Origin of the sequence: Pseudomonas sp. B6002 (genome assembly GCF_013385985.1) — a bacterium.
Lineage (GTDB): Bacteria > Pseudomonadota > Gammaproteobacteria > Pseudomonadales > Pseudomonadaceae > Aquipseudomonas.
On the sequence record NZ_JACAOY010000006.1, the window covers coordinates 637,939 to 749,083 of the forward strand.

Consider the following 111,145-nt stretch of genomic DNA (forward strand, 5'->3'; position numbering starts at 1 on the left):
GGGGGCCGTAGATGTCGGCGGTATCGAGAAAATTGACCCCCAGTTCCAGCGCGCGGTGCAGGGTGGCGGTGGCCTCTTGGGTGTCGGCGCCGGTGGTGTAGAAGTCGGTCATGCCCATGCAGCCGAGGCCGATGGCGCTGACGTGGGGACCGTTTGTTCCGAGTTGACGAGTGTGCATGGGTACAGCTCCTGGGTGAGTAGGCGCCCATTGTCATCCTCGACAAAACTGCGATAAACCGGCTAAAAGCACTATCACTGTTTGTAATTTCTAAATAATCGCCCCGGGAGCCTGCCTTTGGACCGATTCAACGCCATGCGTGTGTTTACCCGAATTGTCGAGTTGGGCGGGTTTGCCAAGGCGGCCGACAGCCTGCAGTTGCCGCGTGCCTCGGTGACCATCCTGATCAAGCAGTTGGAAGCGCACTTGGGCGTGCAATTGCTGCAACGCACCACGCGCCAGGTCAGTCCTACGCCGGATGGCGCCGCTTACTACCAGCGCTGCGTGCAATTGCTGACGGACCTGGAAGAAACCGAGGCGGTATTTTCCACCCATCGCCAGAACCCACGGGGTACCCTGAGTATTGATATGCCATCGGGGATTGGGCGGCTGATCGTGATTCCGGCATTGCCGATGTTTACGGCGCGCTACCCGCAGATCGAGCTGGAAATCGGCCTCAACGACCGCCCCGTGGACTTGATCCGTGAAGGCGTCGATTGCGTGCTGCGCGGAGGCTTGGCCCTGGATGAGTCGCTGGTGGCGCGGCCCTTGGCGATGATGGACCAGTTGACCCTGGCCAGTCCTGGCTACCTTGAGCGTTTTGGCGTGCCCGAGACACTGGAAGCATTGGCCGGGCACCAGATGGTCGAGTACGTCTCCAGCGCCAGTGGCAAACGTTTTGGCCTGGAGTTTCAGGTGGGTGCTGAATTACGCGAGGTCAATTTGGCCAAGCAGGTGGCGGTGAACAGCTCTGACGGCTACTTCTGTGCCTGCGAGGCCGGGTTCGGCCTGATCCAGGCGCCGCATTATCACGCGATGCGGCAATTGGCGGCTGGCACATTGGTGGCGGTGCTACCCCAGTTGCCGGTGCCGAAGATGGCACTCACCGCCCTGTACCCGCCGCATCGGCAATTGTCACAGCGGGTCAGGGTGTTCGTGGATTGGTTGGTGGAGCTATGCGCTCAGCCCGGCACTGGGTTGCGACGCTAAATCGCTGTCAGTGGATCAGCGACGTTCGTAACCGTGACCGCCGTCATCGTAACGGTGGTCATGCCAGCCGCCACCGCCGCCATGCGGGAAGAAGAAGCAGCCGCTCATGCTCAGCATGATCAGCAATGGAATCAGCAGTGTGATTCGACGCAACATTTGAAAATCCTCAAGGGTACACACAAGGTCAGTCAGGCAAGCTCAATCAGGCTTGGAACAAGCCAAAGTTTTACATCGCCTGTAACATAGGACCCTGCCGACCCCCGTCCATCCCCGTAACCGGGTATGTGCTTGGCATGTTCGGCGATACAAAGTGGATACATCTATCAGGTTCAGGAACCCGTCATGACTCAAAAGCAGCGTTTGAAATATTCGATTCTGATTGCCCTGTCGGTACTGGCGATCATGTTTGGCCTGTCCTACCTGCAGAACACCGGCGTGATCAGCGAGAAAACCTTCCAGTACATCGCCATTGCCGTGGCGGTGATCGTGGTGGTGATCAACGGCATCATGCGCCGCAAGGTCAAGCCGCATTTCTGATTCAGGCGCGACCTTCCAGTACTTTGGCAGCCTCTTCATGGAGGCTGTAGCTTTTATCGGCATTGAGGGTGATCACGCCTTCGCTGCACAGGCGCTTGAGCACTTCGCGCACGCTGAGAAACGACAACGGAATGCCCAGTTCCAGCAAATGGCTGTGCACGCCGCGCACCCCCAGGGTGCGCTGGTTGTCGGCGGCGGTGAGCAGGGCGTCGATAACCTTCAGCCGAATCAGGCTGGTGCGCAAACCGAAACACTTGAGCAAATGGCGAATCCGCTGGTTGCCTTGCTGTTCGGGCGCTTTGCCGAACGCATGTGTGCCGTTGCCAAAGTTGGCATCGGCAGTCGGTGAATGTCCGTCCGTGGGCAGTTGCGAGTTGTACATGCAAAAAACTCCTTATCAGAGCCTGATCAGGAAAATGATGGCGCTCTTATTAAGTAAGACGTATGAGCGACAGAAATCATGAAGTCCCGGATGTAGAAATTTTGTCGGTATCCGGTTTGTCACCTTGTGGTTGCCCTAAATAAACATGCCCGCCCGCTAAATTATTCCCGACTCATTGCGTCCTTACGGTGGGGTAGTTACCCCTCGTGAGGGTGTTCAATTTGACGGTGGAGTCGGCGTGATTATTTCCAATGGGTTGTCCAGGGCGTGCATGGCAGGGGTGTTGCTGGGGTTGAGCTTCGCTGCGTCGGCACGCGAGCCGGTGGTACAGGCATCGGCGGATATCCGTCGCACCACATTCGGCGTGCCGCACATTCGCGCCAACGATGAACGTGGCCTGGGCTACGGCATCGGGTATGCGTATGCCCAGGACAACCTGTGCCTGCTGGCCAATGAAGTGGTCACGGTGAACGGTGAGCGCGCCCGTTACTTCGGCCCGGATCAGGCGACCCTGGAGGAGCGCAACAACCTCGCCAGCGATGTATTTTTCACTTGGCTCAATACACCGCAGGCGGTGGCCACGTTCTGGAACGCGCAAACCCCGCAGATGCAACAGCGCATGCAAGGCTACGTCGCCGGTTACAACCGTTACTTGAAAGAGCAGGGCGCGCTGGTGCAGTGCCAGGCGGAATGGGTGCGGCCACTGGCTGTTGAAGACCTGGTGAAACTGACCCGTCGGCTGCTGGTGGAAGGCGGTGTCGGGCAGTTCGCCGAGGCCCTGGTGGGCGCGACGCCACCCCAGGCGACTGCCGGCGTGACAGTCGACGGCAAAGCCATCGCACTGGCCGCTGCCAATCAGCAGCGTTTTACCCTCGACCGTGGCAGTAACGCGGTTGCGGTTGGCCGAGACCGTTCCTTCAATGGCCGGGGCATGCTGCTGGCCAACCCGCATTTCCCTTGGGTGGGCGGCATGCGCTTTTATGAAATGCACCTGACCATCCCGGGCCAACTGGATGTCATGGGCGCCGCGTTGCCAGGTTTGCCGGTGATCAATATCGGCTTCAACCAGCACGTGGCGTGGACGCATACCGTCGACACTTCCAAGCACTTCACCCTGTACCGCTTGACCCTCGACCCCAAGGATTCCACCCGCTACCTGCTGGACGGCAAATCCATCCCGCTGGATAAAACCCCGGTCACCGTGCAGGTCAAGCAGCCCGACGGCAGCCTCAAGGCGCAAGCCCATACGGTCTACAGCTCGCAGTTCGGCCCGGTGGTGCAATGGCCGGGCAAGCTCGATTGGGACAACCACTACGCGTTCAGCCTGCGCGACGCCAACCTCGGCAATGACCGCGTGCTGCAACAGTGGTACGCCATGAACCGCGCGACCAGCCTCAAGGAACTGCAAACCTCGGTGCACACCCTGCAAGGCATCCCGTGGGTCAACACCCTGGCGGCTGATGACCAGGGCCAGAGCCTGTACATGAACCTGTCGGTGGTGCCCAACGTCAGCGCCGCCAAGTTGGCGCAGTGCAGTGATCCGCGTGCCGGCCTGCAATTGATCCTGCTCGACGGCGCCCACAGCGCCTGCGCCTGGGATGTGGACCCGCGTGCGGCCCAGCCCGGTATCTTCCCGGCTGACCAGCTGCCGCAACTGGAGCGCACCGACTACGTGCAGCACTCCAATGACTCGGCGTGGCTGGCCAACCCCAAGGCGCCGCTCACCGGGTTTTCGCCGGTGATCAGCCAGGACCACATCGGCCTCGGCCTGCGTGCCCGTTTCGCCGTGCAACGCCTGCAATCCCTGGAATCGCAGCCCATCACCGTGGCCGCGCTGCAACACATGGTGATGGACAACGAGGTGTACCTCGCCAGCCAGGTCATGCCTGACCTGCTCGCGTTCTGCGCCAAACACCTGGGCGCGGATGCGGTGGCCCTGCAACCGCTGTGCACCAGCCTCAAGGACTGGGACCAGCGCGCCAACCTCGACAGCGGCCTGGGCCTGGTGCACTTCATCAACCTGGTACAGCACCTGCAGCAAATCCCCGATGCCTGGCGCGTAGCCTTCGACCCGGCCCAACCGCTGACCACGCCACGCGGCCTGGCCATCGACCGCCCAGTTGTGGCCAACGCCTTGCGTGAAGCCATGCGGGCCTCGACCGCCGAAGTGGCCGAAAACGGCCTCACCGCCAACAGCCGCTGGGGCGACGTGCAGGTCAGCGGCCAAACGCCCATCCACGGCGGCCCGCAAGAACTGGGCATCTACAACGCCATGCAAACCGTGCCTCGCGCCGACGGCAAGCGTGAAGTGGTCAGCGGCAGCAGCTACCTGCAAATCGTCACCTTCGACGACAAAGGCCCGAATGCCCTGGGCGTACTGGCGTTCTCACTGTCCAGCGACCCCGCGTCGAAATACGCGAAGGATCAAACCCAGGCGTTCTCCGAGAAAAAACTGCGCCCACTGCCATTTACCGAGGCCCAGATCAAGGCCGACCCGCAGTATCAGGAGCAGGTCATCAAGGAGTAGGGCGGCCACGCAACTCCTTGATGTCCCTACGAAATATTTTTGAAATCAAGGGGTTGCACGCATTGGCAAATACGTACATAATGGCGCCCATCGAACGCAACGAAGCATTAAAAACTTCAATGTATTCAATGAGTTAGAGTAGAGGCAGGGTTTTATAGCCCACTCAAGTTTTTATGCGGTGAGTGCCAGTAATAGGGGCATTGATCGTTTGAGGCCGAGTAGCAAAATGGTTATGCAGCGGATTGCAAATCCGCCTACGCCGGTTCGATTCCGACCTCGGCCTCCACTCTTAAAAACCCCGTAGATTAACGTCTACGGGGTTTTTTATTGTCTGCGGTTTGGTCATCGCTTCCGCAATTAGCGGCGAGAAGCGGGCGTTACAAACGGGGTTAACGAATCTGTCCCCGTTTCACGCAAATGGGCACCACGTGAATCACTGACCTCTGAAGCAAACACCAACCACGCCTCAAGCGCTGATTACGGCCGCTTTGGGTAAAGTGGCGCGCGTTTGCTGCCCTGCATGAGTGATGTCAGAATAATGCGCCACGCCTTGTACACTCAACGATTAGCGCGATTCCCGGACTATCATCATGCCCAGCCTCTGTTGCTGTTCTAACACGCTAGGCCCACCGAAGAGACTTCTCCTGGTTCAGCTGCGCCGGCTGCTGTGTTTAGTGCTGCTTTGGGATCAATCTGCGTGGGCTGATCCTGGCCCTCGCCAGAATGGCGCCAAACAGGTGATTGATGTACAGCTGCGTTGGAAACATCAGTTCCAGTTCGCGGGGTACTATGCCGCAATCGACAAGGGCTATTACCGCGAAGAAGGACTGGACGTGCGCTTGCACGAGGGTGGCCCCCATGTCACACCAGTAGAAGAAGTGCTCTCTGGGCGTGCCCAATACGGCGAAGCCAATAGTGAATTGCTCTACGCACGCCTGCATGGAAAGCCCTTGGTCGCGCTGGCGGTGATTTTTCAGCATTCGCCTTCCGTGCTCGTGGCTCGCAAAGACCAAGGTATTCGCACTGTGCACGACCTGATCAGCAAGCCGCTGATGTTGATGGATGCACAGACCGATGCTGATTTTCTGGCGATGTTCCGTAGCGAGGGTATACCCCTCGAAAAACTGCAACTTCTACCCAGCAGCTTTCAAATTGGGGATCTAGCCAGCGGTAAGGTCGCGGCGTTCAACTCGTACCTGACCAACGAGCCCTTCTACCTGCAAGAACGGGGCGTGGATTACAACATCATCTCGCCCGTCACCTATGGGATCGACTTCTACAGCGACATCCTGTTCACCAGCCAGGCCGAGATTGACGAAAATCCACAGCGGGTCGAGGCCTTCCGCCGCGCTACCTTGCGCGGCTGGCGTTACGCGATGGATAACCCCGAGCAAATCATAGACCTGCTGCTCAATCAGTATTCGGTGAAGAAAAGTCGTGCGCACTTGCAATTCGAAGCTGAGGCCATGCGCCCGCTGGTGGTATCTGACCTGATAGAGATCGGTCATATGAACCCAGGGCGTTGGCAGCGAATGGCTGAAACCTTTCTCGAACTGGGTATGGTCGACAATATCGCCGGTCTGGAAAACTTCATTTACGATCCAAACCCGCCACAACTCGTCGAGCGGCTGCGCAAGACCATTGTGCTGATCAGTATCGGCAGTGTGCTTGTCCTGATGTTCGCTCTGGTTCTGTTGAATGCCCAGCGCCATCTGCGCAACGAGATCAAGTTGCGCAAACTGGCCGAAGAGGAAGTACACAAGCTGGCCTTCTATGACAGCCTGACTGGCTTACCCAATCGCAATAGTTTTATTCCCTCTGCGAGTCAGAAGCTATTGGCTGCAACGAGCCGTGGAGAACATCTGGCCCTGTGCTATATCGACTTAAATCACTTCAAGCAGATCAATGATCGTTTTGGCCACCAGGCAGGCGATGCCATCCTGATCCATGTAGCCACGGCCATCAAATCCAATATTCGCGAGTTCGAAATAGCCGCGCGCATGGGCGGTGACGAATTCGTAGTGCTGCTCGACGGCGCGCATCACAGAGGCGATATCCAGCGCATCACCCATGAAATCTGCAAGGCCATCAACCTGCCCATCCCATGGAAAAACAGCCAGCTCAAGGTCAGCGCCAGCCTAGGGGTGGCGTGGTATCCGGAAGATGGTGAAGGTCTGGACGATCTGATTTTCAAGGCCGACACCGCCATGTTCCAAAGCAAAGCCAGTATTGCTGCGCAGGCGTAAAGCACTGTCGGCGGGCAGCGCTGAAGGTTGTTAGCCAAGTAATTGCTCAGAACAAGTCCTTTGGATCATCACGAGGGCCTCGGAGCCCATAGCGCCACTGAGCGACCAAAATACCGACCTCTTCAGGCCGACAGCGCCTTCATTAAACCGCCGGTACCGAGAATTTTTATGACTCGCTTAAGTCCGACGCCTCCCATGACGCTAGAAGCTCACCTCAACTGCACAATCTGAGAGCCCCACTCAGGCTCCGGAGCCCCTCGAGCCCTCAATTCTGCGAAGACTTGCGCGGAGCACTCCCCGTAACCCGAATAGCCGAGCTTGATCGCAGACATGCCATCTTCCTCGCGAACATAGGTGGCATCCGCGCCCGCCTGCAGAAGCAACAGTGCGATCTCACTGCCCTTTTTCTTTCCTGCGCTGCACGCGCGGAGCAAAGGCGTCAGCCCGTTTCTATCGACCTGGTCAATGGGGGCGCCGACTTCGATCAGAAATTTCACGAAGGCAATACGCAGCCTGTCAACAGCCGCCTCCATCGCCCCGTCCAGACTCGCACCTGCACCCAATAGCAACTCGACTGTAGCAATTGTCCCGTTGTAAACCGCCGATATCATTGCTGTACGGCCGAACTTATCTTTCAGGTCGACCTCTGCTCCGCGTTTGAGCAGCAACTTCGCAAGCTTTAAGTCGCCGCTTGCGCAGACCGACGCCAGCGGCGTTGAGTACTCGCCACTACCGTTGGGGTTTGCTCCATGGTCGAGCGCATGCAGGAGTATTTCTTCTCTGCGGTAATGGGCAGCTATGTCGAGCACGCTGTGGGGATCAGCTTCAAAGTCGTAGTCATGCCCAATGAAATCCAGAAGCTGCTGCAGGTCACAATCACGCATGAGATTGCTGAGATCGTTTTTAAACCTAAATTCGCTCATTCAGACAAGTCCATTTGTTAGAGGTGAGTTTACGGGTGTTCAACAGATGTCAAAACAGTAGCAGATGATCTTGAGATATCGCTGAGCGCGCACGCTCTCAATCTACTTCCCCCCAGTCACATCAAGAAACGTCCCGGTAATAAATGAAGCCTCGGCACTGGCCAGCCACAAGACCGCTCGAGCCACTTCCTCAGGCTGGCCGCCGCGCCCCATGGGGATCGAGTCTTTAACCCGGTCTACACGCCCAGGCTCGCCACCGCTGGCGTGCATGTCGGTGTAGATGTGACCGGGACGGATGCAGTTGACGCGGATGCCGTCGCGCGCGACTTCTTTGGCGAAGCCGATGGTAAAGGTTTCAACAGCGCCTTTAGAGGCTGCGTAGTCAACATATTCGTTCGGGCTGCCCAGCCGGGCCGATGCTGAAGAAATGTTGATTACCACGCCGCCAGGCCCGTTGTGTCGATAGGCCATGCGCTTGATTGCCTGCTGCGCACACAGGATTGGCCCGATAGCGTTGACGGTAAACAGGCGCTGCATCCGCGTGAAGTCGAGGTCTTCCAGGCGCGATTGCGGCGCCAGCATGGCAGCGTTATTGACCAGTACATCGAGGCGCCCGAATTCACGGTCGATGGCGGCGAATAAATCAGCAATCTGTTGCGGGTCTGCATTGTCGGCGCGTATCGCCAATGCGCGGCGTCCGAGCGCTTGCACATCAGTGACCACCGAGCGTGCGGCGGATTCGTCGCGAACAAAACTGATCGCCACATCGTATCCGCGTGAGGCCGCAAGTCGTGCAGTGGCTGCACCTACACCGCGACTACCACCGGTAATGAGGATGACAGGGGTATGAGTGTGTGTATTCATTTCGCGAACCTCTAGGCATGACAGAAACAGGCGGCTTCAGCCGATCAGGAGGGTGCCCGTCACAATCACCGCACACGCCAGAAACTTGCGCGGGGTGAGGGCCTCACCGAGAAAAAAATAGCCAATCAACGCTGCAAACAAGACGCTGGTTTCGCGCAATGCAGACACCGCGCCCATGGGCGCATAGTACATGGCGTAGATAATGATTGCGTATGCCAACAGCGAGACCAGCCCGCCCGAGAGTGCTGTCGAGAAACCCGGGCGCAGGCTGAACAAGTCCCGTGCGCCGCGCAGGCCTATATAAACCAATGGCATCAGCACGCCCCACAGGGCGCACATCCAGACCGTGTAGGCCAGCGGGGCACCGGAAAGTCGTGCGCCGATGCCGTCAGTGACGCTGTAGGCTGCAATGAAAACGCCGGTCCCCAACGCGTACGGCAGGCTGGGAACCGCAAAGCGGCGCTTATGAAGCGCCAGGGAAATGATCCCACCCGATACCAGCGCAATGCCGAGCATCGCGCTCGCCGTCACGGTCTCCCCGGCGAACACCGACGCGGCGAGGGTAATCAGGATGGGCGAGGAACCACGGGAGATGGGGTAGGTTTGCCCGAGGTCACCCACTTTATAGCTGCGCACCAGGAACAGGTTGTAGCCCACATGCAAGACCGCGGACAGCACGGCGTAAAACCAACTCGCGGGGGCGGGCGCTTTCAAGAATGCGGCGATAACAGCGCTGGTGATGGCAACCGCCACGCACATGATGGTCATCGACCACAGCCGGTCGGCACCGCCTCGCAACAGCGCGTTCCAGCTAGCGTGCAGCAGTGCGGCAAAGAGGATGAGTAATATGATGTGATAAGGCATGCGCCATCCTAGGCAACAGGCGCACCCGACTAAAGCGAAGTCCTTTCATTGCGCTATGAGTAAATCCTCATGCTTTAGAGGTAACGCTGCTGGGCTTGGCTGGATTCAGCCAGGAGCCATTCACGGAAGCTGATGACGTGTGGCTGGGTTTCAATGCCTTTCGGGCAGACAAAGTAGTAGGCGACCGGAGAGGCGAACGGTTCGTTGAACAGCCGCACCAGGCGGCCATCACTGACCTGCGCTTCGACGTGGCCGCTGCGGGCCAATGCAACACCCTGGCCCAACAGCGCCGCTTCGATCGTCATATTGGTGTCTGCAAACCGAACGCTCTCATTGAGTGCAGAAATACCCACGCCCACGTGCTGAAACCATGCTTCCCATTTCGGCACAAGGTCGGCGCCGTCGCGCGTCAGCAGTGGGTAGCGCAATAATTCGGCGGGGTCGTGCGGGGTGCCAAACCGGTTGAGCAGCTCAGGGCTGGCCACGGGGAAGATCTGTTCCCGGAGCAAAAATTCCGAATGCAGGCCCGGGTAATTGCCGTTGCCCAGGCGGATCGCGACGTCCGATTCATCGCTTGAAAAGTGGATGGCTTTATCACTGGTTTCCAGCGTGATCAGGATGTCCGGATGCTGCTGCGACAGGCTCGGCAATCGCGGTAGCAGCCACTTGAGTGCAAACGAGTAGGTGGTACTCACCTTGAGACGCACCCGGCCTTTTTGTTCCCGAAGGTCAGACAGCGTGGCCTCAAGTTTCATGAAAAACTCGCGCACGATCGGCGCAAGTGCAGCGCCTTGGGGCGTCAGCCGCAAAGACTTTCCTCGCTGGAACAGCTGCAGGCCCCAGATGTCTTCCAGATGTTTCAACTGATGGCTGACGGCACTTTGGGTGACGTGCAATTCTTCAGAGGCCGACGTAAACGTTGCATGCCGTGTGGCCACTTCGAAAGCACGCAACGCGGCAGTAGGGGGTAGGTCTCTCATTGGCGGTAACTCGGCGAGCTGCATGAGTGAAGGCTCATGTTAGTTCAATTGCGGACCGGCGCCGATAGTCACAACACCCACCCCAACCCCAGCGCCTTATGCAACGACGCAAAATCCTTCAACAATTCCGCATCCCCCGAAATCCGGCTCTCCTGCGCCTGATACCGCGTGCGCTCCGCATCCAGCCAATCCAACGTGCTCGCCGTGCCCGCGCGGTAGCGTTGCCGCGTCAGGTCCGCCGCACGCACGGCCGACGACTCCACATTGCGCAACAGCACCACGTTCTGCCGCTGATTCCCGTACCGAGCCAACGCCACGTCCGCATCGCGCAGTGCACCGAGCACCACGCTCTTATAGTTCGCGAGTGCCTCGTCACGTCCGGCTTCGGCGCCTTTGACGCTGGCGGCGACGCGGCCGAAGTCGAGGGCGTTCCAAGTGAGGCGTGGCAGGATCAGCCAGGTGCCGTTGTCTTTGCGGGCGAGGTGGCCCGGGTCGCCCGCGGAGAAGGACAGATCGCCCATCAGGCTGAGCTTGGGGAACCAGTCGGCAGTTTTTTCGCCGATCTGTGCGTTGCTGGAGGCCAGCTTGCGCTCGGCTACGCGGATGTCGGGGCGGGCTTTGAGCAGGGCGGCGGGGTCGGCCACGGGCACTTGGTTGGGGATGGCGGGCAGGGCGCGGGCGGTGGCGAGGCGGCTGTCCAGTTCGCCGGGTTCCAGGCCGCAGAGCAGGCCCAACTGGTCGAGGGACTCGACGATGGAGGCTTGCAATGGCAGGCGTTGGGCGCGGGTGTTTTCGGCTTGGGTCAGCACTTGTTCCAGTTGCAACTGCGAGGCCACGCCGCGCTCGCGTCGTTGCTGGGTGAGGTCCAGGGCCTGGTTTTCGATGTCGACGCTGGCGTCTACCAGGGCCAGTCGCGCTTGCTGGTCGCGCAGGTCGGTATAAGCCTGCACGACTTCGGCGGCGAGTTGCACCTGGGCGTCCGCCAGTTGTGCCTGCGAGGCGTCGGCTTCGGCATCGGCGGCTTCGACGGCACGGCGGGTGCCACCGAACAGGTCGGCTTCCCAACTGGCATCGAAACCGGCGAGGTACAGGCTCAATGGGCCGCGTCCGCCACCGCTGCTGCCGCCCAGGGCGGAGGTGTCGGGGGAGCGCAGCTTGAGCAGCGCCGCGTCGCCGGTGACTTTGGGCATCGCGTTGGCGCGGGCGCCGCTGAGGCTGGCGCGGGATTGGCGCAAGCGTGCTTGTGCGGTGGCGATATCGGGGCTGTTGTGCAGCGCCTGTTCCACCAGTTCATCGAGTTGGGCATCCCCCAGCGTTCGCCACCACTGGGCAGCAGCCGGTGCGTTTGACGCGGCCCTGTCAGCATGGGGCAGGCGCCCGGCTGCCAGGGTTTTTGGCGCGACGGCGGGCGCCCCTTGGTAGTCCGGGCCGACGGTGCAGGCTGACAACAAACCAACGGTCAGCAGCAGGGGAAAGGAACGAGCAATCATGGTTATACCGTGCGCTTTTTCAGAATGAAGATCAGGGGCAGGCACGCCAGCATTGCGAGTCCCAGTAGGTAGAACGAGTCGTTGTAGGCCATCACCGAGGCCTGTCGCGCAATGTCATTGGCCAACTGGGCGAATGCCTGCAACTGCGAGGTGGCGGCATCGCCACTCTGGGCCAGGTAGCTGGCGGTGTTGCTCGCCATGTGGTCCTGGGCCAGTTGGCTGTTGGCCAGGATGCCTTCGCGCAAGCGGTCGTCATGGAAGTGGCTGCGGCGGTCCATCAGCACACCGAGCAACGCCAGCCCGATCGTGCCGCCAAGGTTGCGTGACATGTTGTAGAGCCCGGCCGCGTCGCCGGCGTCCTTGGTGTCGACCGAGCGCATCGACAGTTGGCTGAGGGGCATCATCACCAGGATCTGCCCGAAGCCGCGCAGCAATTGCGACCAGACAAAATCATGGCCGACGCTGTCGGCAGTGAGCTGGGTGTCGACGAAGCAACTGGCCCAGTACAACAGCAGGCCGGTGCCGACCATCCAGCGCAGGTCATAACGGCCGAGCATTCGCGGCAAAATCGGCATCAGCAGGAACGCCGGAATGCCCGACAGCAACATGATCGAACCGGACTGTTGCGCGTTGTAGCCCGACAAGATTCCGAGGAACTGCGGCACCAGATACGCCGTGCCATACAGCCCGGCGCCGACGGTGGTGCCAATCAGCAGCACGCTGCCAAAGCTTCTGTTGAGCAGCAATTGCAGGCGCAGGATGGGCGTACTTGAGCGGAATTGCCCGACGGCGATCAGGAAAAGGCCGGTGACGGTGGTGATGGTCAGCCAGGTGATCAGTGTTGAGTCGAACCAATGTTCACGTTGACCCTCTTCCAGCACCACAGTCAGCGAACTCAAGCCCATGGCCAGGCCGAGAATGCCCAGCCAGTCGGCACTGATAAAGCGTTGCAGGTTCATGCGCTCGGTCGGCAGGCCGGTGATCAGCAGGGTGATCAGGGCAATGCTGATGGGCAGATTGAGAAAGAAACACCAGCGCCAGTTGATGTTTTCGGTCAGCCAGCCACCGATCACCGGGCCCAGCAACGGGCCGAGGATGACGGTCATGCCGAACATCGTGGTGCCGATCGCCAGTTGATGTGGCGGCAGGCGCGTGCGCACGATGGTTTGTGCGGTGGGGATCATCGCGCCCCCGGCAAAGCCCTGGCCGATCCGCCCGGCAATCATCGCGCCGAGGCTCGAAGACAAGCCGCAGAACATCGAGAACGCGGTGAACATCAGCGCCGTGCCGATCAGGAAGCGGCGTAGGCCGAACACGCGGGTGAGCCAGGCGGCGAGGGGGATCATGACGATTTCCGACATCAGGTAGCCGGTGGCTATCCAGGTGCCTTCGGTGCCCGTGGCGCCAATTTGCCCCTGGATCTGCGGCAGTGCCGAGTTGGTGATCGACACGTCCAGTGTCGCCAGCAACGCGCCGAGCGCACCGGCGGCGACGGCGATCCAGTCGGTCAACGAGGCGTTGCGCGGTTTCTCGGCGGCCACCGTGGCCATCACGGCTTCAGCCATGATGGGCGTCCGCGCCTTGGGTGCGGGTGTCGACTTCCACCGTGGCCGACAGGCCTGGCATCAGGGCGACGCGCACGTCGTCCGGCACATCCAGGGCGATACGTACCGGCACGCGCTGGACGATCTTGGTGAAGTTGCCGGTGGCGTTGGACGGTGGCAGCAAGGCGAACTGTGCGCCGGTGCCCGGTGAAAGGCTGTCGATATGGCCCTGCAAGTCGCGGCCCGGCAGCGCATCCACGTGCACGGTGACGCTTTGCCCGGGGCGCATGTCGCCGATCTGGGTTTCCTTGTAGTTGGCGGTCAGGTAGATCGCGCTGATCGGTACCACGGTCAACAAGCGCGTGCCGGGCTGCACGTACTGGCCGACACGCACGCCGCGATCGGCCACGCGGCCGTCCAGCGGGCTGCGAATGACGGCGTCATCCACGTCCAGTTGGCTCTGGGCTTCGCTGGCCTTGGCCACGCCAAGTTGCGCCTGGGCCTGTTTGAGTTGGGCCTCCAGCGTGCCATAGCGGGTTTGGCTGGAGCGCAACGCCGCTTGTTTGGCGGCGACGGTGCTGCGGGCCTGGGCCAATTGGTTGTTGAGCTGCGCCAGGCGCTCTTCCGGCTCGGCGCCGGAGCGGGCAAGCGGAGCGTAGCGGGCGACTTCGGTCTGGGCGTGCCGTGCGTCGGCCTCGGCGCCCTGCAGCTGGGCGCGGGCTTCGGCGATGGTTGAGTCCTGCTGCACCAGGTCGGCCTGGGCCTTGGCGTAGTCGGCGTTGCGTGCGGCGATGGTGGCCGTGGCTTCGTCGCTCACCGCCTGGTATTTGCGTGCATCCAGGCGCACCAGCACGTCGCCGCGCTTCACGTTCTGGTTATCGGCCACCAACACTTCGGCGACATAGCCATTGATCTTCGGCGCGACGCTGATGCTGTCTGCCTGCAAATAGGCGTCGTCGGTGGTTTCGATGAAGCGCCCGCTGAGCCACCACCAGGCGCCCCAGCCCACGCCGACCAGCAGGGCCACGGTGGCCAATGTCAGCAGGATGCGTCGGGCTTTGCCGCGTTGGCCGTTGACGGTGTCTTCAGGAATGACCTGAGGGGAGGGCGGTGCAGCGGACATCGAGGTCACTCCAGTTTTATAACAGGTGGAATAAATTCTATTTTTCGCGAAATTTTGTCAACTGGTATATTTTGGTCCGGTCTTTAAAGGGAGCTGCACATGGCACGACATAAACCGGCCGCCGAGGGTGGCTACCAGCGCGGTGAAGAAACCCGTGCGCGGATTGTCGAGGCGGCGGTCGCGGTATTTGGCGAGCGTGGCTACGACGGCGCGTCCACCCGTGACATCGCCAGCGCGGCCGGGGTCAACGCGCCTGCGATCCAGTACTATTTCGATGGTAAGGAGGGCGTGTATCTGGAGTGCGTCGAGCACCTGATCGCACTGTTGTGGCGCAAGATGGCACCCTCCGTGGAAGCCGCCGAGCACGCGCTGGCCGATGCGGGAACCGACGATGCCGTCCTGATCAATGCGTCACTGGGCATCCTGGGCACGGTGGTGTCGACGATCCAGGACAGCCCGCAGACCAGTGCCTGGCGCGCATTCCTGGACCGTCATCAAGCCGGCCTGTGCCCGGAAAGCGCGACGATGGCCTTTGAAGAACGCTTCAAGGCGCGCATCGGGCGGGTGATCCGCCAACTCATCGCGCGCCTGGCCGGTTTTGCGGTCGAGGACGATCGCACGGTGATTCATTCCATGGCGCTGTTTACCCAGGGCCTGGCGTTCCGGTTACAGAAACCCAAGTTGCTCGCGGCCTTGAAGTGGACCGAAATCAGTCAGAAAGAAATGGAGCAGGTCCGTGACGTGGTGCTGATGCAGGCACGCTTTACGCTGGAAGGGTTGGTGAGGCAGCGAGGCCTCAACGGCGCTTGATACACACTCTTTTTGTATCCCTTACGAAGGAATCATCATGTCGGCATACACCCACACCATTCCCTGTTTTACGAACATGCTGAACTCGCTCAAGGGGCTGCTCGCCAAAGGCCAAGCGCACGCCGAGACCCTGGGCTACGACGCGAAAAACCTTCTGGACGCACGTCTCGCACCGGACATGCATCCCCTGGCCACCCAGGTCCGCTACGCCTGCACCCAGGCCCACGAAGCGGTGGGCCGGTTGAGCGGCCATGCGGTAGCCCCGTTGGACACCCCAGCGTCCATGAGTGGAGCCGTCGCCCTGATCGACCAGACCCTGCAACACCTGGCCAGCGCCGATCGCAGCCTGATCGAAAGCCGCGCAGGCGAGGTGATCACCATTGAACTGCCCGGTGGCATTGCTTTCGAGATGACCGGCAACGAATACGCGGTCAACTGGGCCACGCCGCAGTTCTATTTTCACCTGATGACCGCGTACAACCTGCTGCGGCACAACGGCGTGCCGCTGGGCAAAGCGGATTACGTGCCGCATATGTTTGCGTACCTGCGCAAACCATAAAGGCCAGCGCATTAGCGTGCCGAATACGGCACACCCAGCTCCCACCGCGACTGCCAGTGCTCAACGTACTGGCGCGCCACCTCCGGCTGATTACGGATGACCACCACGTTTTCCGAGTTCAGCGTTTCGGCCGAAGCGGCGTAGTTGAACGAGCCGGTCTGCACCGTGGCGCCGTCGACGATGAGGGTCTTGTCGTGCTGCAGGTGGAAATGGTCGCTGGTGCGCAGTTCCACGCCGTTGCGGCTGACAAAATCCATGGCTTTCTTGCTGGCCTTGCCCAGGTTGCGTTTTTTGTCGATGACCACACGTACGTTCACGCCGCGCTGTTTGGCCTCCACCAGTGCCTGGGTGATGTCTGTGGCCTGGAAGGAATAGGCGAGCATCTGGAGGCTGTGCTGGGCACTGCCAATGGTGTCGAGCACCAATTGGCGGGCGGTGCCTTCCGGTGAAAAGCCGACCTGGATGTCGCTCGCGGCCATGACCGGGCAGGCCAGGCCAAGCAGTGCGGCCAGTGTGATACGTCGCAAAACTGTCATGATGAGTACCCGAAAACGCCGTGAACATCGGCCAGCCGTTGTGAAATGTTGTGAAGTGCCATGGAATGGCCCTTTGCCCATGCTACCGTCCGCGACGGGGTATCGTCAGCACGACGATTTCATTCGTTTCATTGAGGGAGCAGCGCCGATGTCTACTACCGTAACGCCCGCGACCGGCGGGCCGAGCACGCCAAAGTCTTCACCGTCCTCGTTCGATGACAAGTTGAACATCGCCAAGTCCAGCAAGGTGATTGCCGACTACATGCGCCAGTCGGGCAAGTCGGCCATTACCAAGCAAGAGCTGACACAGCTCGCTAACAATGCTTCGGGCAAGGTGCCCGCCAATGTGTCCGATGCGGCCAAGTACATGGAGCGTCATCCGGACGTATTCACCGCCATCGAAACCCACGACGTGGCGGGCGCCGACAACCTGTCCGGCGTGTGGAACTTCGATTGGGCGGCCAACGGTGGCCTGAACGGCACCTCGACCGATGCCATCGCCAAGATGCAGGACACGTTTGACCTGGCGATTGCCAAATCGGCGCAGATCACCGAAATCAGCACCGCCAAGAAAGCCGAGCTGGATTCGACCAAGCAACGGCCGCAGAACTGAGTGACGGGCGCCGTCAGGCCTGATAAACGGTTCCCGGGATGTTGGTCGGGAACCGTTTACCCATCTTTCTTCCATTCGTGATGTGTTCAGCGCCGATTCAAGCGAAGTGCGCAAGTATACCGGTCAGTGAAGGCAATCAATTGCAGGGCACCCGCGATTGCCAGCCATCCGTTTATCCACCTCGCTGTCGGAGATGCCTTGATGCTTGTCGTGGTTGCTGTGCTTGCCATCGTTGCCGCGTGCGTGTGGTGGACGTACCCACGGGTGGGGGATGTGCTGTTCGAGGTCATCGCCCGTGTCGAATCGCGGCGCTCGCGGCTCAAGGCGGTCACCGTGCCGATCAAGGGCATGACCCTGGCCACTTACCAGGGCGGGGAGCGCCACGCGCCAGCCCTGTTGCTGCTGCATGGGTTCAGTGCCGACAAAGGCGTGTGGCTGGGGTTTGCCCGGCACTTTGTCGACGACTACCGGCTGCTGATCCCAGACCTTGCCGGCCATGGTAAGAATGCCTTCGTGGCGGGCGGCGACTACAGCATCGCGGCCCAGGCGCGGCGCATGGTGGCGTTGCTGGATGCGTGCAAGGTCGACAAGGTGCATGTGATCGGCAGTTCCATGGGGGCGTATGTCGCCACCTGGCTGGCGACCCATTACCCGCAGCGGGTGATTTCCCTGGGGTTGATTGGTGCAGCCGGTGTGCACTTGCCGCAACCCAACGAAGTGGAAGAACTGGTCAACCGCGGCGACAACCCGTTCCTTATTCATTCACGGGCACAGTTCGACCGTTTTTTCGCCATGACCATGGCCGCACCACCCTACATTCCTGAAGTGCTGCTGGCCGCCGAAGCACATACCTATATCCGCCGTCGCGAGGCATTGGCCGAGATCTTCGCCAACTTCTCCGACAGCCCGCGCCTGGAACCCTGGTTGCCGCAAGTGCGGGTGCCCAGCCTGATCCTGTGGGGCCGCGAAGACCGCATGGTGCCGGTGGCCAGCGCGCAAACCTGGCTGGCGGGCATTCCCCATGCGCACCTTGAGATCCTCGACGGCATCGGCCACCTGCCGATGATCGAGTGCACCGAGCAAACCGCGGCGCACTGTCGCCAGTTTCTCGACCGCGCCAAAGTGTATTCCTCGATCCGCCCCTAGCTGTACGGGGCGGTTGGATCCACAAACCACTACTGTCGCAGGCATACCACTTCGCTTGGATGCCGCGCCATGTTCATGTCTACCAGCCTGTTGTCGGCCTTTGTGCTGTTCGCCTTTGTGTCGTCGATCACGCCGGGGCCCAACAACACCATGTTGCTGGCGTCGGGGGTGAACTTCGGCTTTCGTCGCTCCATGCCCCATGCGCTGGGGATCAGCGTGGGGTTCATGCTGCTGGTGATTTCAGTCGGGCTGGGGCTGGGTGAGGTGTTCAAGGTCTTCCCATGGGCCTACAGCGTATTGCGCTATGCCGGCGCCGCGTACTTGCTGTACCTGGCGTGGAAAATCGCCAATGCCGGGGGCATGTCCGAGGGCAGTGATGCGCAGGGCACGCCGATGACGTTCCTGGGCGCCGCAGCCTTTCAGTGGGTCAACCCCAAGGCGTGGATCATGGCGCTGGGGGCGATCACCACCTACACGCCGGCCGAGGGCTACGTGACCAATGTGCTGGTGATCGCGCTGGTGTTTGCCGTGGTCAACTTGCCCAGTGTCTGTGTGTGGGTGGTGTGTGGCAGTGGGCTGCGCAATGTGCTGCGCGAACCGCGCTGGCTGCGGCTGTTCAACTGGTCGATGGCGGGGCTGTTGGTGGTGTCGTTGTACCCGATGCTGGTTGCCCGCTGATATAGCCGCGTGCCGCCATTGACGGGGTTTGATGGGCTACTGCATGCTCGGCGCTGCATGTCAGGCCTGCTACGGGATGTTGCGGCACGAAGCGATTGAACGGGCGTCGGGTTCGAAGTATCGCTTCAGAATCCTTCTATGAGAAACCCGAGCGTGAAGCGTCCCCTCGTCCTTGCTGTGCTCATGGCGGCATCCGTCGCCGCCCATGCCGACAACCTCGTCGGCATCCGCGCCATCGAAACCACCTACCACCAATTACTCTCCGAGCTTGACCGCAGCCGCGGTGGCCGGCCGGATGCCGACACCCGTCAACGCATCACCACGGCCGCCCAGGCGTTCCAGGCGACGATGCAGCGCGATGGCGGTGCGCGTGACAACCTCAACACCGACGTGAAGAACATCGTCGCCTCCCTGAGCGACGGCAGCTACAGCGCCGACGGCAGCATTCGCGCGTTGCAGCGCGACGCCAAGGGCAGCGTGATCGACGCCGGCCCCTGGAAGCCCGCCCTGGCTGGCAACCCCATTGCCCAGCCGATCGGCACCCACCTGAACCAGACCAGCGAAGGCGACTGCGTTGGCATTTCGGTGGTCAAGGCGTTTTCCAACACCCAGATGGGCGCGCAGATCCTGCAACGCGGTGTCACGCTCAATACGGACGGCAGTTTCAATGTGAGCCTGCCGGGCGCGCCTTCAACGGTGTTCCACCTGCAAGCCGCCGACCTCGACCAATATGGCAAGGGTGACGCGCCCGCTGCGGCGGTGGTAGGGGCGATGTTCCAGTACTTCCACCTCGACCCGGCCAAGGGCTCGCTGCCAACCAACAAGGTCATGGAGCTGCTGGCCGGCCAATACGGTGATCACCAGCGCCTGGCCGATGCCCACAGTTCACCCCAGGACATCACCCAGTTTCTGCTGAGCCATGCGAGTGTGGTGGGCAGCCGGGCGGCCATCGTGTTCGGCGGCAAACCGGCGCGTAATGGGGATTGGTCCAAAGGCGACGGGCATGCCTTTGCGATCATTCATATCGACCCGGCGAGCGGCCAGCTCAGTTACACCAACCCCTGGAACGAGGGTGTGCAGGTGCGCACGATTGCGATCAGCGACCTGGCGGCGCAGGCCGCGGGCACCTCGGCGGACTTCGAAATGGTGACGTTCCGCTGAGTACTGCTTAAACCGGCGAGATGGTTGCCAGCAGGCCGATGCCGATGGTCAGCACCAGAAAGCCGAACAGGAAAAGTGCCATCTTGGTCATAAGGCCTCCGAAGGGAAGGGGACGGCAGGGAGATTCCTGCCGTGCTCGACAAGGGTGTCGGGAGTGACGCCATTGTCCGCCCGGGGCAGATTTCGATACAGACGCAGATGCAAAAGAAAAAACCGTATCAGATGGGGTTGTGAGTGCTCAGTACAGGGCTTTGCAGAGCATCGGCTTTATGAAGATCAGGCTTTTATGCCGTGCATTGCACGCCTCGCCCTGTGCCTTAATGTAATCTTCATGCCGGGCAGTGATTGTTGCCAAAAGTGACCGTGGCTGGCGTAGAGACGGCTCTACGCCGATTGATGCAGAGCGAGGATGTATGCGACGTTGGCTGAGCAAGTACCGTTACGCGATCATTTTTTGGCTGTGCTTCGGCATCTTCCGTACCTCGTTGGCCGACTGGAACCCGATCCCCTCCGGCTCCATGCGCCCGACCCTGGTGGAAGGCGATGTGGTGTTGGTCAACCGTGTCGCCTATGACCTCAAGCTGCCGCTCACGGACATCTCCGTGGCCGAGCTGGGCAACCCGCAACGTGGCGATGTGGTGACGTTTTCCTCGCCCAAGGACGGCGAGCGCCTGATCAAGCGCATCGTCGGCATCCCCGGCGACACCCTGCAAATGAAGGACGAGGTGCTGTGGGTCAACGGTGTGCCGGCCACCTATCAGGATGAACAGGCGATCAGCGAACCCATGGGGCCGGGGCAGACCATCCCGGGCATCAAACTCACTGAACTGGCCAGCAGCAGCCGGCGTACGGTGCAGTTCATGCCGGCGGTGCGCGCTGCACGGGACTTCGGCCCGGTGGTGGTGCCGGCCGACAGCTATTTCATGCTCGGCGACAACCGCGACAACAGCGCCGATTCACGCTACATCGGCTTTGTGCCGCGCCGCCTGCTGATCGGGCATGCGCACCATATCCTGGCCTCCGCGAAGATCCTCGATAACTGGATGCCACGATTTAGCCGTTTTGGCTCGCCAATCCTCTAAGATAGCGCCCACTGCATCAACAATAAGAGTGGGCCAACCCTCGATGGAAAGACGCCAATTCAGCGGTGGCATGAAAGGCAAGAACCTGCGCTACCTGAATGAAAACCCGCAACAGCCGACGCCGGCCACCCGCGTCGGCTTCTTGTTGCTCGAACATTTCTCCCTGCCAGCCTTCACCCAGACCCTCGACACCCTGGTGACCGCCAACCTGTTGCGCCCGCAACTGTTCGCCACACGCACCTTCGGCTGGGGCGATGGCGAAGTCATCAGCGACCTGGGCCTGGTGATCCGCCCGGATGTGCGCCTTGAGCCGGCGGTGCTGCAAGACCTTGACCTGCTGGTGATCTGCGGCGGTTTTCGCACCGAGCTCAAGGCCAGTGATGAGTTCAACCAGTTGCTGTGCAGCGCCGCCGAACACGGCGTGAACCTCGCCGGGTTGTGGAATGGCTCCTGGTTCCTCGGCCGCGCCGGGTTACTGCAAGGCTACCGCTGCGCCATCCACCCCGAACACCGCCCGGCGCTGGCGGAAGTGGCCAAGGCGGCGCAGGTCACCAGCGAACCCTACGTGATCGACCGCGACCGCCTCACGGCCTCCAGCCCTTCGGGCGCTTTCCACATGGCGCTCGACTGGATCAAGAGCCTGCACGGCAAGGCGCTGGTCGAAGGCATCGAAGACATTCTGTCCTTCGAAGAGTCGCGCTACCGGCGCATCAAGCCGACCGAAAACGTGTGCGTCAGCGCGCCCCTGCGTGAAGTGGTCAAGCTGATGGATTCCAACCTTGAAGAACCGTTGGAGCTGGACCAGTTGGCGGTCTACGCCGGTCGCTCGCGCCGTCAGTTGGAGCGGCTCTTCAAGGAGCAACTGGGCACCACCCCGCAACGCTATTACATGGAACTGCGGGTCACCGAGGCGCGGCGGCTGTTGCAGCACACCGAGCTGTCACAGGTGGACGTGCTGGTGGCGTGCGGGTTTGTGTCGCCCAGTCATTTCAGCAAGTGTTACAGCGCGTATTTCGGATATCGCCCCTCCAAGGAGAAACGGTTGGTCAAGTAGCATGGCCCCTGTTTGTCTGGATGGGCTTTTTATCAAGGAATGCTGATGTCTGTTACGTGTGTAGACCGCTATCGCGGGAGTTTGCTGGGGTTGGCGTGCGGTGATGCGGTGGGCACCACCGTTGAATTCAAGCCTCGGGGCTCGTTTGAACCCCTGGTGAATATGGTGGGCGGTGGCCCATTCAACCTGAAATGTGGCCAATGGACCGACGATACGTCGATGGCGCTGTGCCTCGCCGAGAGCCTGATACGCAAGGGCGGCTTCGATGCCGCGGACCAGATGGGGCGTTACCTGAACTGGTGGACATGGGGCTATTTGAGCTCGACGGGCGAGTGTTTTGATATCGGCCTGACGGTGCGTACCGCGTTGGCGAAGTATCAGGAGGACGGTGACCCGTTTGCGGGCTCTACCGACCCGTTTTCTGCGGGCAATGGTTCGCTGATGCGCTTGGCACCGGTGGTGTTGTTTTATTTCCCGGACCGGGAAAAGGTGCGCCTCTACAGTGGTGAAAGTTCGCGAACGACCCACGCCGCTCAAGAGGCCATCGAGTGTTGCTGGCTGCTGGCCGAAGCGCTGTCAAATGCCTTGGACGGACGCCCCAAGGACCAGGTTCTACAGCTATCTCATCTCACAGTGAGCGCGCCCAAAGTCGAGGCCATCGCACGCGGTGAGTACCGCGACAAACCCCGTGAGGACATCCTCGGCTCGGGGTATTCGGTGGCGGCACTCGAAGCAGCGTTCTGGTGTTTTCATCACACCCACAGCTTTGCTGACGCCGTGTTGGCGGCGGCCAACCTGGGCAACGATGCCGACACCACGGCCGCCATCGTAGGGCAACTGGCTGGCGCTTTTTACGGTGTACAAGGTATCCCGGCGCACTGGCTGGATACCTTGCATATGCGCGATGAGATCCAGGCGATGGCCGACGCGCTATTGAGGGCTTCTCAAAACCTGTCCAGTTGATAGGGCGCAAGCGCAGGCAAGCCTGAGAAGGTCGGGGCCGTTGAAGCTAATTGCCCCACCATCTCCGCCGTCACTGCGGCTTGCGTCAACCCCAGGTGCTGATGCCCGAACGCAAGCAGCACCTTGCCGTCGCACACCCGGTCGATGATCGGCAGCGAGTCCGGCAGGGAGGGCCGAAAGCCCATCCAGGGGGTGGCGTCGCGGGTGTTCAGGTCTTCGCGGAACAAGCCCTGGCTCAAGCGGTGCAGTTGCCAGGCGCGTTGCATGTTGGCCGGGCGTTCCAGCCCGGCGAATTCCACCGTGCCGGCCAGGCGCAAGCCGCCGGCCATGGGCGTCATGATGAACTTGCGCTCCAGGGAGGTGACCGCAAACGGCAAGCGTTGATGTTCATGGGGCAGCATCAGGTGGTAACCGCGCTCGGTGTCCAGCGGCACGTGCTTGCCCGTCAGCGCCGCGGTGAGCCTGGCTGAATGGGCGCCGCAGGCGATCAGCACCTGGCGGGCCGCGAAGGTACCTTGATCACAGACTAACGAAACGCCATCGGCGTGTACTCGGCCATCCACGACGCGTTGCTTGAGAAACTGCACGCCCTCGGCCTTGGCGGCGCTGACCAGCTCGCACACCACCTGGTACGGGTCGAGAAAATGCCCGGTGGCGGGGAAGAACAGCCCGCCTTGAATACCCTCGCTCAATTGCGGTGCGGCTTCACGGATAGCGTCGCCAGACCAGTAGGCCACCGGCACGTTTTGCTGCTGCATGCGCACCTGCACCGCATCAAGCGCGGCACGGGAGTCGGCGCGTTCATACACCAGCAGCGAGCCGTCTTCACGCAACAACTGCGGGCGCCCGATAGACCCCAACACACGTTGCCAGGCACCCAGGCTGCCTTCGTTCAGCGCGCGGATACCCGCCACGGTACGCCGGTAGCTGGTCGGGCGCAGGTTGAGCAGCAGGCGCACAAACCAGGGCAGGGCGCGGGGCAGGTACTTCCAGTCCAGACGCAGCGGGCCCATGGGGTCCAGCAGCATGGCGGGCAGGCGCTTGAGGATCGATGCGTCGGCGATGGGAAACACCTGCTCGGTTGCCAGGTGCCCGGCGTTGCCGTAGGACGCGCCCATGCCCGGTTCTTGCGGGTCTATCACAACGACCTGCAGGCCCTGACGCGCCAACTGCAGGGCAGAGGCGACGCCGATGATGCCGGCGCCAACAACGGCGATGTCTGCGCGGTGAGAGTCGGGCATGGTTTAGGCCTCTCTCTGGCCGTTAAGCAAGCGTCGCAACAGCAGCGGGTTGCTGTGTTGCAGGGCGTCGGGCAGCAGGGTGTCGGGGAAGTCCTGGTAGCACACCGGGCGCAGGAACCGCAGGATTGCCGCCGTGCCGACCGAGGTGCTGCGCGAGTCGGAGGTGGCCGGGAACGGCCCGCCGTGGACCATGGCGTCAGACACTTCCACCCCCGTCGGCCAACCGTTGACCAGCAAGCGTCCGGCCTTGCGCTCCAGCACCGGGAGCAATGCCTTGGCGCAGGGCAGGTCCGCCTCATCCAACTGCAAGGTGGCCGTGAGTTGGCCTTCGAGGTGCTCGGAAACCTCGCGTACTTCAGCGTCGTTTGTGCAGATCACCACCAGCGAGGCCGCGCCGAATACTTCAGCTTGCAGGTGCGTGCTGGTCAAAAACGCCTTGGCCTGGGTGACGAACAGATGGGCTTGGCCCTGGTTCGGTCCCTGGGCTTCCAGGCCTTTGGCGACAACGTTGGCATGGGCTGCCAAGCTGCCGACACCCGTTTGGTAAGCGCTGAAAATGCCGGGCGTGAGCATGGTCTGGGCGGTGCACTGTGCGAGTTGTTCGCCGGCCGCGCCGATGAAGCGATCCAGTCCGCTTCCAGCGATGGCAATCACCAGACCGGGGTTGGTGCAAAACTGCCCGGCGCCTTGGGTCAACGATGCGACAAACCCCTGGGCCAAACTTTCAGCCCGCGCTTCAAGCGCAGCGGGAAACAGATACACCGGGTTGATCGAACTCATTTCCGCATACACCGGAATCGGCTCTGGCCGTGCTTGCGCCGCCTGGGTCAAGGCAACGCCACCGCTGCGCGAACCGGTAAACCCGACCGCCTTGATACGCGGATCAGTCACCAGCGCAATGCCCACCTCACGGCCTGAGCCGTACAGCAGTGAAAACACACCGTCTGGCAGCCCGCACTGATTGACCGCCTGAGCCACCGCGCGCCCCACCAGTTCACTGGTGCCTGGGTGTGCACCATGGGCCTTGACGATCACCGGGCAGCCCGCCGCCAATGCCGAAGCCGTATCGCCGCCGGCCACGGAAAAGGCCAGCGGGAAGTTGCTGGCGCCAAACACCGCCACCGGGCCCAACGGCACATGGCGTTGGCGCAGGTCTGCACGGGGCAGGGGCTGGCGCTCGGGTTGTGCGGTGTCGACGCGTACGTCCAGCCATTCACCGGCGCGCACGGTACGGGCAAAGGTGCGCAGTTGCCCGCAGGTGCGGCCACGCTCACCGAGAATGCGCGGGCGCGGCAGGCCGGTTTCGGCCACGGCGCGCTCGATCAGCTCATCGCCCAAGGCTTCGATCTTGTCAGCAATGGTTTCAAGAAACGTCGCGCGGTCCGCCAGCGAGGTCTCGCGGTAAGTGTCAAAAGCGGCCCAGGCCAAGGCGCAGGCTTGAGCGACATGCTCGCCGTTGCCACCTGCGTAGGCCGGTTCCAGCGCTGTGTCGGTGGCGGGGTTGATGGCCCGGATCGCTTCGCGATTGCCAGAGAGTGAGTGCTGACCGATCAGCATCTTGCCCGTCAGAGTCATAGGGTCGTCCTGAAAAAAAGAGGGTGGGCCGCTGTGAGAACCACAGCGGCGCGCAGGGTCAGGCTACGTTTTGTTCGGCCGACCAGTTGGCGTACCACTGGCGGAACAGCGCGTATTGCTGTTCGGCATAGCGGCGCTGGGCGTCGCTGAGCACGTCGGTCTCGTTGAAATGCAGGGCGTAGCCCTGGTCGCCGTTGAGCACCATCAAGTGCTTGTAATACAGCACCAGGTCGCAGCCTTCGTCGAAGGAGGACAGCACCGCCAGCGCTGCTTCCAGTTCGCGGGCCAGGCGACGGGCCTTGGCGTCGCCCTTGGCGGCTTTTTTGCTCAGCGCCACCAGGTGCAGCACTTCCCGTGGCAGGGCGTTGCCGATGCCGGTGATGGCGCCGGTGGCGTTGCAGTTGACGAAACCGTGGACCACTTGGGTATCGACGCCGACCATCAGGGTCACGTCATCGTCCTGGGAAGTGATGTTCTCTGCGGCGTAACGCAGGTCGGCACCGCCGCCGAATTCCTTGAAGCCGATGAGGTTAGGGTGTTCGCGGCGCAGTTCGAAGAACAGGTCGGCGCGGGTGGCGAAGCCGTAGTACGGGCTGTTGTAGATCACCGCCGGCAGGTTTGGCGCGGCATTGAGGATCGCGGCGAAGTGGGCCTTTTGCGCGGTGGCCGAAGCACCCCGGGACAGCACCCGTGGAATCACCATCAAGCCGTGGGCGCCGACCTTGGCGGCATGGGCGGCGTGGGCCACGGCTTCACGGCAGTTGACTGCACCGGTGCCGACAATGGTCGGTACGCCGGCCGCGACCAGGCGTGCTACGCCTTCCTGGCGCTGGGCTTCGGTGAGCAATGGCCAGTCACCCATGGAGCCGCAATACACCACGGCGCTCATGCCGATGTCGATCAGTTCACGGCCCTTTGCGACCAGCGCGTCGAAGTCTGGCTGGCGGTCGGCGGTGCACGGGGTCATCAGCGCGGGGATGCAACCGGTGAAGATGTTGTCGCTCATTGTTCTTACTCCTTACAACGTTCAGATAAACACGGCGGGGGCTCAGATGCCCCAGGCGAAAGGGTCTTGCTCGTCGATCAGCAGGGTGCTGTCGGCGGTCATGTAGGCGCGGCCGGTGATGAAGGGGCGCACGTGTTCGCCGTCCCATTCATAACGGCCTTCGAATTGGCTGCCGGTGATGCTGGCTTGCACCCAGGTTTCACCGGGCTGCAATTTTCCGTCGGCGGCCAGGCACGCGAGCTTGGCGCTGGTACCGGTGCCGCACGGTGAGCGGTCATAGGCTTTGCCGGGGCACATCACGAAGTTGCGGCTGTTGGCGTGGGCGTCGTCGGCGAACAGTTCGATGTGGTCGATCAGTGCGCCGTCCGCCCCGAGGATGCCCTGGTCTTCCAGGGCCTTGAGCATCGCCCAGGTGTAGTCGGTGAGGGCGTCGACGTTGCCCATGTCCAGGGCCTGGCCGTGGTCCGACACCAGGAAAAACCAGTTGCCGCCCCAGGCAATATCCCCGAGTACCTCGCCGTAGCCCGGAACCTGGACCGCCACCTGCTGGCGCAAGCGGTAGGCCGGCACGTTGCGCAGGGTCACGGCGCCGTCGGCGTGCAGGGTGGCAGTCACCGGGCCCACTGGCGTATCAATCGTGTGATTCCCCGGCGTGATGCGCCCCAAGTGGTGCAACGAGGCAACCAAGCCGATCGTGCCGTGGCCGCACATGCCCAGGTAACCGGCGTTGTTGAAGAAGATCACCCCGCAGGTCGCCCCGGGCGTGACGGGTTCGCAGTACAGCGCCCCCACCAGTACGTCATTGCCACGCGGTTCCAGCAGGCAGGCACGGCGCCATTGATCGTGCTGGGTGCGCAGGTTGTGCAGTTGGTCGGCGATGGTCGCGCCGGTGAGTTCGGGGAACCCGTTCATCACCAGGCGCGTGGGTTCTCCGCCGGTGTGGGAGTCGATAACGTGCAGCCGTTTCATAGAACGCTCCATCAATGGGTGGCCGGGGACAGTGGGGCGCTGTAAGGGGTTTCGCTGACGGCTTCGCTTTCGTCGTCTTCGGTTTCCAGGCGTACCAGGTGCGCCGGCACACCCGTCGCCGCGCCCCAGTAATAGATGCCCAAGGCGCAGACCGCGACGACCACCGTGTCAAACGGGTGGCTGATCACGCCGATGCCACCAAAACTGCCGAGCTTGGACAGCAGGATGGTCACCGCGTAAAAGCCGATCAGCCAGGCCGACGAGCGCACTTGTTGCTTGAGATTCAGGTGGGCGGTGGGCACCCAGCGCGCGCACAACAGGTACACCACGAACATCAGGATCTGCAGGCCGAGCAGCCAGGACACGGTGCTCCAGCCCGACCAGTACACGATCAGCGCGGCGATGATGAACGACAGCGGGCCGAGCACGCCCAGGCCCTTGACCCGGAACGGGCGCGCCATGCCCGGGGCGTTGCGGCGCAGGGCGGCGACGGTGACCGGGGCCACGGCGTAGCTCAGGATCAGCGCAGCCGACACCACGTTGATCAGCGCTTCCCAGGACGGGAACGGCAGGGTCCAGAACACCGACAGGCCAAAGGTCAGCCACAGCGCCGGACGCGGGATGCCGGACTTCTCATCGATACGCGTGAAGATCTTGAAGAACGTGCCGGTCTGTGCCCAGCCATACACCACACGCGGCGTGGCGTTCATGTAGATGTTGCCGCAGCCGCTGGGAGAGATCACCGCATCGGCCACCACCAGGTAGGCCAGCCAACCCACGCCCAGGGCCAGGGCAATGTCGCGGTAAGGCAGGGCCAGTTCCTTGCTGATCCCCGCCCAGCCGTTGGCGAGCATTTCGGTGGGCACGCCGCCGAGGAAGGCGGTTTGCAGCAGCACGTAGATGGCGGTGGACAGCAGTACCGACAGGATCAGGGCGATGGGAATGGTGCGTTGCGGGTTCTTCACTTCGCTGGCCACCGAGATGATTGGCGTCAGCCCCAGGTAGGCGAAGATGACGCCACCGGCCGAGACCGCCATTTCAATCCCCGATAGGCCGAACGGCGCAAAACCATGGACCTGGAAATTCGCCGGCTTGAAGAAGGTGAACAGCACGCCAATCACCAGCAACGGCACGATGAACTTGAACACGCTCACCAGGTTGTTGGCGATGGCGAAGGTCTTGACGCTGCGGTAGTTGAGGATGAAAAACAGGCAGAGCAAGGCGAACTGCACCAGCCAGCCGAGGGTGGTCGGGTCACTGGAACCGGCCTTGGTCAGCTCCGGGAACCACGCCGCTGCGTATTGGCGCGAGGCGACCACTTCAATTGCCACCAGGCTTGAAAACGCGATCAGTGTGATAAAGCCCATCAGGTAGCCCAGCAACGGGCCGTGGGAGTAGACCGGGTAGCGCACCACACCACCGGCTCGCGGCAATGCGGCACCCAGTTCGCAGTACACAATGCCGAGCAACAACACGGCAAAACCGCCGAGCAACCAGGAAAAAATCCCTGCCGGGCCTGCGATGGCCGACACGTGGCTGGCCGCGAATAACCAGCCCGAACCGAAGATGGCACCCAGCCCGATAAAGGTGAGGTCCATCAGTGAAAGTTGTTTCTTGAACTTGCCTTGACCTGACATGTTGGCGCCTTCTTGTGAGTTATTGGATAGGCATGCAGTGGCGCTATCGTGAACCGATCAGCCCGGCCGCGATTGATGTTTTACGCAAGTGGGAATGACGAATTCGGCACAATGGCCGGCGCTCGACAGCGCCCTGGGCATGGGGCAATCTGCTCGGCGTCGGTGCCAAAATCAGAGGGTGAAAGTCATGCTGCAAAGCGCGTTTGCAAGCCTTTGCCAGGGGGATGAAGCCAATCGTCCCCAGAGCATCGAGCAGCTGTTGGCCGGGGTGGCGCAGCTATTGCCGATGCTGGATGTGATCCCCAACGCGGCGATCTTTATCAAGGATGTCGACGCGCGCTATGTGCTCGCCAATCGCACCCTGGTGCAGCGCTGCGGCCTGCGGCAGCTGCAACCGTTGCTGGGCAAAACCAGCGCCGACGTGTTCCCCGCACAACTGGGGCCGGGGTACACCGAGCAGGACCGGCGCGTGCTTGAAGAAGGCCTGGTGCTCGAAGATCAGTTGGAGTTGCACCTGTACGGCAGCCGCGAACCCGGCTGGTGCCTGACCCACAAGTGGCCGTTGTACAACCACGCCGGCGAGATCATCGGCTTAGCCGGTATTTCGGTGGACTTGCAATCGGCCAGCGAAACCCACCCGGCGTACCAGCGCCTGGCGGCGGTGGACGAGCACATCCGCCAGCACTTCAACCGCCGCGTCACCCTGGGTGAACTGACCCGCATCGCCGGGATTTCCGTGGCGCAGCTGGAGCGCTACTGCAAGCGCGTGTTCCACCTGACACCGCGCCAGATGATCCAGAAAGTCCGCCTGGAACACGCGCACCGGCTATTGCATACCGACCTGCCGATCACCGAGGTGGCGCTGCAATGCGGCTACACCGATCACAGCGCGTTTACCCGCCAGTTCAAGGCGTTGACCGGGTTTACGCCAAGGCAGTATCGGCAACTGGCCTGACTGCCCGGCATATCCAATGCAACGAATGCCGCCCGTTGCCGCTCCTATGCTTACGAATAACCTTTCACGACGGCAGGTATCAGGCTTATGACGGCGGCGGACAAGGACCATGTGAACTGGCTGGTGGAACAATCGATGCTGCACGCGGCGCGGCAGCGGGCCAGGCTGTATTCGGGGCAGGGCCGGTTGTGGCAGCAACCCTATGCGCAGACGCGGCCGCGCGATGCGTCGGCGTTGTCATCGGTGTGGTTCACCGCGTACCCGGCGTCCATCGTCACCCGTGAAAACGGCACGGTGCTAGAAGCGCTGGGCGATGAGACGCTGTGGCAGGCCTTGTCGAAAATCGGCATCCAGGGCATTCATAACGGCCCGCTGAAAAAGTCCGGTGGCCTGTCGGGCACCGAACACACGCCGACCATCGACGGTAATTTCGACCGCATCAGCTTCGAGATCGACCCGCAACTGGGCACCGAGGCGCAGTTGCAGGCCCTGACACGCATGGCCGCCGCGCACAACGCGGTGATCATCGACGACGTGATCCCGTCCCACACTGGCAAGGGCGCCGACTTCCGCCTCGCCGAAATGGCCTATGAAGACTATCCCGGCCTGTACCACATGGTGGAGATCCGCGAAGAAGACTGGGCGCTGTTGCCCGAGATCAATCCGGGGCGCGATGCGCAGAACTTAAGCCCGCAGCAGGTCGATGCGCTGCGCGACAAGCATTACATCGTCGGCCAGTTGCAGCGGGTGATTTTCTTCGAGCCCGGGGTGAAGGAAACCGATTGGAGCGCCACGCCCGTGGTAGTGGGCGTGGACGGCAAGCCACGCCGCTGGGTGTACCTGCACTATTTCAAGGAGGGCCAGCCGTCGCTGAACTGGCTGGACCCTTCGTTTGCCGCGCAGCAGATGATCATTGGTGATGCCCTGCACGCCATTGATGTGATGGGCGCGAAGATCCTGCGCCTGGATGCCAATGGCTTTCTCGGCGTGGAGCGCAAGCTGGACGGCACCGCATGGTCGGAAAGCCACCCGTTGTCGATCACCGGCAACCAGTTGCTTGGCGGTGCGATCCGCAAGGCCGGGGGGTTCAGTTTTCAGGAACTGAACCTCACGGTCGACGATATCGCCGCCATGTCCCACGGCGGCGCCGATTTGTCCTATGACTTCATCACTCGCCCGGCCTACCAGCATGCGCTGTTGATGGGCGACACCGAGTTCCTGCGCCTGATGCTGCGCGAGATGCACAGCCAGGGCATCGACCCCGGCTCACTGATCCATGCGTTGCAAAACCACGACGAACTGACCCTGGAGCTGGTGCACTTCTGGACCTTGCACGCCCACGACAGTTACCCCTACCAAGGTCAGACGTTCCCTGGCAACAGCCTGCGCGAGCATATCCGCGAGCAGATGTACGAGCGCCTGGCCGGAGAACAGGCACCGTACAACCTCAAGTTCGTGACCAACGGCGTGTCTTGCACCACCGCCAGTATCATCACCGCCGCGCTGGGTATTCGCGACCTGGAAGCCATCACGCCGGCCGATATCGTGCAGATCCGCCAGATCCACCTGCTGTTGGTGATGTACAACGCGATGCAGCCCGGGGTGTTTGCCTTGTCCGGCTGGGACCTAGTGGGCGCTCTGCCGCTCGCAGCCGATGAGGTGGCGCACCTGATGACCGATGGCGATACGCGCTGGATCCATCGCGGTGCCTATGACTTGGTGGACCTGAACCCCGAGGCGGTGCTCTCCGCAGGGCAAATGCCGCGTTCGAAAACCTTGTATGGCAGCTTGAACAGCCAGCTGCAGGACCCTGAATCCTTCGCGTCGCAGCTGCAGAAAATTCTGGCGGTACGTCGGGCCTACGACATCGCCGCCAGCCGCCAGATCCTGGTGCCCGATGTGGAGCATCCCGGCTTGCTGGTGATGGTTCACGAACTGCCGGCCGGGAAGGGCACGCAAATCACCGCGCTGAACTTTGGCGCGACACCCATCACCGAAACCTTGCATTTGCCCGACATTGCGCCCGGGCCGGTGGTGGACATCATCAATGAACGGGTCGAGGGCGACCTGACGGCCGAAGGGGATTTCACCATCACCCTGGATGCCTATGAGGGCCTGGCGCTGCGGGTGGTCAGCAGTACGCCGATGCTGTAGCAGGTTTCATGGAATAAAGGCGCGCACCGAGGCGTTCCATCAGTAACCGTCATCGCCTCGGAGCACGCACACCATGTCATCGATCACCCGACAAGCCCTCAAGAGCTTCGAAAACGCGCCCAACCCGCGTTTCAAACAGGTCATGCAAAGCCTGGTGCGCCACCTGCACGCGTTTGCCGACGAGGTGGAACTGACCGAGGAGGAATGGTGGGAGGGCATTCGCTTCCTGACCGATACCGGCCATATGTGCGATGGGTTTATCCGCCAGGAATTCATCCTGCTGTCGGACACCCTGGGGCTGTCGATGCTGGTGGATGAGATCAACCATCGCCAAGTCGCCAACGGCACCGAAACCACGGTGTTCGGGCCGTTCTATATCGACGGCATGCCGGACCGCGCCTTTGGTGAAAACATGGCATTCACCCCGGGCGACGCCACGCTGATCCACGGGCGTGTGCTGGATACTCACGGTCAACCCGTGGCCGATGTGGTGCTGGATGTTTGGCAGACCGCCAGCAATGGCATGTATTCCGGTCAGGATGTCGATCAACCCACCGGCAACCTGCGCGGCCGCTACCGCACCGACGCCAACGGCAATTTCGCGATTCGTACCATTTTGCCGGTGTGCTACCCGGTGCCGACCGACGGGCCGGTGGGGCGCATGCTCGACGCCGCCCAGCGCCTGGCCTGGCGGCCGGGGCATGTGCATTTCGTGCTGGAACGTCCGGGTTACACCCGGCTGGTCACGCACCTGTTTACCGAGGGCGACCCGTACCTGGGCTCGGACGCGGTGTTTGGGGTCAAGCAGTCATTGCAAGTGGTCTATGAGGACCGTGCTGAGCAAGATGAGTTGTCTGCTCAGGTCGGGATGCCGTTGCCGTTCAAGCGGGCGTATTACGAGTTTGTGCTGGAGAGCGAGTGAAGCGTCTGCATCAGCACGTCTTTCAGGCACGTCGCCGCCGGGGTCAAGGCGCGCCCGGCTGAGCTGAGGAACACATGCACGGAGGGCAGCGCCGGCAAGGCTTGGGTGGCACTGATGGCTTCCAGGCCCTGGGGCGCACTCATCTGCGTGCGCAGGGTGATGCCCAGGCCGGCATTGACCGCCGCCCACAAGCCGGAGACGTTGGCGGTGGTAAACGCGATTTCCCAGGGGATCCCCGCTTCATCCAGCGCATTGATCGCCGCCGTGCGGAAGAAACACGGCGCTTCCAGCACCGCCAGTTGCACCGGTTCGCCGGCCTTCAACTGGTCGCCGGGGCGGCCGATCCACGCCATCGGCACGGTGGACAACACCTGGGCTTCCACGCTGACCTTGCCACTGAGCAACACACTCAGGTCAAGCTGGCCCTTTTCCAGGCGCTCGATCAGCGCGACGTTGCGGTCTACCGTGGCTTCGATGCGGATGTTCGGGTAGCAGCATTTGAACTGCTGCAACGCCAGTGGCAGCCAGGTGTGGACCAGGTCTCCGGAAAAGCCGAAACGCACCACGCCTTTGACTTTGATGCCGCTGATCACGGTGACGGCCTCGTCGTTCAGGTCAATCATGCGCCGGGCGTAGGCCAGCAATATTTCTCCGGCCTCGGTGAGCACACGTCCGCGACCTTGCTTGCGAAACAGCGGTTGGCCGATGCGGTGCTCCAGCTTCTGGATCTGCTGGCTGACGGCCGACTGGGAGCGCCCGACCTTATCGGCCGCACGGTTCATGGCCCCCAGTTGCTGGGCGGCGATCAAGGTGCGTAGCACGTCCAGGTCCAGATCGATGGGCATGGGGTTCCTGCCTGTGAGTGAGTGGGTGGAACCGCCGAATCCTTGGCGGTGACTGGCGTTGGCTCAGTGGGTGCGCACGTAGGCGATCTCGCCGTACACGCCCGGGCCACCAATCGTGGGGTGCGGGACGGTGAACGTGGCGTGCTCGGCATCGACGGTGTAGGGCCAGGTCAGGTTGGCGCCTTCCCAGTTGGCATAGGTGGCGTGCTCCACGTGCAGGGTGAGGGTGTGGTCCTTCTCGTTGACGGTGTAGGTGCCGAAGTGGCATTGGGTGCCCACGACTGTTGCGCGGTACTCCTCGGGGGTGCCTTTGCTCTTGTCATTGGCGGCGAACCTGGGGCGCACTTTGCTCATGATCTGCAGCGAGTAATGACCGGTGGCGTCGAAATTCAGCGTGCCTTGCGGGTCATCGCCGTACAGATGAATGCGGGTGCCGTCGGGGTTGATGTTGTCCGAGGCGGTGAGGGTCCAGGTGCCTTGCAGGGGAACGGCGGCGTAGGCGGGCAGCGTCAGTGCCAGCGGCACCAGGCACGTCAGGGCGCGAATCAGGGTTTTGCCAAGCATCATGTTTTTCTCCAGCCTTTGGGCGAATGCGAGCGCCGAGCCTAGCAACGGCGCTTTCACCGCACTAACGGATAGTGTGAACGTGAGACTGTTGAAAAACTGAAGCCTTGGTGAACAGTGAACCTGTGGCGAGGGGTAAACGGGGGGCGTCATAATGCGTTTTCCAAAGCATTCAGAGGCGCATAACCCGTTCGGGGTGCCCGTCTGCGTTATGCTATGATAATCATAGTTACTTTTCAGAGGCAACGTCCGTATGTCGTTGAAGAAGAAACTTGCGCCTGAAACCCTGTGCCCGGTCTCCCGCGCGGAGGAGATCGTGGGCAGCAGTTGGACGGTGCTGGTGCTGCGCGAATTGTTCATGGGCAACCATCGGTTCGACGAAATCCAGGTACAAAGCGGCGGCACGCCGCAAATGATTGCTGCGCGCCTCAAAGGCCTGGAAGCCGATGGGATGGTGGAGCGCCGGCCATACAGCGAGCGGCCTTTGCGCTACGAATATTTCCTCACGCCAAAAGGCGAGGGGTTCTACTCGGTGGTACTGGCGTTGCGCGCCTGGGGCGAAACCTGGTGCAAGTCCCCGGGCGAGGACAGGGCGGTAAATTACATCCACGTGCCCTGCGGCCAGCCAGCAGGCTTGGGCCCGTTGTGTGAGCATTGCGGTGAGCCACTGCGCCGGGGCGAACTGGCGGGTGAGCTGAGCGAGGGGTATGCCCTGGAACGCCAGTTGCGTCGTGAGGGCGCCTAACCGAGGCCGTCGGTGATGGCCTGGATCAGCAACTGATTGGCCAGTCGCAAGTTGCCCGGGCGTGGCGAGTGCGTGACCCAGATGCCCATCTTGAGCTGGAAGTCCTCGATGCTGACCACCGACAACGCGTGCGCGTACGGGTTGCCGGGCAGCAGCGTCGCCGGGATCAGCCCCAGGCCCAGGCCTGCCGCGACCATGCGCATTTGCATGGCGGCGCCGTGGGTGTCCACTGCGAGCTTGAGTGTGTGCCCGCGCCCGCCCATGGCCGCCTCCAGGGCCGCTCGATAGCCGCAGCCCTTGGGGTTGAGCACCCACTCTTGAGCGGCCAGGTGTTTGATCTGGGTGGCAGCATTCACCAGGGGTTTTGATTGGCTCTGCACCACCAGGATATCGAGGGTGGTCACCCGTTGACCTTCCAGCGCAGCGGGTGGGCGGCTGGACGCCGGCAACATCAGCGTGGCGGCATCCAACTCCCCGGTCAGCATCTGCTGCTCCAGTTCGGAACTCCAGTCGGTGACGATCTGCAATTCAAGGCTCGGCAGTTGCTCGCGCATGTGGGTGACTACGTCAAACATCACGGCGTCCGCGACGATCTGCGTCAGCCCTACGCGAAACCGCCCGCTGGGCATTGCGCTTTCCTGAGGCAGGCTGAGCAAATGCTCGGCGTCGCGCAACAGGCCCACGGCCAATTCGTAGACGCGGTGCCCCATGGCCGTTGGCAAGGGCGGGCGGGTGGTGCGATCGAGCAGCGCTTCGCCCAGGGTCTCTTCCAGGTGCTGGATGCGGCGGGACACGGCGGACTGGGTCAAGCACAGGCTCTGCGCCGCTTTGGTCAGTGAAGCGCTTTCAATCACCGTGACGAAGGCTTTCAGGTCCTGGAATAGCATGCGTATTACTCATCATCTTTTCGAAAATTATGCGCTTGATGAATCATGGCGTCGAGACTAGCGTTATATCACCGGCCACCGACCTGGATTGGCCATTGACCCGTTAAGGATTCCCCCATGCCTTTAGTTCGAATCGACCTGGCTGCCGACACCAGCGCCGAAACCGCAGCCGCCATCGGTGATGTGGTGTATGCCGCAATGACGAGCGTTGCCAACGTGCCGGAGCACGATAAATTCCAGATCATCAACCGCCATGCCAAGGATGAGTTGGTGTATCCGGCGGCCGGGTACTTGGGTATCTCGTACACGCCCAAAATCGTGTTCATCCAGGTTACCTGGAACGCCGGGCGCACCATCGAAGTGAAAAAGGCTTTCTACAAATTCATCGCCGAAGGCATCCACGCCAAGACCGGGCTGCGCAAGGAAGACGTGTGGATCAGCCTGGTGGACGTGAAGCGCGAAGACTGGTCCTTCGGCAACGGCGAGATGCAATACGCGCCCACCGAGTGATCTGAATACGGAAAAAAGGGGCGACTCCTGTGGGAGTCGCCCCTTTTTTTATCCGGCGCTCAGCGCTTGCAAAAACGCGCTGTGCTGCAGGGTCTGGGAAAACATCGGCAAGGTGAACTGCTCGGCGGCGTGCTGTTGTTCGTCGCTGAAGGTGGCGGTGCAGTCGGTGAGGGTGACCACGTCGTAGCCCTTTTCATAACCGGAACGTACGGTGCCTTCGACGCAGCAGTTGGTCAGGAAGCCTGCGACCACCAGGCTCTGGATGCCGTTGTTGCGCAGTACCAGGTCCAGGCCGGTGGTGGCAAAGGCGTCCAGCCCGCGCTTGCCCTCGATCACGATATCCACGGGATCACGGGGCAGGGCGTCGGTGATTTCAGCGCCCCAGGTGCCAGCGAGAAACGCATGGCCGTCCGACACGCCTTTGAGGATCCCGTAAGAGCGCGTGGTGAGCTCCGGGTAGCCTTTGGCAAAGTGGATCGGCATGTGGATGATCGTCACGCCGAGTTTGCGCGCCTGCTCGACGGTGGTCGCGGTATTGGCGAGCATGTTGGAGGACTGCATCACGTCTTTGACAGCGTCATGGAAGACCCCGCCCGGACTGGTGAAGTCGTTCTGGTACTCGATCAAGACAATCGCGGTGTTATGCGGGTGCATGGGAAGGCTCCTGTCAGTGGTTGCCCGGGATGGGGGCGTTGGGGTGGATAAAACCCTGCTCTTTCATGGCCTGCCAGAACGCAGGCGGGATCACGGCATTGACCGCTTGGGTGTCTTCGATAATCCGCGAAGGGCGGCTGGCCCCCGGGATGACGGCGGCCACGAGCGGGTTGGCCAGCGGGAATTGCAAGGCGGCGGCCTTGATGTCCACGTGGTACTGCTGGGCGAGGGCGTGGATCTTTGCCACTTTGTCGAGCATCGCGGCGGACGCAGGCTGGTATTCGAAGTGTTTGCCGCCAACCAGCACGCCTGAGCTGTAAGGCCCACCCGCGACAAATTCGGCGCCCTTGGCCTGGGCCTTGGTGAACAACCGTTGCAGGGGTTGCTCATGGTCGAGCAGCGTGTAACGGCCCGCGAGCAGGAAACCGTCCGGGCACACATCCTCCAGGTCCAGCAACAATTCGCAGGGCTCAACCCGGTTCACACCCAGGCCCCAGGCCTGGATGACGCCTTCCTGTTTGAGCCGGGTCAGGGCTTTGAAAGCGCCTTTGCGGGCGATGTTGAAGTGCTCGATCCACTCATCGCCATGGGTGTCCTGGGCCACGTCGTGCACGAACACGATGTCGAGGCGGTCGGTGCCCAGGCGCTGCAGGCTGCTTTCGATGGAGCGCAGGGTGGCGTCGGCGCTGTAGTCGCTGAGCATCTTGTTGGGGTTGCCCTGGCTGAATGGGCCGGAGCCCGGGTTGGGGTTCACTTCGTCAGAAACCAGGCGACCGACTTTGGTGGCCAGGGTGTAGGAATCGCGTGGATGTTGCGCCAACGCCCGGCCCAAACGGGTCTCGGACAACCCGGCGCCGTAGAGCGGTGCCGTATCAAAGAAGCGAATGCCCTGTTCCCATGCGGCCGCGACGGTTGCCGCGGCTTCCTCTTCGTCGATTGAGCGAAACATGTTGCCCAGGGGCGCGGTGCCAAAACCCAGGGTGCCGATAATCTTGTCTTTCAAGCTCATTGCCGTTTCTCATGTGGTGAAGTGGGTGACTAGTGCTGCGCAATGCGGTTTTCGAGTGTGCCGATTCCCTCGATGGCAATGCGCACGGTGTCGCCGGCCTGCAGGAAGCGCGGCGGGGTGAAACCAATGCCGACGCCAGCAGGCGTGCCGGTGCTGATCACATCGCCCGGCTTGAGCTCGATGCCGGCAGAGAGGCATTCGATCAGCGCGGGAATATCGAAGATCAGGTCCCGGACATTGGCCTGCTGGCGAAGCGTGCCGTTGACCCAGCATTCAATCGTGGCGTCCTGGGGGTTGAATGCGTCGGCGGTGACGACCCAAGGGCCCATGGGGCACAAGCCGTCGAGGGATTTGCCGAGGAACCACTGGCGGTGGTTCTTCTGCAGGTCGCGCGCGGTCATGTCGTTGATGATGGTGTAACCCCATACGTGAGCGTGGGCGTCTTCCCGGGAAATGCCTTTGCCGCCTTTGCCGATGATCACCGCCAACTCCGCTTCATAGTCCAGTTGACGCGTGACCGAGGCGTGCAACGGGATCGTGGCGTGATGGCCGATCACCGACTCCGGGGTCTTGGTGAAGATCACCGGAAACTGCGGGGCAATTTCCCCGTCCTTGGCGCTGTGGTCGAAACCCGATTGGCTAAATTCCGCCGCGTGCTCGTGATAGTTCTTGCCGACGCAAAAGATATTTCGCGTGGGGGAGAGCGGTGCGAGGAGGGTCACGCCTTCCAGCGGCAGGCCGTCGCCGTGTGGGGTGAGCCCTGCCTTCAGGTGATCCCACTGACGGATCAATTGCTCCAGACTGCCGGAAAATGGCACGGCCAGCTCACTCAGTGGCCAATAACGCTGGCCGTCGGCATCGATCAACGCTGGCAAGGCCTTACCGTTGCTGCTCAAGACATTGGTGAATTTCATCGTATGACCTCAACCCCTGTGTCGGGTGATGGAGGACCACCCGAGGTGAGATTCAACATACATGATTAGAAACATCTATTGAGAAAAGTGTTGTTGAAAACTATTAATACGTCGATGAAGCAAAACTGATAGGTGAGAACAGGTCGGCTTGACGGCCGTAAAGCCATTTGAGCAAATGCACACCCGCCGTGGACGCGGTAGTGGTTAAACCTCTCTTTCTCTTGCGGATTCAGCCCCATGACATTGCGCCTGTTGCCAGCCAGCCTGCTGTTCGCCTGCACGCTCACCCACGCCGCCGAAAACCCGGTTCCACAACCGGTGGCAGAGCAGGTTGGGCGCTTGGTCGAATTGCTCAAGGACGGTTTTGCCAGCGGTTATCCCGAGGCCACCCAGGTGCAGGACTTGAACGTGGGCACGGCGGACCAGCTCACCCTGGCCGTCTTCACCGTCGAAGGGTTCGACAAGGGCAACACCTACCGCCAATACATTGCGGCCTTTACACCCGCCGTAACGGAAGACGACCAGGAGCACTACACACTGGTGGACGTGATGCACATCGGCGGCGACGGCTGGCGCGCCGTCGAAACGCTGGACGCCAAATGGGTGAAGGACCCGGCACACAAGCGAGCGCTCATCGACATCCCCGTGATGGAAAACGCTTCGGGGGATTCCCCCAACTTTCCCAGCCAGCCAGGCGTGATTCACCTGGCCCTGATCGGCGATGAATCCAAGCGTTTTGTAGAGAAAGACTGAAGCACCTGAACTACGCTGCACCCAGGCGATCGTATCTCGATCAATGAAACCGGCGACGGGGCACTATGGATAAGCGGCTTGCGGGTCTTTCGTTTTTGCTGACACTGGGATGGGTCAGCGCGGTTGCATTTGTGATGTGGTTTTTTGGCAAGGCATAGGCAGCGGCTGCTACACCGAGTGATGGCACAGTAGTATTTCGCAGCTGAAAAGAGTATTTATTGCCGCTTTGAAAGGCGCCTTGGAGCGTGTTGAGTGCGGCAAAGCAATTTCTTGCGAGGCGGATGCTGCTGCGGTGAGCCATGCAAAGGTTGAGTGAACTCGGTAAATCTCTGCCCATGATCAAAGTCTTGCCGGTGAGTGAGCTTCAAGCGCTATGCGTAGAGGCTGAGAGAAACGGCATCGCGCTGAGTGATTTGGATTCTATCCGTTCAAAGTTCGGCGTCAGCCCCGAGGCGATTTTGAATGAGGTAGCCCTCACCGTCGCGCAAGGCTATGCAACTGGGGCGTTGAGCTATGAATTTTGCGACGACGTCATGAATGGCATCGCAAATGCCATTGTTGATTTAGGAAGGGTAGGTGAGCTACCGCAACCCGCATTTTCGCTTTATCAAGCTTTCGACGAAGGCGAATGGCACCGCAATAGTGATTCGCCAGAAGATGACCCAGGCGAGAAATACACGCGACCGTTGGTACTGGAAATACTGAGTGACCTCGAACGCTAAGCCCGGCTACCCGCTGGGCTTTTTTGAGGGGGCTTTTTGTACCCACTCTCAGCTTCACCTCATGAAGCGCCACCCTTAAAAAATCAAACACTGCGCTATGGAATGAGAATGCCCAGAAAAACCATCTATGCCAAAGAATTCGACATCTGTGTATCGATGTCAGATTTAGTAACCTGGGAAGGTGACCAGGCGACTCCCAGAGCCGATCTGCAGGCGTTATTTAACATCCTTGAAATTCCCGTCAACATTATCGAACTTTACGAGTTGTACTTCGCCCATCTCTACAGTGGCTACGGCGATGTGCATGTTTATCACGCTCGAAATAACGGAGGCAGTATCTTCGCAATCAACTTGTATCGAGAGCTCACAGATCAGCAAGATTTGACAGGTCTATATCTGCGCATTGAAAGCCCGGCTTTTGATCAGGCGCTTACCCATCTCCGGTCATTTTTTGACAGCGCCAGGTGCCAAGTCGCATTTGAGCAGGTAAGCCACTCCACGCGACTGCGCGAAAAGCTTGACGAAAACAGATACCCCCGACGGGTCGAAGAAGATCACGACTATATGCAGCAGCATTTCATTCATCGGTAACGCTAGCCAACCCGACACTGCACATGTCTGATTCAGTGTTGGTTTTTCGTCACTGCGGGTCACCTGTCGATCGCTTCCTTTCGACCTAAAACTGCGATCACCCGGCCAAAGCCGGTCCAAAATGCGCAAAGGACTGTAATCAATGTTTCTGCTTATGATGTTTTTTTCGGTTTGGTGGGAGGATCCAGCTTATATCGTCAACGAAGAAAACTGCACATTTGGACATTATGTTGAGCTGCCGAACGATTACAGGAGTAGTCGACTGATGACGGGGTGTTTTGCAAACATCAAAGAAGATCACAAACCCACTGGTGGGGGGGATGAAAAGACTGTGCGCCCACTGAAAGAGCTCAGGGATATTCCGGTTGATTTACGGTAGCGCACACCCCGTCTTGATGTGAGTCGATGAGATTTATTGCTATGCACCAGAGTGTTGAAAGGGCGTTAAACGTGATCGCGGCGGAAAGTAGCGAGCCCGAATACACTGAAGCGTTCAGCGCTGCCCATGCAGTAGTGGTTGAGTTTGGTGAGGAAAACTTGGCTGATAGGCTTTTTGCCGATATCCCTGACACGATTTCCTTTCGGCAGGTCGCCAGGCTATTCGACTTTCTTGCCTGGCAGACGGAAGACAACGGGTCAGCGATGACTCGCACCGTTGAGCGCTGGCTCGTCGAAGGCACAAGTCTGCGCAAGATTCAGATTGCTCTCAACCTTGAGGTGTACCCGTTTCCGGACGAGCATGAGATGCACCGCGTGCTGTCTGCTGTGGCGGTATCTCACCCTCAGGTCGCTGGTATATGCCAATCGCTAATGAGCTCTCAGAAAACCACATGCGGATTTTGCATTGGCGTTCCTCTGGTTGAGTGAACAGCGTAGCAGTCGGCGAAACGGGGGATTTGAATTGAGTTGGCAGAACGCCAGAGAGGGGAATTGCGGAACAGATCCAGACAGTGTGGAGCACAAAAGATAAGGGCCTGCATGAAGTTCATCATGCAAGCCCTTGATATCTATGGTGCCGAAGCCGGAATCGAACAAGAGGCTAAGATTCTGAAGTATATGAAATATTTATGTAATGTTTTCGCTTTCTACCCCTAAAAATATCCTTATCCACCACGTTTTCGGCGTCCCAGAACCTAGCCCTTTTTGTAGAAGTGATTTTTGTGAGTTTTTATTGAAGGGTTCAAAAAAATGTTTGACAGGAATTTAGCGCAATAATTTTGGATCGCTAAAAATCGCCTACGTCCCCATTCGTGTCGGGTGCGTGAGCGTTTGGTGAACCCGGGGCGAATCACATACAGCGACGTTGGAGCCAGTTCTTAAGCCCAAGAGCCACGTTAGGATCTGGTTCTGCTCTCAATCATTGGGCGCTTTTATCGACGTATCACGACACCACTGCTCAGCGTTTCAAGCTGTAGCCCGGCGCCCTGCTGACAGTCACTAGCGCAGCTCACGCTTGAAGCAAGTGACGTCCTCATCTGGCGGAAAGATTTATCTGGTGCAATCTGCCACTTACTTAGGCATACCGTTGGAAAATCTTCGAGATGATTTTCCACTGACCCTCAATTTTGAGCAGTGAAAGAAAGTCGTGGAAGCTCGCGCCCAAAACGTCATTCTCCATGTCTACGCGCACGACTGCGGCTGTGGGGGCGATAGCCAAAATATCCAGACGACTGCGAGCGTTGGGTGAGGCGCCCAGTGAATTGAAGAAGCTCGCAAATACCGGAACAGCGGGACCTTGAAGCAACTCATCACCGCTGTAGCCCCACATGATCGCATCGGTGTGGAAGGCGTTCTCAATTCCAGCGATATCACCGGAGCGATAGCCGTCTATATAAGCTTGTGCTGCCTGAATCACATTGTCGTACTCAGTGGTAGCGACTGGTTTTATAGGCGAAGTCATATTTAACCCTCGGAAGCTACTTAGCGGAATGTGCAAATTAATGGGCCTCGCAGAGCCACCGACCGTGATCACTACAATGTTTGCTAGAGCGAATGCTCGCTCCCTGGCACAGCGGCAATCGTTCTTACGTAGCCAGGCCGCTCGCAAGTAAGTCTAATCAAGCGCTTACCCTGCAGGGATTGGACCAAGCCATTGGTGATTCGTAGTGCTCTACTTCGCCGAATGGGAACGTGTCGGGACGAGCATTACAACCGTCGCCGATGGTGTTCGTGCCAGCAACTTTACGTATGAGTCTGGGAAACGAAAACGACGTTTTTCCCTCACTTTAGGCCAAGAAATCTAACTCCCAGCGCCATTAAGAACGCCCGGCTTTGCGGCGTTACACTAGGGCTCCCGGCAACCGGGGACTGAACGCTGGAGCTGAACTGCGATGTACCGAATTGGATTTTTTGTCTGCCCGGGTCACGATGCCCTCGATCTTGCTGGGCCATTGTCTGCATTCAATCAAGTGGTGACCGCTGAAGGTTATAAGCCGTATGAGCTTCGCGTCGTATCGCGTTTCGGAGGGCTGGTTAATGGCAATTCAGGCCTTCCGGTCGATACCACTCCGGTCGGTAAGGACGTCTTTGACACCGTGATTTTTGTGGGGGGTGAAGTCGAACCCATGCTGACATCAGAAAATGTCGCTGCAGCAAGGCAACTGATTGTTAACGCCTCGCGAGTCGCAAGCGTGTGCACGGGGGCGTTCTTACTGGCAGAGACCGGCCTGTTGAACGATCGGCGGGCTACGACGCACTGGCACCACACTGCACAACTGCAATCGCGTTATCCCCGCATCAACGTTGAAGGGGACATTATTTTTATAGAGGACGGACACGTCTGGACGTCGGCGGGCATTGCTTCCGGGATCGATCTGGCGCTCGCTATGATTGAGAAAGATAGGGGGGCTAATGTAGCGCGCGATGTCTCCAGGTTGCTGGTCGTTCCCTACCGCCGACCTGGTCGCCAGTCGCAAATTTCCGCGATGTCGCAGATGGAACCAGAGTCAGATCGCATCCGTATTGCGCTGAAATTCGCGAGAGAGCACTTGTCTGAGGCGTTACCTATTGAGCGACTCGCCGATGCGGCGAGATTGAGCCTGCGACAATTCGGACGAGCATTCCGTCGAGAGACGGGAGAAACGCCAGCTAAAGCAGTAGAGCGCTTACGCGTCGAAGCGGCGTGTTTACGTTTGCAGGAAGGCAGTGAGCCGATCGAGCAAGTCGCCCAGGCGGTGGGCTTTACTGACCCCGAACGGATGCGCAGGGCGTTCGTTCGGCTGCATGGGTATTCACCGCAACATGTCCGCCGTGAGAACCGGTTGAGCGCAGAGGGGAGATCGTTCGATGGCCAGTGATGGACAGCAAAGCCCTCGCATTTAGGAATACGGGGCTTTTTTGCCTGGCGATGACGCTACTCAGGAACCGACCGCCGAGAGAGCAACGCTACGGAACTACGATTAGGTGGGAGCCAGTGTTGATAACCGTGCTCGGCGCGCCATATGTTCATTCGCGACGCTTACCGCTTCGTTGGTTCGCCCCCACAGCCCCTTTATCTGCGCAACGATTTCTGGTCGTGCGGTACGAGGATTCCCCGAGGTCATTGTCGGCTGCGGGTCGTATTCGAGCACGAGTTGCGTAAATTCAGCCGCGTCCCGACCTTTGAGTTGCGCGATGACCAGCAGCGCAAAGTCGATACCTGCCGTTACACCGCCACCGGTGATTCGGTTCCTGTCGACGCATACTCGTTCGTAGCTCGGTTCGATACCCAGTGCGATAAGGGGTTCGTAGAAGGGCCAATAAGTCGCTGCGCGGTAGCCCTCCAATAATCCTGCCATGGCAAGCAGTACAGAGCCTGTGCATACAGCGGTTACATAGGTGGCCGTCCTGCCTGCGCGAGCAATAAAATCGAGCAGCTCTTGGTCCTTCATGATTTCAGGCGTTCCTCCACCCCCTGCGACAAACAGCACGTCCAGGTTATCTGGAACGTCATCAAACGTGATCGTAGGGTTCAGGGTGACACCCATATCCGTAGGAACGGGCTCCAGGGTCTTCCAGATTATGTGAGTTTTGGCATGAAGGCCGAACGCCGTCTGTGGACCTGCCAAATCCTGCAGAGTGAAACCAGGAAAAATCACCATGCCAATCTGCAGTTGGCGGTCTTCACGCTTATCGCTCAGCTCATCAGACATTACCGTCTCCTCTCGTCGTAATTGACTAAAGCGTATTCCTGTTAGACGCTGAACGTGAGTGGCTTAAATGACATCAAACGATCGTTTTCTGCCAGCCATTTTGATTCTGGGAGTAGGGGCTACGGCGTGCATAAGATTGCGGTTCTGGTATTGAATGATGTGGTGCCGTTGGACTTTGGTATCGCCTATCAGGTTTTTGCTTTGGCTTCTCAGGTCGATGGGAGCAAAGCTTACGAGGTGGACGTGTGCGCACCCGAGCGGACAATTCGGGCAGCGGGTTTTGATATGCAGGTGCGGCATGGCCTCGACCGTCTTGAACTAGCCCACACAATTATCATTCCCGGGTGTGAAGAGCCGTTTGGAGTCGTTCCAGAAGCGGTAAGCATTGCTCTTCGCGAGGCACATGCGCGGGGTGCACGATTAGCGTCCATCTGCACGGGGGCTTTTATCCTTGCCGCGAGCGGTCTTCTTGGTGGGAAACGCGTCACGACGCACTGGCGTTTCGCCGAGGACTTGGCCAGGCTGTATCCAGAGATAACAGTAGAACCTAATGTCCTCTTTATTGATGAAGGTAGCATCGTGACGTCGGCCGGCGCGTCAGCGGGATTAGATATGTGTTTGCATATCGTGCGTCGCGATTTCGGTCAGTCTGTTGCGGCAAACACTGCCCGTCTGGTGGTCGCGCCACTGTATCGTGATGGCGGGCAGGCCCAATTTATTCGTCAGGAGCTTCCAGGCTCTCCAGCCAGCTTAATGTCCTTGATCGAATGGATACGGGACAATTTGAACCGTTCGCATACGGTCGATAGTCTTGCCGCTCGCGCCAATATGAGCTCGCGCACCTTTGCTCGGCGATTTCAAGAACAGACCGGTACGACGCCTTTACAGTGGCTTCTCACGGCTCGTATTGATCGAGCGCGTGAGTTGCTTGAGGAGAGCGAGACATCGATTGATCAAACGGCATTGCTTTCCGGATTTGGGTCTGCGGTGACCTTCCGGTCGCGGTTCCGAAAAGTCGTTGGCCTCACGCCAACGGAATACCGTCGTCGTTTCAGCTTGGCCAGGCACGTTTGATGAGCGGCGGCATACCTGACCAGTAGCAAACAACGTCGATTTTCTTTTGACCCAGTGTTTTGGCCGACACAAAAAAGCCCGCGCTTGGCGGCTTGAATCGAGCACTGGGAGTCGCGCTTACGCAGGCAAGTGCAAATCGCCACGATGGACTATGTGCACTTTATTGCCATCCGGATCACGCAGGTACGCGCCATAATAGCCGTCGCCATAATGCGGGCGTAGCCCTGGTTGACCCGCATCAACACCGCCAGCACGAAGGCCTGCGGCGTAGGCTGCGTCGACAGAGTCTGGATGTGGCGCGCAGAAAGCCACCATGCTGCCATTTCCCGCGACGGCCTCTTTGAGATCGTAAGGGCAGTAAACATAAAAGCGAGGGAGGGGGCTGTTGGGGTTAACCCAGCATGCGGCAAGAGGCCCTCCATCAGGTGTTACAACCCGGCGGCATAGCCCCAGAGGGATCAGCACCGCGTCATAGAAGGTAGCGGCTTTATCAAGATCGTTTGTCCCAACGGTTACGTGACTGAACATCCTGTGTTCCTACTGACGAAGGCGAGGGGCTATCGTGTCATTTTGTAGGGTGGCGCGTACAGCCGTCGTCGTGCGCGCCCAGGCAAGACAAGGTCAACAGGCTGCCCTTGCAGCCCTTCGTCAGCTCCCGACCGCGAATGCTACGCGGCACACATGAGTGGTTGAGAAGATACTTCTTCGAGTGAAGGCATTATCTAGGGGCGATCAGGCGGATTTTGATAGCTGCGGTAGGGTTTGTGTTCGATCGGCAGGACGCCGGGATGGGTGAGTTGCGCAGCGGCGCCCAAAATTGCGGAGCACAAAAGATAAGGGCCTGCATGAAGTTCATCATGCAAGCCCTTGATATCTATGGTGCCCGAAGCCGGAATCGAACCGGCACGCCCTTACGAGCGGGGGATTTTAAGTCCCATGCGTCTACCAGTTTCGCCATTCGGGCGGTAGCGCGGTGAAGCAGGGTTGGGAATATATAGACCCAGACGCTTCGACGCAAGGTCGAAGGGCGCCTTTCTTGCACAAATGCCTGGATGAAAAACCTCGATAGATCAGTGATCTACGGATAACTCCTGGCGCAATGCCGAGGATTCTTACAGCACGGGAACAAGATTCCAAAATCCCAGTCATAGCGATATGCCATCCCGGCAGTTTGGAAAGGAATCAGTTGATGCTCAGTGTTCGCAAGCCTTCTCGGATGATTGCTGCAAGCGTAATGGGGTTGTTGCTCACCAGTGGAATGGCCGTGGCGCAGGCAGGGAGCGCCGTGCAGTGGGGGGATTACAGTTCATCCCGTGGCGACAAGCTCACGGCCAGTACCCTGGAGGCTGGAAACAAGTACGTGCTGAGTACGACTGGGTTCTCGGTCGGTGATATCGAGCAGCTGCAGGAAGGGCAAAAGCGTGACAGTGAAGAGCTTCAGCGCTTGAAGAGCAAGCTGGAAGAACAGGCTAAATATTTTGAGGAGTTCAAGCGCAAGGACGGCTCAAGTTCCAGTGCCAGTGACAGTCAGTTGTCCGACTTGAAGCGCACGGTAGCCGACCAGAAAAGCACCATCGACAAGCTCAAAAGCGAAGTGGATGACCTCAAGCGCAATTCAAGTTCCAGCTCCAATTCCAGCAACAGCGAACTGTCCCGGATCAAGAGCGATGTCAGTGACCAAAAACGCAGCATCGACGATCAGAAACGCAGCCTGGACGACCTCAAGCGCAGCCTGGATACCTTGAGCAGCAAGGTGAAGTAACCCGCCTCACAGACTGGCGCCTGCAAACTGCAGGCGCCTTGTCTGAGCCCGTTATACGAACGGCTGGCCGCTGAAACCCCGTGGCAAACGCTGCAACCCGGGCAGGTCGGTCAGGCGTTGCGTCCAGGCACTGCGCCAGTCACTGGCGGTGTGGGTCTTGGCTTTGCGCGCGGCGCGGCGAGCGGCATTGCGCTGGGTGCGGCGCGCTTCTTTGTAGGCATCGGTGTTGCGGCAGGTACGGCATTTGACACGGTTCAGCTCGGTGCTGGACGTGAGGTTGGTACCGTGATGGCCGCAGGCCAAATGCCCGGCGACCTTGAAGTGAGTGACCATGTAAGCGTCTCCTTCTTATGGGGGTACGCACAGCCCGACGAGGCGGGTGCACGTGAGCAGGGCAGGGCAATCTCTCCCGGCGCCTTACAGTTACGACCCTGCGTGGCGTGCAGCGTTCGGTTTTGTTATCGCCGGGGTTCACGCTACCCTGAGGCGTCAACAATCATAAAAAGGAGTGGATGATGAGCGTCGAACACCAACCGCTGGAAGGCAGTTGCCGCTGCAACCGGGTGCGTTTCAGCGTGAGTTTGCCACCAGTGATCACCATGGCCTGCCACTGCACCGGCTGCCAGAAGATGACCTCCAGCGCGTTCTCCCTCAGTGCGCTGATTCCCGCCAGTGGTTTTACCGTGACCCAAGGCTGCCCGGTGATGGGCGGGCTGCACGGCGTGGACCGCCATTATTGCTGCCCGCACTGCATGAGCTGGCTGTTTACCCGCCCCCATGGCATCGATGAATTCGTCAACGTGCGTGCGACCTTGCTGGACAACGCCGGTGCCTACGTACCCTTCATGGAAACCTGGACCAGCGAAAAACTGCCCTGGGCCTCCACACCCGCTGTCGAAAGTTTTGCGCAATTGCCCCAGCCACACGACTTCCCGCGCTTGATGCAGGCCTACGCTGAATTCAACGGGGGCTGATTTCAGTCAATCAGCGCCAGCAAGTCGGTATCGCCGACGTCCACGCCCGCCTGGGTCAGTAACGTGGTTGCCTGGCCCCGGTGGTGGGTCTGGTGATTGAAAAAATGCACCAGCAGGCTGAAGAACGGTTTGTCCGCCGCCACGCCACGCATGTTGTGGTAGTGCAGGCGGTGATCCAGGTCGGCTTCACGCAGCGTGTGAGACCAGTCGATGATGAGTTCATCCAGCCAGGTTCGACGGGCGCGAAGTTCGCGGAGATTGGCGAAGGCGAGTTGCTTCAGGTTTGTCGGCATGGCCAGGTCGTTCAAGGGGGCCAGCGCGGTGAAGCCTGCCGGGTGTTGGGCAAAGCGCTTGAGCCATACGGTGTCGCCCAGGGTGAGGTGATTCAGCGTGCCGAGGATCGAGCCGAAAAATGCCTGCTGGTCCATCGCCAGCTCAGCGTCCGTCAACAAGGCGGCCGCGTCATAGACCTTGCGGTTCATCCACTGGTTGTAGCGGGCCATCAATGCGATGTGTTCGATACGGTTCACCTGCGTTCTCCCTCAGCGGCGCAATGGCGCCATCATAAGGCGTGCCCGCCCGGCGGTCATGGTATTCGCGCAACGGCGGGCTATGGTTGTTGGACGCCAACACTGCGCCCTGGGAGGGTGAAACCATGAACACCAGCGATCTTCTCGAACAACTGCTGCGCGCCGGGCAGCAAGGCGGCGGTGCCTCGGGCGGCGGCCTGGGCGGCTTGCTCGGCGGCTTGTTGAAGGGCGCTGGCACCGGCACTGCGTCATCCGGTGGTGGTGGCCTGGGTGGATTACTCGGCGGTCTCGGCGGCTTGTTGGGCGGCGCACCTTCGGGCAACGCAGCGCCCAGTCGTTCCGGCGGGATGAATTATGCCGCACTGGCCTCCCTCGGCATGGCGGCTTTCCAGGCCTATCAAGCGTGGCAGCGCCAGCAGGCCACGGCACCACAGCAAGCCTTCCAGACCGTCGACCAGTTGGACGGGCCGCAGGCCGAAGCCCATAGCCATGCAGTGTTGCGCGCATTGATCGCGGCGGCCAAGGCGGATGGCCGCATCGATGAGCAAGAACAGCAGATGATCGGCACAGAGATCGGGCGGCATACCGATGACCCGCAATTGCAACAATGGCTCGACGCCGAAGTCGCCAAGCCACTGGATGCTGCCGATTTTGCCGAGTACGCCCATGACCCGGCGCTCGCCTCAGAGGTTTACCTGGCCAGCGTGATGCTGGTGGACGACCAGCAGGACGCCGAGCGCAATTATCTTGACGACCTGGCCGCGCAGTTGCAGATCGACCCTCAGCTGCAACTGCACCTGGAGCAGCAAGCCAAGGCTTAGAAGCGCACCGTGGCGCCCGTTGTCAGCCATTGGGCCCTGTCAGCGATCAGGCTGCGCCCGACCACCACGTCCACGTCGACGAACTCACCCAAGTGAAAGCGTGGCCCGGCCTGCCAGGCCTGGTCACCGCCTTGCTGGCCGTAACGCTCGGCAATCAGGCTCAGCGCGGGCGCTACCTGGTATTCAAAACCGGTGCCCCAGGTCAGGCGGTGCTTCTGGTCGCCGTCGTTGTAGGCGTGGGTCCAGCCGGCGTTGAGGTTCAGGCGCAAGGCTTCCACGGGTTGCCACGTCAGTGGAATGTTGAAGTCGGCGCCGTCGAAGCTGTGCTGGCGGTCCAGCGCAAAGTGCGCCCCGGCTGACAGGGCCAACTCAAGCCCCAGGTCTTTCTGTGCGTATACCTGAGCTTTGACTTGCGGGTTCACCTGGGTCTCGCCGCTGCTCGCCGTGTCCGCCCGGGAGAGCGCCGCGGTCCATTGCACCGTGGGCATGCCCGTAAAGGTGCAGGCCGGCGACAGGGTCTGGCTGTGGGTGCTGCCGTCATGCCGGTTGGCGGTGAACCACGCGTCGACATTACATTGCCCCGGGTCGTTGATGGCGCCGTCGTCGACCACGTAGGAACCGCCTGCCGCATAGGCTTTTGAAAACACCGCAATGAGCAGGATGAAGCCCAGGGTCACGCCGATAAAGATCAAGTTGCGTTGCAGCGCGCGCCGTTTGGCCGGTGGCAACAGCAACAGGGTGTGGCGAGCGCCGCGATAGTGACGCGCACGGTATTTGGCGAACCCGTCCTGACGGTTCGGTGTGTGTTTTTTGTGCATGATGCACCTCGCTTGAATTCAGCTTTCTACGGTCAGCACCGAAATGCCGCTGGCTTTGGCCTGGCAGACCAGTTCCGACGTGTCGTCACCACCGGGGAGGGCGATGATCACGTCGGGGCGGCTGTCGGTCAGCATGAAATGGTTGCGTTGGCGTTCTGCCTGTTTGCCGTGGCGTTGCCAATTGGGCGGGTAGCGCACCACGTCGATGCCGATTTCCCGCGCCCATTCCTCGATGTCGCTGCCCAGGAATTGGTTGCCGCCGTGGATCAATACCTGCACGGGGCGCAGGCGGTGGTAGGCGTCCAGCACTTGGCGGGACTTTTTGGTGTCGGCGTAATGACGACCTGCACAGATCAAGACGCGCATAAAAAATTTCCTTACATGGCATACGCTGCCTTTGTGTAGGAGCCGGCTTGCCGGCGATGGGGCCCTTGATGTCGCCGTTGTTCAACAGGACGCCATCGCCGGCAAGCCGGCTCCTACAAGGGATCGCAGCGCGAACTCAGTACCACTGCTTGAAGCGGCGGATGTAGATCGTCTTCATCAGTTGGGCCACGCAGCAGTAGCTGAGCAGGGTGCCCACCAACCATGGGAAGTACGCCAGCGGCAGCGGCTGCAGGCCTACCAGGGTGCCCAGCGGCGAGAACGGCACGTAGATCCCCAGTGCGATCACGATGCACGTCATCATCAACACTGGCCAGGCGGCCGTGCTCTGGAAGAACGGGATCTTGCGGGTACGCAGCATGTGCACTACCAGGGTTTGCGAGAGCAGCCCTTCGATGAACCAGCCGGACTGGAACAGGGTCTGCATTTCCACGCTGTTGGCGGAGAACACGTACCACATCAGCGCAAAGGTGGTGATGTCGAAGATCGACGAGGTCGGCCCGATCCAGATCATGAAACGCCCGATGTTCTTGGCGTCCCACTTGCGTGGCTTGGCCAGGTATTCCTTGTCCATCTTGTCCCACGGCAGGGCCAGCTGGGAGATGTCATACATCAGGTTTTGCAGCAGCAGGTGGATCGACAGCATCGGCAAAAACGGAATGAACGCACTGGCCACCAACACCGAAAACACGTTGCCGAAGTTGGAGCTGGCGGTCATGTTCAGGTACTTCATGATGTTGCCGAAGGTTTCGCGGCCCTTGAGTACACCCTCTTCCAGCACCATCAGGCTCTTTTCCAGCAGGATGATGTCGGCCGACTCCTTGGCGATGTCCGTGCCGCTGTCCACCGAAATCCCCACGTCGGCATCCCGTAGCGCCGGCGCATCGTTGATCCCATCACCGAGGAAGCCGACGGTGTGACCGTTGGCTTGCAGGGCCTTGAGCACGCGGGATTTTTGCAGCGGTGTCAGCTTGGCGAACACCGTGCGTTCTTCCACGCGACGCAACAGGGTGGCGTCGTCCATCGCTTCGATTTCCACGCCCAGCAGCGGCTGGCCTGGCTCGAGGCCGACCTGCCGGCAGATCTTGCTGGTGACCACGGCGTTGTCGCCGGTCAACACTTTTACGGCCACGCCGATTTGTTGCAGTGCGGCAATCGCCGGGCCTGCGGTTTCCTTTGGCGGGTCCAGGAAGGTCAGGAACCCCTGGATTACCAGGTTGCGCTCGTCGGCCGTGGTGTACTGCTGACGGGCCAGGGATTTGGGGATATTACGGGTGGCCACCACCAGCACGCGGAAACCGTCTTCGTTGTAGTCGTTGGCCAGGGCCAGCAGCTCGTCACGACGGCGATCATCCAGCGGCACAGCCTCACCGGCTTCCATCACATGCGTGGAAATGCTCAGCATCTCCTCCACGGCACCCTTGCACACCAGCAATTGGTCGCCGGCGGCATCCTTCACCACAATCGACAGGCGACGGCGCACGAAGTCGAATGGCAATTCATCGACCTTGCTGTAGGCGAACGGCACCTGAAACTTGGGGTTCTGTTCCGAGAACTGCACCACCGCCTGGTCCATCAGGTTTTTCATGCCGCTCTGGTGATAGCTGTTGAGCCACGCCAGGGACAGCACGCTGTCATCCCGCTGGCCATGGGCATTGACGTGGTGTTCCAGGATGATTTTGTCCTGGGTCAGGGTGCCGGTCTTGTCGGTGCACAGTACATCCATGGAACCGAAGTTCTGGATCGCGTTGAGGCGCTTGACCACCACTTTGCGCTTGGCCATGGCCGTAGCGCCCTTGGCCAGGTTGGCGCTGACGATCATTGGCAGCATTTCCGGCGTGAGGCCGACGGCAACCGCCAGGGCAAACAGGAACGCATCGCCCCAGTCGCCTTTGGAGAAACCGTTGAGCAGGAACACGATCGGTACCATCACCAGCATGAAGCGGATCAGCAGCCAGCTGACGCTGTTCACCCCGCGATCAAAGGCGGTTTGCACCCGCGAGCCCACAATCGCCTTGGCCAGGGAGCCAAAGTAAGTGCGCGGCCCGGTGGCCACGACCACGGCTTTGGCGCGACCGCTGACCACGTTGGTGCCCATGAAGCAGATGTTTGGCAGGTCGAGCAGGTTGCCTTGGTCGGCGGCCATGTTCGACGCGGACTTCTGCGTCACATCACCGAGGGTGTCGTATTTCTCCACCGGCAAGGCTTCACCGGTCAGCACCGCCTGGCTGATAAACAGGTCGCGGGATTCGATCAGGCGGATGTCGGCGGGGATCATGTCGCCGGCCGACAGCTGCACGATGTCACCGGCCACCAGGTCGCGCATCGGCACTTCCCGCAGGGTCGGTGCGGAGCCTACTTGTTCACGGCGCAGCACGGTGGCCGTGGTGCGCACCATGGCTTTGAGGGCTTCGGCGGATTTGGCCGAACGGTGTTCCTGCCAGAAGCGCAGCAGGCTGCTGAGCAAGACCATGGTCATGATGATCACGACCTTGGTAGGGTCAGCCTCTTCGCCTTCCTGCATCGGCAGCCAGCAGTCGGTGACAAAGCTGATGCCACCCAGGGTCAGCAACACATAGATGAACGGGTTGTTCAGCGCCTGCAGGAACTGGACGATGGCGTGTGGCGGCTTGTCATGGGCCACCTCGTTGTAGCCTTCGCGTTGCAGGCGCGCAGCGGCGTCCAGCTCGGTCAGGCCATCCTGGGTGGCCCGCACGTTGGCGAGGGTGGCCGACAGGCCGTTCTGGGCTTCGCGGGCAGCACGCATCGACAGTTTGGCGCTGTCGTCGGTGCCATTTTTCTTGTGCAGAGGCGTGTTTTTTACGGCGCTCATTGTTTGTACTCCTGTCGCCAATTCTCGACAAAACATACCCGGTACTTACCTGAATACAGGCGAGCGAAAGCATGCCGAGCCGCGGACTTCGCGATCGGTTTAAATAAGATGTTCGATAACTTCTACAGGGCCCGCTTAGTGCGCGTTAGTTATTGTTCGCGCAGCGGGCTACTACTGGATGTGTTCATAAAGAACTCCAGGTTATAGATAAGAAAGTTGCTGTTTCCAGCCGGTTTAAGCCGCGCGAGTGCTCATGTACAGATCGAGCATCAGGCTAGCTTGAACCAGTCTGGAAACGATCGGTCTCTGCGGGTCTTGAGGGTCGGCGTGATCCCAGTGCTGCAGCAGTTGGCCGCTCGCAGGGCAGACACGCCAGTGCGCCAGCGGGGGAGCCGGGCGCACTTGGGGGGAGGGTGCAGCAAAGGTCGAGCGGGTAGGGGAAAAGCCTACGGGCTCGCGGCACAGCTTGGCGCGCAGGGCAGCGGCTAGCGTGCGAATATCAGGCAAAACAAGTAATTGAAAGGTCATAACACACCTCGGGACCGGACGAGCGACCGGCGAGGTAGTTACGGTGGAGCATCGAGCTCTAGCGCAGCTTACCGGACCTGGAAGGCGAGTCCTGTCATATTCTGGGTTTGGCGCCCGAAGCCCGCAGAGGCGGTGCTCGGACAGCGACTAGATACTGTGTCCATTGGCTTCTTTTGTGAGGTTTAAAAAAGGCCCCAGTTGCGGGCACGGGCAATCTACTCAGACGGTTACTAAATGTCAACGCATGATTAACTAAATTAACCCGTGTTCAGAGTTCATTCAGACAAAGGGCACGGATAAGTTGCAGGCCCGATAGCGTTATATACCCAGCGCGGCCAATATCGCCAAGTACAGTAATACCAACCCGCAGGCGCCATAACTAATGCGTTGCCACAGCGGCGACGCCGTGTTGCGCAATACATTCACCAATCCGGCAATCAAAAAACATGACAGCACCGACGCCAGCATGAAGCCGGCAAAAAACATCAGCGTCTGCCCATGGCTGGGCGTGGCGCCGACAATGCCGGTCAACGCACTGCCAAGGGCGCCCCAGTACACAATGTTCTTCGGGTTGGCGAGGGAGATGGCGGCACCCACCGCCAACGCATTCTGCCCTGAGCGGGCGGGCGCGCTGTCGGCGGCGGGCAGGTGCCAGGCGTCGATCAGGCTGCGCAGCCCCAGCCAGGCCAGGTACAGCGCGCACACCACGGTCAGTGGCACGCGCACCGCATCATGCTGGATCAGCAGGGCGATGCCGGTCAGGCCGATCACCGCCCACACCGCGTCGCCCACCAACGAGCCAATCTGTACCAGCAGCGCCGGGGTAAAACCGTGAAGCAAGCCACGGCGCAGCGTCTCTGCCAGCACCGCGCCGGGTGAGAGGCAAAACACAAAACCAAAGACCAACGCGTAGAAAAAGATCGTCAACATGCCTGCTTTCCTTCAAGAGATGGCGGGCAGTGTGAAGAGGGCGCGGGCGGCTGTATTGGACCAGATTGCACGGATCAGCGCTTGAGCACGGTTTGATATCGCCCAGGCGTAATGCCGTAAGCCGCGCGAAAATGCCGGTTGAGGTGGCTCTGGTCGGCAAAGCCCAAATCATGGGCCACGTCGCTCGCGGCGGCGCCGTTGCGCAGCAGGCCTTTGGCGCGCCGGGTGCGCAGTTGCATGGCCCATTGCCGTGGGCTCAAGCCGGTTTCTTTCTGGAAGGCGCGCAGCAGATGGAATTTGGATAGCCCGAGTTCATCGCCCAAGTGGTCCAGGGGCAGCGATTGATGCAACTGCTCGGCGAGCAACTCCTGGGCGCGGCTGATCAGGTTCCTACCGGTCGCCGTGCTGCCTGGTACACGCACACCGCTGACCGCAACCACTTCCCCCAACAGCAGCACCAAGGCTTCTTCGTTCAGTTCTCGGACTAGAAGGTCGGGACTCAATGCGCCTTGCACCGCTGCCGCGAGGCGTTGTGCCAGTTGCGGTTGAAAGCACAGCGAGCGATCGAACTCCAGGTGCACCAGGCCGAGGTCTGTCGCCAGCTGATCCGCCATCGCGTACAGGCTGACAAATTGCCAGGGCGCACCCTCGGCCGCGCCACCGCCTTGAATCTGCCCTGGGTTATACAAGGTGATAGTGCCCGGGCCCGCCTGGAATTCGCGACGGTCCAGCCAGACTTTTTCCTCGCCCACCAGGTTCACGCCGATCACGCACTCATCGTGGCTGTGCCGCGCAAAGGACAGGCCAGTGCAGGTGGTGCTGGTGACTTCGTAGTTGCCCAGCCAGGCGTGTTGCATGGCGCTCATCGTGTCGGCCCGAAGCAGAATGAGCGCCGAGCATAACTAAATACTCAAGCGCAACGCGAGCGCCGCAAGGGTGATCAACAACACGGGCAACGTCAGCACTATCCCGACTTTAAAGTAGTAGCCCCAGGTAATGTTGATGCCCTTGCGCGCCAGGATATGCAGCCAGAGCAGGGTCGCCAGGCTGCCGATTGGCGTGATCTTGGGGCCCAGGTCGCTGCCGATGACGTTGGCGTAGATCATGGCGTCCTTGACTACGCCCACCGCATGACTGGCTTCGATGGACAGCGCGCCGATCAATACCGTCGGCAGGTTGTTCATCACCGAGGACAGCAACGCCGTCAGCACCCCGGTGCCCAACGCGGCACCCCACACGCCGTAACCGACGAAGCTGTCGAGCCAGGTGGCCAGGTAAGTGGTCAGGCCGGCGTTACGCAGGCCATATACCACCAGGTACATGCCCAGGGAAAAGATCACGATCTGCCAAGGCGCTTCCTTGAGGACCTTGCGCGTGGAAATCGTGTGGCCCTTGGCGGCGATCACCAACAGCAGCACCGCACAGGCGGCCGAAATGGCGCTGATGGGAATGCCTAAGGGTTCCAACGCAAAACAGCCGACCAGCAGGATGCCCAGCACCCACCAGCCGGCGCGAAACGTGGCGCGGTCATGGATCGCATTGGCGGGATCGTCCAGGTCCGCCGGGTCGTAGGTGGCGGGGATATCACGGCGGAAGAACCACAGCAGCACCGCCAGGGTGGCGGCGACGCTGACGACGTTCACCGGCACCATCACGGCGGCGTATTCGTTGAAGCCAATCTTGAAGTAGTCGGCCGAGACAATATTCACCAGGTTCGACACCACCAACGGCAGGCTGGCCGTGTCGGCGATAAACCCTGCGCCCATGACGAACGCCAGGGTGGCCGCTGGCGAAAAACGCAGCGCCAACAGCATCGACATCACGATAGGCGTGAGGATCAGCGCCGCTCCGTCATTGGCAAACAGCGCCGACACCAACGCCCCCAGCAGCACCATGTAGGCAAACAGCCGCCGACCGCGCCCACGCCCCCAGCGCGCCACATGCAGGGCGGCCCAGGCAAAAAAGCCGGCTTCGTCCAGCAACAGGCTGATGACGATCAGCGCGACAAACGTACCGGTGGCATTCCAGATGATGTGCCACACCACCGGGATGTCTGCCAGGCTGATCACCCCACAGGCCAAGGCCAGGATGGCGCCCATCGTCGCGCTCCAGCCGACGCCCAACCCCTTGGGCTGCCAAATGACCAACACGATGGTGAGTAGAAAGATGCCAACGGCTACGAGCATTGAATGTCCCCGGGAAGGATGAAATCGCGTAAGGATTGACCTATGGCATGGCTTTTTAATTCAGCGACAAGTGCCTGAAATTAAAATGAAACACTACTGTCCTAAAGTGCCCGACCATTGGTGATAAAGGAAGTAACCGCGTGACCCGTGCCACTCGCAACCTGCGCAAGACCCTCGATTCCGTCGCGGAAAATAACGAAACTGCGGCGTTTGACCTGATGCGCGCCGTTGAGAAACTCGGCGATGAAGTGCTGCGCCAGCGCCTGCTCAATACCATTCACCGTCTTAACCAGGACGCCTACGAACTTCGCGAAGCCCGCGATTCGGTGGAACAGGTGTCGGTCAAGCTCGCCTGAGCACGATCGTTCAAGACAAGCCTTTTTTCCACTGGCATGCTTGTCGACTGTTTGTCGATGAGCCGTTTCCATGCCTACTGCCGTCCCTTTCAACGCCTTCGCTCGCGGCGCCATCGCCGTCATTCCGTTATCCCTGGCCTGCGCACCGTGGGGGCTGCTGGCCGGCTCCATGGCGATCGATGCGCAATTCAGCCCGCTCGAAGCCCAAGGGCTCTCTGCCATCGTGTTTGCCGGCGCCGCACAATTGGTGGCGATCGGGATGGTCAAGGGTGGCGCCAGCCTGATTTCCATCGTGCTGACCACACTGTTGCTCACCTCCCAGCATTTGCTCTACGGCATGCACATGCGCCCCACGTTATCGGCACTCAATACGCGCTGGCGCATGAGCCTGGGCTTCTTGCTGACCGATGAATTCTTTGCACTGGTCAACCACTATGACCGCGAAACCTTCAACCGCTGGTATGCGCTGGGCGTGGGCCTGACGTTCTATATCGCCTGGAACCTCTTCACCCTGGCCGGCATTGTGCTCGGCAAAAGCATCCCAGGGCTTGATCAACTGGGGCTGGAGTTCTCGATTGCTGCAACGTTCATTGCCTTGATCACGCCGGTGGTGCGTGACGTGCCGACGGTGGTGTGCGTGGCGGTGTCCTTGCTGTTCTCGGTGTGGCTGAGTTACCTGCATTGGGAATCGGCGGTGGTGGTGTCCGGGGTATTGGGGATGAGCGCAGGGTATGCCTGCAAGCGGCTGGGAGTCGGGCAGCAATGATCTACATCATGATCGTGGCCATGGGCCTGGTGGTATTTTTCAACCGTTACCTGTTTATCGAACCGCGCCTGCCGGTGCGCCTCAACCGTGGCGCGCGAGAGTTTCTCGGGTTCGCCGTGCCGGGCATGCTGACGGCGATTTGCGGGCCGATCATTTTCCTGGCCGACCATAAGCTAAATCTGAGCCCGGCCAATCCTTACCTGCTGGCGGGCATCAGTGCCGTCGCGTTGATGTTCTGGACGCGTAGCGTACTGATCACGGTGCTGCTGAGCATGGCGTTGTTCTACCTGTTTCGCTGGTGGCTCTGAACCGCAGGCGAAAAAAAGCCCGCGGGAGAGCGGGCAGAAGGGAGACTTCTTAAAAATGAGCCTGCCGACTATAGGCGGGCCCTTGTCCATTCACAGTGAAACTAAATTCATCCAGCTGTCAGCGAAGCAACCCACACAGGTGCTTAATGGTAGAGTCGCGTTTTTTTTCCAAGGAAGCGATGGCATGCACAAGCTGGTGATTGGCGCGTTGGTGGTGGCAGCACTGTCCGGTTGCGCGGGCTCGAAGATGAAAGACGCGCGCGCTGGCACGCCCTACAAGACCCTGGCGTCGGACAAGGCTCCTCTGGTGGTTGCCCAATGTGTGCAGTTCGGTTGGCAGGATGAAACCGTATTCGGCGTCGACGCCGGCGGGTTCAAGGAGCCGATCGAGGCGGGCGGTTTTACCGTCTACACCACCGGTGGCGATTACTTCGTCGACGTGCGCAGCGCCGGTGCCGGCTCCACGGTCAATTACTTTGCAGCCGAGACCAGCATGGTCGCCCAACGGCGCTTGGCGGCCCTCGCGACCTGCCTGTAATCCTTTGCCTTAGATATATTCGGAAAAACCCGGCGGGACAGCCGCCGGACATTGGCCTATCATTCTCCCGCTCGCTCGACGTGATGGCTCTTTACCAGTACACGGACGTCGAGGCCGAAACGTCGGGCGGGCCTCTTCCTCATTCTCTTTGTTCAAGGCGCCAGCCCTCGGCGTGCCACCCCAACACGTGGGTCGGCTTGATCGCCTGCATGAACGCTTCATCGTGGGAAACCACCAGCATTGCCCCGCAAAATCCCTGCAACGCCTGTTCAAAAGCCCGCACCGATTCCAGGTCCAGGTGGTTGGTCGGTTCATCGAGCAACAACAACTGCGCAGGCACCTCACGCCATAAGGCAATGGCCATCGCGGCCTTCAGGCGCTCGCCGCCGCTCAATTGGCCACACGGTTGGGTCACACGTGTGGCATCCAGTTGCAGCAAGGCCAGGCGCGTGCGCAATTGAGCTTCAGCCAACGGCGTGTCGAGCAGGTTGAGCTGCTCAAGGACACTGCGTTGATCGTCCAGTAGCGCCAGGTGCTGATCGATATACGCATTCGATACGTGCACCGCACACTCGCCGCTGATGGCTTGCCAATGGCCTGCGAGCAGCTTGAGCAAGGTGGATTTGCCGCAGCCGTTCGGCCCCTGGATAGCCACGCGCACAGGCCCTGACAGGTTGAGCGTGACGTAGCTCGCGGGTGCCCGCGGATCGAGCCAGGGTAATTGGGCATTTTCCACGGTCAGCACGCTACGGCCGTTGGGCAGTGCCGAGCCGGGCAGGGCCAACAGCGTAGGCGTTTCATCGATCACCCGTTCATAGGCCTGGCGCACCTGGGCATCGAGCTGGTTTTTTTGGGCGTGATGGGCACTGCGCACGGTGCTGACAATTTCCGTGGCGGCACCTTTCCAGCGAGCCTTGGTAAACCGGTCGACGTTGGCGGTTTCTGCGTGTTTGCGCGAACGCGCGGCATTGCGTTGCAGGCTGTCGTGGTCTTTTTGCAGGCGCCGCCGTTCGCGACTGCGCTCCAGGCGGGCATGCTCGAGGGCCGCGACAGCCGCGTGTTGTTCGGTATCGCGCTGCAGGCGATAGGCATCGTAGTTGCCGCCAAACACCCGGGCGCCGAGGGGCGACAGTTCGATGATGCGCTGCATCGTGTTCAGCAATTGTCGGTCATGGCTCACCACCACCAGCCCACCACGCCAATCCTCCAGCACCTGGAGCAACCAGGCGCGGCCGGTGCTGTCGAGGTGGTTGGTGGGTTCATCGAGAATCAACAGTTCGGGTGCGGCCATTAGCGCACCGATCACCGCGACCCTGGCGAGTTGGCCGCCGCTGAGCTGCTCAGCCGGCGTATCCGCGCATAACTGAGACAAACCTGCCGCATCCAGCGTCGCGCGCAGGCGCTCGGCGAGATCCCAGCGCTCGTCGATCAGTTCCAGGTCGACAGCCTGCGCTTGACCCTGTGCCATGCGCTCAAGGGCCGCCAGTGTCGTGGCGGTCCCAGTGATGTCCGCGATGCTTTCGCCGGGTTGAACGGCCAGCGTCTGGGCCACGTAAGCCACCGTCGCCGCCCCCTCTACCGTGCCAGAAGAAGGGGCCAGCTGGCGGGCGAGCAACTGGGCCAGGATACTTTTACCCAGGCCATTACGGCCAACAATGCCGGTGGGTGTGCGATCAATGGACAGGTCAAGGTCTTCCAGCAAGGTCTCGCCATTGGCGAACTGGAAGCACACGTGGTGCAGGGAAACGAGAGCGGGCAGCCGTTTGACGTGAGTCATCAGCACCTCCAAAAAAATGTCTAACAGGCCAACAAGCGCGCCGTGCGGCTTGTCGCAGATACATTTTGGAAGGCTTAGTTGTTCACGTTTGCGGTCGTCCCGTAAGTCAGAAGGGAGGCAAAGGCTAGCGCACCCGGGCCGTCTTCGGCAAGTCAGCGGCCAGTTGCTCAAGAAACATCGCCAAGGCGACTTCCTCGGCTTTCAGGCCCTTGCGCACCCGAGGCTTGGGCAGTTTGGACAGCTCGCCCAGACTGAAATGCTCCAGCACGGCCGGGTGGATATAGCACTTGCGGCACACCGCCGGCGTATTCCCCAGTTGCTTGGCAACCGCCTTGACCATGGCCACCACGTGCCGCTTGGCATCCGATTCTGGTTGCCACTCCAGCTCACGCAACACGGCCAGGGCGAGCGCCGTACCGGCCCAGGTGCGGTAGTCCTTGGCGGTAAAGTCTGCGCCGGTGAGCGTATGAAGGTAGGCGTTGACGTCGTGGGAACTGACGGTATGGCGCTCGCCCTGTTCATCCAGGTATTGAAAGAGGTTCTGCCCCGGCAGCTCCAGGCAGCGTTTGACCACGGTGGCCAAGCGGCGGTCTTTGACGCTGACCTGATGTTCAACGCCGCTCTTGCCGCGAAACTGGAACAGGATCTCGCTGCCCTGGATGTCCACATGGCGGTTGCGCAGGGTGGTCAGCCCGTAGGATTTGTTGTCGCGGGCGTATTGGGTATTGCCGACGCGTATCAACGTGGCGTCGAGCAGCATCACCACCGTAGCCAGGACTTTCTCACGGGTGAAACCAGGCTCGGCAATCTGTGCTTCCAATTGCTTGCGCAGCTTGGGTAGGGCTTCTCCGAACGCCTGCAAGCGCGAGTACTTGTCTGTGTCGCGTACCTCGCGCCAGCGCGCATGGTAGCGGTACTGTTTGCGGCCACGGGCATCACGGCCGGTGGCTTGCAAGTGGCCGCGCGGGTCGGCGCAGATCCACACATCGGTATAGGCCGGCGGCACCGCCAGTGCATTGAGGCGCTGGACTTCGTTCGCGTCAGTAATACGCGTGCCTTTGGCATCGAAGTACTGGAACTTGCCGCGCAACGTTTTGCGACGGATACCCGGCTGGTTATCGTCGACGTAATGCAGGTCGCGGGGCAGGTCGGCAAGCAATGCAGAGTCGGGCATGGTGCAACTTCCTTGGCAACGAATCAGACCGGTATGTCTGATGGACCGCACGCGCGTGCGGTCGTGCCAAAAGCTTTGCTAGGCCAGTACCGCCACCGCCTTGATCTGTGCCCAAAGCACCTGGCCGGGGTGCAGCTGCAACTGGTCGCGGGAGAAGCGGGTGATGCGCGCCAGCAACGGCGTGCCACCAGCCTCCAGGCGCACCAGCACATGGGCGTTGTTGTCGGCGGTGATGTCCTGGGTGACCGTCACTGGCAAGCGGTTGAGGATGCTGCTGTGCTCTTCGGCCTGCAGGCTGAGGCTCACATCCCGCGCCTGGACCTTGACCCGCAGTTGCTTGCCCAACGCCAACGGCGCATGGGCCACGCGTATCTGCAAAGCACTGTCGGGCAGTTGCAGGGTGAGCAGTTGATAGTCCGCGTCGTAGGCGCTGACGGTGCCGTTGACCACCACACCGGCGTCGTCGCCCAGGGCCATGGGCAGGTCGAGCCGAGCCAGGGTTTCGCCGATCGGCCCGCTGGCCAGGGCCTTGCCGTCGCTCAGCAACACGATGTGGTCGGCCAGCCGCGCCACTTCGTCCTGGGCATGGCTGACGTACAGCACCGGGATGTCCAGCTCATCGTGCAGGCGTTCAAGGTACGGCAGGATCTCGCCCTTGCGCTTGCTGTCCAGCGCCGCCAGTGGTTCATCCATCAACAGCAGTTTCGGGCTGGTGAGCAAGGCGCGGGCAATGCCGATGCGCTGGCGCTCACCACCGGACAAGTGCTGCGGGTGACGGTCCAGCAGGTGGCCGATCCCCAGCAATTCGGTGGCCTGGGCCATGTCCACCCGGCGTTGCTCGGGTTTGATGCGCTTGAGGCCGAACTCCAGGTTGGCGCGCACCGACAAGTGAGGAAACAGGCTCGCTTCCTGAAACACATAACCCAGGGCACGCTTGTGCGGTGGCACGAACAGGCCGCTGCGGCTGTCTTGCCAGACCTCATCGTTGATCTGGATAAACCCGTCTTCGGCACGCTCCAGCCCGGCGATACAGCGCAGGCAGGTGGTCTTGCCGGAGCCCGAGTGACCGTACAACGCGGTCACGCCACGGCCGGGCAGGTGCAGGTCCACGTCCAGCGCGAAGCCCGCGTAGTTCAAATTGAGGCGTACATCGATCATCGCGGTCAGCTCCAGCCCATCTTGGTTTTACGGCTGGAGTACAACGCCAGCAACACGAGGAACGCGAACACCACCATGGAGCCGGCGAGCCAGTGGGCCTGGGCATATTCCATGGCCTCGACATGGTCGTAGATCTGCACCGAGACCACGCGGGTTTTGTCGGGAATGTTGCCGCCGATCATCAACACCACGCCAAACTCACCGACGGTGTGGGCAAAGCCGAGAATCGATGCGGTGATGAAGCCGGGCCGGGCCAGGGGTAGGATCACCGTGAAAAACGTGTCCCACGGGTTGGCGCGCAAGGTCGCGGCCACTTCCAGGGGGCGCGTGCCGATGGCGGAAAAGGCGTTTTGCAACGGCTGCACCACAAACGGCATGGAATAGATCACCGAGCCAATCACCAGCCCGGCGAAGCTGAAGGTCAGGGTGCCCAGGCCCAGCCATTGGGTGAACTGGCCGAAGTAGCCGTTGGGGCCCATGGTCAACAGCAGGTAGAAGCCGATCACCGTGGGCGGCAGCACCAACGGCAAGGCGACGACCGCCCCGATGGGGCCGCGCCACCAGGAGCGGGTGCGCGACAGCCACAGGGCAATCGGAGTGCCGATGACCAGCAGGATCACGGTGGTCAGTGACGCCAGTTTGATGGTCAGCCAGATAGCGGAAAAATCGGCACTCGACAGGGGCATTTACAGCTCGTAACCGTAGGATTTGATAACCGCGGCAGCTTTTGGCCCTTTGAGGTATTCAACCAGTGCCTTGGCAGCGGCGCTGTCTTTGCCCTTGTTGAGGATCACCGCGTCTTGTTTGATCGGGTCGTGCATCGAAGCTGGCACGATCCAGGCCGAGCCGCTGGTGACTTTGCCGTCTTTGTAGATCTGCGACAAGGCCACGAAGCCCAACTCGGCATTGCCGGTAGAGACAAACTGATAGGCCTGGGTGATGTTCTGGCCCTCGACGATCTTGTCCTTGACCTTGTCGGTCAGGCCTTCTTTGGCCAGCACTTGGGTGGCGGCCAGGCCGTAAGGCGCAGCTTTCGGGTTGGCGATGGAGAGGTGTTTGAATTCGTTCTTCTTCAGCACGTCGCCTTTGGCGTCCACGTAGCCTTCCTTGGCCGACCACAGCGCCAAGGTGCCGACGGCGTAGGTGAAGCGCGAGCCCTTGACGCTGTCGCCTTCGGCCTCGAGTTTCTGCGGGGTGGTGTCGTCGGCGCTCAGGAACACTTCGAACGGTGCGCCGTTCTTGATCTGGGTGTAGAACTGCCCGGTGGCACCGTAGGCGGCGACCAGCTTGTGGCCGGTGTCTTTCTCGAAGTCGGCGGCGATGGCCTGGATCGGTGCGGTGAAGTTGGCGGCCACGGCCACCTGTACTTCATCGGCCTGGGCCGAACCGAACGCGAAGGCGGCAATCAGGGTAGCCAGGGCCGTGGGGGCCAGGCGTGAGGCGCGAATCATCATGAAGCAGCTCCTTGGGGGTTGTACGGCTTGTTATAGGTAGAAGGCTTAACCGCTATGTATGGGAATATATAGCGGTTGGCCATTGCCGGTACAGTGCAAAGTTGCCCCAAGTGTCAGAACTATTTGAGCTTGGCCAACGCCTGCTCGGCCAGTTGACGTGTCAGGTCATACGTGGAGATATCCTTGCCCAGGCGCAGCGCCTGGCCCGACCACAGGTTGCTGAAACCCGCTTCATCCTTGGCCTTGAGGGGCATCAGGGCGCCACCGGATGTGGGGAAGGCCGGCGCTGCCGGGTTGATCGCGCCCAGTTCACGCATCACCCGGTTGACGATGCCCCGTGCCGGGCGGCCGGTGAACAGGTTGGTCAGCGCGGTTTCGCTGGCCTGGGCATGGCGCAGCGCGTAGTGATGGGACGCGGTGACATTGGCCTCCGGGGTAAACAGGTACGCGGTGCCGATCTGCACCGCCGAGGCGCCCAGGGCGAAGGCCGCGACGATACCGCGGGCGTCACCGATACCGCCTGCGGCAATCACCGGTACGGCGACGGCGTCGACAATTTGCGGTAACAGGGCGAACAAACCGATCTGGGTATTGAGGTCGTCACTCAGGAACAGGCCGCGATGGCCGCCTGCTTCAATGCCCATGGCGATGATTGCATCGCAGCCGTGTTGCTCCAGCCAGATCGCTTCTTCCACCGTGGTCGCTGACGATAGCACCTTGGCGCCGGTGGCTTTTACCCGGTCCAGCAAGGCTTTTTCCGGCAGGCCGAAGTGAAAGCTGACGACCTCGGGGCGGAATTCTTCCACTACCTGGCAAGCAGCCTCGTTGAATGGCGCGCGGTTGGACACCGGGGTTGGCGCATCAAAATCGGCGCCCAATTCGCGGTAGTAGGGTTCCAGCAATGCCTTCCAGCGACGGTCACGGGCCTCGTCGGGCGCCGGTGGCTGGTGACAGAAGAAATTCACGTTGATGGGCCGCGTGCTGGCCTGGCGGATGGTAGTTAACCCCTCGCGCAGCTGCTCGATGCTCAAGGCTGCGGCGGGCAGTGAACCCAGTGCGCCGGCGTTGTTCGCAGCGATCACCATGGCGGTGGTCGTGCCCACGGCCATGGGGGCCTGGATGATGGGCAGGTCGATGCCCAGCAGGTCAAGAATGCGCGTGTCTGGCCAGGTGCTCATGGGGTGCGTCTCCAGCGTGAGTAAGACTTTTCGCTGTTTTAACAGGGCCCCTGGCACCCGGCCAGTCTGTTTTATTCACTGGACGAAGGCGGTGTTTCGTGCCGTGCCATCAGTCGATGGCCTGCCCCAGTACGGCGTGAATGCGCTGAGCAATGTGGGCCGCATGGGTTTCCAGGGCAAAGTGGCCAGTGTCCAGTAACTCGACCACGGCGTTGGCGTTGTCACCCGCGTAGGCGTGGGCGCCCGGTGGAATGAAGAAGGGGTCGTTCTGGCCCCAGATCACCAGCGTTGGCACCTGGGTGGCCTTGAAGAACGCCTGGAACGCCGGGTACAGCGTGAGGTTGTTGCGATAGTCGAGGAACAGGTCGAGCTGGATCTCATCGTTGCCTGGGCGCTGCATCAACAGCACGTCCAGCATGTACGATTCCGGCGCGACCAGCTCGGGCTGGCTGACACCGTGCAGGTACTGATAGCGCGTGCCTTCCAGGCTGATCACTGCATGGCGGATCACTTCGCGATTGGCCTGGGTCGGCTCGGCCCAGTATTGGCGGATCGGTGCCCAGGCATCCCCCAGGCCTTCGAGGTAGGCGTTGCCGTTTTGCGAGACCAGCGCACTGACCCGCTGCGGGTGCGCCACGGCCAATCGCAGCCCGACCGGAGCACCGTAGTCAAAGACGTACAGGGCGTAGCGGCTCAATTTAAGCGCATCGACAAAATGCCCGACGGTCACGGCCAGGTTGTCGAAGCTGTAGTGGTAGTCACGCTCGGCAGGCACCTCGGTGAAGCCAAAACCTGGCAAATCCGGTGCGATCACCCGGTAGCGGTTGGCGAGCAGGGGGATCAGGTCGCGGTACATGTGGGACGAGCTGGGAAATCCGTGCAGCAGCAACATGACCGGAGCCGCCGGGTCGCCGGCCTCACGGTAGAACATGCGCACGCCATCGACATCGACGTGCTGGTAGCGAATCACAGGGGCTTGGATAGACATGATGAGGGCGCCTTTAGTAACTTGATAAGATGCGTTTACGGGTTACCGTTTTTTAAAGCTGCGCTCAATTATGTAACCTGTCAACATGATTATTCGGGTTAGCTTTTCGTCGTTTGTAACTACCCATCCTGCTGGTTAGCGGTTACTATCGCGTTATATTCAAGAGGATCCCCCCATGGCCATCACCGCCCCCCCAGCCGTCCCTGACGAGCCCTATGTCCTGGCCGATGACCCGGTGCTGGACATGCTCAACACCCTGGCCAACATCGACGGCGTGCCGTGGGATTTCTGGCAAACCGATGCCGATGTGGAGCGTTGGCTGGTGCGCTTGCAATGGGTCGAGGAGGGCAGTGTTCCCGAGTTTGAAGCCGGCACCTTGCTGAACGCGGCGCGGCAGCTGCGTGAAGTGATTCGTGAGTTGGTAAAGCTGCGCAAGGACGACCAGCCCGGTAACCCGGCCGCCCTCAACAGTTTCCTGCGCAAGGCGGTCAGCCATCCGCAACTGGTGTGGCCGGCGTCGGGGGCACCGCAGTTGGAACGCCAGCGCAAACAGCAGACGGCCGAACAATTTCTGTCGCCGATTGCCGAGGCAGCGGCTAATTTATTGGTGGCGGGCGATTTCACCCTGATTCGCCGCTGTGAACACCCGGAATGCATCCTGTGGTTTTATGACCGGACCAAGGCCCACAAACGCCGCTGGTGCAGCATGGCGTTGTGCGGCAACCGGCATAAGGTCGCCGAATTCCGCAAACGAAAACTCAAGCTTTAAAAGGAGAAGGCTTTGCACGTCACCAAGGAACAACTGAAGGCAGCATTCACCGTGTCGGGTCTGAAGGTTCGCACACGTAATGCCGATGAATCGCAGCCAGCGAGCGCAAGAATCGGCCCGATGTGGCAGCGGTTTTACAGTGAAGGGTTGTACGAGGCGATCCCCGGCAAACAACCGGGCTCACCGGTCTACGGGGTTTACAGCGGCTATGAGTCCGATGCCAGCGGTCTGTTTGATGTGACCGCAGGTGTCGCGACAGGCGCCCCCGCATCGGGATTTGAAAGCCTGGTCATCCAGCCGGGGGATTACCTGGTATTTGAAGCACGCGGGCCGATGCCCCAGGCGATTATCACCGCCTGGCAGCAGATCTGGGCGTATTTCGAGCAACCTGACGTGCCAGCCCGTGCGTTTGTCACGGACTTCGAGGCTTATCAGGGCCCTGACCTGGCGTTCATCCATATCGGCATTCGCTAGGCTTCGGACGGGCTTTCCCGCTCCAGCAGCTGCCGTTTGCGTTCCACGCCCCAGCGGTAGCCCGACAGGTCGCCATTACTGCGCACCACACGATGGCAGGGAATGGCGACCGCCAGGCTGTTCGCGCCACAGGCCTGGGCCACGGCCCGAAAGGATTTGGGCGCGCCGATCTGCTGGGCAATTTGCGCGTAACTGGCAGTGCTGCCCACCGGAATGGTGCGCAGCGCCTGCCATACCCGCTCCTGAAAGGCCGTACCACGCAGGTCCAGGGGCAAGTCCAGCCCCAGGGCGGGTGCTTCGATAAAGCCGACGACCTGGGCGATCACTTGTTCAAAGTGTGGATCAGCCCCCACCAGCTCGGCCTTGGGGAATTGGTCCTGCAGGTCGCGCACCAGTTTGTCCGGGTCGTCTCCCAGCAGAATCGCGCACACGCCGCGAATACTCTGTGCCACCAGAATCGCGCCCAGTGAGCACTGGCCCACGGCAAACAGGATTTCGCTGTTGGTGCCGCCAGCCCGGTAATCGCTGGGTTTCATGCCGAGCAGTTGGTCGGCAGACTCATAAAAGCGGCTGTTGGAATTGAAGCCTGCGTCATACAGTGCGTCCGTCACCGAGTGCTGGCCTTTGAGGCTGTTGCGTACTTTGCGCGAACGGTGTGCGCTGGCGTAACCCTTGGGTGTGAGCCCGGTCACTGCCTTGAATACACGGTGAAAATGGAAAGGGCTCAGCGCGGCTTGTTGGGCCAGTGTTTCCAGGTCGGGTGGTGTCTCGGCTTGCTCGATCCGCCGGCAGGCGTCGGCGACCAGCCGGGCATGGTGCTGGGCAACTTGAGTCTGGTCCCCTGCGGCCCTTTTGCTGGGGCGATAACCCGCCGCTTCGGCTTGCGCGCTGGTGTCGAAAAACTCGATGTTTTCCGGGCGCGGTAGCCGCGAAGAACTGCTGGGGCGGCAATACACGCCGGTGGTTTTCACGCCGTAGACAAACAGCGCGTCGGCCTTGGGGTCGCGGGCCACGATGGCGGCCCAGCGGGGATCTTGTTCGTTGCTCATGGCCAGCACTCTTGACGGTTCATGGGCAGGTTAGCGGGGCTTACCGTTCCTGGCACTCTGAACCTTGCGGTCAAATCAGCCTGCGGTACGAAACGTCAGGTTGATGCGTTGCGGCCCCATGATGGGATGCGTGCCTTCCTTGATCGGCATCACACCGTGAAAACGCAGGCGGTCGACGCCACCCCAGACCACCACATCACCATGGAACAGCGAGATTTTCTGGGTCTTGTCGCTGCGCTCATGGCCACCGAACAGGAAGATTGCTGGCAAACCCAGGGACACGGACACCACCGGGGCGTCGTAGCGGCGCTCGTTTTTGTCCTGATGCAGCGACATCTTGGCGCCCGGCACATACCGATTCATCAGGCAGGCATCGGGGGCAAAATCGGGGAACCCGGCCTCGGCGGCCGCCTGTACGGCCAGTTGGCGCAACGCCTCGGGCAAGGCGGGCCAGGGTTGCTGGCTGCGTGGGTCAAGCGGGCTATAACGGTAGCCACTGGTGTCCGTCGTCCAGCCCAGTTCGCCGCAACTGCTCAGCGCCGCCGACATGGTAAAGCCACCGGGTGTGGTCATTTTACGAAAGGGTGACTGGGCCAGGATGCGACGAAGTTCAGGCAGAAGGCGATCGATCCAGGGCAGGGCGTGGCCTCTGAGCACGTAGGACTCTGCGCCAATCTGTTCGCGCCCTGCGGGTTGTTGCAGGGCGCCATCAGCAAACAGATCGGCAGTAGGGCCGGGCATGGCTTACAGCGCCTTGCTCACGTTGATGTCGGTAATTTCATCGGTGGTGTCGTGAATTTTAGCCAGGGCTTGCTTGGCTTCTTCTACGCTGTTGCTCTGCAGTTGCGCGAATTCGAAGCGACGTTCGCCGTTGAGTTTGTATTTGATGACGTATTTGGTCGTGGTGTTCACAGCGGTTTCCTGTCGAATATGCGGATCAGCTCAGCTTGGAGCTGGTGCGACGGACGATGCGGATCTTGTGGGACAACGCAGGTTTGCGGGTGACACTGATGGCGCGGCGTGTGACCACGTCCAGGGTAATGTTCCAAAAACCGGTGCTGGGTGCGGTGATCTTGGCTGGGAACTTGTCGAAGGCGCCGCCGTGGTAGGTGTGACGCCCACCGTTTTTGAAGCTGCGAAAATTCGCATCGCTCATCAGACGGATATTACAGGTCTGCGAGCATTCGATGACGACAATGTCTCCCTCGTTGAGGTGCTCACGCTGGTGGATGAATTTCATGAGGGTGTCTCCAGAAGGGCTTTTTCTGAAAAATCAGAATGATACGTAGGTTAAGATAGAGTTTATCAGCCCCAGCGCGTTTATTATCGGGCCGTCGTCGACGACTTCGACAATTTAAAACAGTTATTTACCGAGTTATCAGGGATAAATCCTACTTTGGCGGGAGAAAATTACCATCCCCGCTGTCGTAGGGTCTTTATCGGAGGTTTTTGTATGAAGTGGAGTGTGTTGGTTCTGGCCTTGGCAATAGGTGGGTGTGCTTCGGTTGCAGATATCAAGCAGACCCCGCCGACGTTGTCGGTCATTTCCGGGAAGAAACCACAGGAATATGCGGCCTGTGTCGTGCGTAAGTTGTCGACGACTCGCCGGCCTCCACAGATCGAGCCCCACAAGGATGGTGTGCAGGTGATTGTGCCGCAGAAGTATTCGGCTGACCCTTCGGCGATCTTCGAGATTGAAGAGCGCTCCAGCGGTAGCAGCATCAAGCTCTACGAGAGCATGGCCAATGTGCCGATTCGCCCAGGTGATGTGAAAAAAGCCGGAGAGGATTGCATTTCCGGCTGATTGCCCGCGTTTCACCCATGCGCCAACATCCGATAAAAAGCCCGGCCCCACAACAGCGGGGGCCGGGCTTTTTAATGCGTGAGTTTTGACGGTTGTCGTCAGCAGATCATTACCCTACCATTTGTAGGCTTATGCGCTTAAGGCCTAAGCATATAACTATAAGAATGGAGTCGTGATGATGTCGTTTGAGCGAGTTCTACTGGGAGGTGCGCTGCTGTTGCTATTGGGCAACGCGCATGCGCTGGATGGTAAAAAGATATTCAACGAAGGCGGGTCACAGCCAGGCGCGATGCCCTGTGTCGCCTGCCATGGCGCTGACGGGTTGGGCATGGCCGCTGCGGGCTTCCCGCGATTGGCAGGGTTGCCGGCCGAGTACGTGCGCAAGCAGCTGGCAGATTTCAGCAGCGGGGCACGCAGCAATCCGGTGATGCAGCCGCTGGCGAAAGCCCTGACCGAGGCGGAAATTTCTGCACTGAGCCAAGCTCTGGCGGCGATGCCTGCACCCGCGCCCGCAACCGTGCACCGCAGCGAAATGCCGAGTACAGCTGCGCAAAAACTTGCGTTGCAAGGTGCATGGGAGCGCGAGGTTCCTGCGTGTGTCAGTTGCCACGGCCCGGCAGGTGTAGGTGTGGGGAGAGCGTTCCCGCCGTTGGCCGGTCAGCCGGCCGCCTATCTCACCGCGCAATTGGTCGCCTGGCAGACCGGCGCGCGGCGCAATGACCCCAATGACCTGATGGGCCATATCGCCAAGGCGCTGACCCCGGAAGAAGTGCAGGGTGTCGCGCAGTATTTCGCGTCGCTGCAGCAGGAGGTCAAGCCATGAAGCCCTTTATGTTTGCGCCTGTATTCGGCTGGCTGATTGCACTGCCGACGCATGCGGCGACGATCGCCATGGAAGACCAGTCGCAGTTGCACCCCGCCGCATCGCCAGTCTCCGCCACGTTCCAGCCACCTCAGGAAAGCGAGTTGCCCGACAACGCCTACGGCAAGCTGGTCAGGCAGGGTTACGCCTTGTTTGTGGACACCAAACGGCTGGCACCGCAATTTGTCGGCAATGGCCTCAACTGCAGCAACTGCCACCTGGACCAGGGACGGCTGGCCAATTCGGCACCGCTGTGGGGCGCTTACCCGATGTACCCGGCCTATCGAAAGAAGAACGACAAGGTCAATACCTTTGCCGAACGCTTGCAAGGCTGTTTCCAGTTCAGCATGAACGGTGGCACACCACCTGCGGCGGACAGCCCCGAAGTTACCGCGCTGTCGGTGTACGCCTATTGGCTGGCCAGCAAGGCGCCTTTGGGTGTCGAGCTGCCAGGACGTGGGTATCCGGATGTGGCGCAGCCCGCCAAAGGCTACAGCCTGGCTAGGGGAGCAGAGGTGTACAAAGACCAGTGTGCGGTGTGCCATGGCGCCGAAGGGCAGGGGCAGAAGGTTGGCGACAGCTACGTCATGCCACCGTTGTGGGGCAAAGACTCCTACAACTGGGGCGCAGGCATGCACCGTATCAATACGGCGGCGTCCTTCATCAAGCACAACATGCCGCTGGGCAAGGGGGGCAGCCTGAGTGATGAGCAGGCCTGGGATGTGGCGGCCTACCTCAACAGCCACGAACGGCCGCAAGACCCACGGTTGATCGAGGGCTCGATTGAGAAAACCCGTGTGAAGTTTCATGCCAATGACGGCGTCAATCTGTACGGGCAAACCGTTGAAGGCGTGCTGATCGGGCAGGGCATCCGTTAAACTGTCGGGTAATGCATACAAAAATGCCGCGCAACCTTAAGGGTTGCGCGGCATTTGTCTTTAGATCGGGAAAATCTCATGAAACGTGAACACGTCAGGGCGCGCCATGCCGACGGCCAGATCTCAGCCACCCATGTCATCCAGAACCCGGCTGACTTGGGTGAGTGGATCGTGTTTTTCAAGAAGAGCGGCGGCCGCAGTTACTTCCTGGTGGACGACCAGGACGAGGTGGAATCATTTGCGCGACTGGATGAGCTGATCGAAACCCTGCGCGGGCTGGGCATCAAGTTCGCTGAAATCCACCTATAGCCCTAGGGCTTACTTGCAGACCACCACCACGCTGCGGGTTTTGTAGTTGCCCACGTCCTTGCCCAGGGTCTTTTCGTCCTCTTTGAGTGAAGGCGTGCCTTCGGTGCCGACGATGCGGTAACCGGTGCCGGCGCAGGAAGCATCTGCCTTTTCATAGCAACTGGCCCAGGAGTTGGCTTCGCCGGAGCAGTCGATGGTCAGGCCTTGCTCGCCGTTTTTCAGGTACGTGTCGGAAGTGGTGGTGCATCCGGTCATCAGGACCATTACTGCAGCCAGCGTCAGTATCTTGTTCATGGTGGGGTCGTCGTCGAGGTGGAGGGGCGCTGACACTGTCGTGGGGCGGTTGTGCGAGATTATAGCCATCTGCCAGATACGCAGTCTCCAGAATAAACGCCTTCGACTGCGCAGCTTCGGCCGTTGATGGGCGTTACGGCACGCCCATCACCAGTACACCACTGCCGCTGACGGCGCCGGCAGCGGGCAGCGACCCATTGCGCCGCACCAGGGAGAACGTCACATCGTCCCCGCCCGTACTGTTGGTTATCTGGGTCCTGAATGAACCGTTGACCTGGACGGCCGACCCCGCGCGCACCATCGCCGTACCCACGTCGCTGTTGGTCATTCTTAGTAGGCGCGAATCAAAAGAGGAGGGCGTGCCTTTGTAGGTAATAGTGATGGGCAGGGTGACCCCGCCGTTCGGGCAGGAGTAAGTCAGCCTGCGATTAGTGCGAATGGAACTGGTCAGCGGGTCGGTGCCTATCGCGCGTTGATGGACGTTGCCGAAATCCACCACGATTGGGCTGTTGTTATTGATCGTGCAGGTCGACGGTGAAACGGTGAAGTTGTTACTGGCGCTGTAGGTCAGGGTGAGTTGCGCCGAGCCACTTCCCGTATTGTTGGTCTGGACCATGCGCAGGATCCCGAGGGTGTCGCCTATGCGAATATCAATAGGGTTTCCCGGCGTGCTGCGCATCAAAATATAAGGCGCTATATCGATGGGATAAGTGATTGCATTGTCAGGCATGGTAGAGGCCAGAATGCCGATTGGAACCGGGGTATTGCGAAATACGCCGTTGATTCGCAAGCCCGTACCTTCAGAAGCGAATTTTGGACCGGGCGTCCAGGGTGAACCGTTGCCCGTTGACCAGTAGTCGATGCCTGCGGACGGGGTCTGAGGGCCAATGGTGTAGCGGCATTCGAGCCGGGCACCTTCGAGCATTATTCGGTTTTGCGCAGTGTCCAGCCGCACGTTTACGGGCACCTGCAGGTTGATCGCTCCACCCCCTCCGACACTGATCCACCCTCCGCCATTCACGCGGCAATCTACTGCTCTTGCAGTCGTACTCACACCGATGAGGACAAGCAGCGCCATGGCGCCATAAAGTTGTTTCATGTTGATCTCTTCTTTTCTCTGCCAGGGCGCGCTTGAACCAACTCTCGGTCGTGTTAAGCCGCTTGGGAGAAATGTTGGGTTTGTCTGAGGCTGTTACGGATAGTCCAGCGTAAACGTCGAAGTCACCGTGTACCCGCCGTGCCCAATGGTTTGATCCCTGATCGCATCCGGTTCGCCCTGCACATAGGCTTTGAGCTCAATCACGTTGCTGCCAGTGCTCAGTACCTGTTTGTCGCTGACGGTATTGACGGGTAACAGCTTGTTGTTTGCCGTCTCGATACCAAGCCCGATGCCGGTGGCGGCGCTGCCGCCGTCCAGCGCGAACAGTCCGGGCAGCCGCGTGTTTTCCGCGCCGCCGAGCAGGATAGTGACTGAGTCTCCAATCGCGGTATCACAGTTCTCCAGATGCACCTTGAACCCCTTGCCCTGCGTGCGCGTGTTGAGGTAAAGGTGCTTGCTGGTCACGTCCCAGAGTTCCAATGTGATCGCATCGTCACCCGGGCGGATCGTGCACGCCTCTTCAACCAGGTTGCCCTTGAAACTCAGGTTGTCTGCAGCATTCCCCTCGGCCGTCAACCCGGAGGTCAGCAGCAACGCCAGCCAGGCACAGGCCCACCTTTTTTGATCCATTTCGTGTCGCATAGACGTGGTTCCTACTGGTATTCAGCCAACAGCGTGGCCACCGCTGCAAACCGCGCAGGGGGCAGCGTTGCACCGGGTTGTTTGACGGGCACGACTTCCAGTGTCGGCGGTGTCGAGAGGACAATGTCCATTGGCGTATTGAGTGAAAACGGCAGGTTGTTCTGAAAGACCCGGATACCCAGCGCCGGCACATTGGTCTGTGCCGCGGCTCCATCAAATGCCGTGGGTGTGCCGTTGACGCTTAACCTAAGGGCCCAAGGAAGGGTGGCCGGGCCGCAGTTGATGGTGTAAGGGACCGACCTGCGGTACTTCACACCGTCGACGCGCTTTACGGCCACATCGCCAAAGTCCACTTCAATCGTGTTGCCTGCATCAATGGTGCAAGGCGGCGGTTCGTTCAAGATTCCGCTGAACGTCAGGTTGGCCGATGCACCACCGCACAGGCCGACGGAGCACAAGGCGAGCAGCGCTCGCTGTTGCCAGCTTCTCATTGATCATTCCTTTTCATTGATAATCGACCACCAGGGTGGCGGTTGAATCAAATGCCCCTCCGGTCAGTTTGCTGCCTGCACGTTTCACCGGCACCGCCTGCACGACAGGGATATTTGGGTAGGTAAAATTCACGGCACGGTTCAGCGGCCAGACCGCACCATTGACGAACAGCTTCACGCCAAGATCGGCCTTGCGCGTCATGAGCACGGCACTGTCAAACGCCGCTCCCGTTCCCTTGAGCTCCAGCGTCAGCGCATTGCTGAAGGGGGAGTTGCAGGTGACGGTGTAAGGCACATCCCGACGGTAATTGACGCCGTCCACTCGCGACGTCAGCAGGTCATTGCCAAACGGCACATTGAGCGTGGTGCCGCTGTTGATGACACAGGGCGGAGGCGCAATGATGACCGCGCGAATGGTCAGGCTGGTCTCGGCCTGCACACCCTGGCAAACAGCCCATAGCAGGCTGCCTCCTATAAGAACGGCCCGGGGGCCAGTTGAGTTCGCCATCGTTGTGCCCTTACTCATAGTTGAGCCTGAAATCCACCACGGCCCGAAATGCCCCACTGGTTAGCTGGGCGGAGGTGCGTGTGGGCTGGACCTTCCACGTCTGGGTATTACTGCCCAGAGGAAGGAACAGAGGTTCGCCCCTTGAGCCCAGCTGTACATCGCGCCCCAAGGCATCGGTCAATTGCAGGCCCATTCCGCTGATGCCTTGTACTTTGACCAACCGGGGGTCATCGGCATCAGCCGGCGCATAAAACGCTACCGACACCACCGGCTGGAATGCGCTCCACACCAGGTTTCCCATGCGTTCACTGCGGATGCCGCCGGCTTTGCGTTGACAATCGGCAAAACGTAACTGGAACGCGATCGGGTTCGCCTGGTCGCCAGGGCGCTGCAATTGGCTGGTCGAAAAGGCCCCCAGATCGATGGCTTGATGCAGTGATGTCATTTCCAGGCTGCAAGGGGTTTCGTGCATGGACCCACTGATGTTCAGCATCCCGCTCATACCCTCGACATCATCCTCCTGAGCCTGTGCTCCCCCCATAGAGGTCAGCAGCAGAGCGCCCAGGACCTTCATGCTATGCAACTTCATGACGTTCTCCGGTGCCAGGCACTACTCATTAAGTGATGGTGCTTGCGCGTTGACCTTGCAGGTGTTGCCACTGCAGGTGAAAGCCATCAGTGGGCGTCCGCCGTAATCGTTCACATAGGCCAAATGCGGGGTTGCACCGAGCGCCTTGGCACTGGGCCCCAGGGCCAGCGAGCCTTTCGGGGGGATCATCAGCGGTTCAAAACCGGGCAAGGTTTTGCCGTCCTTGGCGCTGCGCGCATCGACCAGGGTGACGTAGTAGGGCGTCGGGTTGTTCACCTGGTAGCGCTCGCCTTCGCGAGTGAGGGTCAGCTTTTCCTGCCATGGGTTGGACAAGTCCTGCTGGGTTGGCGCAATGGCTTGCGGCCGATAGAACAATTTGATTCGGGTCTGCAGCGCGATTTGCAGGGTGTTGGGTTTGTCACTGCGTGGAGGGATTTCCCGCAAATTGAAGTAGTAGACCGTCTCTCGATCCTGCGGCAATGTCTTGGCGGCCGGTAAGGCCTGCACTTTCAGCTGGCTTTGTTTTCCCGGCTCCAACCGTTGGACCGGTGGCAACACGATCAAGGGGGACGTAATTTTTTTACCCGCCTCATCCTCAATCCACCCCTGGGCCAAATACGGCAATTGGGTGTTGTTGTTGGTGATATTCACGCTGGTAGCGTCTTTGCCACCATCAAAGATCACGCGGGTTCGGTCCAGGCCCACCGCAGCGTTGGCGTTGTGGCTCAAACCCAGCGCCAATAAGGTCAGGGCCTGACAGGTGAAACGTGTGTTGAGGTTCATGAGGATGTGTTCTCCGTTTTGGCACGCTTGCCGGTCAACGTCGCGGGCTCAGGTAAGGATTGATCAGCGGCCACCATCCGGCAGCCCAGTTGCAGGGCATCGCTCAAACCGTCGGCGGGCAACACGTCGGGGAGGTTGAGGATGCAGCGTTCGGTGCCCCCCCAGCTGACGACCATTTGTCCGCCGGCCTGGATGCCACTCAGGTACACGCTGCCGCCATCGTTCACGATGCCGGTGTCCTGTTGTTTTACGTTTTTCACGGTGGCGCCAAAGGGCGGTGAACTGCCATCGGGCAGGCGAAGAACGGCCATGGCTTTTTCACCAGCGATCACCTGGAGGGACCGGTAACCGATAGCACCTTCGGTGAGCGTCAGCTGTGTGACGGATTGAGTGGCTTCGACATTGCTCGGCAAGTTCTCCAGGTCGACGCTGGCGGCCGTGCGCAAATAGCTGGCTACGTCGACGATCACGGCTTTGCCGAAGGCGTTACTGCGGGTCGGCGTGCCGTAACCGCGCACGGGCACATCGGGTACACCGCCGGTATCAACCATCAGGCGGGTTCCGCCAGTACTGTTGGTGCGATGCAGTGCTGCGCCATGCGGCGTGAGCGTGCCACCGCCGCGAGCCGATACGCTGACTGTTGAGTAACCGCCTTCTTGCTTGCTTGCGGCCAGGTCAACGTCAGCCAAATTGCCGATATGATTCAAGTAGCCACTGGCGGACTTGTCGCTGGCGCTGATCTGGTAACTGTTGCGTTCATCCAGGCGATCGTTGTAGCGCGTGCCGAGGCTGTTCTTGCCTGACACTCGGTTGGCGTCCATCGACAGTGTGCCGGTGGGCCCAAACGGCAGGCTGATTGTCAACGAGACACCGTTGTTCTTGTAGTTGTAGTCTTGGGTGCGATGAAGGTTCAGGGATACGTTCAGGTTTTTGACGGTGCCTACATTGAAGTAGCGAGATGCCGACAGGTTCCAACGCTGGGTGGCCGAGCGCCCCCAGTAGGTTTGTTTGTTGTAGCTGGCGTACACCGTGGCCCCTAGGTCACGAAACTGCTTGTTCAGCGTCGCGGTATACAACGCCTTGCTATCACCGATCGGTCTCCAACTTTTCAGAAGGTCGCCGTTGGCGTCGCGCCCGGCGAGTTCGCCATTCATGCCGTAATGACGAGAGTCCAGGTATTCGCTCATGCTCAGGTAGTTCTTCTCGGAAAACCGATACCCAGCAAAGGTGACTTGGCTGTCGTACTCCTCGAAATGCTTGGAATATTGAAGGCGGTACGATTTGCCCGAGAGCGACTCACCCCATACTTGTGCACGAGATTGAGTGACATCCAGCGAGAGCGCACCGAAGGCCAACAAGTCGCGGCCAACCCCGGCAGACAGCGCGCCGTAGTTGTTATCCGTGATACCGCCGCCATACAGCGACCAGCCGTTACTGACACCCCACGAAAATTCACCCGTGCCAAAAAAGTCACCCTCGGCGCCGTAGTGCAGATTGGACGGACGCCCCGTCGCCACTTTGTAGCGAATATGCCCTGGTCGTGTGAGGTAAGGCACCCCAGCCGTATCGAACTGGAACGTCTGTACCGAGCCATCCTGCTCTTCCACCCGCACATCCAGGCGACCGGTCACGGCATCATTGAGGTCTTGAATGCGAAAAGGCCCCGCTGCGACCAACGTTTCATACAGCACGCGGCCTTGCTGGCTGATAATGACCTTGGCGTTGGTTTTGGCCACGCCCACCACCTCAGGGGCGTAACCACGCAAGTTGGGCGGCAACTGGCTTTCATCCGAATTGAGTGCGGCACCGGTGAAGCGGAAGCTGTCGAACAGATCCGAATACAGGTAGTTTTCACCCACAATCAATCGGGCCTGCAATTGCGGGATGGCGCGATAAGCGTAGTAACGGCTCCACTCCAGCCGCTGACGGCGCTCGGCCGAGTCCGCCCGGTCAGGGTCGACACGGCCTTGCCAATCAGCCCGCAAACGCCACGCACCGGCATTGGCCCCCACCGTTCCGTTACCACTGAAGTTGGTGCGGGCTCCGTCATCCTTCTGGTAGCCGGTTTGCGCCGTCATGTTGTAGTCAATCAGCAGGCCAGGCACTCCTTCGTCCCAGCGAGAAGGGGGGTCCCAATTAATGGCGCTGTATTCAAGATAAGCGTGGGGCAAATTAATATTGAGTGTGGAAGTTGCCAGGTCACCACTGACTTCCGCTCCGGTCAGCTCTTGAATATCCAGGCACTCACCCTGTTTCCACCAGTTGAGTTGTTCAATGCTTGAAGATTTCAACCCCAATTGCTCAACTATGCTTTGCGATAAGCAAGCCTGGCTCCCTTTAGGATCATCGTCGGGTGGGTAAAACGCGACGGACTGTTCTGCTATAGGTTGGTTGTTAATCTGTACGGTCATTGAATACGTGCCCGGCAGAATGAACCCGCTGCGTGAAAATTGGGACAAGTCAATGTTGGAGCGATCACTGAGATCAAGAACATCAGTATTGAATTCGATATCCCCAGCACCCAGTGCAGTCCCTGTCATGGATATCAAGCCGCCAAATACTAAACTTGGGCGTAATGTATTTTTTATCTTCGATGCATTCAGCATAAAAGCAACCCATTAATATTCAAAAGTATTCCAACCTGAATCGCACCGCGGCACTGTGCGCACCGGGTAATATCTGCAACCCATTGCCGACCAGGCGAAGCGTGTAGTTCAGTGTCATGTCACCTTCATTCAAGGGGTGTGGGGCCATGCGCTCGCCCGGGACACTTTCCTGGCCTGTGGAATCCCAAATATGAAACGCCACGCCTTGGGACAAACCTGTGGCAGCGAAGGAGCGACCGTCTCTGTCAGGGGGGCCATCAAACGTCACCCGCAGATGTTCCCAATCAGGCAGGGTGGCGCCTGGGCGATTCGGATCAGGGCGGGTCAATGAACAATTGACCAGGCGCAGTTGAAAGGGGTGTGGCGCGCCCAGCGTATTTCGCAACAGCCGGCCGATGGGCTCGGGAGGCATTTCGATTGTCTGATCGACGCTGGACAGCTCCAGCCCGCAGGCGGAATCAATGATCTCTCCGCCCAACGTCACAATCCCGTCGCCTTGACCTTGGGCAAGTACGTGACCGATGGACATCATCAGTGAACTGGTAATAGCGAGGTTTTTGAATGTTTTCACCGTTATCTCCCGCCAGTTCCCCCCGCCGCTGTGATGGCGGGGGGGAATACTCACTGATAAGCCAGGGTGAAATTGGTGACTGCGGTGAAATCACCGGGGACGACGTCGCCCGTGGCCGCACCCTGTACATAGGCACCGAATTCCAGGGTGTTTTCACCGGCGACAATGGCCTGCGGGCGCGTCGGCGTACCCAGCGCGATAGGCGCGCCACCATGGGTCATCATGATGCCGATGTTGCCCGCGCCCCCGACGGTGCCGATCGCACCAGGAACCACGGTCGATGGCGCCGCCGTGAAGGTGGTCGTTACCGTGTTGTCGGTAAGGCCTGTCAGGTCGCAGCCTTCAAGTTCGATGCGTACAGGCCGGGCGCTGGATTTGCCTCCGGCTTGCAGTTGATGCTTTGCGATGGCCCCCAAGTTAACTGATTGATCTACGGATTCAGGCTTGATAGAACAGGCGCCAGAGTGAACCGAGCCGTAAAACGTAACGGTTCCATCCGCCGCTTGAACGGCAGGCATCGATCCCATCAACAGCCCGAGAGACAACAGCGCAGTTTTCATTTCAGTTTTCATTTGCAAAAACCCATCTATAAGTGAAAGTCATCAGTCAATCCCGTCACAGTTGCGTGCAGGACTTTCCAGGCATACTGCAAGGGTCGATACCATTGCGATGCTGGTATTAATGCTTCGGCCCCGCCCTCGACTGGAACGTGGAAAGTTTTAAGTTTTCCAACTAGTTGTATTGCCTGTTCAGGGTTTTTCCGAAGCCAGGCAATTGTCCGGTCTGAACTTTAAAAAGTAAGTCGCCGGATTCTCTTAGTTGCGTAGCCTGGATGTATCGGAATGTGTAGGTGGAATATGGCTATTTGCCAAAACTAAAGTTTTGGCTGTAGGATATTAACTACGCGGCAATTGTTGATTTGGGTTTATACGGTGTGTTAGTCGTAAGAATGGGATTACAGTTATGTGAATGCAATGGTGGCTCCTGCATTCATCTCAACTAAAGTTCGATGTTAGGCAAATAAGGTTTGGCGGTGAGAAGCGTGCGCGCACAAAAAAGCCCCGATCAACGGGGCTTTCTAGGTGGCCTTTAGGCTTACTTGCCTTTAGGTCGTTTGCTCGACGCGTGGCCTGCTTCATCCACGAACACTTCGGCCACTGCAATCGCCTGGCTTTCGGTCGCGAAAGCCCCGGCAACGCTGTCGCCGTGGAAGTTGATCAGGTGCCAGCCGTCTGCTCGCTTCGTGATCAAGTAGCCGTTTACGCCTTTTGGTTCGGACATCTATCAATCTCGTGGTCTGGTTCAAGCGGGCCATGATAGCGCCAAATGCCATGGGAAAGCGTAAGTTGTTGCAGGTCAGTGCTGCGCACCCAAAAGCATGCTAAAACGGTTGCAGCCCTTTAGATACAGGGGTAAAGGATGATTTTGCCGTGGTGCAAGTGAAGCTCTTCGTAGGATTAGCGGAACTTACGCCGACATTTTTTCTCTATGATGACATCGCAACGCCAGCAGGACCCATTGTAAGGTGACTGCGGCCTGATTAGACTGCGCCGAATTCCGTACGCACAGCCCTTTAGTAAGGACTTATATGATCAAGAAATGCTTGTTCCCAGCAGCCGGTTACGGCACTCGCTTCTTGCCAGCGACCAAAGCCATGCCCAAAGAGATGCTGCCGGTGGTGAACAAGCCACTGATTCAGTATGGCGTCGAAGAGGCACTGGATGCCGGCCTGAATGAAATCTCCATCGTGACCGGCCGTGGTAAGCGCGCGCTGGAAGACCACTTCGACATCAGCTACGAGCTGGAAAACCAGATCAAGGGCACCGACAAGGAAAAATACCTGGTCGGCATCCGTCGCCTGTTGGACGAATGTTCGTTCTCGTACACCCGCCAGACCCAGATGAAAGGCCTGGGCCACGCGATCCTGACCGGCCGCCCGCTGATCGGTGACGAACCCTTCGCCGTGGTCCTGGCGGATGACCTGTGCGTCAACCTGGACGGTAAAGGCGTGCTGGAGCAGATGGTTGATCTGTATAAGAAATACCGTTGCACCATCGTTGCGGTCCAGGAAGTGGACCCTTCGGAAACCAACAAATACGGCGTGATCGCGGGCGACGAAATCGGCGATGGCCTGATCCGCGTGCGTGACATGGTTGAGAAGCCAGCACCGGAAGATGCCCCGTCGAACCTGGCGATCATTGGTCGCTACATCCTGACGCCGGACATCTTCAAGCTGATCGAAGAAACCGAGCCAGGCAAGGGTGGTGAAATCCAGATCACCGACGCCCTGTTGAAGCAAGCCAAAGACGGTTGCGTGATTGCCTACAAGTTCAAAGGCAAGCGTTTCGACTGCGGTGGCGCTGAAGGCTACATCGAAGCAACCAACTTCTGCTTCGAGCATTTCTACAAGACCGGCAAGGCCTACTGAGTTCAGTCAGCCCCGCCAAGTAAAAAGCCACCTACGGGTGGCTTTTTCGTTTTTCAGCCCCACGTAAGTCGGTATGCTGATGTTCTGCCGAGGAGAGTGAAATGGCCTACGATTTTGACCTGTATGTAATTGGCGCCGGTTCTGGCGGTGTTCGTGCTGCACGCTTTGCTGCGGGCTTTGGTGCCAAGGTGGCGGTAGCCGAAAGCCGCTATCTGGGCGGCACGTGCGTAAACGTCGGTTGCGTGCCGAAAAAACTGTTGGTGTACGGCGCACATTTCGCCGAAGACTTCGAACAGGCCAGCGGGTTTGGCTGGTCGCTGGGTGAAGCGAACTTTGATTGGGCGACCCTGATCGCCAACAAGGATCGCGAAATCAACCGCCTCAATGGTATCTACCGCAACCTGCTGGTCAACAGCGGCGTGACCCTGCATGAAGGCCATGCGCGCCTGGTCGACCCGCACCAGGTGGAAATCAATGGCGAGCGTTTCACCGCCAGGCACATTCTGATTGCCACTGGCGGCTGGCCACAGATCCCGGAGATTCCGGGGCGCGAGCACGCCATTGGCTCCAACGAAGCGTTCTTCCTGAAAGAGCTGCCAAAACGTGTGCTGGTGGTGGGGGGCGGCTATATCGCCGTCGAGTTCGCCGGCATTTTCCACGGGCTGGGTGCGCAGACTTCGCTGTTGTATCGCGGCGATCTGTTCCTGCGTGGCTTTGACGGCTCGGTGCGTACGCACCTGAAGGAAGAGTTGACCAAGCGCGGCCTGGATCTGCAGTTCAACGCAGACATCGAGCGCATCGACAAGCAAGCGGACGGCAGCCTCAAGGCCACCCTCAAGGACGGTCGTGTACTGGAAGCCGATTGCGTGTTCTACGCCACCGGCCGCCGCCCGATGCTGGATAACCTTGGGCTGGAAAACACCGGCGTCAAATTGGACAAGCGCGGCTTCGTGGAAGTGGATGACTTGTACCAGACCACCGAGTCGTCGATCCTGGCCATCGGGGATGTGATCGGTCGGGTACAGTTGACGCCGGTTGCCCTGGCTGAAGGCATGGCCGTAGCGCGTCGCCTGTTCAAGCCTGAGCAGTACCGCCCGGTGGATTACGCGATGATTCCGACGGCGGTGTTCAGTTTGCCGAACATCGGCACGGTGGGCTTGACCGAAGAAGAGGCGAAGAAGAACGGCCATAACGTGCAGGTCTTCGAAAGCCGCTTCCGGCCGATGAAGCTGACCCTGACCGACTGCCAGGAAAAAACCTTGATGAAGCTGGTGGTAGACGCTGACACCGACAAGGTGCTGGGTTGCCACATGGTCGGCCCCGACGCCGGCGAGATCGTGCAGGGCCTGGCGATCGCGCTCAAGGCGGGCGCGACCAAGCGGCATTTCGATGAAACCATCGGCGTGCACCCGACGGCGGCGGAAGAGTTCGTCACTATGCGCACGCCTGTGGCCGGCTGATCAGGCTGGCGGTGTCTGCTCTGGCGTCGTTGCAACGACGGCCGCCAGACGCAGCGCCTCGATACTGGCCTGGGCCTTGATCAGGTCCAGCTCCAGCGTTTTATTGGCCTGCTGGTGAGTTGCCAGCGCCTCTTGGCGCGACTGACTTTCCAGCACGGCAACGCGTAAGCGCTCCTGGAGCAGGGTGCGTTCGCTGTCGATCTGGCTGACCTGTTCGCTCAACTTGCGCTGCTGGGCCTGGTCTTTTCGGGTTTGCTCTTGCAGCGCAGCCAATTCTTTCGCGGTCACCCGGTGCTCGATCAGCAGGCGCTCGTTGTCGCGGTGCAACTGTGTGATTTCGTCCTGGCGCACCAGCGCGCTCTGCTGGGCCTGGCGCAGTTCTGCCTGGACCTGCTGCAACTGCCCCTCATGGCGGCGCTGCTCCTGCTCACGTTGATCCTTGATGGCGTTGCGGTAGTGCTCGAGCGCGTCCCGGGCGTGCAGGTGCTTTTCTTCCAATGAGCGAATCTGCTCGTCCTTGTCGTTGATCCGCAATTCATAGTCGCTGCAGGCCTGGCTCAAGCCGGCATTGCGGGTCTGTTCGGTTTGCAGGCTGGTGCTGGCGGTTTGCAGGGCGGCGCTTTCTTCAGCCAGGGCGGCAGCTTGAATATCAAATTGCTGCTTGAGCTGGCCGTGGGCTGCTTCCAGCGTTTCCAGCTGGGCGAGCAGGGCGGCTTTGTGTTGCTCGAATTGTGCGAGGGCCAGGTCGATAGGCTCCTGGGCCTTTTCTTTCAGGCGTTGGGCCAGCCGCGCCACCAGTTCGCCAAGCTCGTCGTCGATGGGCGCCTCGGTGATGGTCAGGCGGGTTTCGCTCTCGTCCAGTTCCTTCAGGTACCGATGAATTGTAGTTTTCGAGCCCGTGTTACCCATCTCGATGCGTACCGCGTCGATGCTTGGGTTCTCGCCGCGGGCCAGGATGGCCAGGCGTGCCGTTTGAACTACCGCTTTGTTTATGCCGCCGCGTGCCATGGAGTCTCCGTCGATTTGATGGTGTGGTACGTACTATGTAAATACGTACTATATCATTAATAAAAACCTATTAAAAATCATGATTTAACAGATGGGATATTGGCGTATTATCCCGTGTCAGGCGTGCTTTTTCGCACGCAGTGCCCAATGGCAGTACGAATAGGCCCTTCATGAGCGATCTGGATCGTTACCTAAGCGCGGCCACCCGCGACAACACTCGCCGCAGCTATCGCGCCGCCATCGAGCATTTCGAAGTGAGCTGGGGCGGGTTCCTGCCTGCCACCAGCGACAGCGTGGCGCGTTACCTGGTGGCGCATGCTGGGGTGTTGGCGGTCAATACTTTGAAGTTGCGGCTGTCAGCATTGGCGCAGTGGCACACCAGCCAGGGGTTTCCAGACCCGACCAAGGCCCCGATGGTGCGCAAGGTGCTCAAGGGGATTCGCGCGGTGCACCCGGCGCGGGAAAAACAGGCCGAGCCTTTGCAGCTCAGGCATCTGGAGCAGGTGGTTGCATCTTTAGAGGTTGAAGCGAAGGTGGCGAGTGATGCCCAGGACATGCCTGGCTTGCTTCGCGCCAAGCGCGACATGGCGCTGATTTTGCTGGGGTTCTGGCGCGGCTTTCGCAGCGACGAGCTCTGTCGCCTGGAAATCCAGCACGTTCAAGCAGTGCCCGGGGCTGGCATCAGCCTGTACCTGCCGCGCAGCAAGAGTGACCGCGACAATCTCGGCAAGACCTACCAAACACCCGCGCTGCTGAGGCTTTGCCCGGTGCAGGCCTACAGCGAGTGGCTCAGCGCCTCGGCACTGGTGCGCGGCCCGGTATTCCGTGGGATTGACCGCTGGGGCAACCTGGGGGAGGAGGGGTTGCATCCCAACAGTGTCATCCCGCTGTTACGCCAGGCGCTGGAGCGAGCGGGTATCCCCGCAGATCAATACACCAGTCACTCACTGCGTCGAGGCTTCGCCACCTGGGCCCACCGTAGCGGTTGGGACCTGAAGTCGCTGATGAGTTACGTCGGCTGGAACGACATGAAATCCGCCATGCGCTATGTTGAAGCGACGCCCTTTCTCGGCATGACATTGGCCACCCAGCCGCTGATTTGAGATTTCTTCTATTAATACAGTTACCTGATAGGGAAAACCAATCGTCAGCATCAGGTTTGCCAATGAGCCATCGGGCCAGAGAGTGGGTAGGATTCACTTCATCAACTTCTTAACCCCTGACGGAGAGTCAACGATGCCTATCATCAACAGCCAAGTAAAACCGTTCAAAGCGACTGCATACAAAAACGGCAACTTCGTAGATGTGTCCGACGCTGACCTGAAAGGCAAGTGGTCCGTTGTGTTCTTCTACCCAGCCGACTTCACCTTCGTTTGCCCAACCGAACTGGAAGACCTGGCTGACAACTACGCCGAATTCCAGAAACTGGGCGTCGAAATCTACAGCGTTTCCACCGACACCCACTTCGCTCACGCTGCCTGGCACAACACTTCGCCAGCCATCGGCAAAATCCAGTACACCATGATCGGCGACCCAACCCTGACCATCTCCCGTAACTTCGACGTGCTGATCGAAGAAGCTGGCCTGGCAGACCGCGGTACGTTCGTGATCAACCCAGAAGGTCAGATCAAGATCGTTGAGCTGAACGACGGTGGTGTTGGCCGTGACGCTTCCGAACTGCTGCGCAAAATCAAAGCGGCCCAGTACGTCGCTGCCCACCCAGGCGAAGTGTGCCCAGCCAAGTGGAAAGAAGGCGAGGCCACTCTGGCGCCGTCCCTGGACCTGGTCGGCAAGATCTAAGTCTGTGAAGTCGCAAGGGCGGTACGCCGCACTTAAGTAAGCTGCATCCGCCCCCAAAACGCCCGGGCGAGATTCGCTCGGGCGTTTTTTTGTCTGCAATAAACCGAATTAATAGGAAATCGCCCGTATGTTGGACGCCAATCTTAAAGCTCAGTTGAAGTCATACCTGGAACGGGTCACCCAGCCGATCGAGATCGTCGCCTCCCTTGATGACGGCGCGAAATCCCAGGAAATGCTTGCCCTTTTGCAGGATGTTGTCAGCCTCACCACGCTGATCACCCTGAAAACCGATGGCAATGATGCGCGCAAGCCGTCGTTCTCCATCAACCGCCCGGGTGCCGAGATCAGCCTGCGTTTCGCCGGCATCCCGATGGGCCATGAATTCACTTCGTTGGTGCTGGCCCTGCTGCAAGTCGGTGGCCACCCGTCGAAGGCCAGTGTCGAAGTGATTGAACAGATCCGTGCCCTCAAGGGTGAGTTCAACTTCGAGACTTACTTCTCGCTGTCCTGCCAGAACTGCCCGGACGTGGTCCAGGCGCTGAACCTGATGGCCGTGCTCAACCCGAACATCCGCCACGTCGCCATCGACGGTGCGCTGTTCCAGGCTGAAGTCGACGAACGCCAGATCATGGCGGTACCGAGCGTGTACCTCAATGGCGTGAACTTCGGCCAGGGCCGCATGGGCCTGGAAGAAATCCTCGCCAAACTGGACACCAGCGGTATCGAAAAAGCTGCCGAGAAAATCAGCGCCAAAGACGCCTTTGATGTACTCGTCGTCGGCGGTGGCCCAGCCGGTTCTTCCGCAGCCATCTACGCTGCCCGTAAGGGCATCCGTACCGGTGTCGCCGCTGAGCGCTTTGGCGGTCAGGTGCTGGACACCATGTCCATCGAGAACTTCATCTCGGTACAGGAAACCGAAGGCCCTAAATTGGCCAGCGCCCTGGAAGCCCACGTGCGTCAGTACGACGTGGACATCATGAATCTGCAGCGTGCCAGCGCCTTGGTGCCGGCGAAAAATGCAGGTGACTTGCACGAAATCCGTTTTGAAAGCGGTGCGACCCTCAAGTCCAAGACCGTAATCCTGGCCACCGGTGCCCGCTGGCGTGAAATGGGTGTGCCGGGCGAGCAAGAATACAAAGCCAAAGGCGTGTGCTTCTGCCCGCACTGCGATGGCCCATTGTTCAAAGGTAAGCGCGTAGCGGTGATCGGCGGCGGTAACTCCGGCGTTGAAGCCGCCATCGACCTGGCCGGTATCGTCAGCCACGTGACCTTGCTGGAATTCGACAGCAAGCTGCGCGCCGACGCTGTATTGCAGCGCAAGCTGTACAGCCTGCCGAACGTGGACGTGATCACCAGCGCCCTGACCAGTGAAGTCAAAGGTGACGGTCAAAAAGTCACGGGCCTGGCGTACAAGGATCGCGACAGCGGTGAGTTCAAGACCATCGACCTGGAAGGGATCTTTGTGCAGATCGGCCTGTTGCCCAACACCGACTGGCTCAAAGGCACCGTGGAACTGACGCCACGTGGCGAGATCATCGTGGATGCACGTGGCGAGACGTCACTGCCCGGCGTGTTTGCTGCCGGTGACGTGACGACGGTACCGTACAAGCAGATCGTGATTGCAGTAGGCGAGGGCGCAAAGGCTTCCCTCAGTGCTTTTGATCACCTGATCCGCACGTCTGCCCCGGCCTGATTCGGCCACAAACAAAAAAGCCCCGTGAGCAATCACGGGGCTTTTTGCTGTCCGTAGGAGCCGGCAAGCCGGTTCCTACAGATTACAGCGGCGCAGGCTGAATGATCTCAACCCAGTACGCATCCGGGTCCTTGATGAACGCCAGGCTTTTCATGCGGCCATCGCTCAGACGCTTCTGGAAGTCGCAACCCAGGGCTTCGAAACGCTCGCACGCTGCGACGATATCCGGCACAGAAATGCAGATATGGCCAAAGCCGCGTGGATCGGTATTGCCGTTGTGGTAGGCGAAATCGGCGTCGTTTTCGGTGCCGTGGTTGTGGGTCAGTTCCAGGATGCCTGGGATCGACTTCATCCACTGGGTGCGCTCGGCGGCGTCGGCCGGGATCTGGGATTTGTCCACCAGGGCCAGGAAGTACAGGCTGAATTCGGCTTCCGGGAAGTCGCGCTTTTCCACCAGGGAGAAGCCCAGGACGCGGGTATAGAAGTCCAGGGATTTGGTGATGTCCTTGACCCGCAACATGGTGTGGTTGAACACGAAGTTCGCTGTGGCGGTGTCAGGTTGGGCAGTGACGCCCGGGAAAGTGTTCAGTTCGTGCAGGCTCATGGGCCCTCCAGAAAAAAATGGGGCAAACGCGGCTCCAGTGACAGGAGCGTTCCCTTGGCTTGCGGCTGGCATCCGTGCAGCGTGGTCATGATACGCAACGCTCGCCTATGGCGCCAAATGAAAAAGGTCACGCGGCGCTTGCGGCCTGTTGCGCTCGGGGCTCAAACTTTGAGGCTTGAACCTCTGGTGTTTTTGGCAATGATTGAGTTCCGTAAATCTCTGTTAAGTTCCTTGTGCCTGCTGTTGGGCAGTCCGTTTGTACTGGCGGCCGACCCGGAAATCCATTGGCCCAGTGGCTGGCAAGTGGAGGAAGTGGTGCCGGATGATCAAGCACCCACCACGCTCGCAACCGTGTCGCGTCAACGTGCAATCAAGAACGATGAAAACGGCACCACGTTGATGGTCATGGAGTTGACGGGAACACCCATTGAGGCTGGCCATAAAGTTAATCTTCAAGGTGTGCTGCTGGAAATGCGCAAATCCATCCAGAAGGACTTTGCCCAAGGCGGTTATCAAAGCGTGTGCAGCAAGATGCACCCTTCAACATTGAGCCATCTTGATGCGCTCGAAACCACTTGTGTGATTACCGAGAACGGTCGGCATGTGCTGTCGCAAACACTAGTGGGCGCCGTGGATGCCGATAAAGCGTATGTGTTTTCGTACGCCGGCCAGGCACAAGCCTATGAGGCGAGCAAAGATGAAGTCAGTGCGGTGCGCGAAAGCCTGAAACTTTAAGCCGGCGCGCGTCGGTTGTGAAAGAGATGAACCGTTAGTTAAGTTCGATTCCGAACATGAGCAGACTCCGTAACGAAAAAATAAAAAGCCCCGCATCGGCGGGGCTCTTTATTAGTGCGTTTCGATCAGCCGCGAAGCCAGGAATCTACAGTGGCGGCGCCATACTGTTCTTTCCAGGCTTTCAGGCCGCGGTGGTTGCCGCCTTTGGTCTCGATCAGCTCGCCAGTGTGCGGGTTGTGGTAAACCTTGACCACGCGGGCGCGACGCTGTTTAGGCGCTGCGGCAACGGCAGAAGCCTTGCCCGGGTTAGGGTCAAGAATGGAAATGATGTCACGCAAGCCTTTGCCGTAGGTCTTCATCAGCGCTTGAAGCTTTTCTTCGAATTCGATTTCTTTCTTCAGGCCGGCGTCGTTCTTCAGGGATTCCAGCTGGGCAAGCTGCTCTTGAAGGGCTTTTTCTGCTGCGCGAAATTCGGCGAGTCTGGACAAAATCTGTACTCCAATAGTGTATTTGGCTGATATCAACTGCAGACAACGCTATAAGCCAAGAGCGTTAAAGTGACTCAAAGAAAGAAACCTTTCTGCGAGTTCTGCACAGGCACGAAAAATTGTAGTAGTTAATTCACCACGAGTAAATCATGACTTTTGTCGAAATAACACGCTTTCATCAAAGGTGGTAGATGGCTATTCAATGGCTGCTCAGTGATTTAATGAACTCATCACACGGAAGAGGCCGTCCAAACAGATAACCCTGCAGGAAATCCACACCGTGTGCCGCCAAATATTCGCATTGCTCGGTTGTTTCCACGCCTTCGGCAACGATCCCCAGGTCGAGTTTGCCGGACAATTCAATGATGCTGTCCAGAATATGCCGCGAGAGCGCATCCGCGCCGATCATCGCGACAAAGCTTTGATCGATCTTCAAGTAGTCCACATTGAAGTTGCGCAAGTAACCCAGGCTCGAGTGACCGGTACCGAAGTCATCGATAGCGATCATCACGCCCAGTTCATGCAGGGCATCGAATAGCTGGCTTGCGATGTCGGTAGGCTCGATCAACTCGCGCTCGGTCAACTCCAGCACCAACGTGACCTGGCCTGGCGTAAACGCCGCAAGAAACTCGCGGCAGTCATCGACCAGCGCGAGGTCCTGGCAGTGCCGCGCGGTGATGTTCACACCCACGTGAAAACCGGGCGAGAAACGCTCGGCATGGGGAGCCAACTGAGCAGCGGTCTGACGCAGGAGCGAGCGCGTCATAGGCACGATCAGGCCGGAATGCTCGGCCAACGGAATGAACAGGTCGGGTCGCACCAGGCCTTCCTTCGGGTGCTGCCAGCGCATCAACACTTCGCAACCGGCCCATTGGCGGGTGTCGCCACGTACCACCGGCTGGAAGTAAGGGATGAACTCGTTGGCACCCAAAGCCCGCTGCAACTCGTGGGTCGGTGCCGATGAGCGTTTTTGCAACCAGTGCGCAAGCACGCCAGCCAATACACCAAAAAACGCCAGCAGGCTGAACAGCGCGGGGTAGCGGGCTTCCATATAACGCCACACCTCGCCGGCCGGCATACCGGCGTCGACGCTGTAGTGATAACGCGATGACACACGATGATGATGGGCCACGGGAAACTGCGGTACCTGGCTATCATGCACCTTGCCCTCGGCGTCCAGCCAATTGGGGCCCACTTGCAGGATCAGGTGTGCGTAGCGGCTGATCAGGCGCAGGGCGTTGGTCAGGTGGTAACCGTCGATCGACGCAAATGCGGCTTTATCGCCGTCCACCAGCCGATACACCAGCAGCGCGGTATCGGGCGTGACGGGGTTGCCATTCATCAACCACAGCGTGCCTTCAACGTAATCGTCCGGATTGACCGCCGACTCGTAGTTGCCGCCAAACAGCGAGGTGCAATAGATGTTTTTCTTCCACGACAGGGTCGTGGCTCGCACGAAGGGGCGGCGGGTCACCTGTTCGCGCAGCGCCAATTGCGCACCGCTGTCACACGGCTGGCCGGCCAATGGCAACAAGGCCTGGGCGGCGAGATAGGTATTGTCCAGCATCAGGTCGAATTGGCGTACAGCCTCCCGCGCGGTCTGGGCGGTGCTCAATTGCAAGGTGCGCTCGGCTTGCCAGTGCAGGATCACCACGCCCAAGGCAATGGGTAACAGGCCGCTGAGCAGGGTGATCAAGTAGCGCGTGGCGCGTTTTCGCGGGCCTGTGACGGTGAGGGGCATGGACGATGCGGCCTGTGGCTGGGATAGGACGATGATAGATGGCCCGGGCTGATTAAGCTCGCCTTAGCTAAATCACCGACGAATAGTCCAGGCTTTGTGCCGCCCGGATAAATGCCAGCGCAGCGGGCGAGGATTGCCGTCGGTCCAGCACCGCCAGCCCGATACTGCGCGCAACGGCCGGCACCAGCGGGCGCTGCACGTAACGCGGGTCTGGAGTGAGTGGCAGCGACGCTTGCGCCACCACTGTCACCGCTTCGCCACGGCTGACCACGTCCAGCGTGCTCAGCAACTGCGCGCAGCGGTAGCGCACATTCGGCGTGAGGCGGGCCGTGTTGAACAGGCGCGACACCAATTCCGAGGAGCCGGCCTCGGTCAAAATGAACGGATCGGCGCACAAATCCTTCAAGGCCAGGGCAGGGCGCTTGGCCAAGGTGTGGTTGGCCGGTAGCAGGGCGACCATTTCGTCGGTAAACAAGGGGAAGGTGTCGTAGCGCTCTTGCTCCAGCACCACAAAGCCGATGTCGATTCGCCGCTCATCCAGCCACTGCACAACTTGCCGGTCAGGGCCTTCATCGATGTGCACTTCGATACCCGGATAATCCTGATGAAACCGCGCCAGGATGCGCGGCAATAAACGAATGGACGATGTCGGGCCGAATGAGCCGATGCGCAGCGTGCCGCGCTTGAGGCCCCGCGCATCGGCGGCTTCCTGCTGCAAGGTGCCCGCCAGACCCAGCATGGCCCGCGCGCGCAGCAGCAATTGCGCGCCGATATCCGTGAGTTCGACCTGGGATTGGTGACGCCGGAACAGGTCCACACCCAGCTCCTGCTCCAACCCCTTGATGGCATGGGACACCGCCGACTGGCTGATACCCAGGCGATGGGCTGCGCTGGTGAAACCTTGCAGCTCGGCTACTAAGGAGAAGATTTCAAGCTGGGTCAGGGTCATGAGCAAAGACTCATTTTACGATGATCTGTGATTACAAGAAGAATACGCCAATCCCTTCGTAAACGAGCATTACGTTCATGATTGATTCTTCCGACCACGTTACCTATCTAAAGCTAGCCGCCGTCACCATGGTCTGGGGCGGCACCTTTGTGGCGGGGCGTTTCCTGGCGGGTGCGATTGACCCGCTGCTGGCCTCCAGCCTGCGTTTCCTCCTGGCCAGCGTGGCACTGCTGCTGTTCATGGCTTGCACGCGCATTCCTCTGATACGCCCCAGCGCCGGGCAACTTCTGCGCTTGGCACTGCTCGGCTTCTTCGGCATCTTTTTCTACAACCTGTGTTTTTTCTATGGCCTGCAGTACATCAACGCGTCCCGGGCATCGTTGATCGTGGCGCTGAACCCCGCCGTGATTGGCCTGGCGACCTGGCTCCTGTTCAAGGAGCGGCTGGGCGCAAATAAAGTGGCGGGTATCGCACTGTGCCTGGGCGGCGCCGCAACGGTCATCGTCAGTCGAAACCCGCAGCTGCTGCAGGGCGCAGCCCAGGCCTGGCGCGGGGATCTGCTGATTTTCGGCTGTGTGGTGGGGTGGGGCGTCTACTCGTTGTGTTCCCGGGAGCTCAACAAGGCTTTGGGCCCGTTGCAAGCCGTCACCTGGTCAGTGTTGCTGGGAACCCTGATGCTGACGCTCGCCAGCCTGATCATGGGCCGGTTCACGTTTGCGGCGTTCAATGCGATCCATGCGCCCCAACTGCTGAGCCTGCTTTATTTGGGCGTACTGGGATCCGCCGTGGCCTATATCGGCTACTACGACGGCATCCGGCGTATCGGCGCAACGCGCTCCGGCGTGTTTATTGCGCTCAACCCGCTGACGGCCGTGATCTGTGGTGCGTTGTTGTTGGACGAACACCTCACCCAGGCGATGCTGGTGGGTGGTGCGGTGATCCTGCTGGGCATCTACCTGTGCAATAAACCCCTTGCACGGGCCAGGGCAATGGGGATTTGATAAGAGTACGGACAAACACTGTTACGCTGTGTAGAATCGATTTACGCATACAAGAATATGGACTTGCGCTCACGCAAGCCTAGGCCGTCAGAGACTGATGACACCATGAAGCTACTCGGCTCCCCCCTCATCTTCGGTGACTTCCTCGCCCGCAGCGTGCGAGGCCTTTCCTGTGCGCCACCCTGCAACCTCATCCTTGCTCGCAAATAACACTGTTTATTACAAGAATGATGAGGTGCCACCATGGCAGACCAATACGAAAACCCAATGGGCCTGATGGGCTTTGAATTCATCGAGTTCGCCTCGCCAACGCCAGGTACCCTGGAGCCGATCTTCGAGATCATGGGCTTCACCAAAGTTGCGACCCACCGCTCCAAGAACGTGCACCTGTACCGCCAGGGCGAAATCAACCTGATCCTCAACAACGAACCCGACAGCCTCGCCTCCTACTTCGCGGCTGAACATGGCCCGTCAGTGTGTGGTATGGCGTTCCGCGTCAAGGATTCGCAAAAGGCCTACAACCGCGCGCTTGAACTGGGTGCCCAGCCCATTCATATCGAAACCGGCCCGATGGAACTCAACCTGCCGGCGATCAAAGGCATCGGCGGTGCACCGCTGTACCTGATCGACCGGTTTGGTGAAGGCAGCTCAATCTACGACATCGACTTCGTCTACCTCGAAGGCGTAGAGCGCAACCCGGTCGGCGCAGGTCTTAAAGTCATCGACCACCTGACCCACAACGTCTATCGCGGTCGCATGGTCTACTGGGCCAACTTCTACGAAAAACTGTTCAACTTCCGTGAAGCGCGCTACTTCGACATCAAGGGCGAATATACCGGCCTGACCTCCAAGGCCATGAGCGCTCCGGACGGCATGATCCGCATCCCGCTGAACGAAGAGTCGTCCAAGGGCGCCGGCCAGATCGAAGAGTTCTTGATGCAGTTCAATGGCGAGGGCATCCAGCACGTGGCATTCCTCACCGAAGACCTGGTCAAGACCTGGGACGCGCTGAAGAAGATCGGCATGCGCTTCATGACCGCGCCGCCGGACACCTACTACGAAATGCTCGAAGGCCGCCTGCCAAACCACGGCGAGCCGGTCGAGCAGCTGCAAGCCCGTGGCATCCTGTTGGACGGCTCGTCTATCGAAGGCGACAAGCGCTTGCTGCTGCAGATCTTCTCGGAAACCCTGATGGGCCCGGTGTTCTTCGAATTCATCCAGCGTAAAGGCGACGATGGCTTCGGTGAGGGCAACTTCAAGGCGTTGTTCGAGTCCATCGAGCGTGATCAGGTGCGTCGTGGTGTGTTGACCACGGACTGATTGTTCCGCCCTATGAAAAAGCCCGGTAGAGAATGACCTTTACCGGGCTTTTTGTTTTTAGATACCCAACCTTGGCGATCAAGCCTTGCGCTGTCGCACCAGGTGTTTGAACCCTTCGTACACCAGCACCATCACCGCCAGCCAGATCGGAATATAGGTGAACCATTCGCCGCCTTTGATCCCTTCACCCAGGATCAGCGCGACACCCAGCAACAGGACCGGCTCAACGTAGCTCAACAGGCCGAAAAGGCTGAATGCCAGCAGCCGGCTGGCAATGATATAGCTCACCAGGGCCGAAGCACTGATCAGCCCTAGCATGGGGATCAACGCGTAGAGTTTCGGGTGGGCATCCATCACCGCAAAGCCCTGTTCGCCACTCTGCACGAACCACCAGGCCACCGGCAGCATCAGTGCCATGTCCAGCCAGAGGCCACCCAAGTGGTCGGTCTTGAGGTGTTTGCGCACGATGAAGTAAACCGGGTAACCGATGATCACCACCAGCGTCGCCCAGGAAAAACCACCGGCCTGGTACAGCTCATTGAGCACGCCGAGGGCCGCAAGGACCACGGCGATCTGCTGCAGGTACGAAAGCCTTTCACCCCACACCAGGCGGCCCGTGAGCACCATGGTTAACGGCAGCAGGAAGTATCCCACCGACACATCGAGGCTACGCCCGTTCAGGGGCGCCCACATGAACAGCCACAACTGCACGCCCAACAACGCCGAAGACACCAGCACGCCACCTATCAACACAGGTCGCTGGGCCAGCATCCGCAGCAACTCCCACACCCGCCGCCATTCGCCACTGACGATCATGAACACCGTCATGCACGGCACGGTCAGCAGCATGCGCCAGCCGAAGATTTCCAGGCCACTCAAGGGCGTGAGCAATGATGTGAAGTAATACATCACGGCAAACAACACCGAGGCCAAGACCGATAACACAACACCTTTAGACACACTGTCCTCGCGAAAAACAATTGATTCAGAAGAACGTGGATTATGGTGCTTTTGGCGGGACAGCGGTGCGCTGTTTTGGGGCAGTTTCCAAAATCTTCCCCGCCCGTACTGATCTGTAGTGAGCGGGCTTGCCCCGCGCGGCGGTGCGTCAGTCGCCCCATGCTTACCTGACACACCACCCGCGGTATACCGGACGCCCTATACTCGCCTGACACACCGCCGCGCGGGACGAGCCCGCTCACTACAACGAGGTTTCAGCGTGGCAGACGGCCGCTGACGAAATGGCTGACGTCGTTGAACCCAGGCGTAGACGAATGCCCCGGCGTGACCAGCGAATCGATAAACGCCTCATCCTCCGCCGTGATCTTCACGTCCAACGCGCCGGTGTAGGCGTCCCACTGCGCCTCGGTACGCGGCCCTACAATCGCCGAGCTCACCGACTGATTGTTCAGCACCCACGCAATGGCAAACTCCACAATCCCCACGCCACGGCCCTGGGTGTATTGCTGGATCTGCTGGGCGATGCGCAATGACTCCACGCGCCATTCGGTTTCCAGGATGCGTTTGTCCTGGCGCGCCGCGCGGCTGCCGGCTTCAGGTGTGACATCCGGCGCGTATTTGCCGCTGAGCACGCCACGGGCCAATGGGCTGTAAGGCACCACGCCCAGGCCGTACGCGGCAGCAGCGGTGATCTGTTCGACCTCGGCCTGGCGGTTGACAATGTTGTACAGCGGTTGGCTGATGATCGGCCGATCCACCCCCAGGCGCTCGGCCACCCGCACCACCTCGGCAATACGCCAGCCACGGTAGTTGGACAGGCCCCAATAGCGGATCTTGCCCTGGCGAATCAGGTCGCCAATCGCCGACACCGTGACTTCCAGCGGCGTGTTGTGGTCTTCGCGGTGCAGGTAATAGATGTCCAGGTAATCGGTGTCCAGGCGCGTGAGGCTGGCTTCCAGCGCATTGAAAATGCGCTTGCGGCTCAGGCCGCTGCGGTTAGGCAGACCGTCGGTGGGGCCGATGGCGACTTTGGACGCCAGCACCCAATCCTCACGGTGACGGGCGATGGCCTCGCCGACGATTTCTTCGGAACGTCCACCGGTGTAGACGTCCGCCGTGTCGATAAAATTGATGCCCTGGTCCCAGGCCTTGTCGATGATGCGCAGCGAGTCTTCAGTGTTGGTCTGTTCGCCAAACATCATGGTGCCCAGGGTCAGCGCGCTGACCTTCAGCCCGGACTGGCCCAATGTGCGGTAAATCATGGAAAGCTCCTCGTGGCAGGGAAACGTGCCCCATGCAATACCAGACTCGAGGGCTCTGGAACAAGCCCCGAGGCGCTTTCTTCATTCACTCAGCAAGGCATGGCAGCGCACCTGCAAGAACTGATGCAACACCTTGACCCGTTCCGACACTTGCAGGCGATGAGGGCACATCAGGTTGAACGGCGTGGGTTCGCCTTGCCACTGCGGCAGCAACGGCACCAGGCGCCCGGCCTTGATATCGCGGGCCACATCCAGGTTGGCCTTGTAGGCAATCCCGTGGCCGGCCAGCGCCCAGCGCCGCACGATTTCACCGTCGTCGCTGAGGTAGTCGCCACTCACCTCGACCTCGTGCAACTGTGTGCCCTGGCGAAAATACCAGGTGTTGTTGGCCTGGCCCCGGCGCATGTAACGCAGGGTGCTGTGGTGCGCCAGGTCGGCTGGCGTAAGCGGCGTGCCATGCCGCGCAAGGTAGTCAGGGCTGGCGCAAGGGATGCGATGGTGGCCGGGCACCACCGGCAGCGCCACCAGGCTGGAGTCACGCGGCACGCCAAACCGCAGGGCGATGTCCACGGTGTCGCGGAACAGGTCGGCATTGCTGTCGTTGAGCAGCAATTGCAGGCGAATGTTCGGGTGCTCCCGCTTGAATTCATCTAGCCAGCCCAGCAAAACGTTACGCCCGAAATCCGAGGGCGCCGCCAGTTGCAACAAACCGCTGAGGCTCTGGCCCTGTTGCTTGATCGCCTGTTCTCCCTCGGCCAGCGCTTCAAGCGCTACCCGGGCGCTGTCGAGGTAGCGCCGGCCTTCTTCGGTCAGGCGCATGCTGCGTGTGGAGCGGGCGAGCAAGCGAATACCCAGTCGGGTTTCCAGGCGCTTGAGGGCAATACTTGCGGCCGCAGGCGTCAGGTTGAGGCTGCGCGCCGCGGCCGACAGGCTGCCCGTGTCCGCCGTGCGCACAAAGACTTCAAGGTCCAGGGTTGAGCTCATTTGTAAAAATCCTTTAAAGATCTTGTCGTTTTACCGGGATTTTTCGCCGATTGCCAAGCGGGGAAGATGAACGCTCATTTTCTCGATCAGGACATTTCTCCATGACAGCTTCCCTCAACGGCAAAACCGTCATCGTCATCGGTGGCAGCAGCGGCATTGGTGCAGCCGTGGCCAAGGCCGCATCAGCGCGGGGTGCGCAGGTGGTATTGGCCGGGCGGCGGTTGACCTCCGGTGTCGACAACGGGGTGCGCAGTGAGCCGGTCGACGTCACTGACAGCGCCTCATTGCAACGCCTGTTCGAGGCGGTGGGGCGCTTTGATCACCTGGTCTACACCTCCGGCCCTTCGGTGCGTGCCAAACCCTTGAGCGAAACCGACCTGGACGAAGCCCAGGAGAATTTCAATGTGAAACTCTGGGGTTCGCTGCGAGCGATTCAGTTGGCCCTGCCATTTCTCGATGCCCATGGCAGCATCAGCCTGACCTCCGGCCAATTGGGGCGTAAGTTTGCGCCCGGCCAGTTCATCAAGACCGGCATCAACGCGGCCACCGAAGCGCTAGGCAAACAACTGGCCAAGGAGCTGGCGCCACGTCGCGTCAACGTGATCAGCCCAGGCGTGATTGATACACCGGCGTATGCGGGGTTGGCGGAAGATCAGCGTCAGGCGATGTACGCCAAGGCGGGCGGGGCGTTGCCGGTCGGGCGGGTGGGGCAGGCGGAGGAAGTGGCAGCAGGGTACGTGCTGGCCATGGAGAATGGCTTCATGACCGGTGCCGTGATCGATGTCGACGGCGGCGGCCTGCTGTAAACACCACCCAAGGGTGGATGGCTGTAAACACCACACCTTGTAGGAGCCCGGCTTGCCGGCGATGGCGATCTCACTGCCGCCATCGCCGGCAAGCCGGGCTCCTACATGGGGGGGCGTCAGGCCTTCAGGGTGCGTGTCATGCGCAGCGCCAATACGCTGCCGGCCACGATCACCGCCGCCAGCAGGTACAACGCCACATCCGTGGACCCGGTCGCGTCCTTCACGAACCCCACGATATAGGGGCTGAGGAAACCAGCCATCTGGCCCATGGAGTTGATCAACGCCAAGCCACCGGCCGCTGCGCCGGCACTGAGCATCGCGGTCGGCACCGGCCAGAACATCGGCAGCCCGGTGAGGGCGCCCATGGTGGCGATGGTCAAGCCCAGGATCGCAATCGCCGGGGTGGTAGCGAAATTCACCGCGATCACCAGGCCAATCGCGCCCATCAGCATCGGCACCACCAGGTGCCAACGACGCTCCTTGCGCAAGTCTGCCGAACGGCCCACCAGCAGCATGAACACTGCGGCCAACAGATAAGGAATCGCGCTGAGCCAGCCAATCACCAGGTTATCGCTGAACCCCAGGTTCTTGATGATCGACGGCAGCCAGAAGTTGATCGCGTACACGCCGCTCTGGATGCAGAAGTAGATCAAGCCAAATGCCCAGATCGCCGGGTTCTTGAACACTTCGGCGAGGGAATCGGTGGTGGTTTTCGGCTTGTTGGCCAGGTCAGTCGCCTGGTCGGCTTCCAGCACCGCGCGTTCATGGGGCGTGAGCCACTTGGCGTTGGCGAAGCTGTCGCTGAGCAGGAAGTAGGCGAGGGCGCCCAGGGCCACGGTCGGGATGCCTTGCAGCAGGAACATCCATTGCCAGCCCGCCAAGCCACCTTGGCCTGCAGCGAAATGGTTGAGGATCCAGCCAGAGAACGGGCTGCCGAGCAGGCCCGACACCGGGATCGCCGACATGAACAGCGCCATGATCCGCCCACGGCGGAAGGTCGGGAACCACTGCGAGAGGTACAGCACCACGCCCGGGAAGAAGCCGGCTTCGGCGGCACCGGTAAACAGGCGCAAGGTGTAGAAGTGCGTCGGCGTGGTGACGAACAAGAGGCAGGTGGACAGCGTGCCCCACACGATCATCATCAGCGCGATCCAGCGCCGTGGGCCGAACTTGGTCAGCGCCAGGTTGCTCGGCACGCCGCACAGCACGTAGCCGATGAAGAAGATCCCGGCACCCAGGCCGTACACGGTTTCGCTGAACTTCAACGCATCGAGCATCTGCAGCTTGGCAAATCCAACGTTCACCCGGTCGAGGTAGTTGAACAGGTAGCAGATAAAGATGAAGGGGATCAGGCGCAGGGTAATGCGCTTGTAGATGGCGTTTTTATCGTCATCGGTGGCCAGTGTGGCAGCGGCGCTCTGTGACATGGCAGTCTCTCTTTATTATGATTTTTCGCGATGCGAGGGTAACGTTGATCGCCCGATGAGTCTCGGCCACCTTGCACGGTGCTGTCTTTGTGCTCGCGCACAGTGAAGCATCTTTTGCGCTGTGCCTATGAACAACCCGCTTTCAAGGAATTTAGCCCCATGTTCGAGCTGGATCATGACCTGGCGCAGGATATTGTCGATCGCACCATGGCCATCCTGCCCTACAACGTCAACGTCATGGACAGTCAGGGGCTGATTCTCGGCAGCGGTGAGCCCGAACGCATCAACACCCGCCACGAAGGCGCGCAACTGGTGCTGGCCAACGGCCGCGTGGTGGAAATAGACGGTCAGACCGCCAAGCACCTCAAGGGCGTGCAACCGGGCATCAACCTGCCGCTGCTGCATGACGGACGCCTGATCGGCGTGCTTGGCATCACCGGTGAGCCCGAACTGCTGCGCACCTACGCCGAGCTGGTGCGCATGACCGCCGAAATGCTGGTGAGCCATCGTCATCAACAGGCCGAGCAACAGTGGCGGCGCCAGCGTTGCGATGACCTGCTGGCGTTGCTGCTGGCCGAAACCGGCGACTCGCCGCGCCTGGTGGATGAAGCGCAGCAACTGGGCCTCAAGCCACAATTGGCGCGCACACCGTACTTGTTTGAGCTGGGCGCGGGCCAGTCGGCGGAAGCCCTGAGCACCTGGCTGACCTCACGGTATCCGGACAGCTGGTGCGTCAGCTCTGCGCAATTTTCCCTGCTGTGGTGCCGGCCGGCGGCGGTGCAGGTGGACAACCCACGGCTACTGGAAAAGCTCCAAGGGCTGGGCTGGAATATCCTCCGCGTGGCGGTGGGTGGCCAGGCCGACGGGCTGGCAGGTTTGCGTCGTTGCTATCGCCGCGTCGGTGACTTGCTGGCCTATGGTCGTGATGTGTTGCCGCATTCACGCCTGCTGACGCTCAACCGTTTTCGCTTGCCGGTGATGCTATGGCGCCATCGCAACGACGATGCCCTGGACGAGTTGCTCAACCCACTGCGCAAGGTGCTGGCCAAGGACAGCAACGGCCAACTGCTCGCCACGTTACGCAGTTGGTGCGAGCACGACGGCCAGAGCCAGGCTTGCGCTGACGCCCTGGGCATCCATCGCAACAGCCTGCGTTACCGCATGGAGCGCATTGCCGAACTCAGTGGCGTAGACCCGCTGACCCTGGACGGCATGCTCGCCCTGTACCTCGGCGTGCAACTGCTGCCCCAGGCTTTGTAGAAATGAACAACAAAGCTGACCGGCACTTGTGCATCGGACCGGCGTCATTCCCCCAGGCAACTGGCAGCATGGGCGCTATAAAAACCGGAGAAAGCCCATGAAAATCATCATCGCCCCCGACTCGTTCAAGGACAGCCTGAGTGCCGAAGGCGTCGCCCAGGCCATTGCCCAAGGGTTGACCGAGGTCTGGCCGGACGCTGAACTGGTCCAATGCCCAATGGCGGACGGTGGTGAAGGCACGGTTGAATCGGTACTCGCCGCATGTAACGGCGAACTGCGTAGCCAACGCGTCACCGGCCCCTTGGGCGGTTCAGTTGAAGCCCGCTGGGGCTGGTTGGCCGACAGCCACACCGCAATCATCGAGATGGCCGAAGCCAGCGGCTTGCAATTGGTCCCGCCGGGGCAGCGCGATGCCTGTTCCAGCAGCACCTACGGCACCGGCGAACTGATCCGCGCGGCCCTCGACCTTGGCGCCGAGCGCATCATCCTGGCGATTGGCGGCAGTGCGACCAACGATGGTGGAGCGGGGGCCCTGCAAGCGCTTGGCGTGCAACTGTTCGATGCACAGGATCAGCCGTTGCCCCCGGGTGGGCTGGCCTTGGCTCACCTGGCGCGGATCAGCCTTGAAGATCTCGACCCACGCCTGGCCCAGGTCCGTTTTGAAATCGCTGCCGACGTGAACAACCCCCTGTGCGGCCCCCATGGCGCTTCCGCTATTTTCGGCCCGCAGAAAGGCGCTAGCCCTGAACAGGTCAAGCAACTCGACGCCGCCCTCGGCCACTTCGCCGACCATTGCGCCAAGGTCCTGCCCAAGGATGTGCGCGAAGAACCCGGCAGTGGTGCTGCCGGAGGCCTTGGTTTTGCGGCCAAAGCATTCCTCGCGGCGCAGTTCCGTGCCGGTGTCGAGGTGGTTGCCGAACTGGTCGGCCTGGACGCCGCCGTATGCGGCGCCGACCTGGTCATCACCGGCGAAGGTCGCTTCGACGCCCAGACCCTGCGCGGTAAAACCCCGTTTGGCGTAGCGCGTATTGCCAGGCAGCACGGCGTGCCCGTGATCGTGATCGCCGGCACTTTGGGTGATGGGTATGAGCAGATGTACGCCCACGGCGTGGATGCAGCTTTTGCCTTGCCGTCTGGGCCGATGAGCCTGGAGCAGGCGTGCAGCGAAGCACCGCGCCTGCTGCGTGAGCGCGCGGCAGATATTGCGCGGGTGTGGCGAGTGGCAGCGTTGCGCTCCTGATAGCGGCGCTCCTACACTGGCCCGCCACTTGTCTTTCAAAGGATGAAACACAATGCACACACCTGAGCCCCACATCGTCATCCAGCGTTTCACCGAGGCCCATCTTGAAGGCGTCGCCGTGCTCTATAACGACCCGGCCGTGTGCCGTCAGGTGCTGCAGATGCCTTTCCAGGCCGTGGAGATGTGGCGCAAACGGTTGGTCATGGACAACGAGCGGCGGCTACAGCTGGTGGCCGTGCATGGCGGCGAAGTGATCGGCCAGTTGGGCCTGGAGCAGTACCTGCGGGTGCGCCAGAGCCATGTCGGTTCGTTCGGCATGGGCGTGGCGACGGCCTGGCAGGGCAAGGGCGTGGGTTCGCGCTTGCTGGCGGCCGCGCTGGACGTGGCCGACAACTGGATGAATCTGCACCGTGTGGAATTGACGGTGTTTGCCGACAACGAGGCCGCGCAAAGCCTGTACCGCAAGTTCGGCTTTGAAGTCGAAGGCCGGCTGCGCGACTACGCGGTGCGCGATGGCAAGTATGTCGACACCGTGAGCATGGCGCGCCTGCGCCGGCCGGTTTAATCCCCCAGAGCAAACGCCACCGCAGCCTGTGCATGCAGCTCGGTGGTGTCCAGCAGCGGCAGGTCGCTGTGTTCCGGCTTGATCAGCAAGCCGATTTCGGTGCACCCCAGGATGATCGCCTGGGCGCCACGTGCGGCGAGGGACTCGATCACGCGTTGATAGACCTGGCGCGACGCGTCACTGATCACGCCCACACACAATTCCTCGTAGATGATCCGGTGTACCGCCTGGCGTTCGTCCGCCTCGGGCACCAGCACGGTCAGGCCCTGGGCGGCCAGGCGGGATTTAAGAAAGTCCTGCTCCATGGTGAACGCCGTGCCCAGCAAACCAACCGTCAGCGTGCCCGCTTCGACGGCCGCCGCACCCGCCGCATCGGCAATGTGCAGAAACGGAATCGACACCGCTGCCTCGATACGCGGCGCCACCAAATGCATGGTGTTGGTGCACAGCACCACACAGTCGGCGCCCCCCGCTTGCAGGCGCCGGGCGGCGTCTTCGAGGATCAGCGCGGTGTCGTCCCAGCGGCCAGCGTGCTGCGCCTGTTCCACCGGGCCGAAGTCCACGCTGTACATCAACAGCTGCGCCGAACGCAGCGGCCCCAGTTGGTCGCGTACGCGCTGATTGATGATGCGGTAATACTCGGCGCTGGACTCCCAGCTCATGCCGCCGATAAGGCCGATGGTGCGCATGCGATGCTCCTGACAAGGAATGTCGCTTCACCTTACCCATTGGCTGCGGATTAGTCATACGCAGTTGCCGAGCAAATGACCGGAGCAGTTCCTTCGTCCAGGCGCCCTCTGTTCGGTGTTGTGCACTTGCACAGTGTTAACCGCACGCAGCACCCGCGTATCTGCCATGATCGACACTCGCAACCTGGCTCACCGGAGGACATTCGCAATGGACGACGTACAGCAACTGGGCGAGATGCTTCGTCATTACGCCGAGAGCGAAGCGCACAAGAAGCAGCAATTGGAGGTGCAGTCGGCCCGTTGGGCGCAAAAGCTCAGTGAGTTGTTCGGGCAGATCGAGTACTGGCTGGCGCCGGTCAAGACGGTGGGCTTGCTCGAGGTGCAGCGTGAGGCCTACGTGGCCAGCGGCCCGAGCATGCCGGTGGAGGTTTCGACCTTCAAGACCGAGAAGCTGAACGTACAGATCACCGGAAAAACCGTGGAGTTCGTGCCGGATGTGATGGGCGCGGGAGGGTTGATTACGGTGGCGGTGATCGGTCTCACCGCCGCGCGCCACGGCAGCGTCTCGCTGGTACTGCCAGCCGATAAAAATGATTGGCTCTGGAAGAAAACCAACGGCCTCAAAGACCCGGACACCTTCGCCTTCGACGCCAACTTCCTCGCCGCCCAGCTCCAGAGCCTGATCCCGCGGGAACGTATTTAAGGCAACGGTTGCCATCGCCGGCAAGCCAGCTCCCACAGGTGACCGAGTACACCCGCTGACCTGTCCTCACTGTAGGAGCCGGCTTGCCGGCGATAGCGATCCATCAGCCAGCAGAGTTGCAGCTGAGCCACCGCCATCGCTGGCAAGCCAGCTCCTACAGTGGATCTTCGTCATTACGCAGCCCCCTGTGGGAGCAAGCTGTCGAGCTTTAGCGAGGCTGCGAAGACGGAGGTATTGGCGTTAAAGAGTGTTCAGACAAGCGCTTATTTCAGTGCCGGGTCGCCTGGGTTGAGGTTTTTCCAGGCTTGCATCACGACCTGGGCCTTGGGCTCCTGGCCGTTTTCCAGGTAGTACTGGATCAGTGACAGTCGTGCGTTACGGCTGTACGGCTGGCGCTGCAACAGCGACTCCAATTGTTGGCAGGCCTCATCAACCTTTCCACTGTCATGCAACGCCACCGCCAGTACGTAGGCGTACTGGGCGTTCGCCGGGTCGAGGCGAGCAGCGTTGCGCAGGTGCGGCATCGCTTGGGCAGTGTCTCCTGCGCGGATCAACATCAACCCCTGAGTGTGTTGCAGCAGCGGTGCCTCAGGGTGCAGGACCAACTGATCGCCGATCAACGTGTGCGCCTCGTCCGCACGGCCATTGGCCTCCAGCCACTGAATCAGCGTTACCAATGCCGGGAAAAAGTCCGGATCACGCAGCAGGGCCGTGCGCAGTTGCGCCTCGACCTTGTCGCCACGGCCGCTGGCCTGGTAGAGCATCGCCAGATTGAGGTTCGCTTCGGCACGCTCCAGCAGGCTCAATTGCACCTGTTCGTATTCGGCGATGGCGCTATCCCACGCCGACCCCAAGCCCTGGCTGGAGGCACTCAATAAATCCCGCGCAGCAATGATGCGCACGGCGCGCACCGGGTCCTTGAGCAATGGCGTATACAGCGCAACCCGCTCTGGCGGCGGCAGCAACGCACTCACCGCACGCACGGCACTTTCGCGCACTTGCGGGGCAGGGTGGCCCAGGTCCCGGGTGGCCAGCTTGAGCGCCTGCTCGCTGGGATAGTTGGGCAACTCCACCAGCAACGTCGCCCGTTGGATGGCCGGCAGGTTGCTGCGTGCCAATTGGTCATACAGCGCTTGTGCGGCCCCCGGTTGGCCGCCGCGAATCAACAGCATGTTCTCGGCATACGTAGGCGCCTTCAACACGTCCCGTGCGCCGGCGGGGATGCTGAAACTATGGTCATGGCGCAAGTCATTGCCCATGTACACCTTGCCCGGCATATGGCAGTCGACACAGAACGAACCCGGCTGGCCCACCGGTTTGCCGGTGTGTTCGGGAGCATCGTAATTTTTGGCCTGCAGCCCACGCCCGTCCACCGTAGTAAACGGGGTTTTGCCGGCGCTGTTGTGACACTGCAAGCACACCGCATTGCCCGGTGCCTTGAGTGCGTTGCTGTGGGGGTTATGGCAGTTGCTGCAGCGCACGCCCTTTTCAGCCATTTTGCTTTGGGCGAAGGAGCCGTGTTCGAACACTTCGTCCTTGATCTTGCCGTCCAGAGCGTACAGTTCGCGGGTCAGCACGCTGGGCAGGTAGTCATCCATCAAGCGCTTGCCGACGGTAAACCCATCGCCCAGCGGCGCGCGCCGGGCGTGGCAGCGCGCGCAGGTTTCCAGCTCGACGGTGGCGTCCTTGTCCTTGAGGTCCACGGCAAACCCGGCGTGCAGCAGGTCGCCTTTTTTAGCCGCCCATTGCAGGTGGTTGGAGGCCGGGCCATGGCAGGCCTGGCAGCCCACACCGAGGCTGTTCCATTGGCTGTCGAAGCTGTTTTTCAGCGGATCAAAGTTGCGCTTGTAGCCGGTGGTGTGGCATTCGACGCACATGAAATTGGCGTTCTGGTTGGGCTTGCTCCAATGCAGCGGGTTCTTGAAGGTCACGCCCTGGCCGGGATAGAGATGAAACCAGCGATTTTTTTGCGTATCCCAGGCCACGCCCAGCGCCTGCAAGCGACCATCGCCCACGTCGATCAGGTATTGCTGCAAGGGCGCAATGCCAAAGGTGTAGACCACCTTGAAATCAGCAGGCTTGCCGTCGCCGCCAGGCGTATTGACCCAGAACGCATCGCCCCGGCGAAAGAACCGCGTGGTTTCACCCTCGCCGGTAAACGAGGCGTCATTGAAGTCGGCCGGCACCGTCTGTGGCGTGGCCTGCTGCATCGCCAACTGATGGTGGGAGCCTTGCCAATCCTTGACCTGAGCCTGGTGACAGCCCTGGCATTGCTGTTCATCCACCATCGTCGCCGGTGCGATGGCCACCGGTTTCACCGCCACCACGGGCGCGGGCAGCCGAGGCGCGCTCGCCTGCAGGTAAAACCAGATCCCGGCCATGGCCAACAGCAACAACACAATCAGAATGGGGTACAGGTAACGACGGGGTGATTCACGGTGGGGCGCGGCTTTTCTTGTTTTGGGCGCTGGCATTCCGACTTCCGTTGTCTTGATGCAGGGACGCTCTACGGCGTGCTTTAAGCTCCGTGCAGCTTTGACGCTGGGGGCGGGTCTGTCAAACGCCGGGCAGGAAATAACGGCTATTTCCCCAGAGTTGGCTATACCTACAGCTCAGTGTTTCAGTGATGACTGCCAGGGAGTTCAATGATGAAACTAAGGCTAATGATCAGCACGCTGTGCCTCGCTTCAATTGGAATGACAGGCTGCGCCAGCAAAGTCACACAACCGGACGAGTACTCCGGCTTTCTCTCGGACTACAGCCAACTCAAGCAAGCCAAGTCGCCTTCGGGCGCGGATGTGATGCGCTGGGTGGACCCCAAGCTGGACCTGAGCCGCTACACCGCGGTGTATGTCGAGCCGACCCAGTTCTACCCCAAGCCCCAGGCCACCGCGAAGATCCCTGAGAGCACCCTTAACGGTATCAACACCTACTACAACCAGGCGCTCAAGCGTGAGCTGGAAAAATCCCTGCCGCTGGCCAATGCGCCGGGCCCGGGTGTGATCGTCGTGCGGGCGGCAATCACCGCCGTGAGCAGCAAGACCGAAGCCCTTGCGCCCTATGAGTACATCCCCGTGGCGCTGGTCGTCGCGGCCGCGAGTACCGCCACCGGCCACCGCGACCAGGAAACCACCCTGGGCACCGAGGCGCAGTTCCTCGACGGCGCCAGCGGCAAGGTGATCGCCCAAGTGGTGCGCAAAGGCACCGGCAAACCGCTGTCCAACGACGCGCAGGTGATGAAGGCCGACGATGTGAAGGGCGTTATCGATGGCTGGGCGTCAGACCTGCATCAGTCCTATGTGAAACTGAAAAAACACTAAGCCTCAAAACGCGTTGCGTGCCGGCCGGTTGTAATAGCTGAGCAGGGCGTCGTAGCGGCGGGTGACGAGGTAATAGTCGTCACTCAGTTGCTGCGGCGCGGCATGGTGCAGCCAGTCCTGGTGCAACGTGCCCAGCGCGGCCAGGTAGGCATCGGCGGCCGGGGTGATCGTGTACCAGAGGTGGCGCGCCTCCTCATCCAGGTGCTCGTTGGGGTGGATGCGCAGGTAGGCTTTGCCAGCGTCGGCAGCCTGTTGCAAGGCCGCTGCCTGGCTGGCGACGGCCTGGGGTGTCAGGCGTGTGTCGTGCATCCCTTGCTCAAGCGTGTTCACAGCTTGGCGCGCGACGATCATGTAATTCAGCACAT

120 protein-coding genes and 2 tRNA genes (2 of these 122 running past the window's edge) are annotated in these 111,145 nt (G+C 60.3%); 53 read left to right on the top strand and 69 right to left on the bottom strand.

Annotation, left to right across the window (positions count from 1 at the left end; translation table 11 throughout):
- A protein-coding gene (locus tag HX792_RS10140; protein ID WP_176995949.1) for an aldo/keto reductase crosses the window boundary here: on the bottom strand, positions 1-178 show its beginning. It extends 818 nt beyond the left edge of the window; 178 of the gene's 996 nt are visible here — the first part of the coding sequence; the start codon lies at positions 176-178; the stop codon falls past the left edge of the window.
- Between the two features lie 117 nt (positions 179-295).
- On the opposite strand from HX792_RS10140, the gene HX792_RS10145 reads away from it, so the two are divergent.
- Positions 296-1,207, top strand: coding sequence for a LysR family transcriptional regulator (locus tag HX792_RS10145; RefSeq protein ID WP_176995950.1), 912 nt, complete (start codon positions 296-298; stop codon positions 1,205-1,207).
- A 15-nt stretch (positions 1,208-1,222) separates the two neighbouring features.
- Here HX792_RS10145 and HX792_RS10150 read toward each other — a convergent pair whose 3' ends face one another.
- Entirely contained in the window at positions 1,223-1,363 is a 141-nt protein-coding gene (locus tag HX792_RS10150) for a hypothetical protein (protein WP_176995951.1), read from the bottom strand.
- Positions 1,364-1,549: 186 nt separating this feature from the next.
- Here HX792_RS10150 and HX792_RS10155 point away from each other — a divergent pair, with 186 nt between their 5' ends.
- Entirely contained in the window at positions 1,550-1,744 is a 195-nt protein-coding gene (locus HX792_RS10155; protein WP_176995952.1) for a hypothetical protein, read from the top strand.
- Between the two features lies 1 nt (position 1,745).
- Here HX792_RS10155 and HX792_RS10160 read toward each other — a convergent pair whose 3' ends face one another.
- Positions 1,746-2,126, bottom strand: a complete 381-nt coding sequence (locus HX792_RS10160) for a fe2+ zn2+ uptake regulation protein (RefSeq protein WP_176995953.1) — start codon at positions 2,124-2,126, stop codon at positions 1,746-1,748.
- Positions 2,127-2,364: 238 nt separating this feature from the next.
- Between HX792_RS10160 and HX792_RS10165 the strand changes: the two genes are divergently transcribed.
- From HX792_RS10165 to HX792_RS10175, 3 genes are all read left to right on the top strand, one after another.
- Entirely contained in the window at positions 2,365-4,653 is a 2,289-nt protein-coding gene (locus HX792_RS10165; protein ID WP_176995954.1) for an acylase, read from the top strand.
- Between the two features lie 212 nt (positions 4,654-4,865).
- Positions 4,866-4,939: transfer RNA gene (locus HX792_RS10170), tRNA-Cys, on the top strand.
- Between the two features lie 451 nt (positions 4,940-5,390).
- Entirely contained in the window at positions 5,391-6,899 is a 1,509-nt protein-coding gene (locus tag HX792_RS10175) for an ABC transporter substrate-binding protein (RefSeq protein WP_371319339.1), read from the top strand.
- Between the two features lie 209 nt (positions 6,900-7,108).
- Here HX792_RS10175 and HX792_RS10180 read toward each other — a convergent pair whose 3' ends face one another.
- From HX792_RS10180 to HX792_RS10210, 7 genes are all read right to left on the bottom strand, one after another.
- Positions 7,109-7,822, bottom strand: a complete 714-nt coding sequence (locus HX792_RS10180; protein ID WP_176995956.1) for an ankyrin repeat domain-containing protein — start codon at positions 7,820-7,822, stop codon at positions 7,109-7,111.
- 102 nt (positions 7,823-7,924) lie between these two features.
- Positions 7,925-8,686, bottom strand: a complete 762-nt coding sequence (locus HX792_RS10185) for an SDR family oxidoreductase (protein ID WP_176995957.1) — start codon at positions 8,684-8,686, stop codon at positions 7,925-7,927.
- A gap of 36 nt (positions 8,687-8,722) precedes the next feature.
- Positions 8,723-9,550 (bottom strand): DMT family transporter, encoded by an 828-nt coding sequence (locus HX792_RS10190; RefSeq protein ID WP_176995958.1) that lies wholly within the window; start codon positions 9,548-9,550, stop codon positions 8,723-8,725.
- A 74-nt stretch (positions 9,551-9,624) separates the two neighbouring features.
- Entirely contained in the window at positions 9,625-10,530 is a 906-nt protein-coding gene (gcvA, locus tag HX792_RS10195) for a transcriptional regulator GcvA (protein WP_176996177.1), read from the bottom strand.
- A 68-nt stretch (positions 10,531-10,598) separates the two neighbouring features.
- Complete coding sequence (locus HX792_RS10200; protein ID WP_176995959.1) at positions 10,599-12,020, bottom strand: efflux transporter outer membrane subunit; 1,422 nt, start codon at positions 12,018-12,020, stop codon at positions 10,599-10,601.
- A 2-nt stretch (positions 12,021-12,022) separates the two neighbouring features.
- The gene (locus HX792_RS10205) at positions 12,023-13,585 is read right to left on the bottom strand and encodes an MDR family MFS transporter (protein WP_176995960.1); all 1,563 of its coding nucleotides are present in this window, start codon (positions 13,583-13,585) and stop codon (positions 12,023-12,025) included.
- Positions 13,578-14,687 carry an HlyD family secretion protein gene (locus HX792_RS10210; RefSeq protein ID WP_176995961.1) on the bottom strand — a complete coding sequence of 370 codons (1,110 nt, stop codon included), beginning with the start codon at positions 14,685-14,687 and terminating at the stop codon, positions 13,578-13,580. The genes HX792_RS10205 and HX792_RS10210 overlap by 8 nt, the downstream gene beginning before the upstream one ends.
- Positions 14,688-14,786: 99 nt before the next feature.
- Between HX792_RS10210 and HX792_RS10215 the strand changes: the two genes are divergently transcribed.
- Both HX792_RS10215 and HX792_RS10220 read left to right on the top strand, forming a co-directional pair.
- Positions 14,787-15,497 carry a CerR family C-terminal domain-containing protein gene (locus HX792_RS10215; protein WP_176995962.1) on the top strand — a complete coding sequence of 237 codons (711 nt, stop codon included), beginning with the start codon at positions 14,787-14,789 and terminating at the stop codon, positions 15,495-15,497.
- 37 nt (positions 15,498-15,534) lie between these two features.
- On the top strand, positions 15,535-16,056 hold the full coding sequence (locus tag HX792_RS10220) for a DUF1993 family protein (protein WP_176995963.1): 522 nt from the start codon (positions 15,535-15,537) through the stop codon (positions 16,054-16,056).
- A gap of 11 nt (positions 16,057-16,067) precedes the next feature.
- Here the strand turns inward: HX792_RS10220 and HX792_RS10225 are convergent, their stop codons facing one another.
- Positions 16,068-16,592, bottom strand: coding sequence for a phospholipase D family protein (locus tag HX792_RS10225; RefSeq protein ID WP_176995964.1), 525 nt, complete (start codon positions 16,590-16,592; stop codon positions 16,068-16,070).
- 148 nt (positions 16,593-16,740) lie between these two features.
- Between HX792_RS10225 and HX792_RS10230 the strand changes: the two genes are divergently transcribed.
- The 7 genes from HX792_RS10230 to HX792_RS10260 all read left to right on the top strand — a co-directional run bounded on the left by HX792_RS10230 (position 16,741) and on the right by HX792_RS10260 (position 23,289).
- Entirely contained in the window at positions 16,741-17,205 is a 465-nt protein-coding gene (locus HX792_RS10230; RefSeq protein WP_176995965.1) for a hypothetical protein, read from the top strand.
- A 201-nt stretch (positions 17,206-17,406) separates the two neighbouring features.
- On the top strand, positions 17,407-18,351 hold the full coding sequence (locus HX792_RS10235) for an alpha/beta fold hydrolase (protein WP_176995966.1): 945 nt from the start codon (positions 17,407-17,409) through the stop codon (positions 18,349-18,351).
- Between the two features lie 69 nt (positions 18,352-18,420).
- Positions 18,421-19,029, top strand: coding sequence for a LysE family translocator (locus HX792_RS10240; RefSeq protein WP_176995967.1), 609 nt, complete (start codon positions 18,421-18,423; stop codon positions 19,027-19,029).
- A gap of 153 nt (positions 19,030-19,182) precedes the next feature.
- Positions 19,183-20,190 carry a hypothetical protein gene (locus HX792_RS10245; RefSeq protein ID WP_176995968.1) on the top strand — a complete coding sequence of 336 codons (1,008 nt, stop codon included), beginning with the start codon at positions 19,183-19,185 and terminating at the stop codon, positions 20,188-20,190.
- A 413-nt stretch (positions 20,191-20,603) separates the two neighbouring features.
- Positions 20,604-21,272 carry a signal peptidase I gene (gene lepB, locus HX792_RS10250; protein ID WP_176995969.1) on the top strand — a complete coding sequence of 223 codons (669 nt, stop codon included), beginning with the start codon at positions 20,604-20,606 and terminating at the stop codon, positions 21,270-21,272.
- A 70-nt stretch (positions 21,273-21,342) separates the two neighbouring features.
- Entirely contained in the window at positions 21,343-22,326 is a 984-nt protein-coding gene (locus HX792_RS10255) for a GlxA family transcriptional regulator (protein WP_176996178.1), read from the top strand.
- A gap of 45 nt (positions 22,327-22,371) precedes the next feature.
- A complete protein-coding gene (locus HX792_RS10260; protein WP_176995970.1) occupies positions 22,372-23,289 on the top strand; it encodes an ADP-ribosylglycohydrolase family protein in 918 nt (305 codons plus the stop codon).
- Here HX792_RS10260 and HX792_RS10265 read toward each other — a convergent pair.
- From HX792_RS10265 to HX792_RS10285, 5 genes are read right to left on the bottom strand one after another with little or no spacing between them, the layout of a single operon-like run.
- Positions 23,271-24,530, bottom strand: a complete 1,260-nt coding sequence (locus HX792_RS10265; protein WP_176995971.1) for an FAD-binding oxidoreductase — start codon at positions 24,528-24,530, stop codon at positions 23,271-23,273. The genes HX792_RS10260 and HX792_RS10265 overlap by 19 nt on opposite strands.
- A gap of 3 nt (positions 24,531-24,533) precedes the next feature.
- Positions 24,534-26,105, bottom strand: a complete 1,572-nt coding sequence (locus tag HX792_RS10270) for an aldehyde dehydrogenase (NADP(+)) (RefSeq protein WP_176995972.1) — start codon at positions 26,103-26,105, stop codon at positions 24,534-24,536.
- 58 nt (positions 26,106-26,163) lie between these two features.
- On the bottom strand, positions 26,164-27,111 hold the full coding sequence (locus HX792_RS10275; protein WP_176995973.1) for a dihydrodipicolinate synthase family protein: 948 nt from the start codon (positions 27,109-27,111) through the stop codon (positions 26,164-26,166).
- Between the two features lie 42 nt (positions 27,112-27,153).
- On the bottom strand, positions 27,154-28,080 hold the full coding sequence (locus HX792_RS10280) for a 4-hydroxyproline epimerase (RefSeq protein WP_176995974.1): 927 nt from the start codon (positions 28,078-28,080) through the stop codon (positions 27,154-27,156).
- Positions 28,081-28,091: 11 nt separating this feature from the next.
- Positions 28,092-29,717: an APC family permease gene (locus tag HX792_RS10285; RefSeq protein ID WP_176995975.1), complete on the bottom strand. Its 1,626-nt coding sequence runs from the start codon at positions 29,715-29,717 to the stop codon at positions 28,092-28,094.
- 187 nt (positions 29,718-29,904) lie between these two features.
- On the opposite strand from HX792_RS10285, the gene HX792_RS10290 reads away from it, so the two are divergent.
- The 3 genes from HX792_RS10290 (at position 29,905) to HX792_RS10300 (ending at position 33,748) form a co-directional block, all read left to right on the top strand.
- Entirely contained in the window at positions 29,905-30,672 is a 768-nt protein-coding gene (locus tag HX792_RS10290; protein ID WP_176995976.1) for an AraC family transcriptional regulator, read from the top strand.
- An 87-nt stretch (positions 30,673-30,759) separates the two neighbouring features.
- Positions 30,760-32,826 carry a maltose alpha-D-glucosyltransferase gene (gene treS, locus HX792_RS10295; protein ID WP_176995977.1) on the top strand — a complete coding sequence of 689 codons (2,067 nt, stop codon included), beginning with the start codon at positions 30,760-30,762 and terminating at the stop codon, positions 32,824-32,826.
- Between the two features lie 73 nt (positions 32,827-32,899).
- Positions 32,900-33,748, top strand: coding sequence for a dioxygenase (locus HX792_RS10300; protein WP_176995978.1), 849 nt, complete (start codon positions 32,900-32,902; stop codon positions 33,746-33,748).
- On the opposite strand, the gene HX792_RS10305 is transcribed toward HX792_RS10300, so the two are convergent.
- Together HX792_RS10305 and HX792_RS10310 are read right to left on the bottom strand one after the other, a co-directional pair.
- The gene (locus tag HX792_RS10305; protein WP_176995979.1) at positions 33,721-34,593 is read right to left on the bottom strand and encodes a LysR substrate-binding domain-containing protein; all 873 of its coding nucleotides are present in this window, start codon (positions 34,591-34,593) and stop codon (positions 33,721-33,723) included. The genes HX792_RS10300 and HX792_RS10305 overlap by 28 nt on opposite strands.
- Before the next feature lie 63 nt (positions 34,594-34,656).
- Complete coding sequence (locus HX792_RS10310) at positions 34,657-35,160, bottom strand: lipocalin-like domain-containing protein (RefSeq protein WP_176995980.1); 504 nt, start codon at positions 35,158-35,160, stop codon at positions 34,657-34,659.
- Positions 35,161-35,410: 250 nt separating this feature from the next.
- Between HX792_RS10310 and HX792_RS10315 the strand changes: the two genes are divergently transcribed.
- Positions 35,411-35,902: a helix-turn-helix domain-containing protein gene (locus tag HX792_RS10315; RefSeq protein WP_176995981.1), complete on the top strand. Its 492-nt coding sequence runs from the start codon at positions 35,411-35,413 to the stop codon at positions 35,900-35,902.
- Here the strand turns inward: HX792_RS10315 and HX792_RS10320 are convergent.
- Positions 35,899-36,789, bottom strand: coding sequence for a LysR family transcriptional regulator (locus tag HX792_RS10320; protein WP_218172605.1), 891 nt, complete (start codon positions 36,787-36,789; stop codon positions 35,899-35,901). The genes HX792_RS10315 and HX792_RS10320 overlap by 4 nt on opposite strands.
- A 117-nt stretch (positions 36,790-36,906) precedes the next feature.
- Here HX792_RS10320 and HX792_RS10325 point away from each other — a divergent pair, with 117 nt between their 5' ends.
- Entirely contained in the window at positions 36,907-37,299 is a 393-nt protein-coding gene (locus tag HX792_RS10325) for a tautomerase family protein (protein ID WP_176995982.1), read from the top strand.
- Between the two features lie 48 nt (positions 37,300-37,347).
- On the opposite strand, the gene HX792_RS10330 is transcribed toward HX792_RS10325, so the two are convergent.
- From HX792_RS10330 to HX792_RS10340, 3 genes are read right to left on the bottom strand one after another with little or no spacing between them, the layout of a single operon-like run.
- A complete protein-coding gene (locus tag HX792_RS10330; protein ID WP_176995983.1) occupies positions 37,348-37,953 on the bottom strand; it encodes a cysteine hydrolase family protein in 606 nt (201 codons plus the stop codon).
- A 13-nt stretch (positions 37,954-37,966) separates the two neighbouring features.
- Positions 37,967-38,962, bottom strand: coding sequence for an aldo/keto reductase (locus HX792_RS10335; RefSeq protein ID WP_176995984.1), 996 nt, complete (start codon positions 38,960-38,962; stop codon positions 37,967-37,969).
- A gap of 29 nt (positions 38,963-38,991) precedes the next feature.
- Positions 38,992-39,876: a fumarylacetoacetate hydrolase family protein gene (locus HX792_RS10340; RefSeq protein WP_176995985.1), complete on the bottom strand. Its 885-nt coding sequence runs from the start codon at positions 39,874-39,876 to the stop codon at positions 38,992-38,994.
- A gap of 237 nt (positions 39,877-40,113) precedes the next feature.
- Between HX792_RS10340 and HX792_RS10345 the strand changes: the two genes are divergently transcribed.
- From HX792_RS10345 to HX792_RS10365, 5 genes are all read left to right on the top strand, one after another.
- A complete protein-coding gene (locus tag HX792_RS10345) occupies positions 40,114-40,629 on the top strand; it encodes a hypothetical protein (protein WP_176995986.1) in 516 nt (171 codons plus the stop codon).
- Between the two features lie 335 nt (positions 40,630-40,964).
- Entirely contained in the window at positions 40,965-41,351 is a 387-nt protein-coding gene (locus HX792_RS10350) for a hypothetical protein (RefSeq protein WP_176995987.1), read from the top strand.
- Between the two features lie 108 nt (positions 41,352-41,459).
- Positions 41,460-41,942 carry a hypothetical protein gene (locus tag HX792_RS10355; protein ID WP_176995988.1) on the top strand — a complete coding sequence of 161 codons (483 nt, stop codon included), beginning with the start codon at positions 41,460-41,462 and terminating at the stop codon, positions 41,940-41,942.
- A gap of 142 nt (positions 41,943-42,084) precedes the next feature.
- The gene (locus HX792_RS10360; protein ID WP_176995989.1) at positions 42,085-42,321 is read left to right on the top strand and encodes a hypothetical protein; all 237 of its coding nucleotides are present in this window, start codon (positions 42,085-42,087) and stop codon (positions 42,319-42,321) included.
- Between the two features lie 41 nt (positions 42,322-42,362).
- On the top strand, positions 42,363-42,809 hold the full coding sequence (locus HX792_RS10365; RefSeq protein ID WP_176995990.1) for a hypothetical protein: 447 nt from the start codon (positions 42,363-42,365) through the stop codon (positions 42,807-42,809).
- Between the two features lie 646 nt (positions 42,810-43,455).
- Here the strand turns inward: HX792_RS10365 and HX792_RS10370 are convergent.
- The gene (locus HX792_RS10370; protein ID WP_176995991.1) at positions 43,456-43,842 is read right to left on the bottom strand and encodes a nuclear transport factor 2 family protein; all 387 of its coding nucleotides are present in this window, start codon (positions 43,840-43,842) and stop codon (positions 43,456-43,458) included.
- A gap of 430 nt (positions 43,843-44,272) precedes the next feature.
- On the opposite strand from HX792_RS10370, the gene HX792_RS10375 reads away from it, so the two are divergent.
- Positions 44,273-45,238 (top strand): GlxA family transcriptional regulator, encoded by a 966-nt coding sequence (locus HX792_RS10375; RefSeq protein WP_176995992.1) that lies wholly within the window; start codon positions 44,273-44,275, stop codon positions 45,236-45,238.
- Between the two features lie 102 nt (positions 45,239-45,340).
- Here HX792_RS10375 and HX792_RS10380 read toward each other — a convergent pair whose 3' ends face one another.
- Positions 45,341-46,072: a DJ-1/PfpI family protein gene (locus HX792_RS10380; RefSeq protein WP_176995993.1), complete on the bottom strand. Its 732-nt coding sequence runs from the start codon at positions 46,070-46,072 to the stop codon at positions 45,341-45,343.
- 126 nt (positions 46,073-46,198) lie between these two features.
- On the opposite strand from HX792_RS10380, the gene HX792_RS10385 reads away from it, so the two are divergent.
- Positions 46,199-47,146, top strand: a complete 948-nt coding sequence (locus HX792_RS10385; RefSeq protein WP_176995994.1) for a helix-turn-helix domain-containing protein — start codon at positions 46,199-46,201, stop codon at positions 47,144-47,146.
- A gap of 117 nt (positions 47,147-47,263) precedes the next feature.
- Here HX792_RS10385 and HX792_RS10390 read toward each other — a convergent pair whose 3' ends face one another.
- Both HX792_RS10390 and HX792_RS10395 read right to left on the bottom strand, forming a co-directional pair.
- Positions 47,264-47,674, bottom strand: coding sequence for a VOC family protein (locus HX792_RS10390; RefSeq protein WP_176995995.1), 411 nt, complete (start codon positions 47,672-47,674; stop codon positions 47,264-47,266).
- A 349-nt stretch (positions 47,675-48,023) separates the two neighbouring features.
- Positions 48,024-48,110, bottom strand: a tRNA-Leu gene (locus HX792_RS10395).
- Positions 48,111-48,335: 225 nt separating this feature from the next.
- Here HX792_RS10395 and HX792_RS10400 point away from each other — a divergent pair.
- Positions 48,336-48,908, top strand: a complete 573-nt coding sequence (locus tag HX792_RS10400; protein ID WP_176995996.1) for a hypothetical protein — start codon at positions 48,336-48,338, stop codon at positions 48,906-48,908.
- A gap of 51 nt (positions 48,909-48,959) precedes the next feature.
- Here the strand turns inward: HX792_RS10400 and HX792_RS10405 are convergent, their stop codons facing one another.
- Positions 48,960-49,241, bottom strand: a complete 282-nt coding sequence (locus HX792_RS10405; RefSeq protein WP_176995997.1) for a hypothetical protein — start codon at positions 49,239-49,241, stop codon at positions 48,960-48,962.
- A gap of 182 nt (positions 49,242-49,423) precedes the next feature.
- On the opposite strand from HX792_RS10405, the gene HX792_RS10410 reads away from it, so the two are divergent.
- Positions 49,424-49,882, top strand: coding sequence for a GFA family protein (locus tag HX792_RS10410; RefSeq protein WP_176995998.1), 459 nt, complete (start codon positions 49,424-49,426; stop codon positions 49,880-49,882).
- A 2-nt stretch (positions 49,883-49,884) separates the two neighbouring features.
- On the opposite strand, the gene HX792_RS10415 is transcribed toward HX792_RS10410, so the two are convergent.
- On the bottom strand, positions 49,885-50,412 hold the full coding sequence (locus tag HX792_RS10415) for a DinB family protein (RefSeq protein WP_176995999.1): 528 nt from the start codon (positions 50,410-50,412) through the stop codon (positions 49,885-49,887).
- A 125-nt stretch (positions 50,413-50,537) separates the two neighbouring features.
- Between HX792_RS10415 and HX792_RS10420 the strand changes: the two genes are divergently transcribed.
- Positions 50,538-51,233, top strand: a complete 696-nt coding sequence (locus HX792_RS10420) for a tellurite resistance TerB family protein (RefSeq protein WP_176996000.1) — start codon at positions 50,538-50,540, stop codon at positions 51,231-51,233.
- On the opposite strand, the gene HX792_RS10425 is transcribed toward HX792_RS10420, so the two are convergent.
- The 7 genes from HX792_RS10425 to HX792_RS10450 all read right to left on the bottom strand — a co-directional run bounded on the left by HX792_RS10425 (position 51,230) and on the right by HX792_RS10450 (position 58,912).
- A complete protein-coding gene (locus HX792_RS10425) occupies positions 51,230-52,051 on the bottom strand; it encodes a hypothetical protein (RefSeq protein WP_176996001.1) in 822 nt (273 codons plus the stop codon). The genes HX792_RS10420 and HX792_RS10425 overlap by 4 nt on opposite strands.
- 18 nt (positions 52,052-52,069) lie before the next feature.
- The gene (locus HX792_RS10430; RefSeq protein WP_176996002.1) at positions 52,070-52,417 is read right to left on the bottom strand and encodes a DUF2493 domain-containing protein; all 348 of its coding nucleotides are present in this window, start codon (positions 52,415-52,417) and stop codon (positions 52,070-52,072) included.
- Between the two features lie 136 nt (positions 52,418-52,553).
- Complete coding sequence (mgtA, locus tag HX792_RS10435; protein WP_176996003.1) at positions 52,554-55,268, bottom strand: magnesium-translocating P-type ATPase; 2,715 nt, start codon at positions 55,266-55,268, stop codon at positions 52,554-52,556.
- Between the two features lie 234 nt (positions 55,269-55,502).
- Positions 55,503-55,796 carry a hypothetical protein gene (locus HX792_RS30365; RefSeq protein WP_256349828.1) on the bottom strand — a complete coding sequence of 98 codons (294 nt, stop codon included), beginning with the start codon at positions 55,794-55,796 and terminating at the stop codon, positions 55,503-55,505.
- Positions 55,797-56,114: 318 nt separating this feature from the next.
- Positions 56,115-56,726 carry a LysE family transporter gene (locus HX792_RS10440; RefSeq protein ID WP_176996004.1) on the bottom strand — a complete coding sequence of 204 codons (612 nt, stop codon included), beginning with the start codon at positions 56,724-56,726 and terminating at the stop codon, positions 56,115-56,117.
- 74 nt (positions 56,727-56,800) lie between these two features.
- Positions 56,801-57,592, bottom strand: coding sequence for an AraC family transcriptional regulator (locus HX792_RS10445; RefSeq protein WP_176996005.1), 792 nt, complete (start codon positions 57,590-57,592; stop codon positions 56,801-56,803).
- A 36-nt stretch (positions 57,593-57,628) separates the two neighbouring features.
- Positions 57,629-58,912, bottom strand: coding sequence for an arsenic transporter (locus tag HX792_RS10450; RefSeq protein WP_176996006.1), 1,284 nt, complete (start codon positions 58,910-58,912; stop codon positions 57,629-57,631).
- Between the two features lie 140 nt (positions 58,913-59,052).
- On the opposite strand from HX792_RS10450, the gene HX792_RS10455 reads away from it, so the two are divergent.
- The 4 genes from HX792_RS10455 (at position 59,053) to HX792_RS10470 (ending at position 60,880) form a co-directional block, all read left to right on the top strand.
- Positions 59,053-59,268 (top strand): hypothetical protein, encoded by a 216-nt coding sequence (locus HX792_RS10455; protein ID WP_003191339.1) that lies wholly within the window; start codon positions 59,053-59,055, stop codon positions 59,266-59,268.
- Positions 59,269-59,338: 70 nt separating this feature from the next.
- Positions 59,339-60,034: an AzlC family ABC transporter permease gene (locus HX792_RS10460; protein WP_176996007.1), complete on the top strand. Its 696-nt coding sequence runs from the start codon at positions 59,339-59,341 to the stop codon at positions 60,032-60,034.
- A complete protein-coding gene (locus HX792_RS10465; protein WP_176996008.1) occupies positions 60,031-60,342 on the top strand; it encodes an AzlD domain-containing protein in 312 nt (103 codons plus the stop codon). The genes HX792_RS10460 and HX792_RS10465 overlap by 4 nt, the downstream gene beginning before the upstream one ends.
- Before the next feature lie 184 nt (positions 60,343-60,526).
- Complete coding sequence (locus tag HX792_RS10470; RefSeq protein WP_176996009.1) at positions 60,527-60,880, top strand: hypothetical protein; 354 nt, start codon at positions 60,527-60,529, stop codon at positions 60,878-60,880.
- A 139-nt stretch (positions 60,881-61,019) separates the two neighbouring features.
- Here HX792_RS10470 and HX792_RS10475 read toward each other — a convergent pair whose 3' ends face one another.
- From HX792_RS10475 to HX792_RS10505, 7 genes are all read right to left on the bottom strand, one after another.
- Positions 61,020-62,657 carry an ABC-F family ATP-binding cassette domain-containing protein gene (locus tag HX792_RS10475; RefSeq protein WP_176996010.1) on the bottom strand — a complete coding sequence of 546 codons (1,638 nt, stop codon included), beginning with the start codon at positions 62,655-62,657 and terminating at the stop codon, positions 61,020-61,022.
- 124 nt (positions 62,658-62,781) lie between these two features.
- A complete protein-coding gene (locus HX792_RS10480) occupies positions 62,782-63,831 on the bottom strand; it encodes a DNA topoisomerase IB (protein WP_176996011.1) in 1,050 nt (349 codons plus the stop codon).
- Positions 63,832-63,909: 78 nt separating this feature from the next.
- Positions 63,910-64,989, bottom strand: a complete 1,080-nt coding sequence (gene modC, locus HX792_RS10485; protein ID WP_176996012.1) for a molybdenum ABC transporter ATP-binding protein — start codon at positions 64,987-64,989, stop codon at positions 63,910-63,912.
- 5 nt (positions 64,990-64,994) lie between these two features.
- A complete protein-coding gene (modB, locus tag HX792_RS10490; RefSeq protein WP_017734225.1) occupies positions 64,995-65,675 on the bottom strand; it encodes a molybdate ABC transporter permease subunit in 681 nt (226 codons plus the stop codon).
- A complete protein-coding gene (gene modA / locus HX792_RS10495; protein ID WP_176996013.1) occupies positions 65,676-66,443 on the bottom strand; it encodes a molybdate ABC transporter substrate-binding protein in 768 nt (255 codons plus the stop codon).
- Positions 66,444-66,562: 119 nt separating this feature from the next.
- Positions 66,563-67,621 (bottom strand): nitronate monooxygenase family protein, encoded by a 1,059-nt coding sequence (locus HX792_RS10500; RefSeq protein ID WP_176996014.1) that lies wholly within the window; start codon positions 67,619-67,621, stop codon positions 66,563-66,565.
- Positions 67,622-67,730: 109 nt separating this feature from the next.
- Positions 67,731-68,609 carry an alpha/beta fold hydrolase gene (locus HX792_RS10505; RefSeq protein WP_176996015.1) on the bottom strand — a complete coding sequence of 293 codons (879 nt, stop codon included), beginning with the start codon at positions 68,607-68,609 and terminating at the stop codon, positions 67,731-67,733.
- 175 nt (positions 68,610-68,784) lie between these two features.
- Here HX792_RS10505 and HX792_RS10510 point away from each other — a divergent pair, with 175 nt between their 5' ends.
- Both HX792_RS10510 and HX792_RS10515 read left to right on the top strand, forming a co-directional pair.
- A complete protein-coding gene (locus HX792_RS10510; RefSeq protein ID WP_176996016.1) occupies positions 68,785-69,378 on the top strand; it encodes an ABATE domain-containing protein in 594 nt (197 codons plus the stop codon).
- A gap of 12 nt (positions 69,379-69,390) precedes the next feature.
- Positions 69,391-69,852, top strand: a complete 462-nt coding sequence (locus HX792_RS10515) for a GyrI-like domain-containing protein (RefSeq protein WP_176996017.1) — start codon at positions 69,391-69,393, stop codon at positions 69,850-69,852.
- Here HX792_RS10515 and ada read toward each other — a convergent pair.
- The 4 genes from ada to HX792_RS10535 form a co-directional block, all read right to left on the bottom strand.
- Positions 69,849-70,901, bottom strand: coding sequence for a bifunctional DNA-binding transcriptional regulator/O6-methylguanine-DNA methyltransferase Ada (gene ada / locus HX792_RS10520; RefSeq protein ID WP_176996018.1), 1,053 nt, complete (start codon positions 70,899-70,901; stop codon positions 69,849-69,851). The genes HX792_RS10515 and ada overlap by 4 nt on opposite strands.
- Before the next feature lie 75 nt (positions 70,902-70,976).
- On the bottom strand, positions 70,977-71,642 hold the full coding sequence (gene alkB, locus HX792_RS10525; RefSeq protein WP_176996019.1) for a DNA oxidative demethylase AlkB: 666 nt from the start codon (positions 71,640-71,642) through the stop codon (positions 70,977-70,979).
- A 3-nt stretch (positions 71,643-71,645) separates the two neighbouring features.
- On the bottom strand, positions 71,646-71,813 hold the full coding sequence (locus HX792_RS10530; RefSeq protein WP_176996020.1) for a hypothetical protein: 168 nt from the start codon (positions 71,811-71,813) through the stop codon (positions 71,646-71,648).
- A 25-nt stretch (positions 71,814-71,838) separates the two neighbouring features.
- Positions 71,839-72,141: a DUF1883 domain-containing protein gene (locus HX792_RS10535; RefSeq protein ID WP_003191319.1), complete on the bottom strand. Its 303-nt coding sequence runs from the start codon at positions 72,139-72,141 to the stop codon at positions 71,839-71,841.
- Between the two features lie 213 nt (positions 72,142-72,354).
- On the opposite strand from HX792_RS10535, the gene HX792_RS10540 reads away from it, so the two are divergent.
- The 4 genes from HX792_RS10540 (at position 72,355) to HX792_RS10555 (ending at position 74,754) form a co-directional block, all read left to right on the top strand.
- Positions 72,355-72,705, top strand: coding sequence for a hypothetical protein (locus tag HX792_RS10540; RefSeq protein ID WP_176996021.1), 351 nt, complete (start codon positions 72,355-72,357; stop codon positions 72,703-72,705).
- 175 nt (positions 72,706-72,880) lie between these two features.
- Entirely contained in the window at positions 72,881-73,528 is a 648-nt protein-coding gene (locus HX792_RS10545; RefSeq protein WP_176996022.1) for a c-type cytochrome, read from the top strand.
- Positions 73,525-74,445, top strand: coding sequence for a c-type cytochrome (locus HX792_RS10550; RefSeq protein WP_176996023.1), 921 nt, complete (start codon positions 73,525-73,527; stop codon positions 74,443-74,445). Before HX792_RS10545 ends, HX792_RS10550 begins: the two co-directional genes overlap by 4 nt.
- A gap of 78 nt (positions 74,446-74,523) precedes the next feature.
- Positions 74,524-74,754 (top strand): hypothetical protein, encoded by a 231-nt coding sequence (locus HX792_RS10555; protein WP_176996024.1) that lies wholly within the window; start codon positions 74,524-74,526, stop codon positions 74,752-74,754.
- A gap of 9 nt (positions 74,755-74,763) precedes the next feature.
- Here the strand turns inward: HX792_RS10555 and HX792_RS10560 are convergent, their stop codons facing one another.
- The 11 genes from HX792_RS10560 to HX792_RS10610 all read right to left on the bottom strand — a co-directional run bounded on the left by HX792_RS10560 (position 74,764) and on the right by HX792_RS10610 (position 83,618).
- A complete protein-coding gene (locus HX792_RS10560; RefSeq protein ID WP_176996025.1) occupies positions 74,764-75,048 on the bottom strand; it encodes a hypothetical protein in 285 nt (94 codons plus the stop codon).
- 133 nt (positions 75,049-75,181) lie between these two features.
- Positions 75,182-76,147, bottom strand: coding sequence for a fimbrial protein (locus HX792_RS10565; protein WP_176996026.1), 966 nt, complete (start codon positions 76,145-76,147; stop codon positions 75,182-75,184).
- Between the two features lie 93 nt (positions 76,148-76,240).
- Positions 76,241-76,789, bottom strand: coding sequence for a fimbrial protein (locus HX792_RS10570; RefSeq protein ID WP_176996027.1), 549 nt, complete (start codon positions 76,787-76,789; stop codon positions 76,241-76,243).
- Positions 76,790-76,800: 11 nt separating this feature from the next.
- Positions 76,801-77,280, bottom strand: coding sequence for a fimbrial protein (locus tag HX792_RS10575; RefSeq protein ID WP_176996028.1), 480 nt, complete (start codon positions 77,278-77,280; stop codon positions 76,801-76,803).
- Between the two features lie 13 nt (positions 77,281-77,293).
- Entirely contained in the window at positions 77,294-77,788 is a 495-nt protein-coding gene (locus HX792_RS10580; protein WP_176996029.1) for a fimbrial protein, read from the bottom strand.
- 10 nt (positions 77,789-77,798) lie between these two features.
- Positions 77,799-78,377: a fimbrial protein gene (locus HX792_RS10585; protein WP_176996030.1), complete on the bottom strand. Its 579-nt coding sequence runs from the start codon at positions 78,375-78,377 to the stop codon at positions 77,799-77,801.
- A 21-nt stretch (positions 78,378-78,398) separates the two neighbouring features.
- On the bottom strand, positions 78,399-79,160 hold the full coding sequence (locus HX792_RS10590) for a fimbria/pilus periplasmic chaperone (RefSeq protein ID WP_176996031.1): 762 nt from the start codon (positions 79,158-79,160) through the stop codon (positions 78,399-78,401).
- Entirely contained in the window at positions 79,157-81,766 is a 2,610-nt protein-coding gene (locus HX792_RS10595) for an outer membrane usher protein (RefSeq protein WP_176996032.1), read from the bottom strand. Before HX792_RS10595 ends, HX792_RS10590 begins: the two co-directional genes overlap by 4 nt.
- Positions 81,767-81,785: 19 nt before the next feature.
- The gene (locus HX792_RS10600) at positions 81,786-82,337 is read right to left on the bottom strand and encodes a fimbrial protein (RefSeq protein WP_176996033.1); all 552 of its coding nucleotides are present in this window, start codon (positions 82,335-82,337) and stop codon (positions 81,786-81,788) included.
- A 50-nt stretch (positions 82,338-82,387) separates the two neighbouring features.
- A complete protein-coding gene (locus HX792_RS10605; protein WP_256349829.1) occupies positions 82,388-82,909 on the bottom strand; it encodes a fimbrial protein in 522 nt (173 codons plus the stop codon).
- 523 nt (positions 82,910-83,432) lie between these two features.
- Positions 83,433-83,618 (bottom strand): hypothetical protein, encoded by a 186-nt coding sequence (locus tag HX792_RS10610; protein WP_029294643.1) that lies wholly within the window; start codon positions 83,616-83,618, stop codon positions 83,433-83,435.
- A 307-nt stretch (positions 83,619-83,925) separates the two neighbouring features.
- Between HX792_RS10610 and galU the strand changes: the two genes are divergently transcribed.
- Complete coding sequence (gene galU / locus HX792_RS10615) at positions 83,926-84,765, top strand: UTP--glucose-1-phosphate uridylyltransferase GalU (protein ID WP_071484119.1); 840 nt, start codon at positions 83,926-83,928, stop codon at positions 84,763-84,765.
- A gap of 101 nt (positions 84,766-84,866) precedes the next feature.
- Entirely contained in the window at positions 84,867-86,225 is a 1,359-nt protein-coding gene (gene gorA, locus HX792_RS10620; RefSeq protein WP_176996034.1) for a glutathione-disulfide reductase, read from the top strand.
- On the opposite strand, the gene HX792_RS10625 is transcribed toward gorA, so the two are convergent.
- Positions 86,226-87,233: a DNA-binding protein gene (locus HX792_RS10625; protein ID WP_176996035.1), complete on the bottom strand. Its 1,008-nt coding sequence runs from the start codon at positions 87,231-87,233 to the stop codon at positions 86,226-86,228.
- A gap of 170 nt (positions 87,234-87,403) precedes the next feature.
- Between HX792_RS10625 and HX792_RS10630 the strand changes: the two genes are divergently transcribed.
- From HX792_RS10630 to ahpF, 3 genes are all read left to right on the top strand, one after another.
- Positions 87,404-88,336, top strand: a complete 933-nt coding sequence (locus HX792_RS10630) for a site-specific integrase (protein ID WP_176996036.1) — start codon at positions 87,404-87,406, stop codon at positions 88,334-88,336.
- Positions 88,337-88,469: 133 nt separating this feature from the next.
- Positions 88,470-89,033, top strand: a complete 564-nt coding sequence (gene ahpC, locus HX792_RS10635; protein ID WP_010210361.1) for an alkyl hydroperoxide reductase subunit C — start codon at positions 88,470-88,472, stop codon at positions 89,031-89,033.
- 127 nt (positions 89,034-89,160) lie between these two features.
- Entirely contained in the window at positions 89,161-90,726 is a 1,566-nt protein-coding gene (ahpF, locus tag HX792_RS10640) for an alkyl hydroperoxide reductase subunit F (RefSeq protein WP_176996037.1), read from the top strand.
- A gap of 82 nt (positions 90,727-90,808) precedes the next feature.
- Here the strand turns inward: ahpF and gloA are convergent, their stop codons facing one another.
- Positions 90,809-91,330 (bottom strand): lactoylglutathione lyase, encoded by a 522-nt coding sequence (gloA, locus tag HX792_RS10645; RefSeq protein WP_012724171.1) that lies wholly within the window; start codon positions 91,328-91,330, stop codon positions 90,809-90,811.
- Positions 91,331-91,528: 198 nt separating this feature from the next.
- Here gloA and HX792_RS10650 point away from each other — a divergent pair, with 198 nt between their 5' ends.
- Positions 91,529-92,065 (top strand): DUF4946 domain-containing protein, encoded by a 537-nt coding sequence (locus HX792_RS10650; protein WP_176996181.1) that lies wholly within the window; start codon positions 91,529-91,531, stop codon positions 92,063-92,065.
- A 125-nt stretch (positions 92,066-92,190) separates the two neighbouring features.
- Here the strand turns inward: HX792_RS10650 and HX792_RS10655 are convergent, their stop codons facing one another.
- From HX792_RS10655 to HX792_RS10665, 3 genes are all read right to left on the bottom strand, one after another.
- Complete coding sequence (locus HX792_RS10655) at positions 92,191-92,553, bottom strand: histone-like nucleoid-structuring protein, MvaT/MvaU family (protein ID WP_176996038.1); 363 nt, start codon at positions 92,551-92,553, stop codon at positions 92,191-92,193.
- A 199-nt stretch (positions 92,554-92,752) separates the two neighbouring features.
- Positions 92,753-94,294, bottom strand: coding sequence for an EAL domain-containing protein (locus HX792_RS10660; protein ID WP_176996039.1), 1,542 nt, complete (start codon positions 94,292-94,294; stop codon positions 92,753-92,755).
- 67 nt (positions 94,295-94,361) lie between these two features.
- Positions 94,362-95,243, bottom strand: a complete 882-nt coding sequence (locus tag HX792_RS10665; RefSeq protein WP_176996040.1) for a LysR family transcriptional regulator — start codon at positions 95,241-95,243, stop codon at positions 94,362-94,364.
- Positions 95,244-95,320: 77 nt separating this feature from the next.
- Between HX792_RS10665 and HX792_RS10670 the strand changes: the two genes are divergently transcribed.
- Both HX792_RS10670 and hppD read left to right on the top strand, forming a co-directional pair.
- On the top strand, positions 95,321-96,244 hold the full coding sequence (locus HX792_RS10670; RefSeq protein ID WP_176996041.1) for a DMT family transporter: 924 nt from the start codon (positions 95,321-95,323) through the stop codon (positions 96,242-96,244).
- Positions 96,245-96,487: 243 nt separating this feature from the next.
- The gene (gene hppD, locus HX792_RS10675; protein WP_176996042.1) at positions 96,488-97,564 is read left to right on the top strand and encodes a 4-hydroxyphenylpyruvate dioxygenase; all 1,077 of its coding nucleotides are present in this window, start codon (positions 96,488-96,490) and stop codon (positions 97,562-97,564) included.
- A 78-nt stretch (positions 97,565-97,642) separates the two neighbouring features.
- Here hppD and rarD read toward each other — a convergent pair whose 3' ends face one another.
- The 3 genes from rarD to HX792_RS10690 form a co-directional block, all read right to left on the bottom strand.
- On the bottom strand, positions 97,643-98,524 hold the full coding sequence (gene rarD, locus HX792_RS10680; RefSeq protein ID WP_176996043.1) for an EamA family transporter RarD: 882 nt from the start codon (positions 98,522-98,524) through the stop codon (positions 97,643-97,645).
- 254 nt (positions 98,525-98,778) lie between these two features.
- Positions 98,779-99,786 carry an aldo/keto reductase gene (locus HX792_RS10685; RefSeq protein ID WP_176996044.1) on the bottom strand — a complete coding sequence of 336 codons (1,008 nt, stop codon included), beginning with the start codon at positions 99,784-99,786 and terminating at the stop codon, positions 98,779-98,781.
- Between the two features lie 81 nt (positions 99,787-99,867).
- On the bottom strand, positions 99,868-100,770 hold the full coding sequence (locus tag HX792_RS10690) for a LysR family transcriptional regulator (RefSeq protein ID WP_176996045.1): 903 nt from the start codon (positions 100,768-100,770) through the stop codon (positions 99,868-99,870).
- Between the two features lie 101 nt (positions 100,771-100,871).
- Between HX792_RS10690 and HX792_RS10695 the strand changes: the two genes are divergently transcribed.
- Positions 100,872-101,576 (top strand): SDR family oxidoreductase, encoded by a 705-nt coding sequence (locus HX792_RS10695; RefSeq protein ID WP_176996046.1) that lies wholly within the window; start codon positions 100,872-100,874, stop codon positions 101,574-101,576.
- Between the two features lie 116 nt (positions 101,577-101,692).
- Here the strand turns inward: HX792_RS10695 and HX792_RS10700 are convergent, their stop codons facing one another.
- Complete coding sequence (locus HX792_RS10700; protein WP_176996047.1) at positions 101,693-103,003, bottom strand: MFS transporter; 1,311 nt, start codon at positions 103,001-103,003, stop codon at positions 101,693-101,695.
- A 159-nt stretch (positions 103,004-103,162) separates the two neighbouring features.
- Between HX792_RS10700 and HX792_RS10705 the strand changes: the two genes are divergently transcribed.
- The 3 genes from HX792_RS10705 (at position 103,163) to HX792_RS10715 (ending at position 106,068) form a co-directional block, all read left to right on the top strand.
- Positions 103,163-104,263: a sugar diacid recognition domain-containing protein gene (locus tag HX792_RS10705; RefSeq protein ID WP_176996048.1), complete on the top strand. Its 1,101-nt coding sequence runs from the start codon at positions 103,163-103,165 to the stop codon at positions 104,261-104,263.
- A gap of 97 nt (positions 104,264-104,360) precedes the next feature.
- Positions 104,361-105,503, top strand: coding sequence for a glycerate kinase (locus HX792_RS10710; RefSeq protein WP_176996049.1), 1,143 nt, complete (start codon positions 104,361-104,363; stop codon positions 105,501-105,503).
- A gap of 52 nt (positions 105,504-105,555) precedes the next feature.
- Positions 105,556-106,068 carry a GNAT family N-acetyltransferase gene (locus HX792_RS10715; protein WP_176996050.1) on the top strand — a complete coding sequence of 171 codons (513 nt, stop codon included), beginning with the start codon at positions 105,556-105,558 and terminating at the stop codon, positions 106,066-106,068.
- Here the strand turns inward: HX792_RS10715 and HX792_RS10720 are convergent.
- Positions 106,065-106,757, bottom strand: coding sequence for an aspartate/glutamate racemase family protein (locus HX792_RS10720; protein WP_176996051.1), 693 nt, complete (start codon positions 106,755-106,757; stop codon positions 106,065-106,067). The genes HX792_RS10715 and HX792_RS10720 overlap by 4 nt on opposite strands.
- Positions 106,758-106,965: 208 nt before the next feature.
- Here HX792_RS10720 and HX792_RS10725 point away from each other — a divergent pair, with 208 nt between their 5' ends.
- Positions 106,966-107,460, top strand: a complete 495-nt coding sequence (locus HX792_RS10725) for a hypothetical protein (protein ID WP_176996052.1) — start codon at positions 106,966-106,968, stop codon at positions 107,458-107,460.
- Between the two features lie 263 nt (positions 107,461-107,723).
- On the opposite strand, the gene HX792_RS10730 is transcribed toward HX792_RS10725, so the two are convergent.
- A complete protein-coding gene (locus HX792_RS10730; protein WP_176996053.1) occupies positions 107,724-109,934 on the bottom strand; it encodes a tetratricopeptide repeat protein in 2,211 nt (736 codons plus the stop codon).
- Between the two features lie 174 nt (positions 109,935-110,108).
- On the opposite strand from HX792_RS10730, the gene HX792_RS10735 reads away from it, so the two are divergent.
- Positions 110,109-110,780, top strand: coding sequence for a DUF3313 domain-containing protein (locus HX792_RS10735; RefSeq protein WP_176996054.1), 672 nt, complete (start codon positions 110,109-110,111; stop codon positions 110,778-110,780).
- Positions 110,781-110,783: 3 nt separating this feature from the next.
- On the opposite strand, the gene HX792_RS10740 is transcribed toward HX792_RS10735, so the two are convergent.
- Positions 110,784-111,145: the 3' portion of a DUF3829 domain-containing protein gene (locus HX792_RS10740; protein WP_176996055.1), read on the bottom strand. Its footprint extends 622 nt past the window's final position; 362 of the gene's 984 nt are visible here — the last part of the coding sequence; its start codon lies off the right edge, out of view; it ends in the stop codon at positions 110,784-110,786.

Coding starts and splice junctions, on each gene's coding strand:
- HX792_RS10590 (WP_176996031.1), bottom strand. CDS start 79,160: ATGAACCTCAACACACGTTTCACCTGTCAGGCCCTGACCTTATTGGCG.
- HX792_RS10465 (WP_176996008.1), top strand. CDS start 60,031: ATGATCTACATCATGATCGTGGCCATGGGCCTGGTGGTATTTTTCAAC.
- HX792_RS10690 (WP_176996045.1), bottom strand. CDS start 100,770: ATGAGCTCAACCCTGGACCTTGAAGTCTTTGTGCGCACGGCGGACACG.
- HX792_RS10460 (WP_176996007.1), top strand. CDS start 59,339: ATGCCTACTGCCGTCCCTTTCAACGCCTTCGCTCGCGGCGCCATCGCC.
- HX792_RS10585 (WP_176996030.1), bottom strand. CDS start 78,377: ATGAAGTTGCATAGCATGAAGGTCCTGGGCGCTCTGCTGCTGACCTCT.
- HX792_RS10430 (WP_176996002.1), bottom strand. CDS start 52,417: ATGCGCGTCTTGATCTGTGCAGGTCGTCATTACGCCGACACCAAAAAG.
- HX792_RS10570 (WP_176996027.1), bottom strand. CDS start 76,789: ATGCGACACGAAATGGATCAAAAAAGGTGGGCCTGTGCCTGGCTGGCG.
- HX792_RS10330 (WP_176995983.1), bottom strand. CDS start 37,953: ATGCACCCGCATAACACCGCGATTGTCTTGATCGAGTACCAGAACGAC.
- HX792_RS10260 (WP_176995970.1), top strand. CDS start 22,372: ATGTCTGTTACGTGTGTAGACCGCTATCGCGGGAGTTTGCTGGGGTTG.
- HX792_RS10720 (WP_176996051.1), bottom strand. CDS start 106,757: ATGCGCACCATCGGCCTTATCGGCGGCATGAGCTGGGAGTCCAGCGCC.
- HX792_RS10575 (WP_176996028.1), bottom strand. CDS start 77,280: ATGAGAAGCTGGCAACAGCGAGCGCTGCTCGCCTTGTGCTCCGTCGGC.
- HX792_RS10400 (WP_176995996.1), top strand. CDS start 48,336: ATGCTCAGTGTTCGCAAGCCTTCTCGGATGATTGCTGCAAGCGTAATG.
- HX792_RS10425 (WP_176996001.1), bottom strand. CDS start 52,051: ATGCACAAAAAACACACACCGAACCGTCAGGACGGGTTCGCCAAATAC.
- HX792_RS10705 (WP_176996048.1), top strand. CDS start 103,163: ATGTTCGAGCTGGATCATGACCTGGCGCAGGATATTGTCGATCGCACC.
- HX792_RS10225 (WP_176995964.1), bottom strand. CDS start 16,592: ATGACAGTTTTGCGACGTATCACACTGGCCGCACTGCTTGGCCTGGCC.
- HX792_RS10410 (WP_176995998.1), top strand. CDS start 49,424: ATGAGCGTCGAACACCAACCGCTGGAAGGCAGTTGCCGCTGCAACCGG.
- treS (WP_176995977.1), top strand. CDS start 30,760: ATGACGGCGGCGGACAAGGACCATGTGAACTGGCTGGTGGAACAATCG.
- HX792_RS10215 (WP_176995962.1), top strand. CDS start 14,787: ATGGCACGACATAAACCGGCCGCCGAGGGTGGCTACCAGCGCGGTGAA.
- HX792_RS10535 (WP_003191319.1), bottom strand. CDS start 72,141: ATGAAATTCATCCACCAGCGTGAGCACCTCAACGAGGGAGACATTGTC.
- mgtA (WP_176996003.1), bottom strand. CDS start 55,268: ATGAGCGCCGTAAAAAACACGCCTCTGCACAAGAAAAATGGCACCGAC.
- ahpC (WP_010210361.1), top strand. CDS start 88,470: ATGCCTATCATCAACAGCCAAGTAAAACCGTTCAAAGCGACTGCATAC.
- HX792_RS10375 (WP_176995992.1), top strand. CDS start 44,273: ATGTACCGAATTGGATTTTTTGTCTGCCCGGGTCACGATGCCCTCGAT.
- HX792_RS10405 (WP_176995997.1), bottom strand. CDS start 49,241: ATGGTCACTCACTTCAAGGTCGCCGGGCATTTGGCCTGCGGCCATCAC.
- HX792_RS10390 (WP_176995995.1), bottom strand. CDS start 47,674: ATGTTCAGTCACGTAACCGTTGGGACAAACGATCTTGATAAAGCCGCT.
- HX792_RS10480 (WP_176996011.1), bottom strand. CDS start 63,831: ATGCCCGACTCTGCATTGCTTGCCGACCTGCCCCGCGACCTGCATTAC.
- HX792_RS10665 (WP_176996040.1), bottom strand. CDS start 95,243: ATGACCCTGACCCAGCTTGAAATCTTCTCCTTAGTAGCCGAGCTGCAA.
- HX792_RS10315 (WP_176995981.1), top strand. CDS start 35,411: ATGTCGTTGAAGAAGAAACTTGCGCCTGAAACCCTGTGCCCGGTCTCC.
- HX792_RS10670 (WP_176996041.1), top strand. CDS start 95,321: ATGATTGATTCTTCCGACCACGTTACCTATCTAAAGCTAGCCGCCGTC.
- modC (WP_176996012.1), bottom strand. CDS start 64,989: ATGATCGATGTACGCCTCAATTTGAACTACGCGGGCTTCGCGCTGGAC.
- HX792_RS10230 (WP_176995965.1), top strand. CDS start 16,741: ATGTCTACTACCGTAACGCCCGCGACCGGCGGGCCGAGCACGCCAAAG.
- lepB (WP_176995969.1), top strand. CDS start 20,604: ATGCGACGTTGGCTGAGCAAGTACCGTTACGCGATCATTTTTTGGCTG.
- HX792_RS10290 (WP_176995976.1), top strand. CDS start 29,905: ATGCTGCAAAGCGCGTTTGCAAGCCTTTGCCAGGGGGATGAAGCCAAT.
- HX792_RS10210 (WP_176995961.1), bottom strand. CDS start 14,687: ATGTCCGCTGCACCGCCCTCCCCTCAGGTCATTCCTGAAGACACCGTC.
- HX792_RS10605 (WP_256349829.1), bottom strand. CDS start 82,909: ATGAAAACTGAAATGAAAACTGCGCTGTTGTCTCTCGGGCTGTTGATG.
- HX792_RS10220 (WP_176995963.1), top strand. CDS start 15,535: ATGTCGGCATACACCCACACCATTCCCTGTTTTACGAACATGCTGAAC.
- HX792_RS10320 (WP_218172605.1), bottom strand. CDS start 36,789: ATGCTATTCCAGGACCTGAAAGCCTTCGTCACGGTGATTGAAAGCGCT.
- ahpF (WP_176996037.1), top strand. CDS start 89,161: ATGTTGGACGCCAATCTTAAAGCTCAGTTGAAGTCATACCTGGAACGG.
- hppD (WP_176996042.1), top strand. CDS start 96,488: ATGGCAGACCAATACGAAAACCCAATGGGCCTGATGGGCTTTGAATTC.
- HX792_RS10650 (WP_176996181.1), top strand. CDS start 91,529: ATGATTGAGTTCCGTAAATCTCTGTTAAGTTCCTTGTGCCTGCTGTTG.
- HX792_RS10475 (WP_176996010.1), bottom strand. CDS start 62,657: ATGACTCACGTCAAACGGCTGCCCGCTCTCGTTTCCCTGCACCACGTG.
- gorA (WP_176996034.1), top strand. CDS start 84,867: ATGGCCTACGATTTTGACCTGTATGTAATTGGCGCCGGTTCTGGCGGT.
- HX792_RS10340 (WP_176995985.1), bottom strand. CDS start 39,876: ATGAAATTCACCAATGTCTTGAGCAGCAACGGTAAGGCCTTGCCAGCG.
- HX792_RS10300 (WP_176995978.1), top strand. CDS start 32,900: ATGTCATCGATCACCCGACAAGCCCTCAAGAGCTTCGAAAACGCGCCC.
- HX792_RS10350 (WP_176995987.1), top strand. CDS start 40,965: ATGATCAAAGTCTTGCCGGTGAGTGAGCTTCAAGCGCTATGCGTAGAG.
- alkB (WP_176996019.1), bottom strand. CDS start 71,642: ATGCCCGGCCCTACTGCCGATCTGTTTGCTGATGGCGCCCTGCAACAA.
- HX792_RS10365 (WP_176995990.1), top strand. CDS start 42,363: ATGCACCAGAGTGTTGAAAGGGCGTTAAACGTGATCGCGGCGGAAAGT.
- HX792_RS10695 (WP_176996046.1), top strand. CDS start 100,872: ATGACAGCTTCCCTCAACGGCAAAACCGTCATCGTCATCGGTGGCAGC.
- HX792_RS10155 (WP_176995952.1), top strand. CDS start 1,550: ATGACTCAAAAGCAGCGTTTGAAATATTCGATTCTGATTGCCCTGTCG.
- HX792_RS10685 (WP_176996044.1), bottom strand. CDS start 99,786: ATGATTTACCGCACATTGGGCCAGTCCGGGCTGAAGGTCAGCGCGCTG.
- HX792_RS10470 (WP_176996009.1), top strand. CDS start 60,527: ATGCACAAGCTGGTGATTGGCGCGTTGGTGGTGGCAGCACTGTCCGGT.
- HX792_RS10160 (WP_176995953.1), bottom strand. CDS start 2,126: ATGTACAACTCGCAACTGCCCACGGACGGACATTCACCGACTGCCGAT.
- modA (WP_176996013.1), bottom strand. CDS start 66,443: ATGATGATTCGCGCCTCACGCCTGGCCCCCACGGCCCTGGCTACCCTG.
- HX792_RS10625 (WP_176996035.1), bottom strand. CDS start 87,233: ATGGCACGCGGCGGCATAAACAAAGCGGTAGTTCAAACGGCACGCCTG.
- HX792_RS10335 (WP_176995984.1), bottom strand. CDS start 38,962: ATGAGCTTGAAAGACAAGATTATCGGCACCCTGGGTTTTGGCACCGCG.
- HX792_RS10355 (WP_176995988.1), top strand. CDS start 41,460: ATGCCCAGAAAAACCATCTATGCCAAAGAATTCGACATCTGTGTATCG.
- HX792_RS10700 (WP_176996047.1), bottom strand. CDS start 103,003: ATGTCACAGAGCGCCGCTGCCACACTGGCCACCGATGACGATAAAAAC.
- HX792_RS10540 (WP_176996021.1), top strand. CDS start 72,355: ATGAAGTGGAGTGTGTTGGTTCTGGCCTTGGCAATAGGTGGGTGTGCT.
- HX792_RS10345 (WP_176995986.1), top strand. CDS start 40,114: ATGACATTGCGCCTGTTGCCAGCCAGCCTGCTGTTCGCCTGCACGCTC.
- HX792_RS10580 (WP_176996029.1), bottom strand. CDS start 77,788: ATGGCGAACTCAACTGGCCCCCGGGCCGTTCTTATAGGAGGCAGCCTG.
- HX792_RS10730 (WP_176996053.1), bottom strand. CDS start 109,934: ATGCCAGCGCCCAAAACAAGAAAAGCCGCGCCCCACCGTGAATCACCC.
- galU (WP_071484119.1), top strand. CDS start 83,926: ATGATCAAGAAATGCTTGTTCCCAGCAGCCGGTTACGGCACTCGCTTC.
- HX792_RS10370 (WP_176995991.1), bottom strand. CDS start 43,842: ATGACTTCGCCTATAAAACCAGTCGCTACCACTGAGTACGACAATGTG.
- HX792_RS10610 (WP_029294643.1), bottom strand. CDS start 83,618: ATGTCCGAACCAAAAGGCGTAAACGGCTACTTGATCACGAAGCGAGCA.
- HX792_RS10265 (WP_176995971.1), bottom strand. CDS start 24,530: ATGCCCGACTCTCACCGCGCAGACATCGCCGTTGTTGGCGCCGGCATC.
- ada (WP_176996018.1), bottom strand. CDS start 70,901: ATGAGCAACGAACAAGATCCCCGCTGGGCCGCCATCGTGGCCCGCGAC.
- HX792_RS10305 (WP_176995979.1), bottom strand. CDS start 34,593: ATGCCCATCGATCTGGACCTGGACGTGCTACGCACCTTGATCGCCGCC.
- HX792_RS10325 (WP_176995982.1), top strand. CDS start 36,907: ATGCCTTTAGTTCGAATCGACCTGGCTGCCGACACCAGCGCCGAAACC.
- HX792_RS10715 (WP_176996050.1), top strand. CDS start 105,556: ATGCACACACCTGAGCCCCACATCGTCATCCAGCGTTTCACCGAGGCC.
- HX792_RS10735 (WP_176996054.1), top strand. CDS start 110,109: ATGAAACTAAGGCTAATGATCAGCACGCTGTGCCTCGCTTCAATTGGA.
- HX792_RS10200 (WP_176995959.1), bottom strand. CDS start 12,020: ATGATTGCTCGTTCCTTTCCCCTGCTGCTGACCGTTGGTTTGTTGTCA.
- HX792_RS10630 (WP_176996036.1), top strand. CDS start 87,404: ATGAGCGATCTGGATCGTTACCTAAGCGCGGCCACCCGCGACAACACT.
- HX792_RS10380 (WP_176995993.1), bottom strand. CDS start 46,072: ATGTCTGATGAGCTGAGCGATAAGCGTGAAGACCGCCAACTGCAGATT.
- HX792_RS10710 (WP_176996049.1), top strand. CDS start 104,361: ATGAAAATCATCATCGCCCCCGACTCGTTCAAGGACAGCCTGAGTGCC.
- gloA (WP_012724171.1), bottom strand. CDS start 91,330: ATGAGCCTGCACGAACTGAACACTTTCCCGGGCGTCACTGCCCAACCT.
- HX792_RS10595 (WP_176996032.1), bottom strand. CDS start 81,766: ATGCTGAATGCATCGAAGATAAAAAATACATTACGCCCAAGTTTAGTA.
- HX792_RS10510 (WP_176996016.1), top strand. CDS start 68,785: ATGGCCATCACCGCCCCCCCAGCCGTCCCTGACGAGCCCTATGTCCTG.
- HX792_RS10285 (WP_176995975.1), bottom strand. CDS start 29,717: ATGTCAGGTCAAGGCAAGTTCAAGAAACAACTTTCACTGATGGACCTC.
- HX792_RS10445 (WP_176996005.1), bottom strand. CDS start 57,592: ATGAGCGCCATGCAACACGCCTGGCTGGGCAACTACGAAGTCACCAGC.
- HX792_RS10180 (WP_176995956.1), bottom strand. CDS start 7,822: ATGAGCGAATTTAGGTTTAAAAACGATCTCAGCAATCTCATGCGTGAT.
- HX792_RS10565 (WP_176996026.1), bottom strand. CDS start 76,147: ATGAAACAACTTTATGGCGCCATGGCGCTGCTTGTCCTCATCGGTGTG.
- HX792_RS10275 (WP_176995973.1), bottom strand. CDS start 27,111: ATGAGCGACAACATCTTCACCGGTTGCATCCCCGCGCTGATGACCCCG.
- gcvA (WP_176996177.1), bottom strand. CDS start 10,530: ATGAGAGACCTACCCCCTACTGCCGCGTTGCGTGCTTTCGAAGTGGCC.
- HX792_RS10280 (WP_176995974.1), bottom strand. CDS start 28,080: ATGAAACGGCTGCACGTTATCGACTCCCACACCGGCGGAGAACCCACG.
- HX792_RS10205 (WP_176995960.1), bottom strand. CDS start 13,585: ATGGCTGAAGCCGTGATGGCCACGGTGGCCGCCGAGAAACCGCGCAAC.
- HX792_RS10255 (WP_176996178.1), top strand. CDS start 21,343: ATGAAAGGCAAGAACCTGCGCTACCTGAATGAAAACCCGCAACAGCCG.
- HX792_RS10555 (WP_176996024.1), top strand. CDS start 74,524: ATGAAACGTGAACACGTCAGGGCGCGCCATGCCGACGGCCAGATCTCA.
- HX792_RS10500 (WP_176996014.1), bottom strand. CDS start 67,621: ATGAGCACCTGGCCAGACACGCGCATTCTTGACCTGCTGGGCATCGAC.
- HX792_RS10660 (WP_176996039.1), bottom strand. CDS start 94,294: ATGCCCCTCACCGTCACAGGCCCGCGAAAACGCGCCACGCGCTACTTG.
- HX792_RS10150 (WP_176995951.1), bottom strand. CDS start 1,363: ATGTTGCGTCGAATCACACTGCTGATTCCATTGCTGATCATGCTGAGC.
- HX792_RS10440 (WP_176996004.1), bottom strand. CDS start 56,726: ATGTTGACGATCTTTTTCTACGCGTTGGTCTTTGGTTTTGTGTTTTGC.
- HX792_RS10270 (WP_176995972.1), bottom strand. CDS start 26,105: ATGACTCTGACGGGCAAGATGCTGATCGGTCAGCACTCACTCTCTGGC.
- HX792_RS10725 (WP_176996052.1), top strand. CDS start 106,966: ATGGACGACGTACAGCAACTGGGCGAGATGCTTCGTCATTACGCCGAG.
- HX792_RS10560 (WP_176996025.1), bottom strand. CDS start 75,048: ATGAACAAGATACTGACGCTGGCTGCAGTAATGGTCCTGATGACCGGA.
- modB (WP_017734225.1), bottom strand. CDS start 65,675: ATGCCCCTGTCGAGTGCCGATTTTTCCGCTATCTGGCTGACCATCAAA.
- HX792_RS10235 (WP_176995966.1), top strand. CDS start 17,407: ATGCTTGTCGTGGTTGCTGTGCTTGCCATCGTTGCCGCGTGCGTGTGG.
- HX792_RS10185 (WP_176995957.1), bottom strand. CDS start 8,686: ATGAATACACACACTCATACCCCTGTCATCCTCATTACCGGTGGTAGT.
- HX792_RS30365 (WP_256349828.1), bottom strand. CDS start 55,796: ATGACCTTTCAATTACTTGTTTTGCCTGATATTCGCACGCTAGCCGCT.
- HX792_RS10310 (WP_176995980.1), bottom strand. CDS start 35,160: ATGATGCTTGGCAAAACCCTGATTCGCGCCCTGACGTGCCTGGTGCCG.
- HX792_RS10240 (WP_176995967.1), top strand. CDS start 18,421: ATGTTCATGTCTACCAGCCTGTTGTCGGCCTTTGTGCTGTTCGCCTTT.
- HX792_RS10420 (WP_176996000.1), top strand. CDS start 50,538: ATGAACACCAGCGATCTTCTCGAACAACTGCTGCGCGCCGGGCAGCAA.
- HX792_RS10550 (WP_176996023.1), top strand. CDS start 73,525: ATGAAGCCCTTTATGTTTGCGCCTGTATTCGGCTGGCTGATTGCACTG.
- HX792_RS10360 (WP_176995989.1), top strand. CDS start 42,085: ATGTTTCTGCTTATGATGTTTTTTTCGGTTTGGTGGGAGGATCCAGCT.
- HX792_RS10450 (WP_176996006.1), bottom strand. CDS start 58,912: ATGCTCGTAGCCGTTGGCATCTTTCTACTCACCATCGTGTTGGTCATT.
- HX792_RS10190 (WP_176995958.1), bottom strand. CDS start 9,550: ATGCCTTATCACATCATATTACTCATCCTCTTTGCCGCACTGCTGCAC.
- HX792_RS10545 (WP_176996022.1), top strand. CDS start 72,881: ATGATGTCGTTTGAGCGAGTTCTACTGGGAGGTGCGCTGCTGTTGCTA.
- HX792_RS10505 (WP_176996015.1), bottom strand. CDS start 68,609: ATGTCTATCCAAGCCCCTGTGATTCGCTACCAGCACGTCGATGTCGAT.